This is a genomic window from Actinomadura sp. 9N407, from assembly GCF_044326315.1.
Lineage (GTDB): Bacteria > Actinomycetota > Actinomycetes > Streptosporangiales > Streptosporangiaceae > Spirillospora.
On record NZ_JBIRAW010000001.1, the window covers coordinates 1 to 113,068 of the forward strand.

General features: G+C 71.5%; 104 protein-coding genes (1 of these 104 cut by a window edge). 48 read left to right on the forward strand and 56 right to left on the reverse strand.

The genetic code is table 11. The annotated features are described in order from the left end of the window. The first annotated feature begins 323 nt into the window (after positions 1–323). The 3 genes from ACH34Q_RS00005 to ACH34Q_RS00015 all read left to right on the forward strand — a co-directional run bounded on the left by ACH34Q_RS00005 (position 324) and on the right by ACH34Q_RS00015 (position 7,132). Positions 324–3,374: an AAA family ATPase gene (locus ACH34Q_RS00005; RefSeq protein ID WP_395980549.1), complete on the forward strand. Its 3,051-nt coding sequence runs from the start codon at positions 324–326 to the stop codon at positions 3,372–3,374. A gap of 232 nt (positions 3,375–3,606) precedes the next feature. Beyond that, the gene (locus tag ACH34Q_RS00010; RefSeq protein WP_395980550.1) at positions 3,607–4,725 is read left to right on the forward strand and encodes an alpha/beta hydrolase; all 1,119 of its coding nucleotides are present in this window, start codon (positions 3,607–3,609) and stop codon (positions 4,723–4,725) included. A 1-nt stretch (position 4,726) separates the two neighbouring features. Further along, positions 4,727–7,132, forward strand: coding sequence for a GMC oxidoreductase (locus ACH34Q_RS00015; protein ID WP_395980551.1), 2,406 nt, complete (start codon positions 4,727–4,729; stop codon positions 7,130–7,132). 89 nt (positions 7,133–7,221) lie between these two features. On the opposite strand, the gene ACH34Q_RS00020 is transcribed toward ACH34Q_RS00015, so the two are convergent. Both ACH34Q_RS00020 and ACH34Q_RS00025 read right to left on the reverse strand, forming a co-directional pair. After that, positions 7,222–9,237, reverse strand: a complete 2,016-nt coding sequence (locus ACH34Q_RS00020) for a CehA/McbA family metallohydrolase (RefSeq protein ID WP_395980552.1) — start codon at positions 9,235–9,237, stop codon at positions 7,222–7,224. A 135-nt stretch (positions 9,238–9,372) separates the two neighbouring features. Beyond that, positions 9,373–10,233 carry a DUF4429 domain-containing protein gene (locus ACH34Q_RS00025; RefSeq protein ID WP_395980553.1) on the reverse strand — a complete coding sequence of 287 codons (861 nt, stop codon included), beginning with the start codon at positions 10,231–10,233 and terminating at the stop codon, positions 9,373–9,375. A 97-nt stretch (positions 10,234–10,330) separates the two neighbouring features. On the opposite strand from ACH34Q_RS00025, the gene ACH34Q_RS00030 reads away from it, so the two are divergent. Then, positions 10,331–11,086, forward strand: coding sequence for an SDR family oxidoreductase (locus ACH34Q_RS00030; RefSeq protein WP_395980554.1), 756 nt, complete (start codon positions 10,331–10,333; stop codon positions 11,084–11,086). Positions 11,087–11,093: 7 nt separating this feature from the next. Here ACH34Q_RS00030 and ACH34Q_RS00035 read toward each other — a convergent pair whose 3' ends face one another. Together ACH34Q_RS00035 and ACH34Q_RS00040 are read right to left on the reverse strand one after the other, a co-directional pair. Next, a complete protein-coding gene (locus ACH34Q_RS00035; protein WP_395980555.1) occupies positions 11,094–11,522 on the reverse strand; it encodes a PPOX class F420-dependent oxidoreductase in 429 nt (142 codons plus the stop codon). 117 nt (positions 11,523–11,639) lie between these two features. Beyond that, a complete protein-coding gene (locus tag ACH34Q_RS00040) occupies positions 11,640–12,323 on the reverse strand; it encodes a hypothetical protein (RefSeq protein ID WP_395980556.1) in 684 nt (227 codons plus the stop codon). A 342-nt stretch (positions 12,324–12,665) separates the two neighbouring features. On the opposite strand from ACH34Q_RS00040, the gene ACH34Q_RS00045 reads away from it, so the two are divergent. The 4 genes from ACH34Q_RS00045 (at position 12,666) to ACH34Q_RS00060 (ending at position 15,454) form a co-directional block, all read left to right on the forward strand. Then, positions 12,666–13,343: a hypothetical protein gene (locus ACH34Q_RS00045; protein ID WP_395980557.1), complete on the forward strand. Its 678-nt coding sequence runs from the start codon at positions 12,666–12,668 to the stop codon at positions 13,341–13,343. Positions 13,344–13,511: 168 nt separating this feature from the next. Further along, on the forward strand, positions 13,512–14,000 hold the full coding sequence (locus tag ACH34Q_RS00050; RefSeq protein WP_395981062.1) for a sigma-70 family RNA polymerase sigma factor: 489 nt from the start codon (positions 13,512–13,514) through the stop codon (positions 13,998–14,000). Then, positions 13,997–14,719: an anti-sigma factor family protein gene (locus ACH34Q_RS00055; protein ID WP_395980558.1), complete on the forward strand. Its 723-nt coding sequence runs from the start codon at positions 13,997–13,999 to the stop codon at positions 14,717–14,719. The genes ACH34Q_RS00050 and ACH34Q_RS00055 overlap by 4 nt, the downstream gene beginning before the upstream one ends. Before the next feature lie 30 nt (positions 14,720–14,749). Then, positions 14,750–15,454, forward strand: a complete 705-nt coding sequence (locus ACH34Q_RS00060) for a hypothetical protein (protein WP_395980559.1) — start codon at positions 14,750–14,752, stop codon at positions 15,452–15,454. Between the two features lie 120 nt (positions 15,455–15,574). Here ACH34Q_RS00060 and ACH34Q_RS00065 read toward each other — a convergent pair whose 3' ends face one another. Together ACH34Q_RS00065 and ACH34Q_RS00070 are read right to left on the reverse strand one after the other, a co-directional pair. Further along, positions 15,575–16,420, reverse strand: a complete 846-nt coding sequence (locus ACH34Q_RS00065; protein ID WP_395980560.1) for an ABC transporter permease — start codon at positions 16,418–16,420, stop codon at positions 15,575–15,577. Beyond that, positions 16,417–17,382 (reverse strand): ATP-binding cassette domain-containing protein, encoded by a 966-nt coding sequence (locus ACH34Q_RS00070; RefSeq protein WP_395980561.1) that lies wholly within the window; start codon positions 17,380–17,382, stop codon positions 16,417–16,419. Before ACH34Q_RS00070 ends, ACH34Q_RS00065 begins: the two co-directional genes overlap by 4 nt. Before the next feature lie 107 nt (positions 17,383–17,489). Here ACH34Q_RS00070 and ACH34Q_RS00075 point away from each other — a divergent pair, with 107 nt between their 5' ends. Further along, a complete protein-coding gene (locus ACH34Q_RS00075; protein WP_395980562.1) occupies positions 17,490–18,245 on the forward strand; it encodes a TetR/AcrR family transcriptional regulator in 756 nt (251 codons plus the stop codon). A 16-nt stretch (positions 18,246–18,261) separates the two neighbouring features. On the opposite strand, the gene hrpB is transcribed toward ACH34Q_RS00075, so the two are convergent. Beyond that, on the reverse strand, positions 18,262–20,772 hold the full coding sequence (gene hrpB, locus ACH34Q_RS00080) for an ATP-dependent helicase HrpB (RefSeq protein ID WP_395980563.1): 2,511 nt from the start codon (positions 20,770–20,772) through the stop codon (positions 18,262–18,264). Between the two features lie 312 nt (positions 20,773–21,084). On the opposite strand from hrpB, the gene ACH34Q_RS00085 reads away from it, so the two are divergent. Next, positions 21,085–21,846: an NERD domain-containing protein gene (locus tag ACH34Q_RS00085; RefSeq protein WP_395980564.1), complete on the forward strand. Its 762-nt coding sequence runs from the start codon at positions 21,085–21,087 to the stop codon at positions 21,844–21,846. A 128-nt stretch (positions 21,847–21,974) separates the two neighbouring features. Here the strand turns inward: ACH34Q_RS00085 and ACH34Q_RS00090 are convergent, their stop codons facing one another. Together ACH34Q_RS00090 and ACH34Q_RS00095 are read right to left on the reverse strand one after the other, a co-directional pair. After that, positions 21,975–22,448 (reverse strand): hypothetical protein, encoded by a 474-nt coding sequence (locus tag ACH34Q_RS00090; protein ID WP_395980565.1) that lies wholly within the window; start codon positions 22,446–22,448, stop codon positions 21,975–21,977. Continuing rightward, positions 22,441–22,809, reverse strand: coding sequence for a hypothetical protein (locus ACH34Q_RS00095; protein WP_395980566.1), 369 nt, complete (start codon positions 22,807–22,809; stop codon positions 22,441–22,443). The genes ACH34Q_RS00090 and ACH34Q_RS00095 overlap by 8 nt, the downstream gene beginning before the upstream one ends. 104 nt (positions 22,810–22,913) lie before the next feature. On the opposite strand from ACH34Q_RS00095, the gene ACH34Q_RS00100 reads away from it, so the two are divergent. From ACH34Q_RS00100 to ACH34Q_RS00130, 7 genes are all read left to right on the forward strand, one after another. Further along, positions 22,914–23,651 (forward strand): histidine phosphatase family protein, encoded by a 738-nt coding sequence (locus tag ACH34Q_RS00100; protein WP_395980567.1) that lies wholly within the window; start codon positions 22,914–22,916, stop codon positions 23,649–23,651. 175 nt (positions 23,652–23,826) lie between these two features. Then, positions 23,827–24,411: a hypothetical protein gene (locus tag ACH34Q_RS00105; protein ID WP_395980568.1), complete on the forward strand. Its 585-nt coding sequence runs from the start codon at positions 23,827–23,829 to the stop codon at positions 24,409–24,411. Positions 24,412–24,487: 76 nt separating this feature from the next. Beyond that, positions 24,488–25,228, forward strand: coding sequence for an SDR family oxidoreductase (locus ACH34Q_RS00110; RefSeq protein WP_395980570.1), 741 nt, complete (start codon positions 24,488–24,490; stop codon positions 25,226–25,228). Beyond that, positions 25,212–26,264 carry a threonine aldolase family protein gene (locus tag ACH34Q_RS00115; protein ID WP_395980571.1) on the forward strand — a complete coding sequence of 351 codons (1,053 nt, stop codon included), beginning with the start codon at positions 25,212–25,214 and terminating at the stop codon, positions 26,262–26,264. Before ACH34Q_RS00110 ends, ACH34Q_RS00115 begins: the two co-directional genes overlap by 17 nt. A 183-nt stretch (positions 26,265–26,447) precedes the next feature. Next, the gene (locus tag ACH34Q_RS00120; RefSeq protein WP_395980572.1) at positions 26,448–27,638 is read left to right on the forward strand and encodes a thiolase C-terminal domain-containing protein; all 1,191 of its coding nucleotides are present in this window, start codon (positions 26,448–26,450) and stop codon (positions 27,636–27,638) included. Between the two features lie 193 nt (positions 27,639–27,831). Next, positions 27,832–28,686 carry an oxygenase MpaB family protein gene (locus ACH34Q_RS00125; protein WP_395980573.1) on the forward strand — a complete coding sequence of 285 codons (855 nt, stop codon included), beginning with the start codon at positions 27,832–27,834 and terminating at the stop codon, positions 28,684–28,686. Positions 28,687–28,761: 75 nt separating this feature from the next. Then, on the forward strand, positions 28,762–29,934 hold the full coding sequence (locus ACH34Q_RS00130; protein WP_395980574.1) for a lysylphosphatidylglycerol synthase domain-containing protein: 1,173 nt from the start codon (positions 28,762–28,764) through the stop codon (positions 29,932–29,934). On the opposite strand, the gene ACH34Q_RS00135 is transcribed toward ACH34Q_RS00130, so the two are convergent. From ACH34Q_RS00135 to ACH34Q_RS00145, 3 genes are all read right to left on the reverse strand, one after another. Next, the gene (locus ACH34Q_RS00135) at positions 29,888–30,778 is read right to left on the reverse strand and encodes a hypothetical protein (protein ID WP_395980575.1); all 891 of its coding nucleotides are present in this window, start codon (positions 30,776–30,778) and stop codon (positions 29,888–29,890) included. The genes ACH34Q_RS00130 and ACH34Q_RS00135 overlap by 47 nt on opposite strands. Before the next feature lie 84 nt (positions 30,779–30,862). Further along, on the reverse strand, positions 30,863–31,678 hold the full coding sequence (locus ACH34Q_RS00140) for a hypothetical protein (protein WP_395980576.1): 816 nt from the start codon (positions 31,676–31,678) through the stop codon (positions 30,863–30,865). A 104-nt stretch (positions 31,679–31,782) separates the two neighbouring features. Then, positions 31,783–32,523, reverse strand: a complete 741-nt coding sequence (locus tag ACH34Q_RS00145) for an alpha/beta hydrolase (protein WP_395980577.1) — start codon at positions 32,521–32,523, stop codon at positions 31,783–31,785. Positions 32,524–32,666: 143 nt separating this feature from the next. On the opposite strand from ACH34Q_RS00145, the gene ACH34Q_RS00150 reads away from it, so the two are divergent. The 5 genes from ACH34Q_RS00150 (at position 32,667) to ACH34Q_RS00170 (ending at position 37,125) form a co-directional block, all read left to right on the forward strand. Then, complete coding sequence (locus ACH34Q_RS00150; protein WP_395980578.1) at positions 32,667–33,302, forward strand: hypothetical protein; 636 nt, start codon at positions 32,667–32,669, stop codon at positions 33,300–33,302. Positions 33,303–33,533: 231 nt separating this feature from the next. Further along, complete coding sequence (locus ACH34Q_RS00155; protein WP_395980579.1) at positions 33,534–34,457, forward strand: ABC transporter substrate-binding protein; 924 nt, start codon at positions 33,534–33,536, stop codon at positions 34,455–34,457. Positions 34,458–34,537: 80 nt separating this feature from the next. After that, complete coding sequence (locus ACH34Q_RS00160) at positions 34,538–35,512, forward strand: FecCD family ABC transporter permease (protein ID WP_395981063.1); 975 nt, start codon at positions 34,538–34,540, stop codon at positions 35,510–35,512. Then, complete coding sequence (locus ACH34Q_RS00165) at positions 35,509–36,333, forward strand: ABC transporter ATP-binding protein (protein ID WP_395980580.1); 825 nt, start codon at positions 35,509–35,511, stop codon at positions 36,331–36,333. Before ACH34Q_RS00160 ends, ACH34Q_RS00165 begins: the two co-directional genes overlap by 4 nt. 39 nt (positions 36,334–36,372) lie before the next feature. After that, positions 36,373–37,125 (forward strand): adenosylcobinamide amidohydrolase, encoded by a 753-nt coding sequence (locus ACH34Q_RS00170; protein WP_395980581.1) that lies wholly within the window; start codon positions 36,373–36,375, stop codon positions 37,123–37,125. A 57-nt stretch (positions 37,126–37,182) separates the two neighbouring features. Here ACH34Q_RS00170 and ACH34Q_RS00175 read toward each other — a convergent pair whose 3' ends face one another. The 3 genes from ACH34Q_RS00175 to ACH34Q_RS00185 form a co-directional block, all read right to left on the reverse strand. Then, complete coding sequence (locus ACH34Q_RS00175; protein ID WP_395980582.1) at positions 37,183–38,364, reverse strand: chromosome segregation ATPase; 1,182 nt, start codon at positions 38,362–38,364, stop codon at positions 37,183–37,185. 68 nt (positions 38,365–38,432) lie between these two features. Further along, the gene (locus ACH34Q_RS00180; protein WP_395980583.1) at positions 38,433–39,989 is read right to left on the reverse strand and encodes an AMP-binding protein; all 1,557 of its coding nucleotides are present in this window, start codon (positions 39,987–39,989) and stop codon (positions 38,433–38,435) included. A 122-nt stretch (positions 39,990–40,111) separates the two neighbouring features. Continuing rightward, positions 40,112–40,684: a TetR/AcrR family transcriptional regulator gene (locus ACH34Q_RS00185; protein WP_395980584.1), complete on the reverse strand. Its 573-nt coding sequence runs from the start codon at positions 40,682–40,684 to the stop codon at positions 40,112–40,114. Positions 40,685–40,767: 83 nt separating this feature from the next. On the opposite strand from ACH34Q_RS00185, the gene ACH34Q_RS00190 reads away from it, so the two are divergent. The 4 genes from ACH34Q_RS00190 to ACH34Q_RS00205 are packed head-to-tail and all read left to right on the forward strand — an operon-like array spanning position 40,768 to position 46,444. Continuing rightward, on the forward strand, positions 40,768–42,375 hold the full coding sequence (locus ACH34Q_RS00190; protein ID WP_395980585.1) for a carboxyl transferase domain-containing protein: 1,608 nt from the start codon (positions 40,768–40,770) through the stop codon (positions 42,373–42,375). A gap of 11 nt (positions 42,376–42,386) precedes the next feature. Next, positions 42,387–44,339 (forward strand): biotin carboxylase N-terminal domain-containing protein, encoded by a 1,953-nt coding sequence (locus ACH34Q_RS00195; RefSeq protein WP_395980586.1) that lies wholly within the window; start codon positions 42,387–42,389, stop codon positions 44,337–44,339. Positions 44,340–44,342: 3 nt separating this feature from the next. Then, the gene (locus ACH34Q_RS00200; RefSeq protein WP_395980587.1) at positions 44,343–45,257 is read left to right on the forward strand and encodes a hydroxymethylglutaryl-CoA lyase; all 915 of its coding nucleotides are present in this window, start codon (positions 44,343–44,345) and stop codon (positions 45,255–45,257) included. Positions 45,258–45,295: 38 nt separating this feature from the next. Further along, complete coding sequence (locus ACH34Q_RS00205) at positions 45,296–46,444, forward strand: acyl-CoA dehydrogenase family protein (protein WP_395980588.1); 1,149 nt, start codon at positions 45,296–45,298, stop codon at positions 46,442–46,444. Positions 46,445–46,456: 12 nt separating this feature from the next. On the opposite strand, the gene ACH34Q_RS00210 is transcribed toward ACH34Q_RS00205, so the two are convergent. The 3 genes from ACH34Q_RS00210 to ACH34Q_RS00220 form a co-directional block, all read right to left on the reverse strand. Next, positions 46,457–47,884 carry a GntP family permease gene (locus ACH34Q_RS00210; RefSeq protein ID WP_395980589.1) on the reverse strand — a complete coding sequence of 476 codons (1,428 nt, stop codon included), beginning with the start codon at positions 47,882–47,884 and terminating at the stop codon, positions 46,457–46,459. A 79-nt stretch (positions 47,885–47,963) separates the two neighbouring features. Then, entirely contained in the window at positions 47,964–49,091 is a 1,128-nt protein-coding gene (locus ACH34Q_RS00215; RefSeq protein ID WP_395980590.1) for a glycerate kinase, read from the reverse strand. A gap of 160 nt (positions 49,092–49,251) precedes the next feature. After that, positions 49,252–50,331 carry a CdaR family transcriptional regulator gene (locus ACH34Q_RS00220; RefSeq protein WP_395980591.1) on the reverse strand — a complete coding sequence of 360 codons (1,080 nt, stop codon included), beginning with the start codon at positions 50,329–50,331 and terminating at the stop codon, positions 49,252–49,254. 298 nt (positions 50,332–50,629) lie between these two features. On the opposite strand from ACH34Q_RS00220, the gene ACH34Q_RS00225 reads away from it, so the two are divergent. Further along, a complete protein-coding gene (locus ACH34Q_RS00225) occupies positions 50,630–52,180 on the forward strand; it encodes a DHA2 family efflux MFS transporter permease subunit (RefSeq protein ID WP_395980592.1) in 1,551 nt (516 codons plus the stop codon). Positions 52,181–52,259: 79 nt separating this feature from the next. Here the strand turns inward: ACH34Q_RS00225 and ACH34Q_RS00230 are convergent, their stop codons facing one another. The 4 genes from ACH34Q_RS00230 to ACH34Q_RS00245 all read right to left on the reverse strand — a co-directional run bounded on the left by ACH34Q_RS00230 (position 52,260) and on the right by ACH34Q_RS00245 (position 57,884). After that, positions 52,260–54,887 (reverse strand): M14 family zinc carboxypeptidase, encoded by a 2,628-nt coding sequence (locus tag ACH34Q_RS00230; RefSeq protein ID WP_395980593.1) that lies wholly within the window; start codon positions 54,885–54,887, stop codon positions 52,260–52,262. Positions 54,888–55,102: 215 nt separating this feature from the next. Beyond that, positions 55,103–55,942: an SAM-dependent methyltransferase gene (locus tag ACH34Q_RS00235; protein ID WP_395980594.1), complete on the reverse strand. Its 840-nt coding sequence runs from the start codon at positions 55,940–55,942 to the stop codon at positions 55,103–55,105. A 97-nt stretch (positions 55,943–56,039) separates the two neighbouring features. Further along, positions 56,040–57,593, reverse strand: a complete 1,554-nt coding sequence (locus tag ACH34Q_RS00240) for an acyl-CoA synthetase (RefSeq protein ID WP_395980595.1) — start codon at positions 57,591–57,593, stop codon at positions 56,040–56,042. 60 nt (positions 57,594–57,653) lie between these two features. Next, positions 57,654–57,884 (reverse strand): DUF397 domain-containing protein, encoded by a 231-nt coding sequence (locus ACH34Q_RS00245; RefSeq protein ID WP_395980596.1) that lies wholly within the window; start codon positions 57,882–57,884, stop codon positions 57,654–57,656. Positions 57,885–58,081: 197 nt separating this feature from the next. On the opposite strand from ACH34Q_RS00245, the gene ACH34Q_RS00250 reads away from it, so the two are divergent. After that, positions 58,082–58,708: an ATP-binding protein gene (locus ACH34Q_RS00250; RefSeq protein ID WP_395980597.1), complete on the forward strand. Its 627-nt coding sequence runs from the start codon at positions 58,082–58,084 to the stop codon at positions 58,706–58,708. A 78-nt stretch (positions 58,709–58,786) separates the two neighbouring features. Here ACH34Q_RS00250 and ACH34Q_RS00255 read toward each other — a convergent pair whose 3' ends face one another. The 3 genes from ACH34Q_RS00255 to ACH34Q_RS00265 all read right to left on the reverse strand — a co-directional run bounded on the left by ACH34Q_RS00255 (position 58,787) and on the right by ACH34Q_RS00265 (position 61,882). Further along, on the reverse strand, positions 58,787–60,193 hold the full coding sequence (locus tag ACH34Q_RS00255) for a trehalose-6-phosphate synthase (RefSeq protein ID WP_395980598.1): 1,407 nt from the start codon (positions 60,191–60,193) through the stop codon (positions 58,787–58,789). Between the two features lie 119 nt (positions 60,194–60,312). Next, entirely contained in the window at positions 60,313–60,993 is a 681-nt protein-coding gene (locus ACH34Q_RS00260) for a DUF6348 family protein (RefSeq protein ID WP_395980599.1), read from the reverse strand. 430 nt (positions 60,994–61,423) lie between these two features. Beyond that, on the reverse strand, positions 61,424–61,882 hold the full coding sequence (locus ACH34Q_RS00265) for a DoxX family protein (protein WP_395980600.1): 459 nt from the start codon (positions 61,880–61,882) through the stop codon (positions 61,424–61,426). A 96-nt stretch (positions 61,883–61,978) separates the two neighbouring features. Between ACH34Q_RS00265 and ACH34Q_RS00270 the strand changes: the two genes are divergently transcribed. Further along, positions 61,979–62,437: a MarR family winged helix-turn-helix transcriptional regulator gene (locus ACH34Q_RS00270; RefSeq protein ID WP_395980601.1), complete on the forward strand. Its 459-nt coding sequence runs from the start codon at positions 61,979–61,981 to the stop codon at positions 62,435–62,437. A 16-nt stretch (positions 62,438–62,453) separates the two neighbouring features. Beyond that, entirely contained in the window at positions 62,454–63,515 is a 1,062-nt protein-coding gene (locus ACH34Q_RS00275; protein ID WP_395980602.1) for an FAD-binding protein, read from the forward strand. Positions 63,516–63,556: 41 nt separating this feature from the next. Here ACH34Q_RS00275 and ACH34Q_RS00280 read toward each other — a convergent pair whose 3' ends face one another. Both ACH34Q_RS00280 and ACH34Q_RS00285 read right to left on the reverse strand, forming a co-directional pair. Beyond that, positions 63,557–64,144 carry an HD domain-containing protein gene (locus tag ACH34Q_RS00280; protein WP_395980603.1) on the reverse strand — a complete coding sequence of 196 codons (588 nt, stop codon included), beginning with the start codon at positions 64,142–64,144 and terminating at the stop codon, positions 63,557–63,559. 1 nt (position 64,145) lies between these two features. Beyond that, a complete protein-coding gene (locus tag ACH34Q_RS00285) occupies positions 64,146–64,682 on the reverse strand; it encodes a YbaK/EbsC family protein (RefSeq protein ID WP_395980604.1) in 537 nt (178 codons plus the stop codon). Between the two features lie 191 nt (positions 64,683–64,873). Between ACH34Q_RS00285 and ACH34Q_RS00290 the strand changes: the two genes are divergently transcribed. After that, on the forward strand, positions 64,874–65,026 hold the full coding sequence (locus ACH34Q_RS00290) for an LPFR motif small protein (protein ID WP_395980605.1): 153 nt from the start codon (positions 64,874–64,876) through the stop codon (positions 65,024–65,026). Positions 65,027–65,209: 183 nt separating this feature from the next. Here ACH34Q_RS00290 and ACH34Q_RS00295 read toward each other — a convergent pair whose 3' ends face one another. The 11 genes from ACH34Q_RS00295 to ACH34Q_RS00345 all read right to left on the reverse strand — a co-directional run bounded on the left by ACH34Q_RS00295 (position 65,210) and on the right by ACH34Q_RS00345 (position 78,135). After that, positions 65,210–65,860: a response regulator gene (locus tag ACH34Q_RS00295; RefSeq protein ID WP_395980606.1), complete on the reverse strand. Its 651-nt coding sequence runs from the start codon at positions 65,858–65,860 to the stop codon at positions 65,210–65,212. Further along, on the reverse strand, positions 65,851–67,128 hold the full coding sequence (locus ACH34Q_RS00300) for a histidine kinase (protein ID WP_395980607.1): 1,278 nt from the start codon (positions 67,126–67,128) through the stop codon (positions 65,851–65,853). Before ACH34Q_RS00300 ends, ACH34Q_RS00295 begins: the two co-directional genes overlap by 10 nt. Then, entirely contained in the window at positions 67,112–68,479 is a 1,368-nt protein-coding gene (locus tag ACH34Q_RS00305; RefSeq protein WP_395980608.1) for a VTT domain-containing protein, read from the reverse strand. Before ACH34Q_RS00305 ends, ACH34Q_RS00300 begins: the two co-directional genes overlap by 17 nt. Before the next feature lie 161 nt (positions 68,480–68,640). After that, entirely contained in the window at positions 68,641–69,924 is a 1,284-nt protein-coding gene (locus tag ACH34Q_RS00310) for a sensor histidine kinase (RefSeq protein WP_395980610.1), read from the reverse strand. A 2-nt stretch (positions 69,925–69,926) separates the two neighbouring features. Continuing rightward, entirely contained in the window at positions 69,927–70,679 is a 753-nt protein-coding gene (locus tag ACH34Q_RS00315) for a response regulator transcription factor (RefSeq protein WP_395980611.1), read from the reverse strand. A gap of 76 nt (positions 70,680–70,755) precedes the next feature. Then, positions 70,756–71,751 (reverse strand): S1C family serine protease, encoded by a 996-nt coding sequence (locus ACH34Q_RS00320; protein ID WP_395980612.1) that lies wholly within the window; start codon positions 71,749–71,751, stop codon positions 70,756–70,758. A 16-nt stretch (positions 71,752–71,767) separates the two neighbouring features. Further along, a complete protein-coding gene (locus ACH34Q_RS00325) occupies positions 71,768–72,715 on the reverse strand; it encodes a VWA domain-containing protein (protein WP_395980613.1) in 948 nt (315 codons plus the stop codon). Then, positions 72,712–73,668 (reverse strand): DUF58 domain-containing protein, encoded by a 957-nt coding sequence (locus ACH34Q_RS00330; RefSeq protein ID WP_395980614.1) that lies wholly within the window; start codon positions 73,666–73,668, stop codon positions 72,712–72,714. Before ACH34Q_RS00330 ends, ACH34Q_RS00325 begins: the two co-directional genes overlap by 4 nt. Beyond that, positions 73,665–74,681, reverse strand: coding sequence for an AAA family ATPase (locus tag ACH34Q_RS00335; RefSeq protein ID WP_395980615.1), 1,017 nt, complete (start codon positions 74,679–74,681; stop codon positions 73,665–73,667). Before ACH34Q_RS00335 ends, ACH34Q_RS00330 begins: the two co-directional genes overlap by 4 nt. Further along, positions 74,678–74,950, reverse strand: a complete 273-nt coding sequence (locus ACH34Q_RS00340) for a hypothetical protein (RefSeq protein WP_395980616.1) — start codon at positions 74,948–74,950, stop codon at positions 74,678–74,680. The genes ACH34Q_RS00335 and ACH34Q_RS00340 overlap by 4 nt, the downstream gene beginning before the upstream one ends. Before the next feature lie 251 nt (positions 74,951–75,201). Then, complete coding sequence (locus tag ACH34Q_RS00345; protein WP_395980617.1) at positions 75,202–78,135, reverse strand: FtsK/SpoIIIE domain-containing protein; 2,934 nt, start codon at positions 78,133–78,135, stop codon at positions 75,202–75,204. Between the two features lie 249 nt (positions 78,136–78,384). On the opposite strand from ACH34Q_RS00345, the gene ACH34Q_RS00350 reads away from it, so the two are divergent. Both ACH34Q_RS00350 and ACH34Q_RS00355 read left to right on the forward strand, forming a co-directional pair. Beyond that, entirely contained in the window at positions 78,385–78,906 is a 522-nt protein-coding gene (locus ACH34Q_RS00350; RefSeq protein ID WP_395980618.1) for a hypothetical protein, read from the forward strand. 110 nt (positions 78,907–79,016) lie between these two features. Continuing rightward, a complete protein-coding gene (locus tag ACH34Q_RS00355) occupies positions 79,017–79,226 on the forward strand; it encodes a DUF5999 family protein (RefSeq protein ID WP_395980619.1) in 210 nt (69 codons plus the stop codon). Between the two features lie 220 nt (positions 79,227–79,446). On the opposite strand, the gene ACH34Q_RS00360 is transcribed toward ACH34Q_RS00355, so the two are convergent. The 3 genes from ACH34Q_RS00360 to ACH34Q_RS00370 all read right to left on the reverse strand — a co-directional run bounded on the left by ACH34Q_RS00360 (position 79,447) and on the right by ACH34Q_RS00370 (position 82,702). Beyond that, complete coding sequence (locus tag ACH34Q_RS00360; RefSeq protein ID WP_395980620.1) at positions 79,447–81,603, reverse strand: molybdopterin-dependent oxidoreductase; 2,157 nt, start codon at positions 81,601–81,603, stop codon at positions 79,447–79,449. Between the two features lie 68 nt (positions 81,604–81,671). After that, positions 81,672–81,959: a hypothetical protein gene (locus tag ACH34Q_RS00365; protein ID WP_395980621.1), complete on the reverse strand. Its 288-nt coding sequence runs from the start codon at positions 81,957–81,959 to the stop codon at positions 81,672–81,674. A 95-nt stretch (positions 81,960–82,054) separates the two neighbouring features. Next, on the reverse strand, positions 82,055–82,702 hold the full coding sequence (locus ACH34Q_RS00370; RefSeq protein WP_395980622.1) for a YdcF family protein: 648 nt from the start codon (positions 82,700–82,702) through the stop codon (positions 82,055–82,057). Positions 82,703–82,813: 111 nt separating this feature from the next. Here ACH34Q_RS00370 and ACH34Q_RS00375 point away from each other — a divergent pair, with 111 nt between their 5' ends. The 3 genes from ACH34Q_RS00375 (at position 82,814) to ACH34Q_RS00385 (ending at position 86,213) form a co-directional block, all read left to right on the forward strand. Then, the gene (locus ACH34Q_RS00375) at positions 82,814–83,122 is read left to right on the forward strand and encodes a hypothetical protein (protein WP_395980623.1); all 309 of its coding nucleotides are present in this window, start codon (positions 82,814–82,816) and stop codon (positions 83,120–83,122) included. Positions 83,123–83,272: 150 nt separating this feature from the next. After that, positions 83,273–84,085 (forward strand): SAM-dependent methyltransferase, encoded by an 813-nt coding sequence (locus tag ACH34Q_RS00380; protein WP_395980624.1) that lies wholly within the window; start codon positions 83,273–83,275, stop codon positions 84,083–84,085. Positions 84,086–84,260: 175 nt separating this feature from the next. After that, positions 84,261–86,213 carry a DUF4041 domain-containing protein gene (locus ACH34Q_RS00385; RefSeq protein ID WP_395980625.1) on the forward strand — a complete coding sequence of 651 codons (1,953 nt, stop codon included), beginning with the start codon at positions 84,261–84,263 and terminating at the stop codon, positions 86,211–86,213. Here the strand turns inward: ACH34Q_RS00385 and ACH34Q_RS00390 are convergent. Then, complete coding sequence (locus ACH34Q_RS00390) at positions 86,197–87,000, reverse strand: SGNH/GDSL hydrolase family protein (RefSeq protein ID WP_395980626.1); 804 nt, start codon at positions 86,998–87,000, stop codon at positions 86,197–86,199. The genes ACH34Q_RS00385 and ACH34Q_RS00390 overlap by 17 nt on opposite strands. 173 nt (positions 87,001–87,173) lie before the next feature. Here ACH34Q_RS00390 and ACH34Q_RS00395 point away from each other — a divergent pair, with 173 nt between their 5' ends. From ACH34Q_RS00395 to ACH34Q_RS00405, 3 genes are all read left to right on the forward strand, one after another. Continuing rightward, positions 87,174–87,863 carry a hypothetical protein gene (locus ACH34Q_RS00395; protein WP_395980627.1) on the forward strand — a complete coding sequence of 230 codons (690 nt, stop codon included), beginning with the start codon at positions 87,174–87,176 and terminating at the stop codon, positions 87,861–87,863. Between the two features lie 125 nt (positions 87,864–87,988). Further along, positions 87,989–88,480: a hypothetical protein gene (locus tag ACH34Q_RS00400; protein ID WP_395980628.1), complete on the forward strand. Its 492-nt coding sequence runs from the start codon at positions 87,989–87,991 to the stop codon at positions 88,478–88,480. A gap of 329 nt (positions 88,481–88,809) precedes the next feature. Beyond that, positions 88,810–90,579, forward strand: a complete 1,770-nt coding sequence (locus ACH34Q_RS00405; RefSeq protein WP_395980629.1) for a serine/threonine-protein kinase — start codon at positions 88,810–88,812, stop codon at positions 90,577–90,579. 52 nt (positions 90,580–90,631) lie between these two features. Here the strand turns inward: ACH34Q_RS00405 and ACH34Q_RS00410 are convergent, their stop codons facing one another. After that, entirely contained in the window at positions 90,632–91,156 is a 525-nt protein-coding gene (locus tag ACH34Q_RS00410) for a hypothetical protein (RefSeq protein ID WP_395980630.1), read from the reverse strand. Positions 91,157–91,385: 229 nt separating this feature from the next. On the opposite strand from ACH34Q_RS00410, the gene ACH34Q_RS00415 reads away from it, so the two are divergent. Next, a complete protein-coding gene (locus tag ACH34Q_RS00415) occupies positions 91,386–91,901 on the forward strand; it encodes a hypothetical protein (RefSeq protein ID WP_395981084.1) in 516 nt (171 codons plus the stop codon). Positions 91,902–92,092: 191 nt separating this feature from the next. Here ACH34Q_RS00415 and ACH34Q_RS00420 read toward each other — a convergent pair whose 3' ends face one another. From ACH34Q_RS00420 to ACH34Q_RS00445, 6 genes are all read right to left on the reverse strand, one after another. Then, complete coding sequence (locus ACH34Q_RS00420) at positions 92,093–92,614, reverse strand: hypothetical protein (protein WP_395980631.1); 522 nt, start codon at positions 92,612–92,614, stop codon at positions 92,093–92,095. After that, positions 92,611–93,705: a hypothetical protein gene (locus ACH34Q_RS00425; RefSeq protein ID WP_395980632.1), complete on the reverse strand. Its 1,095-nt coding sequence runs from the start codon at positions 93,703–93,705 to the stop codon at positions 92,611–92,613. Before ACH34Q_RS00425 ends, ACH34Q_RS00420 begins: the two co-directional genes overlap by 4 nt. 1 nt (position 93,706) lies before the next feature. After that, a complete protein-coding gene (locus ACH34Q_RS00430) occupies positions 93,707–94,120 on the reverse strand; it encodes a hypothetical protein (protein WP_395980633.1) in 414 nt (137 codons plus the stop codon). Positions 94,121–94,355: 235 nt separating this feature from the next. Further along, positions 94,356–94,550, reverse strand: a complete 195-nt coding sequence (locus ACH34Q_RS00435; protein ID WP_395980635.1) for a hypothetical protein — start codon at positions 94,548–94,550, stop codon at positions 94,356–94,358. A 40-nt stretch (positions 94,551–94,590) separates the two neighbouring features. Continuing rightward, positions 94,591–94,821 (reverse strand): hypothetical protein, encoded by a 231-nt coding sequence (locus ACH34Q_RS00440; protein WP_395980636.1) that lies wholly within the window; start codon positions 94,819–94,821, stop codon positions 94,591–94,593. A gap of 59 nt (positions 94,822–94,880) precedes the next feature. Continuing rightward, the gene (locus ACH34Q_RS00445) at positions 94,881–95,285 is read right to left on the reverse strand and encodes a hypothetical protein (protein WP_395980637.1); all 405 of its coding nucleotides are present in this window, start codon (positions 95,283–95,285) and stop codon (positions 94,881–94,883) included. A 403-nt stretch (positions 95,286–95,688) separates the two neighbouring features. On the opposite strand from ACH34Q_RS00445, the gene ACH34Q_RS00450 reads away from it, so the two are divergent. Together ACH34Q_RS00450 and ACH34Q_RS00455 are read left to right on the forward strand one after the other, a co-directional pair. Then, on the forward strand, positions 95,689–96,252 hold the full coding sequence (locus ACH34Q_RS00450; protein WP_395980638.1) for a hypothetical protein: 564 nt from the start codon (positions 95,689–95,691) through the stop codon (positions 96,250–96,252). 412 nt (positions 96,253–96,664) lie between these two features. Further along, the gene (locus ACH34Q_RS00455; protein ID WP_395980639.1) at positions 96,665–98,740 is read left to right on the forward strand and encodes a UvrD-helicase domain-containing protein; all 2,076 of its coding nucleotides are present in this window, start codon (positions 96,665–96,667) and stop codon (positions 98,738–98,740) included. Here ACH34Q_RS00455 and ACH34Q_RS00460 read toward each other — a convergent pair. Next, on the reverse strand, positions 98,737–100,266 hold the full coding sequence (locus tag ACH34Q_RS00460; protein ID WP_395980640.1) for a protein kinase: 1,530 nt from the start codon (positions 100,264–100,266) through the stop codon (positions 98,737–98,739). The two genes, ACH34Q_RS00455 and ACH34Q_RS00460, sit on opposite strands and share 4 nt — an antisense overlap. A 192-nt stretch (positions 100,267–100,458) precedes the next feature. Between ACH34Q_RS00460 and ACH34Q_RS00465 the strand changes: the two genes are divergently transcribed. Genes ACH34Q_RS00465 through ACH34Q_RS00475 form a run of 3 tightly spaced genes read left to right on the forward strand, consistent with a single transcriptional unit; the run spans position 100,459 to position 104,715 of the window. Then, positions 100,459–101,418 carry an RNase H family protein gene (locus tag ACH34Q_RS00465; RefSeq protein ID WP_395980641.1) on the forward strand — a complete coding sequence of 320 codons (960 nt, stop codon included), beginning with the start codon at positions 100,459–100,461 and terminating at the stop codon, positions 101,416–101,418. A 17-nt stretch (positions 101,419–101,435) separates the two neighbouring features. After that, positions 101,436–102,077: a DUF4352 domain-containing protein gene (locus ACH34Q_RS00470; RefSeq protein WP_395980642.1), complete on the forward strand. Its 642-nt coding sequence runs from the start codon at positions 101,436–101,438 to the stop codon at positions 102,075–102,077. Positions 102,078–102,129: 52 nt separating this feature from the next. Continuing rightward, positions 102,130–104,715, forward strand: a complete 2,586-nt coding sequence (locus ACH34Q_RS00475; protein ID WP_395980643.1) for a hypothetical protein — start codon at positions 102,130–102,132, stop codon at positions 104,713–104,715. A gap of 92 nt (positions 104,716–104,807) precedes the next feature. On the opposite strand, the gene ACH34Q_RS00480 is transcribed toward ACH34Q_RS00475, so the two are convergent. From ACH34Q_RS00480 to ACH34Q_RS00495, 4 genes are all read right to left on the reverse strand, one after another. Further along, a complete protein-coding gene (locus ACH34Q_RS00480; protein ID WP_395980644.1) occupies positions 104,808–106,010 on the reverse strand; it encodes a globin domain-containing protein in 1,203 nt (400 codons plus the stop codon). A 77-nt stretch (positions 106,011–106,087) separates the two neighbouring features. Beyond that, positions 106,088–106,522 (reverse strand): RrF2 family transcriptional regulator, encoded by a 435-nt coding sequence (locus ACH34Q_RS00485; RefSeq protein ID WP_395980645.1) that lies wholly within the window; start codon positions 106,520–106,522, stop codon positions 106,088–106,090. A gap of 77 nt (positions 106,523–106,599) precedes the next feature. Beyond that, on the reverse strand, positions 106,600–107,529 hold the full coding sequence (locus ACH34Q_RS00490) for a hypothetical protein (protein ID WP_395980646.1): 930 nt from the start codon (positions 107,527–107,529) through the stop codon (positions 106,600–106,602). Between the two features lie 272 nt (positions 107,530–107,801). Beyond that, the gene (locus ACH34Q_RS00495; protein ID WP_395980647.1) at positions 107,802–108,497 is read right to left on the reverse strand and encodes a class I SAM-dependent methyltransferase; all 696 of its coding nucleotides are present in this window, start codon (positions 108,495–108,497) and stop codon (positions 107,802–107,804) included. A gap of 390 nt (positions 108,498–108,887) precedes the next feature. Here ACH34Q_RS00495 and ACH34Q_RS00500 point away from each other — a divergent pair, with 390 nt between their 5' ends. From ACH34Q_RS00500 to ACH34Q_RS00510, 3 genes are all read left to right on the forward strand, one after another. Further along, positions 108,888–109,859 (forward strand): ATP-binding cassette domain-containing protein, encoded by a 972-nt coding sequence (locus ACH34Q_RS00500; protein ID WP_395980648.1) that lies wholly within the window; start codon positions 108,888–108,890, stop codon positions 109,857–109,859. Then, positions 109,856–110,680 (forward strand): ABC transporter permease, encoded by an 825-nt coding sequence (locus ACH34Q_RS00505; RefSeq protein WP_395980649.1) that lies wholly within the window; start codon positions 109,856–109,858, stop codon positions 110,678–110,680. Before ACH34Q_RS00500 ends, ACH34Q_RS00505 begins: the two co-directional genes overlap by 4 nt. A 247-nt stretch (positions 110,681–110,927) precedes the next feature. Further along, the gene (locus tag ACH34Q_RS00510) at positions 110,928–111,689 is read left to right on the forward strand and encodes a hypothetical protein (RefSeq protein ID WP_395980650.1); all 762 of its coding nucleotides are present in this window, start codon (positions 110,928–110,930) and stop codon (positions 111,687–111,689) included. Between the two features lie 137 nt (positions 111,690–111,826). On the opposite strand, the gene ACH34Q_RS00515 is transcribed toward ACH34Q_RS00510, so the two are convergent. Beyond that, positions 111,827–112,735: a serine/threonine-protein kinase gene (locus tag ACH34Q_RS00515; RefSeq protein ID WP_395980651.1), complete on the reverse strand. Its 909-nt coding sequence runs from the start codon at positions 112,733–112,735 to the stop codon at positions 111,827–111,829. A 216-nt stretch (positions 112,736–112,951) separates the two neighbouring features. Beyond that, positions 112,952–113,068: the 3' portion of an N-6 DNA methylase gene (locus ACH34Q_RS00520; RefSeq protein ID WP_395980652.1), read on the reverse strand. It continues 1,863 nt past the right edge of the window; 117 of the gene's 1,980 nt are visible here — the last part of the coding sequence; the start codon falls outside the window, past its right edge; its stop codon occupies positions 112,952–112,954.

Consider the following 113,068-nt stretch of genomic DNA (forward strand, 5'->3'; position numbering starts at 1 on the left):
CTCGTGGCGTGTTCGCCCGTGCGCGGCCGCTAAACGGCGAACACGCCACGAGTCGACGCGCGGTGCTGCGAGAATGGCCCCGCGGGCCGACCGGATCGGCCGCCGCTGTTGACACGTGGGCCACGATGACGGTTGATAACACATGAAAAGGGACGCGGGGGACGGCCCGCATCGGCCGGCGGCCCGGCCCGGTGCGCCGCCTCACCCCCTCGCCTCGAGATCCGTATCATGACCCGGGCCGGATCCGGGTCACGGCAGTCGGTTCATCACACGACGAGAACGTTCACGGCGCATCGACCGCCTGTCAATGTTGGGGTGTGGACATGCAGGGTCGCGCGGACCGGAACACGGGTGGCCTCACCACCGGCGTCCCCTTGGTCGGCCGGCGGGGGGCCCTCCGCGTCCTGGACCAGGCACTCGACTTCGCGATCGACGGCTCGTTCCGCTTTCTGGCGCTGTCGGGCGATCCGGGCGCGGGCAAGACCCGGCTGCTGGGCGAGCTGGCCGCCGCCGGAGCCGCCCGCAAGCTGCCGGTACTGACCGGCCGCGCCGCCGAGTTCGAGCAGCAGATGCCCTTCGGTGCCCTGGTGGACGCGCTCGACGACCAGCTGGAGGAGTGCCGCCCGGCGCTCGACCCCGCGACGGCCCGGCTGCTGTCCACCGTGTTCCCCGCCCTCACCGGTACGGGCGCGGGCGCCACAGTCGGGAACGCTCCCGGTTCGCCCCAGGCACAGTCCGAAATATCGGGACGATCCGCGACATCGGAGGCGGCCGCGGAGGGCAGCGGGGCGCTCGGCGTCGCCCGCTACCAGCTGCACCGCGCCGTCCGGCACCTGCTGGAGGAGCTGGCCGCCGAGCAGGGGCTCGTGCTGGTCCTGGACGACGTGCACTGGGCCGACGACGCCTCGATCGAGCTGCTGGGCTACCTGGTCCGCCATCCGCCCCGGGCCCGGGTGCTGATCGGCGTCGCCTACCGCCCGGCCCAGGCCTCGCCGCGGCTGGCCACCCTCGTCGACGTCGCCGGCGAGCACGGCGTCAGCGTGGCGGCCGACCCGTTCACCCCAGCCGAGGTCGAGCAGTTCCTCGGCCCGCGCGTCGGCCGCTCCCGCTGCCAGGCCCTGTACGAGGCCAGCGGCGGCAACCCGTTCTATCTGGAGGCGCTGGCCCGCAAGGAGGGCACCGGCGAGGCCGCGCCCGCCGACGACTCCGGCACCGAGCGCTGGGGCGGGCTGCCCGACCTGGGCGAGATCACCGACCTGCCGCCCGCCGTGCGCTCGGCGCTCCAGGTCGAGCTGAGCGGCCTGCACGAGACCGCGCTGCTGGTCGCGCGGGCCGCCGCCGTGGCCGCCGACGAGTTCGAGCCCGCGCTGGCCGCGGCCGGCGCGGAGCTGCCCGAGGCCGAGGCGCTCGCCGCGCTCGACGACCTGGTCGCGCGGGACGTGGTCAGGCCCGCCTCGCCGGGACGGTTCCAGTTCCGCCATCCCCTCGTCCGGCATGTCGTGTACGGGTCGGCGGCCGCCGGCTGGCGGCTCGCCGCGCACGCCAGGATCGCCCGCTACCTGGCCGATCTCGGCGCGCCCGCCACGCTGCGCGCCCACCATGTCGAACGGTCGGCCCGCTACGGCGACCGGTCGGCGATCGCGACCCTGGTCGAGGCGGCCCGTACGGTCGCGCCGCAGGCCCCGGCCACCGCCGCGCACTGGCTGGAGGCGGCACTGCGCCTGATGCCCGAGGACCCCGAGGGTCCGGACGCCGGCGGCGACGACGACCCGGCCCGGCCCCGGCGGATCCGGCTGCTGTCGGAGCTGGCGCACGCCCAGACCGTCAGCGGCCGGCTGGTGGAGGGCCGCGAGACCGCCCGCACGCTGCTGCGGCTGCTGCCGACCGGCGACCATGCCCGCCGCGCCCGCGCCGTCCAGATGTGCGCGGTGATCGAGCGGCAGCTGCACCGCCACCAGGAGGCCCGGGCGCTGGTCCTGGACGAGCTGCACCGCATCCCCGACCCGCAGGCGCCCGCCGCGGTGCTGCTGCGGGTCCGGCTGATCGCCGACCGGCTGATGCGCAACGACATCCGCGGCGCCCAGGCCGTGCTCGACCGGATGCCCGACAACGGGCCCGGCTGGGAGCCCGGCCTGGCGCTCGCGGTCGCCTCGCTGCGCGTGCTGCCCGCCTATGCCACCGGGCGGGTCGCCGACGCGGCCGGTTACGCCGAGGCCGCCGACCGGCTGTTCGCCGCCGCCCCCGACAGCCATATCGCCGAGGCGCTCGACACCTTCCCCTGGTTCTGCTGGACCGAGATCATGATGGGCCGCTACGACGACGCCCTGCGGCACATCGAGCGCAGCACCGCCGTCGCCCGCTCCACCGGCCAGGCCTCCTACATCACCTACCTGCTCAACGCGCGGGCCCGTGCGTTCACCCTGCTGGGCCGGCTGGACGAGGCCGCCGACGCCGCCGAGGAGGCCACCGAGACCGCCCGGCTGCTGCGGTCGGGCGAGGCGCTGGTCTTCGGGCTCACCCAGCAGTGCCTGGTCGCCACCTGGTCCGGTGATCACGACAAGGCGCTGCTGGCGGGCCGGGACGCCGTCGCCGGGGACCTCGGCGCCGGCGAGTGGTGGGGGGCGATGGCCCGCTACGCCCGCGCCGTCGCGCTGGTCAACGCCGGCCGGCACGACGAGGGCTCCGCCGCCCTGCTGGAGGCCTGCGGCGACGCGTCCGATCCCCGGCTCGACCCGTCCACGCTGCTGAGCTGCGCCGAGCTGCTGGCCTGGACCGAGTCCTGCCGCAAGGAGGGCGACCCGGCCCGGTGGGCGCACATCGCCGACGCGCTGGGCACGCTCGGGACGCCCGCCGACACCGGGCTGATCAGGCTCGCCCGCGCGCACGCGGCGCGCCCGGACGACCCGCGCCGGGCCGCCCAGCTGGCCACCGAGGCCGGCGCCCTGCTGGCCGGTGCGGGCCGCCGGGTCGAGGCCGGCCGCGCCGAGCTGGCCGCCGGCCTGGCCCATCAGGCCGCCGGTGAGCGCGACCCGGCCCGCGAGCGGCTGCGCGCCGCCGCCGCCCTGTTCGAGGCGTGCGGGGCCAAGGCGCTGACCGCCCAGACCGTACGGGAGCAGCGCCGCCTCGGGGTCCGGGTCGCGGGCCCGCGCCGCGGTGGCGGCGGCACCGAGCCGTTCGGGCTGTCCCCCCGGGAGTACGAGATCGCCTCGCTGGTCGCGCAGGGCTGCACCAACCAGCAGGTGGCCGAGAAGCTGTTCCTCAGCGTCCGGACGGTCGAGACCCACCTGTCCCGGGTCTTCGGCAAGCTCGGCGTGACCTCGCGGGTCGGCGTCGCCACCGCGCTCAACGCCCGTTCCGGCGACCGCGAGGCCTGAGCCTCCCGCACCCACCGCCCACCGCTTGGGTCATGCGGCTCATTTGGAACGTGGCACCCCGCACGGACACCGGAACAAGATCCGGACGACAATGAACCATGCGGTCGAAACCGGACTCTTACTTCACACGTACCCCACGTGCCCAAGGGGACGAATACGGGTTTTCCACGATGTCGCACCGTCGTAGGCGACTGGCACTGTTGGACCGACGTTGAGCCGGGAGGACACAGACATGGCACGCCGAATCCGACGTTTCTCGGGTGAGGGCGTCACCGACGCCCAGGTGTCGCTGCATCCGTTCACGACCGAGGACGACCTGCTGCTGACACTGTCGCGGTTCCACCGCGAGGACAGCGACGACGTCGTCCTGCTCATGCACGGGCTGACCTCCTCCAGCGACCTGTTCGTCATGCCCGAGATCCGGAACATGGTGAGCTACCTGCTCGACAACGGCTTCGGCGACGTGTGGGCGCTGGACTTCCGGATGAGCAACCGCTTCCCGTACAACACCAGCGGCAGGCGCTTCTCCCTGGACGACATCGCGCTGTTCGACTACCCGGCCGCGATGCGCGAGTTGCGCGCTCACATCGGCGACCGCCGGGTGCACGTCTTCGCCCACTGCCTGGGCGCCCTGTCGTACAGCATGAGCCTGTTCGGCGGCGCGGTGGAGGACGACCTGGCCAGCCTGGTCGTCAACAGCGTCTCGCTGACCCCGCGCGTCCCGGCCTGGTCCAAGGTCAAGATGGCGGTCGGGCCCAACTTCGCCGACTACGTCCTCGGCTCCCCCTACATCGACCCGCGGTTCACCGAGGCGCCCAAGCTCAGCGGCCGGTGGCTGATGTCCAAGGTCATCTCGGCGTTCCATCCCGAGTGCAAAGAGTCCGCGTGCCACATGCAGAGCTTCATGTGGGCGACCGGGCGGCCCGGGTTCTTCATGCACGAGAACCTCGCTCCCGAGACGCACCAGCACGACCGGCTCGCCGACATCAACGGCGCCTCGACCGTCCACTACTACCGGCACATCAGCAAGATGGTGAAGGCCGGCAAGGCGGTCAGGTTCGACAAGCGCGACCCCAAGCTGACCGGGCTGCCGGCCGACTACCTGGCCCGCGCGGCCGAGATCACGACGCCGATCCTGTTCACCACCGGCGATCACAACAAGATCTTCACCGACTCGAACGTGGTCTGCCACGCGCTGCTGTCGAAGCTCGTCCCGGGCCGGCACGAGCTGGAGATCCTGCCCGGCTACGGCCATATCGACCCGATCCTCGGCAAGAACGCCCACCAGGACGTCTACCCGCGGATCCTCTCGCACTTCCAGAAGCACAGCACTGACCGGAAGGCCGCCTGAGATGACCCAGGACCGGAGCACCGAGCACGCCGACGCCGTCGTCGTCGGCTCGGGGTTCGGCGGCTCGGTCGCCGCCTTCCGGCTCGCCGAGGCCGGGAGGTCGGTCGTGCTCCTCGAGCGCGGCCGGCCCTACCCGCCCGGCTCGTTCCCCCGCTCCCCCAGCGAGATGGGGCGGGCGTTCTGGGACCCGGCCGAGGGCCTGTACGGCATGTTCGACGTGTGGCGCTTCAAGGGCTGCGACTCGGTCGTGTCGGCCGGCCTGGGCGGCGGCTCGCTGATCTACGCCAACGTCCTGCTGCGCAAGGACGAGCACTGGTTCGTCAACGACGCGCCCGGCGGGGGCCACGAGCCCTGGCCGGTGGACCGTGCCGATCTCGACCCGCACTACGACCGGGTCGAGGCCATGATGGAGGCGACGCCGTACCCGCTCGACCGGGCGCCGTTCGACGACACCCCCAAGACCCACGCGATGCAGGACGCCGCCGCCGAGCTGGGCCTCAACTGGGCGCTGCCGCCGCTGGCGGTCAGCTTCGCCCCCGAGCGCGGCGCGGCGCCCGGGATCAGCCTGCCGATCGTCGACGCGGGCTACGGCAACCTGCACGGCGGCGGGCGGCGCACCTGCCGGCTGTGCGGCGAGTGCGACATCGGCTGCAACGAGGGCTCCAAGAACTCCCTCGACCACAACTACCTGTCGGCCGCCGCGTACCACGGCGCCGATCTGCGTACCGGTCACGAGGTCAAGGCGATCCGCCCGCGCGACGGCGGCGGCTACGAGGTCGACTACGTCGCCCACGACATGGAGAGCAAGGCGCGCAAGGGCGGCCTGCGGACCATCACCTGCGACCGGCTGGTCCTGGGCGCCGGCACGTACGGCACGACCCGCCTGCTGCTGAAGTCGCGCGCGGCGTTCCCGGGCCTGAGCCCCGCGCTGGGCGGCCGCTTCAGCGGCAACGGCGACCTGCTGACCTTCCTGCTCAAGGCCAAGGACCGCAACCGGGTCCGGCCGCTGGACGCCAGCCGCGGGCCGGTGATCACCAGCGCCATCCGGCTGCCCGACGAGCTGGACGGCCATCCCGGCGCGGGCCGCGGCGCCTACATCGAGGACGGCGGCTACCCGGCCTTCGTCGACTGGATGCTGCAGCCGTTCGAGAGCGGCGACCAGATCGACCGCGCGGTGAAGTTCCTGTGGTCGCGCTTCACCGAGTTCTTCACCGACGCGCCCGACACCAACCTGTCCAAGGAGCTGGCCGACCTGATCGGCGACGGCGCCCTGTCGGTCAGCTCGCTGCCGCTGCTGGGCATGGGCCGCGACACCGCCGACGGGGTGCTGGCGCTCAAGGACGGGCGGCTGACCGCCGACTGGACCAGCAAGACCAGCACGGAGCACTTCGAGCGGCTCCGCAAGACGATGGAGGGCATCGCCGACGTGCTGGGCGCGGACTACGCCGACAACCCGATGTGGTTCCGCAAGCGCATCATCACCGTCCATCCCCTGGGCGGTGCCCCGATGGGGCACCACCCGGCCGAGGGCGTCTGCGACGCCTTCGGCGAGGTGTTCGGGTTCCCCGGCCTCTACATCGCCGACGGTTCGGCGATGCCCGGACCGGTGGGCCCCAACCCCTCGCTCACGATCGCCGCGATGGCCGACCGGATGGCCACGCGGATCCTGGAGGACGAGTCCCGCCCCGTCACGACGGGGGCCGAGCCGGTCGCGGGGACCGGCTCGCCCGACGGGGTGCTGAACGGCCCGGCGCACGGTACGGAATCGGGGGCCTTCGAGGGAACCGGGGGCGGTTCTCCCGAAGGGTCCGGCCGTACGTCGCTGTCGTTCACCGAGGAGATGAAGGGGTTCATCACCTCGGGGACCGCCGATCCACGGGCGGGCGAGCTGGCCGAGGACCGCGAGCGGTTCTCGTTCCGGCTCACCATCACCGCCGAGGACGTGGATCGCTTCCTGGCCGAGCCCGGGCACACCGCCCGGGCCGAAGGGTGGATCGACGCGGCGGGTCACGGGGGCCGCCGCCCGGTCCAGCGGGGCTGGTTCGACCTCTTCGCGCCGGGGGGCGCGGAGGATCGCCGACTGATGAAGTACCGCCTGTACTTCACCGACGGCCAGGGCCGGCCCCGCACCCTCGCCGGCCACAAGAACGTCCTGCACGGCCCGCCGACCCGGATCTGGCCCGACACCTCCACCCTGTACGCCCGGATCCTGGACGGGCACGTGGAGGAGGGCGACGAGACGGCCCCGGTGCTCGCGGCGGGCGTCCTGCACATCCAGCTGACGGACTTCGCCCGCCAGCTGACCACGTTCCGCACGACGGGCCCCGGCGGCCCGGCGGCGCTGCTGGAGTTCGGCCGGTTCTTCGCCGGCGAGCTATGGGAGGTCTACGGCCCCGACCTCGACTGAGGGGGCCCCACGAACGCGCGAGCCGAGGGAACTGCGGGGTGCTCTCGGCTCGCGCTTATTTTTGCCCGGTCCTGTTCTGCCCGGTCCGGCTAGGTTCGGCGGCGGGAGCGGTAGACGGTACGGGCCTCGTCCAGCAGGGCCAGGTGGTCGGACAGCTGGCCCGGGGATTCCAGGCGGGCCTGCGTCCGCAGGAGCTCTTCCAGGGCGTCCAGGTAGTCCAGGCACCATTGGACGTCGGCCTCGCGAGCGACGTGGTGGCCGTCGACGTCGATGTAGACGGGACTGGTGTGGGCGTAGACGCCGGTGTGGTGGAACGACCGCGCATGGGCCGGGCCTGAGGCGACGGCCACCAGGTAGGTCGGCTCCCCGACGGTGAGCTCGGCGGTCAGCTCGTGCGGCGGCCCTTCGGCCACGACGCCGTCGGCCGTACGCAGCTCCAGGCGCGTGACCTCGGGGCCGACGGACCGGACGGTGACGGTGAGGCGGTCGCCGGGACGCGCGTCGAGCGTCGCTCCGGGGCCGAGGCCGCCGGCGTCGAGTTCGAGCCAGGGACCGGTGGTGGCGAACGTGCGGCCCCCTCGGATCGCGTCGGCGAACGAGGCCGCGGTGAGAGGGCCCTCGACCCGGGCGTAGACGCGTTCCCAGCCGGGCGGGCTCGACTGGTTGCCGCGGCGCTCGAACGAGAGCATCGAGTCTGTACCGGCGGTGGCGGCCAGGGTGTTGCCCGCTCCCAGGAGGTGGCGGTAGACGACGGCGGTCGCGTGGATCGAGGAGTGGTTGAGGACGTCGAGGCTGTCGATCAGGCCGAGCGCGGCGTCGGCGACGATCTCGCGGGCCGAGCAGTTGCGGCCGGAGGTGAGCGCGAAGGCGGGCGGGGCGTCGGCGTCGATCGGGACGTGGAACGGGTGGCTGTAGCCCAGGACGGCACCGAGTTCGCGCAGCTCGGCGCAGCCCTGGCCATTGGGCGGCCAGTCGGCGGTGCCGAGGAAGCCGGTGTGGTAGCGGCGGGGCGGGCGCTGGACGCCGAACGCGTACAGGTGGCCGAGCAGGTCGTTGCGGTACTCGACGCCGAGGCGGGCGATGTGGGTGGCGTCGGACCAGGCCAGGTCCTGCCCGGCCCAGTGTTCGAGGGCCTCGCGGTCGTAGACCCGTTCGGAGGCGACGTTGCCGGCGACGAGGTTGAGGACGTGCAGGTCCTCGCCGTGCTGGACGGTGGCGGCGTGGGCGGGCGTGCCGACCGTGTCGCCGGTCCAGTTCATGTGGACGTGCATGTCGCCGCCGTACCAGCCCCGGGACGCGGCGTCGTACAGGCGCTCGGGTGCCAGTTCGAGGACGGTGCCGGGTCCGGGGGTGATGCGGCGTTCCTCGGTGGCGTACTCCATGCCGCGCGTGACCCGTACGGTGAGCGGTTCGGCGGGGACGTCGAGTACGAGGTCGTCGCCGTGGAAGTAGGGCCGGCGGTGGGCGTCGAGCCGGTGCGGGGCGCCGGCGGGATACCAGCCCTGGCCGTCCTCCCCGGTCACCGACCAGCGGCAGGGGAAGCCCGCGCGCAGGCGGAGGGTCGCGGGCCGGGCGGTACGGGTCAGGGACTCCAGGGAGACCGGCTCGTCGTCGACGGTCAGCACGCTCTGCGGGGTGACGCCGATCAGCCGCGCGCCGCGCGGCGGGACGTGGTGCGCCTCGCCGTCCAGCAGCACGGTCGTGGCAGCATCGCGCGCGGAGTCGATGAGCAGGCCGGTACGGAACGTGGCCCCGTCGAGCACGGCCTGGGGGCGCGCGTCCAGTGCGGCTCCGCCAGGGGTGAGGCGCAGGGCGGCGAGGTTGTCCAGGACCTGCCCGCCGAGCGCGTCGCGGATGATCTCGTGCGGGTCGAGCTCGGCCATCCGGGCCTCCAGCTCGGTGTCGGCGGCGCCGGGGAAGCGCTCGACCGCCTGGGTCAGGCAGGTGATCCAGAACGCCTGCTCGTCCATCAGGTACGCGCTGGTCTCGATCTGCCGGACGTAGCCGATCGGATCCTCGCCCCAGGACGGGCCGTGCTCGTCCAGCAGCCGCCGGTAGTCGCGCAGGGCCTGCCGTACGGCCGCTGGGATCGGGTCATCGCACATCGCGGGTGCCTCCCCGTGCTCGCAGTGCCGTCAGCGTGGCACGGGCTCCCGCGCGGGCAAAGGAAGCGCCGGCGCACTGGAGGCGGAATCTTCCACTTGGGAGTGAAATCCTCTTCCGCGCGGGTGATATTCCGGTCAGAGGCCCAGCAGGTTGCGCTTGGCGGCGGTGAACTCCTCGTCGGTCAGGACGCCCTCGCGGTGCAGGTCGCCGAGCTCGCGCAGCCGCCGCAGCATGGCGTCGGGGTCGCCGGCGGCGGGCGCGCTGATCTCGGGCGCCGCCGGCGCGGCGAGCTCGGCGCCGGGATGCGGAAGCCGGGCGAGCACGGCGGCGGCGAGCAGGGCCGTGGTGCCGCCCTCGCGCTGGATCCCCCACGACAGCGCGCGCGGATCCTCGTCCGGCGGGCGGTCCGGGGACGGTTCGCGGAGCCGGAAGCGCAGGTAGCCGTAGCCCATGCCCGCCTGACGGCCCCAGTCCACGCCGATCACGTCCTTGAGCTCGAACGTCTGCGTTCCCAGGGCCGTCTTGGCCCCGTTGGCCAGCCAGTTCCATTCCAGCCGGACGCGCTCGCCGTCGAACGAGGCGGTGCCGTCGCCGGCGGAGGCCGTCAGCGGCACGCCCGGGCCGGGCATCAGGTAGCGGTCGCACGGGCCCTCGGGAATCTCCCGTACCAGCAGGTAGTTGCGCACCTCGTCGGCGAAGAACTGCGCGGCGCCCGTCCGGTCGCCGCCCACGATCAGCTTGTACGGGTCGGCGGGCTCGGGCAGCCCGCCCGCGATGGCCTGGGTGAACGGGTCGGCGCCGTCGCGCAGCCGCAGCCGCAGCCGCCCGCCCTTGCGGCCCGGCTCGTACGCCGCGCCCTGCAGGGCCTCCAGCGGGACGACCACCTCGCCCAGGGCCTTGCGCAGCTTGTGCACCGAACGATCATGGCCGGGCACGATCCGCACGACCTCACCGTCGAACGTCCACGATCCGTCCCGCGAGGTCATTTCCGCCATGAAAGGGATGGTAGAGCGTCCGGCCCGGCCCGCGCGAAGATCGCTGCCGGGCGTACCGTCGGGGGTGACGGCGGACGCGAGGACGGGGAGGCGGCGGATGGGCGCGGCGCGGACGGAAGGGCCGGTCACGCTGGTCACCGGCGGCGGCAGCGGGATCGGGGCGGCGGCCACGGGCCGGCTGCTGGACGCGGGGCACCGGGTCACGATCACCGGCCGGAGCCGGGAGCGGCTGGAGAGGTTCGCGGCCGAGGCCCGGACCAGGGCCGAGACCAAGACCGGCGCCCAGCACGACGGCGACACCGGCACGCTGCTGACCGTCCCGGGCGACGCCGGGGACCACGAGAGCGTGACCGAGGCGGTTGAGGCGACGGTCCGGCGGTTCGGGCGGCTGGACAACGTGGTCGCCAACGCCGGGATCTCCACGCATGACACGCTGGCCGACGGCGATCCGGAGCGGTGGCGGGAGATGCTGCTGACCAACGTCCTGGGTCCGGCGGTGCTGGTGAAGGCCGCGCTGCCGCATCTCAAGGGCAGCCGGGGCCGGATCGTGCTGGTCGGGAGCACGGCCGGGGTGAAGAACACGCCGGGCAACATGTACTCGGTGACCAAGTGGGCGCTGTCGGCGCTGGCCGAGAACGCCCGGGTGCTGGTGACCGGGGACGGGGTCGGCGTGACGCTCGTCGCGCCGGGGCGAGTGGACACGCCGTTCTGGGAGAGCCGCGAGGGCGGCATGCCGGAGGGCCCCAGCATCACGGCCGGGCAGGTGGCGGAGGCGATCGTGTGGGCCGTCGGCCAGCCGCCCGGCGTGGACGTCAACAGCGTGGTGGTCCGGCCGGTGGGGCAGATCCACTGACCAGGGGTCAGGCCGGCGGCTGCCCGTAGACGCGCTCGACGTGCAGCCGTACGACGACACGGCGGTCGGCGACCATCACGCGCCGGTAGTCGTCCCAGTCGGGGTGCTCGCCCCGGATCGTCCGGTAGACGTCGACCAGTTCCTCGACGGCGGCGTCGTGCGGGTCGGCGGCCACGCCGGTCAGCTCGGCGGTGCCTTCGGCGACCGCCCACGACCAGCCGTCCGGGGCGCTGACGTGCAGGCTCGCCCGGGGGTCGCGGCGCAGGTTGCGGGCCTTGGCCCGGTCCTCGGTGATCGAGATCCGGACCAGCCGGCGGCCCTCGTCGAAGGTGTAGTTGATGCTGGACAGCTGCGGTCGGCCGTCCTTCTTCAGCGTCGCCAGCACGCCCAGGTCGCGCTCGCCGAGCAGTTTCAGCAGTCCCGCGTGTTCCGCCATCGGCATCTCCCGTGAAGTCGGTATCGCCCTGGGCACGGTGTGGCCCTGAAGAGCGCGGCGTCGCTGGGCACAACCTCACGGGGACCGCCTTGCTTCCCGGCCGGCCACAGGGACGGGCTACGGGACGGCCAGGGGCGGGAACTCCAGCACGCGGGCGCCCGGCGGGGCGGACCGGTCGCCCGGCCCGCCCCGTTCGCCATGCCGTTCCCGCGCGCGCCCCTCGGCCCTGCCGGTCAGCATGTGGCCCCGGAACGCGGTGCCCTTGGCGGTGACCTTGATGGCCTGGAACGCGGCGGGCGGCAGCGCGCAGAACCCGGTCTGCACGACGTCGCCGTACAGCGACTCCGAGACCACGTAGGCCAGGTCGCGGCTCGGGTCGTCGGCCAGCAGCCGGCGCAGCGGCGCCGAGTCCAGCAGCCGCTGCACCACGATCGGCGCGTCTCCGGCGGGCCCGAACGGCCCGGCGGTCATGGTGCCGTGGTGCAGCGCGAGCCGTACCCGCAGCGGTGGCCGGTCGCCGCGCCCGCCGTTCAGCGCGCGCAGCTGGGCGGCCAGGCCGATGACGAAGTCGCCGGCCACCGGGGCCGGGTCGACGTCCTCGGGCAGGGTGGCCAGCTCGCCGTCGCCGCCGACCTGCTTGTCCCACCGGGCGCGCTCCAGCCCGATGCCCGCCGCGGCCCGGTCGAGCGCCTGGCTGAGCTGGTGCTGGGCCAGCAGCTGCTCGCGGGTGTCGCGCTTGCTGTACGCCTGGATGTCCACGGCCACCAGCAGCCGGTAGACCAGTAGTCCGTCGCCTTTCACGTCCGTTCGCCCCTCGGTCCTCCGAGCGATTCGGGCCGGTCGCCCTCATTCGCTCCAATGCGGAGTGAGTGTTCGCCTCGTACGGAGAACTCGTGACGCGCCGGGACGCACCTCCTCCTGTGTCGTGTGATGCGGATGAACGCCCCCTTGGACGCCGGTGCCGGGGCGGGCCGTCGCAGAAGTAAGGAAAAACTAGCGAACAAGTAAGGCCCCACCGTGAACAAACCTGGCCATACCAGGCGCATTCGGTGGGCTCCACACCGTGCAGCGTTGAACCTCCCGCCGCCGTGCCCCCGTACATCCACCCGACAGGCACCCGGACGAGGCGCGGAGGACGGCACGATGACACCCCGGCGGCGGGCGGCCGCGCCGATGGGCGCGGCGGTGGCGGCGAGCCTGCTGCTCGCGGGCTGCGGCGAGTTCCGCGGCGTCGTCCCCGGGGCGGCCGAGGACGGCAACGGCTACGGGGCGGCGCAGTCGCCGCCGCCACCGGTCGCGGTCCCCGGCGACGGAACGCCCGGGAACGGGTCGCCGGTCAACGTCACCAGCGTCCGGGTCGCGGCCGCCGGACGGCTCGGCACCATCGTCGTGGACAGCAACGGCCGTTCCCTCTACCGCTACGACCGCGACCGCGCGCGCCCGTCCGCCACCACCTGCACGGGTGCCTGCGCCCGCATGTGGCCCCCGGTCCGCTTCACCCCGGGCCTGCAGATCGCCGGCGGCATCGGCCAGGCCAGGGTCGGCCAGGTCAGGCGGCCCGACGGCACGCCGCAGCTCACGATCGCCGGATGGCCGATGTACCGCTACGCCAGGGACGCCGCCCCCGGCGACGTCAGCGGCCACGGCGTGAGCGGGGCCTGGTACGCCGCCAGGCCCGACGGCACCAAGGCCGCGGCCCTCGGCGACGTCCCCGTACCGCCCGGCTTCGGCGCCGGCACCGGCGGCTCGGGCAGCGGCGGCGACGGTGGCGTCAAGCCCGGCACCGGCCCCGCACGCTCAGGCGCGCCCCCGGGTTCCTGAGCCGGTCACCGAGCACCACCCCCCGCACCCCAGCAGCCGGAGACCCCGATGGCGCACAGATCACCGACCGCCGTGTCGGCCACCCGCGAGCGAACGCGCACCGCCACCGGTGCCTGGAGCTGGTTCCGCGGCGCCCAGCCGGCCGGCGGCGTGGACGACCAGGTGCTGGTGAACGAGCTGTACCGGGTGTACGGCCGGCCGCTGCTGTCGTTCGTGCTCCGGCTGACCGGCGGGGACCGGCACTGGGCCGAGGACGTGGTGCAGGAGACCATGATCCGCGCCTGGCGCAGCGCCCACCAGCTGGACGCCGACGCCGCCTCCCTGCTGCCGTGGCTGGCCACGGTGGCGCGCCGGATCGTCATCGACGACCAGCGCCGCAAGAACGCTCGGCCGCAGGAGGCGGGCGAGGGCCCGCTGGAGAACCTGCGCGCCCCCGACGGGTTGGAGGACCTCCTGCGCTCGGTCGTCGTCTCCGAAGCCCTCCTGTCGCTGTCGCCGGCGCACCGGGAGATCCTCAACGAGACCTTCTTCCGGGACCGTTCGGTGAACGAGGCCGCCAAGGTCCTCGGCATCCCCGTGGGCACGGTCAAATCCCGGGTCTACTACGCGCTCCGGGCGCTTCGCGTCGCCCTGGAGGAGAGGGGCGTGACGCCATGAGCGCGGCCATCCAGCACACCGATGTCGGCGCGTACGCCCTGGGCCTGCTGGAGGAGCCCGACCGGCGCGCGTTCGAGAGCCATCTGGGCGGCTGCGGGGCCTGCCACCAGGAGCTGGGCGCGCTGCGGGGCGTGGCCGCGACGCTGGAGGGCCTGCCGCCGATCGCCGAGGACCCGCTGCCGCCGGTCCGGCCCGACCCGGGCGTGGTGACCGACCTGCTGCAGCGCCGCCGGGCGGTGGCCCGGCGGCGCCGGGTCTCGCAGGCACTGGTCGGGGCGGCGGCCGGGCTCGTGCTGATGGGCGGGGCGGCCGGGCTCGGCGTCACGGTCGGCTCGGGCCGCGAGGAGGCGCCGCCGGCGCCGGTGGCCGAGAGCGGCGTGGAGGCGCTGTTCCGGGACGGCCGGCGGGTGAGCGCCACCGAAGCGGGCGGGGTGAACGGCACGGTGGCGATGGAGGACAAGCAGTGGGGCAGCCGGATCGGGCTGCGCCTGGGCGGGATCCGGGGACCGCTGGAATGCGAGCTGGTCGCGGTCGACAGCGGGGGCAACGCGCACGTGGTGGCCGGCTGGTCGGTCCCGCCCAAGGGCTACGGGCGTCCCGGCTCGCCCGCGCCGCTGGTCATGCAGGGCGGAACGGCCCTGGATCCGGAGGAGATCGCCCGGTTCGAGGTCCGCACCATCGGGACCCACCGCACCCTGCTCACCATCCCCAACACCTGAGCCCCGGCACGGCTCCCCTAATCTGGAACGGTGAACGGCACCCGACCCCACGCCGCCTCGCCCCGGCTGATGCTGCCCGGCCTGCGCGAGGTGTACGAGGCGTACGCGCGGGCGGCCGACGAGCTGCCCACCCTGCCCGGCGCGCTGCAGGCCGAGGTGTGGACGTCCGCGCAGCTCGGCGCGCTGGAATCGGCCGCGCCGCACGCCGAGGGACGGCGCACCGCGCTCGGCGATCTGATCACCGTCCTGCGGGCCGCCGGCACGCCGGGGACCAGGACGTTCCTGCGGGCGCTGGCCGCGATCGGGCCCCCCGAGGTCCGCCGGGTGGCGGCGAGCGCGGCGGCCGAGCTGGGCGAGCTGCCCGAGCCGCCCTGGGCGGGCGCGCTCGGCGCGGTCCGGTCCGGCCAGGTGTGGCTGATCCAGGAGGGGCCGCTGGACGGCGACCGCCTGGTGTGCGAGTTCCGCTACGAGGGCGGCGCCGACCTGCACGCCCTGGCGGTACGGCTGACGCACGGCGACGCCCCGAGCGAGATCGTCATCGTCGGCGACGTGCGGGCGCTGATGGCGGCGGCACGGCAGGCGATGCAGGCCGAGCTGTGCGTCGTCCAGCCCTATGACGCCGCGGCCGTGGGGCCCCGCCTCCGCGCCGCCCTCGCCGGCGCGGAGACGATCCCCGACGACTGCTACCCCGCGCTGGCCCTGGCTCGCCACCGCGCCGCCGCCCTGCCCGGCTGACCGCCGCCCCTGCCTTCAGACCACGGGCCTCCAGACCACGGGCCCATGGGACGGCTGGCCCGTGGTCGGCGGGCCCACGGGCCGGCCGACCACGGGCCGATCAGGTGCCGTGGGCGCGGCTCAGCGGCCGTGTGCGCGGTGGCGGCGTACCGACAGGGGCAGGAAGACCGCCACGATCAGCAGCGGCCACACCACCGCCATCAGCGCCGCGTGCTCGGCCGCCCAGGAGCCGCCGGCGGCCGCGCCGGGGTCGCCGAACAGCTCCCGGCAGGCGGTGACCGTGGCCGACATCGGGTTCCACTCGGCGATCGCGCCCAGCCAGCCGGGCATGGTGCTGGGCGCGACCATGGCGCTGGACAGGAAGCCGATCGGCCACACCAGGATCTGGACCGTGACCACCGACTCGGGCCCCTTGGCGACCAGGCCGAGGTAGATCCCCATCCACACCAGCGCGAACCGCAGCAGCAGGAGCAGCCCGAACGCGGCCAGCGCGGGTCCGAGCCCGTCGTGCCAGCGCCATCCGATGGCCAGCCCGCAGACGATCATGACGGCCAGCGCGGCGACCGCATGCAGCATGTCGGCCGCGCCCCGGCCGGCGACGACCGCCGAGGACGCCATCGGCATCGCCCGGAACCGGTCGTGCACGCCCCTGGCGGCGTCGGCCGCGATGGCGGCGAACGTGGTCTCGATGCCGAACACCATCGTCAGCGCGAACATCCCGGGCATGATGAACGACCGGTAGTCCCCGCCGCCCGGGACGTCCATCTGGCCACCGAACAGGTAGCCCATCATCAGCACGACCATCACCGGGAACAGCAGCCCGACGGCCACCTCGCCCGGACAGCGCGCCCAGTGCGCCAGGGCCCGTACGGTCAGCGTCCAGCAGTCGGTGACCACCCAGCGGATCCCGCCCGGGACCCCCGGGACACCCTGAACACCTGGGACGCCCTGATCGGCCGTGGTCATGCCGGTACCTCCTGTCGTTCGCCCTGTCGTCCGCCGGTGAGGTGCAGGAAGACCTCGTCGAGGGTGGGGCGCCGCAGCCCGATGTCGGCGACGGCGATGCCCGCCTCGTCCAGCTCCCGCACGGTCGCGGTCAGCGCGGCCACGCGGTCGGTGACGGGCGCGCCGGCGCGCAGCGTCTCCGCGTCGGTGTCGGCGTCCGCGCCGGTGGTCCGCGTGATGATCGCCGCGGCCCGGGGCAGGTCGGCGGCCTCCCGGACGACGACGTCGATCCGGTCGCCGCCGAGCGCGGACTTGAGCCGTTCCGGGGTGCCCGCGGCGATCACCCGGCCGCCGTCGAGCACCGAGATCCCGGCGGCCAGCCGGTCGGCCTCGTCCAGGTACTGGGTGGTGAGCAGCACGGTGGTGCCGCCCTCGGCCAGGGCGCGCACGGCGTCCCAGACCTCGGTCCTGCCGCGCGGGTCGAGGCCGGTCGTGGGCTCGTCCAGGAACAGCACCGGCGGGGCCAGGATCATGCTCGCGGCCAGGTCCAGGCGCCGCCGCATGCCGCCGGAGTAAGTACCGGCGGGCCGGTCGCCGGTGCCGTCCAGGCCGAACCGTTCCAGCAGCTCGTCGGCCCGCCGCCGGGCCGCGCGGATGCCCAGGTGGTAGAGCCGACCGAACATCACCAGGTTCTGCCGCCCGCCGAGGACCTCGTCCACCGCCGCGTGCTGCCCGACCAGGCCGATCCGGGTACGGACCCGCACGGCCTCGCGGACCACGTCGTGGCCCGCGATCCGCGCCCGGCCGCCGTCGGGCCGGGTGAGCGTGGTCAGGACGCGGACCGTCGTCGTCTTGCCCGAGCCGTTGGGGCCGAGCAGTCCGTGCACGGTCCCCGCCGGTACCTCCAGGTCGATGCCGTCCAAGGCCGTGGTGCCGCCGTAGCGCTTGCGCAGCCCCTCGGCCACGATCGCGGGCTCGCCCATCCGCCACCCCTCACTCTGTACGATGTACGGGATTAGATGACGACTATAACGTACGCCGTACAGAGTTTCATTCCCGCGCGATCCCGGTTCTCTGCCAGGATGGGCGGGTGACCACCGAGTACAGCGGGGCGGGCGACCCCCGGCGCAGCCTTGAGCTGCTGTGGGGCGTCCAGGAGCGCCCCCGCCGCGGGCCCCGGCCCAAGCTCACCGCGGCGGAGATCGTCGGTACCGCGATCGGCCTCGCCGACGCCGAGGGCCTGGACGCGCTGTCGATGCGCCGGATCGCCGAGCGGCTCGGCGTGGCGGCCATGTCGATCTACACCTACGTCCCGGGCAAGTCCGAGCTGATCGACGCCATGCTCGACCGCGCGTACGGCGAGCTGGCCCCGCCGGCGGCAGAGCTCGGCTGGCGGGACGCGCTGGAGCACATCGCGCGGGAGAACTGGGCGGTGCTGCACCGGCATCCGTGGATGCTCCAGGTCGCGACCGCCCGTCCCCCGATGGGCCCCAACGCGCTGGACAAGTACGAGCACGAGCTGCGCGCCGTCGAGGGGCTCGGCCTGACCGACGTGGAGATGGACTCGGTGGTGGCCCTGGTCAACGGGTTCGCCGAGAGCGCCGCGCGGGTCGCGGTCGACGCCGCCCAGGCCGAGCGGCGCACCGGCATGAGCGACGAGCAGTGGTGGGAGACCACCGCGCCGCTGCTGGAGAAGCTCATCGATCTGGAGCGCTACCCGCTGGGCACCCGCGTCGGGACGGCCGCCGGCCAGGAGTACGGCGGCGCCGTCGGCCCCGGCCACGCGTTCGAGTTCGGGCTGCGCCGCGTCCTGGACGGCATCGAGGTCCTGATCGGCTCGCGCTGACTCTTGAGGATCGCCTTCAGCGGCGGGGCTTGATCCGGCGGGTCGGGACGGCCTCGGCAGGGTCCTCCGGCCACGGATGGCGCGGGTAGCGGCCGCGCAGCTCCGCCCGTACCGACTTGTAGCCCTCGCGCCAGAACGAGGCGAGATCGGCCGTGACCGCCGCGGGGCGTCCCGCCGGTGACAGCAGATGCACCACCAGCGGTACGCGCCCGCCCGCCAGCCGGGGCGCCGCGTCCCAGCCGAACAGCTCCTGCAGCTTCACCGCCAGAACGGGCTGCTCGGCGGAGTAGTCGACCCGGATCCTCGAGCCGGTGGGCACCTCGATCCGTTCCGGCGCCATCTCGTCCAGCCGGGCCGCGCACTCCCACGGCAGCAGTCCGCGCAGCGCGCCGGCGACGTCGACGCGCCGGAGATCGCCCCGGCGCCGTGCCCCGGCCAGCCACTGCTCCACGTGCTCCAGCAGGGCCGCGTCGTCCATCGCGGGCCAGGGCTCGCCCAGGGCCCGGTGGCAGAACGCCAGGCGCTCGCGCAGGGCGACGGCCGCCGGTGTCCAGGTCAGCATCGCCAGGCCCTCGGCGCGCAGGCCGTCGGCCAGCGCGGCCCGTACCCGGGCGGGATCGGGACGGGCCAGCGGCTCGGCGGCCAGCTCGATCGCGCCCAGGCGCTCGACCCGCCGCGCGGCCACGTTCCCGTCCCGCCAGGCGACCTCGTCCTCGCGCGCCAGCAGCGGCGCGGCGGCGAACCTGGCGGCGTCCTCGTCGATCACCACGGCCTGCCGGACCCGCGCCGAGGCCGACCCGGTCGGGCGGTCGGCGATCGCGACGGCCAGCCACGGCGCCCGGGCGGCGGCCAGCGCCGAGCCCTCGGCCAGGACGGCGCCGGTCCCGGACGCCATCAGGTAGCCCGTCCCGGGCCGCGCCCGGGCGACGCGTTCGGGGAACGCCAGCGCCACCACCGTCCCCGCCACCACGTCGTCGCTCAGGCCCGAACGGCGCCTCTCCCCCGCGACGTCACCGGCGGGCAGGTCGGACAGGGCCTTCTGGAGGCGGCGCGACTCGTCCCGCCAGCGGGCGGCGTGGGCGTCGGCGGGTGGGCCCTCGCGGCGCAGCGAGCGCCAGGACGCGGTCAGGTCGTCACCGGCCGAACGGGGCGGCGGCTCCGACAGCAGCGCCACCACCTGGGCGGCGGCCCGTACACCGACTTCACGGGAGCCATCGAGAAGGGCGCGGGCCAGGCGCGGCTCCACCCCCACGCGGGCGAGCACGCGGCCGCGCTCGGTGACCCGGCCGTCGTGGACGGCACCGAGGGCGTGCAGGGTCGTACGGGCCGCACGCAGGGCGGCCTCCGGCGGCGGGTCGAGCAGGGCGAGGCCGCCCGCGTCGGGATCGCCCCAGCACGCGATCCGCAGCGCGAAGCCGGTCAGGTCGGCCAGCTCGATCTCCGGGCGGGGGCGCGGGGCCAGCCGGTCGTGCTCGGCGCGCGGCCAGCACCGGTAGACGGTGCCGGGCGCCTCGCGTCCCGCACGCCCGGCGCGCTGGTCGGCGGTCGCGCGCGAGGCCCGCACGGTGGTCAGCGCGCCGAGGCCGCGGGCATGGTCGGTACGGGGCTCGCGGGCCAGTCCGCCGTCCACGACGATCCGTACGCCGGGGACGGTCAGGCTCGACTCGGCGACCGAGGTGGCCAGGACGATCCGGCGCCGCTCCGCCGGCGCCAGCACCGCGTCCTGGACGGCGGGCGGCGCCTGGCCGTGCACCTGGAGCACCTCGGCGCCGGCGTCGAGGAGCATCCCGGCGACCCTGGCGATCTCCCCGGCGCCGGGCAGGAAGCACAGCACGTCGCCGTCATGCTCGGCCAGGGCGCGCCGTACGGTCGCCGCGATGTGGCTCAGGAACGCCGGGTCGACGCGCATGCCGTGCGGCGGGGGCAGCGGGCGCTCCGGCGGGGCCCAGACGACGTCCACGGGGTGCAGCGCGGCCTCGGTCTCCACCACGGGAGCCGGGTCGCCGTCGCCCAGGAGGCGGGACCAGGGGCCGGTGTCGGCGGTCGCGGACGCGGCGATCAGGCGCAGGTCGGGACGGAGCGCGGCCCGCACGTCCAGCATGAACGCCAGCGCGGTGTCGGCGTCCAGATGCCGCTCGTGGCACTCGTCCAGGATGACCGTGGCGACGCCGTCCAGCTCGGGCTCGCGCTGCAGCCGCTGGAGCAGGACGCCGGTGGTGACGACCTCGATCAGCGAGCCGGGCCGGTGCTCGCCCCGGACGGTGACGCCCACCGAGCGCCCCACCCGCTCCCCCAGCGACCACGCCATCCGCCGCGCCGCCGCCCGCGCGGCCAGCCGGCGCGGCTCCACCACGATCACCTTGCCCGCCGGGCCCGGCCCGGGAGGCAGGTCGGGGACGAGGCCGGCGAGCGCCAGCGGGACGAACGTGGTCTTGCCGGTGCCCGGCGGCGCCGACAGCACGGCCACGCCCCGTCCGGCCAGGGCCGCGATCAGCGCGGGGACGGCGGCGCGTACGGGGAGGTCCATCCGACCAGTGTGGCCGCCCGCGCGCACGGGTGCCCCCATCCGGACCGCCGCATGTGATAAATGCCACTGCCCGATTTGCCGCCGACCCTTGCGGTGTAAATTGCATCGCGTTTTACGCCATTACCCGTAGAACGTTCTCAAGCCCACTTCATCGGTACACGGGAGAAGCTGCGGCAGGGATCGGACATGGCAATACCTCTTTCACCCGGCCATTGCCTTTCCGGCTCACTTCCGTCACCGGGGGTCGCCTCTCGGCAAAGGAACGGGTATTCAATAATGAACAGCGTCAGACCAGGGGCAAGGGAGGTCAGGATGTTCGGCAGCTCCATCTATCTCAGGGGCAGGGACGCCTTCACCGGCGGATCCCCGCAGGCCGTCTATGAGGAGCTGTGGCAGCGCGGCCGAAAGAGCAGGGTCCGCAACCGCGCAATTCTGGCAGGGCTGACGCTGCTGTCGTGCGGGGCCCTCGTCCACGCCGTTTTCGGAGTCGTGATGGCCGTGGTCGTTGCGGCTGCCGACGCCTACTTCCACTGGCACGGCTATAACGCATCCAGCGTGTGGCGGCGCGGGCTGCGCGGCGACGAGCGGATGGCCCGGCTGCTGCGCCGCACGCTGGAGCGCCGGGGCCACCGGGTGCTGTACGCCCGGACCGTCCCCGGGCACGGCGGCGCCGACCAGCTCGTGGTGGGACCGGGCGGCCTCTGGCTGCTGCACAACGACGCCTGGCATCCCGAGACCGAGATCGGCGCGCACGGCGGCCGGCTGTTCGTCGACGGCCGGACCAAGACGCGGATGGTACGGGACCTGGCCGAGACCGCCGCCACCGCGGGCGCGCTGATCGCCGAGCGGTCGGGGATCGAGGTCAAGGTCGTCCCGGTGCTGGTGGTGCACGGCGGGAAGGTGCGCAAGGCCCCGTTCCGCGCCGACTCCATCCTGTTCGCGCCGCCGCTCAAGACCGTCCGCTGGATCCTGGGCAACCCGGTGGCCGACTACACGCCCGAAGACGTCGAGACGATCGCGCGTGCCGCCGTGCACGCGCTGCCCATCGGCGGCCGGACCATGACCGCCGCCTGAGAGGAGGGCGCGAGAGGAGGGCGCGACAGGAGCGCGACAGGAGAGGGTGCTTCCTCCAGCGGGGATGCCCGGACACATAGTGCGACCCCCAAAAGGGGATCCCCGCCGGAGGTACCCGAACCCGGCGCTCAGCCCTCGCCGCGCGCCGGGGACTCATCCGTACGGGAGGCACGGCCGGTACGGCGCAGCCAGTACAGGCCCACGATCGGCAGCACCAGCGGGATGAACCCGTACCCGCGCCCGTACACCGACCAGACCGTCGCGTCCGGGAAGGCCGCCGGGTCGATCAGGCTCAGCGTCCCGACGACGAGCACGCCGGCGAGCTCGATCGACAGGGCCACCAGCGCGACCCGCCGCGACGTCCGGCCGCCCAGGGCCAGCGCGACGGTCGCCAGCACGTACACCAGCGCGGCGAACGCCGACAGCGCGTACGCGACCGGCGCCTCGTCGAACCGGGCGGCGATCTGCACCGACGCCCGCGCCCCGGCCGCCAGCGCGAAGATCGCGTAGACGGCCACCAGCAGCCGGCCAGGCCCGCTGCCGGTCGGGTTCGTTGGCGGGTTCGGGTTCGTTGACGGCTTCGGGTTCGTGTTCTCAGGCAACGGTGCCCTGCCAGATCTGCCGCATCCGCTCGATCATCACCGCGACCGACAGGCAGGCGACCACGATCACGCCCGGCCCCCACCGGGTGCGTTCCAGCAGTCCCCAGCCGGCGCCCGCGGCCGGGATCAGCAGGATCCCGATCAGGTAGCCGACGAACGTGGCGGGCTCGGCCGGCCCGGCCCCGTCCTCGCCCAGCTTCACGAAACCGAGCACGAGCTGCGCGATCAGCAGCGCCTCCAGGACGCCGAGCGCGCCCAGATGCCACCAGTCCATCGCGCGGTCCCGGAGCGAGCTGACCAGGCTGTACGCGGCCACCAGCAGCGCCACCACGATGATCACATTGGCGAGGGCGTTCGTCATAGGACTCCGAGAGTACTACCGGCTGTAGAGCACGGGCGGCGGGGCCGCCGCCCTCCCGCGCGTGCCGCACATTCTGGACGTCCCACCCCGTACGGCATGGGATCATGGCTCGCGTGAGCGCGCTCCAGTGGCTGAACCTCGTCCGGCACGGGGAGAGCACCGGCAACCTGGCCTACCAGGCGGTGTGGGACACCGACGCCGAGGAGAGCGGCATCACCGAGCGCGACGCCGACATCGCCCTCACTCCCACCGGCCGCGCGCAGGCCGAGGCCCTGGGCCGCTGGCTGGCCGCACTGCCCGAGAACGAGCGCCCCACCCGCGTGCTGACCTCCCCGTACATCCGCACGGTCGACACCGCGCGGATCGCACTGGCACAGGCGCCGGTCGACGTCGAGGTCCGGGTGGACGAGCGGCTGCGCGACCGCGAGCAGGGCATCCTGGAGGGGCTGACGCCGACCGGGATCCGCCGCCGCCATCCCGAGGAGGCCGACCGGCTGGCCCGGCTCGGCAAGTTCTACTACCGGCCGCCCGGCGGCGAGTCCTGGGCCGACCTGGCGCTGCGGCTGCGCAGCTTCTACCGCGACGTCGAGGACGAGGCGGCCCGGCGGCGCGGGTCCGGCGCCGCGGACGGTGAGCGGGTGCTGGTGGCGACCCATGACGCGATCGTGGTGATGACCCGCTACCTGGTGGAGAACCTCTCCGAGCGGGAGGTCATGGAGATCGAGAAGACCCCGGTCGCCAACTGCTCGGTGACCCGCTGGCGGCACGATGGCGAGCGGCTGGGCGCGATCGTTTACAACGACCGCGCGCACCTGACCGGCGCGGGTGTCGCCTCGGCCTGACCCCGTCCGGACCGCCCCCTTCGGCGGGCCGCCCGTTCCGTCCCCGCCACCGTGCGTGACCAGGGCATAGCGGTGCGGTACATCCAAAGAACACCTCGGCGACACGCTCCGTTCCCGTGCCGTTCGCCTAGAGTTTTAGGAGTCCCCTTACCGACTCCCCACCCTGAGGAGCATCATGACCATGTTCTCGTCCCTCGTCCGCCGTGCCGCCGCGGAGGCGGAGCACCGATTGCGCGCCGGGCTGGACCTGCTCGCCGCGGTCGTCGAGGATCGGGAACGCCAGTCCGAACGCGAGCGGCTCGCCGCCTGCGACGCGCGGATCCACCGGCTCGAGCAGGTCATCGAGGGGCAGGACCGCGATCTGCGGGCGCTGCGCACCGAACTGGACTCGCTGGTCGGCCAGCTCAACGACCGGCTGCTGCCCCGGATCGACGAGCGGATGGACGACACCGAGCGCGATCTGACCTCGCTGGCCACCGGGCTGATCCGGGGCGGCCGCGAGTCGGCCGCCAACCGGTCCCGGCTCGAGACGGCCGAGAACCGGATCACCGACCTGCGCGGCAAGCTCACCCGGATGGAGCAGCGCGCCGGCCTGTGGCGCGATCTGCAGGCGACCGTGGCCCGCCTGGGCGACGACGTCGACGCGCTGCGCACCCGGCTCAGCACCGCGCCGCCGCTGGCGGCCGCACCGCCGATCGCGCCCGCCGTCGAGACCGGACCGCAGCGGCTCAACGGCACCGACGCCCACCGCGCCTCCTGAGCACCCGGCCCTGCTCACCCGGCCCTGCTCACCTGCCCGTGATCACTCGGCATCGTGCCTGCGTGACAATGGAGCCATGACGCAGTCTTCGCACTCCCAGTCCTCTGATCCCCAGCGCGATCCCCAGCACGATCCCCAGCACGGGGGCCGCGTGGTCGTGGTGGCGGGCGCGGGCGGCCCCACCGGCCAGGCGGTCGTCCGGGCGCTCGCGGCGAGCGGTGCCCGGGTCATCGCCGCGGACCGGATCCCGCACGAGTGGGACGACGAGCGGATCACGCCCGCCGTCATCGACCTGCTCGACGGCGCCGCCACCGGCGAATGGGCCCGCGGGATCGCCGCCGCGCACGGCCGGGTGGACGGCCTGATCCACCTGGTCGGCGGCTGGCGCGGCGGCGCGACGTTCGGCGACACCGACCTGGCCGACTGGGACTTCCTGCACGACCTGCTGATCCGTACCCTGCAGCACACCACGCTCGCCTTCCACGAGCAGTTGCGGTCCGCGCCCGGCGGCGGTCGCGTCGCGATCGTGTCGCAGCACGCGGCGCGGCGGCCGGGCCAGGGCGTGGCGGCGTACGGGGCGGCGAAGGCGGCCTCGGAGGCCTGGACGCTGGCGCTGGCCGACTCGTTCACCGGCACCGAGGCCGCGGCCGTCGTCCTGGTGGTCAAGGCGCTGCTGAACGACCGGATGCAGGACGAGAAGCCGGACGCGAAGTTCGAGGGCTTCACCCACGTCGACGACCTGGGCCGCATCATCGCGGACCTGTGGAACCGACCCGCCGCCGAGCTGAACGGAACGCGCGTTGACCTCTCCGACTGACCCCCGGCACGTACGCGGATTCGCCAGCGACAACCACGCCGGCGTCCATCCCGAGATCCTGGCCGCGATCACCGCCGCCAACGGCGGCCACCAGCCCGCGTACGGTGACGACCGCGAGACCGCGCGGCTGCGCGAGGTGATGCGGCGCCACTTCGGCGAGCAGGCCGAGACGTACCCGGTGTTCAACGGCACCGGCGCCAACGTCGTCGGGCTGCAGGCCATGTCCGATCCGTGGAGCGCGGTGCTGTGCAGCGCGACCTCGCACATCCACGTGGACGAGTGCGGCGCCGCCGAGAAGGTCGCCGGCCTCAAGCTGATCCCCGTACCGACCGCCGACGGGAAGCTGACCCCGGAGCTGGTCGACCGGTACGCGTGGGGCTGGGGCGACCCGCACCACGCCCAGCCGAAGGTCGTCTCGATCACCCAGAGCAGCGAGATGGGCACCGTCTACACGCCGGAGGAGGTCGCGGCGCTCGCCGCGTGCGCGCACGAGCGCGGGATGCTGCTGCACATGGACGGCGCCCGCGTCTCCAACGCCGCCGCCGCGCTGGACGTACCGCTGCGGGCGTTCACCACCGACGCGGGCCTGGACGTGCTGTCGTACGGAGGCACCAAGAACGGCCTCATGGTCGGCGAGGCGGTCGTGGTGCTCGATCCCGGCGCGGTACGCGGCATGGAGTTCCTGCGCAAGATGGGCATGCAGCTGGCGTCCAAGATGCGGTTCCTGTCCGCGCAACTGGTGGCGCTGCTGGACGGTGACCTGTGGCTGCGCAACGCCACCCACGCCAACGCGATGGCCCAGCATCTGGCCTCGGCGGTACGGGCGGTGCCGGGCGTGCGGATCACCCAGCCGGTGCAGGCGAACGCGGTCTTCGCGATCATCCCGCCGGACGTGGCGGCCCGGCTGCGCGAGCGCTACGCGTTCTCGACCTGGGACGAGCGCGCCGGCGAGGTCCGCTGGATGTGCGCGTTCGACACCACCGAGGACGACATCGCGGGATTCGCCAAGGCCCTCGCCGAGGAGATGTCCGCCTGACCACGGTGCCGGCCGGCCACAGTGCAGGCCGGCCACGGGAGCCCGCCTCCGCTTTCATGCCCTGACCGTCTCGTGCACCGGGATCAAGCGAGCGCTCGCTGGGTGCCGCGGGTTATCGTGAATCCGAACATGATTCGGTAGATCGATGCACCGGTATCGGGCACTAGAGGAGGCGGGCATCTGATGGCCAACCGCACGTTCGTCGTCGGCGTGGGCATGACCAAGTTCGAGAAGCCGGGCTCCCGCGACTGGGAGTACCCCGACATGGCCAAGGAGGCCGTCGGCAAGGCGCTGGAGGACGCGGGCATCGGCTACGACAAGGTGGAGCAGGCGTACGCCGGCTCGATGTACGGGTCGATGGGCCAGCGCGCCCTGTACGAGACCGGGATGACCGGCATCCCCGTGATGACCGTCGCCAACGCCTGCGCCACCGGCTCCAGCGCGCTGTTCATGGCGCGGCAGGCCGTCCGCGGCGGGCTCGCCGACTGCACGCTCGCGCTCGGCATGGAGAAGATGAAGAAGGGCTCGCTCGGCGCGGGCATGGGCGAGTCCAAGGTCACCATCATCGACCACCACCTCACCTCCATGGCCGCGGGCCGTGCCTGGGAGATGGACAAGGCCCCGATGCCGCAGATGTTCGGCAACGCCGGCCGCGAGCACATGGAGAAGTACGGCTCCACCGCCGACCACTTCGCCTGGATCGGCTACAAGAACCACAAGCACTCGGTGAACAACCCGTACGCGCAGTTCCAGACCGAGTACTCGCTGGACGACGTCAAGAACGCCACGATGATCTTCGACCCGCTGACCAAGCTGCAGTGCTCGCCGACCTCCGACGGCGCCGCCGCCGCGCTCGTGGTGAGCGAGCGCTTCCTGGACGAGCACGACCTGTGGGGCCAGGCCGTCGAGATCGCCGGCCAGTACATCGCCACCGACACCCCCGAGAGCTTCGCCGACAACTCCTCCATCCAGGTCGTCGGCTTCGGCGTCTCCCAGCTCGCCGCCAAGCGCGCGATGGACGAGGCCCAGGTGGGCATCGAGGACGTCGACGTCATCGAGCTGCACGACTGCTTCAGCGCCAACGAGCTCATCACGTACGAGGCGCTCGGCATGGCCGCGGTCGGCGAGGCGCACAAGCTCGTCGACGACGAGGCCACCACCTACGGCGGCAAGTGGGTCGTCAACCCCTCCGGCGGCCTCATCTCCAAGGGCCACCCCCTCGGCGCCACCGGCATCGCCCAGTGCGCCGAGCTGACCTGGCAGATGCGCGGAACGGCCGGCAAGCGCCAGGTCGAGAACGCCCGCGTCGCCCTCCAGCACAACATCGGCCTCGGCAGCGCCTGCGCCGTCGCCGTCTACAAGCCCGCCTCCTGACCGTCGACTCGTGGCGTGTTCGCCTTACGGCCCCGCTGGGAAGGGCGAACACGCCACGAGTGAACGGAGCGGAGTGACGGCGGGTGAGGGCCGGGATGGCGGGCGTCCAAGACGTTAGACAAATCTTGGTTCTTGTCTCATCATGGCGCGGAGAGGCACGTCATCCTGGAGGTGCGCGATCACCGTCGACCCGATGCCCGCCCCGCTCGGCCCCGGCTCGCTGCTGTGGTCCTACGCGGGCGACATGCGCTCCCTGCTCCCCGGCGCCGCCGCCGGCCTGATGCAGCTCCTGCACCCCGGCATCGGCGCCGGCGTCTCCGAGCACTCGGCCTTCTTCAACGCCCCGTTCGACCGCATCTACCGGTCCGTCCCCCAGATCTGGGCCACCATCCTCGCCCCCGACGCCGAACGGCGCGGCCACGACATCCGCGACCTGCACCGCACCATCGGCGGCGTCGACGAGCACCACCGCCGCTACCACGCCCTGGAGCCCGAGACGTTCTGGTGGGCGCACGCCACGTTCACCTGGGAGATCTTCAAGGCCGCCGAGGTCTTCCACCCCCGCGCCCTCACCGCCGAGGACCGCGAGCGCCTCTACGCCCAGACCGTCACCTGGTACTCCCGGTACGGCGTCAGCATGCGCCCCGTACCGCCGGACTACGCCGCGTTCCAGTCCAAGTTCTGGCACGTGTGCGCCAGGACCCTCGAGCTCACCCCCGCCGCCGCCCGCGGGCTGGAGATCGCCAGGTACGGCTCGGAGACCGTCTCGCTCATGCCGGTCGGCGGCGCCCGACTCGAACGCGCAGGGCGCCTGGTCGCCGAACGCCCGCTGCGCCTGATCACCTTCGGCTGCCTGCCGCCGATCGTCCGGGACCGCTTCGACATCCCGTGGAGCGCCGCCGACCAGGTCCAGTTCGCCGCCCTGGCCCTGGCCAACCGGCAGGGCTACCGCATGGTCCCCACCCGTCTCAACCACTGGACGCTGCGCAGCACCCTGCGCTACATCGGCTCCCAGACCCGCGACCAGCGCTTCCAGCCGGCCGCGTGACACGGCCGCCGCCTGTTCGTCCATGATGAACCGGCCGGTCGCATAACCTTCAGACAAGTAGACGACAACGAAGGTGTGGAGACGATCGCCGCCGGCGCCGAACGCGCGGCGCCCGCCGGGTCCCTGGCCCCAGGCGGCAGCGCCGCGCCATGCAACGTTCCGTCCAGCCTCGCCGACCTCCAGCCCGTCCTCACCGCCGAGGCCGGCCCTTCACACGCCGCACCGGGCATCGCCCCGTTCCGGTTCGCTCGCGGGCTCGCCCGCAACCGCCTGCTCCGATGGGGCATCGCCGCGATCGTGCCGGTCGCCCTCCTCGCGGCATTGCTCGCGCTCTACGGCGACGAGCCGCTGCGGACGGCGGTCACCGCGTTCAGCGACATCCACTGGGAGTTCCTGCCGGCCCTCGCGATCCTGTCCGTCCTGCACTACGTCCTGGCCGCCGTCGCGCTACGCGGCGCCTCCGGGCTCAAACTGCCGCTGTACGAGACGACGCTGACGCAGTTCACCGCGGCCGCCGCCAACCGCGTCACGCCCAGCGGTCTCGGCGCCGTGGCCGTCAACACCCGCTACCTCGTCTGCCGGGGCATGCCGCTGCCCAAGGCCGCCGTCGCCGTCGCCGCGCTGCAGATCGCCGGCGCGCCCGCCGACCTCATCCTGCTGGCGATCGTGCTCCTGATCGCCCAGGACTCCCGGATGCTGGAGACGGTCGCCGAGCAGGCCGTACGCGCCGTCGAACTGCTGCCGCCCGCCCCCGCCCTGATCACCGCCGCGCTCCTGCTGCCGGTGGCCGTCCTGCTGATCCGCCGCGCCCTGCGCTCCCCCGCCGTCGGCCGCGCCCTCAGCGGCCTGACCGACCTGTGCCGCCGCCCGGGAGACCTCGCCCTCACGCTCGCGGCCTCGGCGGCGACCACGTTCGTGCTCGGCCTGGCGCTGGCCCTCAGCGTGCTCGCCGTCCCCGGCGCCGCGTCACCCGACGACATCCTGCCGCTGCTGGCCGCCTACCTCGTCGGCGCCGCCGCCGGAGCGGCGCTGCCCGCCCCCGGCGGGGTCGGCTCCACCGAGGCCGCCCTCGTCGCCGCGCTCACCGTCGTCGGCATCACCGCCGGCACCGCCCTGCAGGCGGTCCTGCTGTTCCGCCTCATCACGTTCTGGGCACCGGTCCCGGTCGGGCTGGTCACCTGGCGCACGCTGCGGCACCGCGTCACTCCCGTACCAGAGCCTCCAGCAGGTCCTGGAACTCCGGGCTGATCGACACCGCCAGCGTGCCGTCGCTCTCCTCGACCGCGCCCGCCGGCCGCAGCGCGCCGTCCCGCCACCAGTAGACGTCGGGGCTGACCGACCGGGGCCCTTCCTGGAAACCGCCCCACGCGACCCGGACCATCAGGTTCATCGCCGCCGCCACGTCCGCCCCGTCGACGGGCGTGGCATGCATGACGCCCTGCGTCGGAAGCACGACGAGAGCACCGTGCCGCCCGGTCACCATGTAATCGCCCGCCCACAGCGCATGCGCCGTGACGTAAGCGGTCTCGCCACCCAGCGAGAACAGCCGTACCCCGTCGAAGTCCTCGTCCTCCACCTCCAGCGGGCCGTCGGCGCGGACGTTCTCGCGCGCGACCGTGAACAGATCGTCCCCGCCGGTGTCCCATTTCGCGGCCAGGTCGACGCTCACCAGCACCACCGACGTCGGCTTGTCGATGGCCAGCACCTCGATCAGGCCCGGTACCACCGGCCGCCGTACGAGCTCCATGTCGGCCTGGAAGTCGTCGCGGTACAACCGCGTCCGCAGCGAAGGCCGCACCAGCGCGTAGTCGTCGAGCGCGTTGCCGCGGTCGTCGTCGGCCGCGGAGATGACCGCGTCCACGAAGTAGGACACGATCCCCGGCCACTGGTCCCGCGGCTCCCGCGCGACCTGCTGCCGCAGGTTGGTGAGATACATCCGGCTCGGCTCGGAACGTCCCGGCCACGCGATCTCCAGCTGGTCGGCGTCGATCACCGTACAGCCGTACCCCTGCTGCTCGATCACCGCGCGCACCAGCCCGACCAGCGGATCCTCCACCCCGCCACCGGCCTCCGGACCGTCGAACCGCTGCATGTGAACCCCCTCGATCAGAGTCCCTCACCCTAGGGGACCGGCCGGGACGGCCACCGCCTCCGCCCTTTACAATGTAGATCATTTTCAGCGCTCCAGATGGGCCAGGCGGACGGCGATGCGGTCCATGGTCCTGTCGTCGGGGCTCCAGCCCCGGTGGAGCAGGGCGGTCAGGAGCGCCTCCAGGTAGGGGCCCGGCCGGGACAGCGCGTCCCGGGTGACAGGGATGATCTCCCAGCCGTGCTCGCGGGCGAGCCACCGGCGGCGCCCCTCGTCGCGCACGCGCGCGAGACGACCCGTGTGGTGCTCCTCACCGTCGTACTCCATGCCGACGCGGAACTCCTCGTAGCCGAGGTCGATGGACAGCGGCTCGCAGCGCGGGCCGGGGACCTGGATCTGGGTACGGGGACGCGGGAAGCCGGCACCCAGGATCAGCAGGCGCGTCCGGGTCTCCCCCGGTGACGCGGCGCCGGGGTCCGCCAGGCGGAGCACGTCGCGCAGGCGGACGGAGTCTCGGTAGGCCTTCAGCCCGCCGGCCATGAGTTCGAGGGAGCCGATGTCGGTGTGCCGCAGGAACTGGTCGAGGGCCGCGACGGCCTCCCCGCGCGGGAGCCAGCGGGCGCAGTCGAGAGCGGTACGCCCCAGGGTGGTGACGTGGACGCCGGACTCCGCGGTGGTGTGGCCGGGCGGCACGTCGCGGTCCCTCGCCAGATCGACGTCCCACTCCGGCTCGTCCAGGCCGGGCGGTAGGACGTCCAGGCCCCAGATCCAGGCGGCGGTACGGCGCGCCACGACACCGGACGGGCCGAGCCGCCCGATCAGGGCCGCCCTCGCGGCCGGGGACTCTTCGGCGCCGGCCCCGATCGTGGTGCCGGCATGGCGCCAGCTGATGCGTGCGGTCATCCCTCGATGGTGGGCACCGGCGGGGCTTGATCGGGAGGGCCCGGGAAATTGTGGATAACGGCGCCCAGAGACGACCGCCCAGAGACGATGAGGACGTCAGCCCCTCACAACCGGGCGACGGTCCATTCGCCTATGCGCTTGATGAGGTCGGGCGTCGCGGCCACCTCGGCATGGCCGAAGCCCGGCTCGATCCAGAGTTCGCGCGGGTCGCGTGCCGCGTCGTACAGCTGGTGGGCGTGCTCCAGGGGCAGGAACGGGTCGGCGTCCCCATGGACCACCAGCAGCGGTACGGGGGCGATGCGGGACACGACCTCGTGCGGGGCCTCCGGCACGGGGTTCCAGCCCTTCGGGGCCACTCGGGTGCCCCGGGCCAGGCGCACGGCGAGGCGGCCCATGCGCCGTTCGATGACCCAGTGAATGCGGCGCATCGGCACGGTGTCGCGGTAGTACCAGCGTGCGGGGGCGCTCACGGAGGCGATGGCGTCGATGCCTCCGCACAGGGCCGCGTGCCGGACGGCGACGGCCGCGCCCAGGGAGAACCCGATCACCGCGACGCGCTCGTACCCGCGCCTGCGCGCCGCCGCCACGACCGCCTCCATGTCGAGCACCTCGCGGTCACCGACCGTCGAGCGTCCCCCCGACCGGCCGTGGCCGCGCAGATCGAAGCCGATCACGCCGCCGTGCGCGGTCAGCGCCGCGGAGATCCGGCGCAGCACGGGCTGCCGCCACGAGCAGGTGAACCCGTGCGCCACCACGAAGCACAGGCCGCCGTCGCCGGGGCTGTGGCCGGCGTCGATGCGGACGCCGTCGCGGGTGAACAGGGACAGCGGGTCGGGTTCGCGCACACCCTCATCATGACCGATGCGGAAATACCGGCCGGGAACGGACAGCGCGCCCAGCAGCGAAGGCAGGACGGCTTGCCTCCCTTCCTTCCCTGCTGGGCGCCCGGGACCTCGCCCGCGTCAGAGCTCCGGACTACCGTGGCGTCATGGACGAACTGACCACCACGCGCCGGGCCCTGCACGGGGTCGCCGAGCTGCTCCTGGCCGGGCCGCAGTACCGGGCCGCCGGGACGATCCGGCTCGCGATCACCCCGGACGGCTTCGCGACGGTCGCCGAGCCCGCGCTGCGCGTCGCCGGCACCGAACTGGTCGCCGGTGACCGGGTGATCCCGATGAACGGCACCACCTACCGAGAGCTGGGCACGGCGGCCGATGTCGAGGCGGGTGCCCCCGAGGGCCTCTACAAGGGCGGCGGGGACGCCGGTCTCGACGACCTGATCGGGATCGACGCGGGCGCCGCCGAGCGCGTCCAGGCGGCCTTCGCACGCGGCGACGAGGCGCTCCGGCGGTTCGCCCCCGGCATGGCACCCGTGCTGTGGCCCGAGCACTTCGACGTGACCGTCGTCGTCGACGAGGTCAACTACGGTGTCTCGGCCGGTGACACCTACCTGGGCGAGCCGTACGCGTACGTGGTCCCCTGGAAGCGGCGCACCGGCGCGTTCTGGTCCGCCCCGTTCGGCGCGGCCCGTCCGCTGACCGAGCTGCCGGGCGCGACCGCGATCCACGACTTCTTCATGGAGGGCCGGGATCGGGCGGCGTCCGACCCCGTCCCCGAGGGCTGACCGCACCCGAGCCGTCGGCGGACCGGACCCGGCTGCCTGATAACGTGCACTTCAAGCGCGTTCTGGAGCGAAGTCCGGTGTGATCCCGGCGCTGTCCCGCAACTGTGATGCCCTCCCATGGGCCGAGCCAGGTCGCCTCTCGCGCGCCGACGATTCTCGACCTCGTGGAAGGGCGATCCGTCACCTCCCCGGTGCGGCGGTCCTGCCTTCCCGTAGCCATGGAGGCCCCCTTTGAGACCCGTACGCGCCCTCGGCACGGCCGTGATGATCAGCGCGCTGACGCTGGCGGCCGGCTGCGGCTCCGGCGAGAAGGCACCGGACGAGGCGGCGGGCGGCGCGGTCACCGTCCAGGCCGCCAACGGCGCCGTCACGATCCCGGCCGTCCCCAAGCGGATCGTGTCGCTGTCGCCCACCCACACCGAGACGCTGTTCGCGATCGGCGCGGGGCCGCAGGTCGTCGCGGTGGACGAGTACTCCACCCACCCGGCGAACACGCCCAAGACCAAGCTGTCGGGGTTCAAGCCGAACGCCGAGGCGATCATCGCCCACAAGCCCGACCTGGTCGTGCTGTCGGACGACATGGACGGCATCGTCAAGGCCCTGGAGAAGGTCAAGGTGCCGGTGCTGCTGGAGCCCGCGGCCACCAAGCTGGACGAGGCGTACGACGAGATCATGGACCTCGGCACCGCCACCGGCCGCACCGGCGAGGCGACGAAGCTGACCGGCGACATCCGGGCGAAGATCCAGCAGACCGTGGCGGCCTCGTCCAAGGGCAAGGGCCTCACGTACTACCACGAGCTCGACAACCAGCTGCACACCGTGACCTCCAAGACCTTCATCGGGCAGGTGTACGGGCTGTTCGGGCTCCAGAACATCGCCGACAAGGCCGAGAAGGCGGCGGGCGGCTACCCGCAGCTGTCGCGCGAGTACCTCGTCAAGAGCGACCCGGCCCTGATCTTCCTGGGCGACACCAAGTGCTGCGGCCAGAACGCGTCGGTCGTCGCCAAGCGCCCCGGGTGGCAGGACCTCACCGCCGTGAAGAAGGACGGCGTGATCGAGCTCGACGACGACATCGCCTCCCGGTGGGGACCGCGCCTGCCCGACTTCGTCAAGGCCATCGGCGACGCGGTACAGAAGGCCCCGGCCGCGCAGTGAGCAAGCCCGTCCCAGGGCCGGCCCCCGCGCGGCTGCGGCCGCTGCCGCTGATCGTGGCGGTGGTGCTCCTGCTGGCCACGATGGCGGCGGGACTGCTCGTCGGCGCGGCGGGCCTGCCCTTGGGCGGGGTGCTGCTGGCCCTGCTGGACCGGGTGCCGTTCGTCACGGCCGACTCGGGGCTCAGCGTCATCGAGCGGAACGTCCTGTTCGAGCTGCGGCTGCCCCGGGTCCTGATGAGCGCCATGGTCGGCGGCCTGCTGGCCATGGCCGGGGCCGGCTACCAGGGCGTCTTCCGCAACCCGCTCGCCGACCCGTACTTGCTCGGCGCCGCCGCCGGGGCCGGGGTCGGCGCGACGCTGATCATCGTGGTGACGCCCGGCGACCCGGCCTACACCGTGCCGCTGGCGGCGTTCGCGGGCGCGATCGGCGGCGTCTTCCTGGCGTACGCGCTGGGCAGCATGGCCGGGCGAGGCGCCGGTACGGGCGGCGCGACGCTGGTCCTGGCGGGCGTCGCGGTGTCCAGCTTCCTCGCGGCCGTGCAGACGTTCCTGCAGCAGGCGCGGGCCGAGGAGCTGCAGCGGATCTACTCCTGGATCCTGGGCGGGGTGGGCTCGGCCGACTGGCGGCAGCTGGCCATGGTCGCCCCGTACGCGCTGGTCTCCAGCGTGATCCTGCTGCTGCACGGCCGGCTGCTGGACGTGCTGGGCGTGGGCGACGAGGAGGCCGCCGCGCTCGGGCTTTCGGCGTCGCGGGTACGGCTGGTCGTCCTGGTCGCCGCGTCGCTGGCCACCGCCTGCGCGGTGGCGGTCAGCGGCCTGATCGGCTTCGTCGGCATCGTCGTCCCGCATGTGGTGCGGCGGCTGGCCGGCGCGTCCTACCGGGTCGTCCTGCCGCTGTCGTTGCTGGGCGGGGCGGCGTTCCTGGGCCTGGCCGACCTGGTCGCGCGCAGCGTGGTCGCGCCGGGCGAGCTGCCGCTGGGCGTCGTGACGGCGTTCGTCGGCGGGCCGTTCTTCGTGCTCGTGCTGCGCACCGCGCGCGGGCAGGTGGAAACATGACCCGGGCGGCGCGGACCATCCCGGCTCCCACCCCTGGACGAACCGATATGACGATCATGGCGCGCGATCTGGACGTCACGCTCGACGGCCGGCAGGTCCTGCGGGGCGTCTCACTCGAGGTACCGCACGGGTCGTGGACGGCCGTCATCGGGCCCAACGGCGCGGGCAAGTCGACGCTGCTGCGCGCGATCCTCGGGCTGCGGCCCGGTCCGGGCGAGGTCAGCATCGCCGGGACGGACCCGCGCACGCTCAAGCCCCGGGAACGGGCCCGGCTGGTCGCCTACGCGCCGCAGAGCCCCAGCCTGCCCGCCGGGATGGCGGTCTTCGACTACACGCTGCTCGGCCGCTCCCCGTACATCCCGTACCTGGGCCGCGAGAGCGCCCGCGACCGTGCCATCGCCGCCGAGGTACTGGAACGGCTCGACCTGACCGGGCTGGCCGGCCGCCCGCTGGACCGGCTGTCGGGCGGCGAGCGGCAGCGGGTCGTGCTGGCCCGGGCGCTGGCCCAGCAGGCCTCGGTACTGCTGCTGGACGAGCCCACGACGGCCCTGGACATCGGCCACCAGCAGCAGGTCCTGGAGCTGATCGACCGGCTGCGGCTGGCCGACCGGCTGACCGTGGTGACCACGATCCACGACCTGACGCTGGCCGGGCAGTACGCCGACGGCCTGCTGCTGCTGTCGGGCGGGCGGGTGGCGGCCGCCGGGCCGCCCGCCGAGGTCCTGACCCGCGACACCGTCGCCGCGCACTTCGACGCCCGGGTCCAGGTCACGACCGGTGCCGGCGGCCGTCCGATCCTGTCCCCCGAACGGCCGCGATGAGACCCTGGAGCACTCCATGACCTCCCCCCTGATGGTGCGATGAGACTCGAGACGGTGTGGCGCGAGGAGGACGGCGACCGCTTCTGCGCGACGGTCTGGCGGGCCGGGCCGGGGCTGCGCATGATCTCCTCGGCGATGGCCGGCGGCGGCATCGGCCCGGCCGGCTGGGTCCTGAACGCCCAGGTCGCGAGCCACTACTCGCGCACGGACCCGGCCGCGCACATCGGGGAGCTGGCCGCCTCGTACGGCCTGCGCGGTCCCGGCGTCGGGCTGCTCACCGCCGCCTCGGTGGACCGTACGATGCGGCACGAGGACGAGGGCGCGACCGCCGCCGCCACGGTCGGCCTGCGGGTCCCGACCTGGGCCGCGGCCCCGGCCGGCGGCACCGATCCGGAGCTGGCGCCCCTGACCTCCGACTGGCGGCCGGGAACGATCAACATCGTCGTGCACGTACCGGCGGCACTGTCCGACGCGGCGCTGGTCAACGCGGTCATGACGGCGACCGAGGCCAAGACGCAGGCGCTCCTGGAGGCCGGATACCCCTGTACGGGCACCGCCTCGGACGCCATCTGCGTCGCCGCGCCCATCCCTGGTCTTGAAGGGACGGAGGCCGCGGAAGAGGCGGAGCCGTTCGCGGGGCCCCGTTCGGTCTGGGGCGCGCGCATCGCCCGGGCGGTGCACGCCGCCGTCCACGCCGGAGCGATCGACTACACGCACTACCTGCGGGAGCGAGAGGAACGGGACAGCGGCACCGGCCGCCGTGCCACCCCGGTGCGGCACGGCGGCCGGTAGGGCCGATGCTCTGGGGAAGTGCGACCACCTCCTTGGACGATCGTTCGGCGGTACCGGTCAGCCGGTGGAGGGCAGGCGCACGCCGTTCAGCGGATGCAGCCCGGTCGGCGGCTCCTGCTCCACCTGCGGCCGGTTGCCGTGGCGGGGGGCGGCGAGCTGGGTGAGCGAGTCGACCCGGCGGCGGGCCCGCTCGGCCTCGGCGCGGGCGGCGTCGCGCTCGCCGGTGAGCGCCGTGACGGCGGCGCGCAACTCCTCGGCGGTCTGGGTGATCTGCAGGTTGGCCTGCTCGAACTCGTGCATCCTGGCCTGGATCTGGTCCCGGTCGGCGACGGCCTGGCCGCGCTTGGTCTCGGCCTCCCGGACGGCGGCGCGCAGGTCGTCGGTGGCGCGCCGGGTGGCGGCGGACTCGATCCGCTGCCCCTCCACGATCGTCTCGGTCTCCGACAGCCGGCCGTGCAGGGTGACCAGCTCCGAGCGGGCCGCCTCCAGCGCCGCCAGCAGCTCGCCCTCGCGCCCGACGACGTGGTCGCGCTCCTTCTCGGCGGCGAGCCTGGACGCGATGGCCTGGTCGGCGGTGTCCTTGGCGGCGGCGGCCTCCCGGCGCGCCGCGTCCCGTTCGGTCACGGCCTGACCGGCCAGCTCGCGGGCGGCGGCCGCGTCGCGGTCGGCGGCCTCGGCACGGGCACGGCCCGACGCCGCCTCCCGCCAGGCGTGCTCGGCCTGGCGCTGCGAGGCGTCCCGCTCCTCCTGGGCCACCGCGACCTGCGCGGCGGCCTCGGCGTGGGCCGACGCGACCCGGCGCTCGACCCCGGCGACGCTCAGCTCGGCGGCCAGCGAGCCGGCCAGCCGGTCGGCGGCGGTCTCCAGCCGCTCCACCATCTCCCAGGCCGAGGCGACCTGCCCGGTCAGCCCGGGGACGTCCCGGCCCCGGTCGCGCCGCCGCCGGGCCTCCGTCCCGCACATCCCGTCGTTGTCCTGGCAGTGCCGGACCGTCCGGGCGCCGCGTACGGGCTGCGGTACGGGGCGCCCGCAGTTGGCGCATGGCCAGACCGCGACGGGGTCACCGACCCGCGCCACCTCCGCGCCCGCGTCCGGGCCGGAGCCGCGGCCCTCACCGGTACGGGCGACCCCCTTCTCGTCGGGTTCGCCGGGACGGGCCGCCGGGCCGTCCATCCGGTCGGCGGCATGCCGGGGAACGATCTTGTGACCATCGAGTGGAGCGACCTTCTGGTCCGTCATGTGCCGTTGTACGCATCCGCGTCCCTAGGCGTTCGAGGTATCTCGCGGCATTTTCACCACTGCCGCCGCTAGGCCCTTTCGGCCTGCTCACGTAGGTATCCGTCACGTACGCGGCTCCGGCTGAGCTTTCCTGACGGGGTACGCGGCAGCTCGGCACGGAACTCGATCCGCCGGGGGTGCTTGATCTTGGCCAGCCTCGGCTCGCAGTGCGCGAGCAGCTCGGCGGCCAGGGCCTCGCCGGCCACGGCGCCGTCCGCGGGCTGGACGAGGGCGACGGCGCGCTGCCCCCAGTCCTCGTCCGGGACGCCGATGACCGCCACGTCGGCCACCGCCGGATGCTGCAGCAGCGCCGCCTCGATCTCGGCGGGGTAGATGTTCACCCCACCGGAGATGATCAGGTCGGTCCGGCGGTCGCTCATGTAGAGCCAGCCGTCCTCGTCCAGATGGCCGATGTCGCCGGGCGTGTAGTAGTCGCCGAGCATGCTGGAGGCGGTCTTGCCCGGGTCGCGGTGGTACTCGAAGCCGACCTGGCCGCGCGCGTAGATGAGGCCGGGCTCGCCGGCCGGGAGCTCCTCCCCCGCCTCGTCGAAGATCTTGATGTCCACGCCCTCGACCGGGCGGCCGACCGTACCGGGATGCTCCAGCCAGTCGTGCGGCTTGGCCACCACCACGGGACCGCTCTCGGTGGAGCCGTAGTACTCCCACAGCACCGGCCCCCACCAGTCGAGCATGCGCCGCTTGGTGTCCACCGGGATCGGCGCCGCGCTGTGGTAGACCTGCCGCAGCGACGACAGGTCGTAGCGCTCGCGGACGTCCTCGGGCAGCGTGAGCATCCGGTGGAACATCGTCGGCACCATGAACGAGTTGGTGACGCCGTGCCGCTGGATGATCTCCAGGGTGCGCTCGGGCTCGAAGTGGTCGCTCACCACGACCGCGTGGCCGAGGTTGAGCGACATCAGGGCGTGCACGCACGGCGCCGAGTGGTAGAGCGGCCCGATGGCCAGATGGACCTCGTCGCCCGGCTCCAGCTCCAGGTACTTGCCGAGGGTCTGGCGCAGGACGGTCATCGTCAGCTCCGGCGGGAAGTCCAGCAGCGGCCGCCGCACGCCCTTGGGCCTTCCGGTCGTCCCGGACGTGTAGAGCATCACCGAGCCCATCTTCCGGTCGGCCGGCGGCTCGGCGGAACGTCCCTCCAGCAGCGCCGCCAGATCACCGAATCCCTCGGCCGCGTCCACCGAGAGCCGCCCCTCGGGCTTGATCGCGGCCTCCCCCGCCGCCGCCGTGACCGCGGCCGCGAACGCCGACTCGGTGATCACGACCTTGGCGCCGCTGTCGGACAGGATGTAGCCGATCTCGGGGGCGGTCAGATGGCGGCTGACCGGGATGAAGTAGAGGCCGCTCTGCATCGCGGCCAGCAGCAGCGTGAGGAACTCGGGCCGGTTCCCCAGCACGGTGGCGACCGTGTCCCCCGGCTCCAGCCCGAGGGCGCGCAGCGCGTGCGAGATCCGGTTGACGTCGGCATGCAGGTCCCCGTACGAGACCGTGCCCGAGCCGGTGTCCAGGAACGCGGGGCGTTCCGGATGGGCGGTGGCGATCTCGTAGAAGCTGACGCCTTCGATTCCCATGCGTGTACTCCTCCGGCCCGCGGGTGGTGGTGGGTCCATACAGCTACGCCGGGGCGGGGGAAGTCAAGGGTTGGAACGGTCCGGATGTAAGTATCAGGTTACTCGCCCGGCCGGGTCCGGCCTCAGGACCGCAGCGCGGCGCGGGCCATGGCGTGGAGCAGGGCGGCCATCGCCTCGCGGTCCAGGCCCGCCGCGCTGTACGGGGTGGAGTTGAGCAGGCCGAAGCAGGCGTGCACGGCGGCGCGCGTACGGTCGGCGGGCTCCTCCGGGCGCAGCCGGCGCAGCACCCCGACCCACTCCTCGACATAGGCGCGCTGGAGCCGCCGCACCTCGTGCCGCTCGGCCTCCGGCACGTTGTCCAGCTCGCGCCCGTGCACGGTGATCAGAGCCGGATTGTCGAGCGCGAACGCGATGTGCCAGCGCAGCAGGGCGTCCAGCGCCCGCTCGGGGTCGGCGTCGGCGGCGCGGCGGGCGCCCTCGGCCAGCAGCCGCTCGCTGATGTCGAGCAGCATCTCGGCCAGCACCGCCTCCTTGCCGCGGAAGTGCCGGTACAGCGCGGGCCCGGTCAGGCCGACGGCGCGGCCCAGTTCCCCGATCGACACCCCGTGGTAGCCCCGCCGCGCGAAGAGCTCGGCCGCGGCGCCCAGGATCTCCGCCCGGCGGGGGTTGGCGGGCTGGCTGATGGCCTGCGTCATGCGGGCAGTCTAGACTGGCCTTGTTAATGCTGGCTAACATCTGCTTTGTTAATGATGGTTAACAAGGGACGGGTGAACGAGGGATGAGCGGACCACCCGAGCTGGGCACGCGGGCCGATCCGGGCGACGAGGCGTTCAAGCGGAACGCCGCGTACAACGAGACGCTGGTGACCGAGCTGCGCGAGCACCTCGACCTGGCAGGCAAGGGCGGCCCGGAGCGCTCCCGCGAGCGGCATGTGGGGCGCGGCAAGCTGCTCCCCCGCGACCGCGTCGACACACTGCTCGACCCCGGCTCACCGTTCCTGGAGCTGTCGCCGCTGGCCGCGCACGGGATGTACGACGGCGAGGCCCCCGGCGCCGGGATCATCACCGGCATCGGCCGCGTCTCCGGCCGCGAATGCGTCATCGTCGCCAACGACGCCACCGTGAAGGGCGGGACGTACTACCCCGTCACGGTCAAGAAGCACCTGCGCGCGCAGGAGGTGGCCCTGCACAACCGGCTGCCCTGCGTCTACCTGGTCGACTCGGGCGGCGCGTTCCTGCCCCACCAGGACGAGGTGTTCCCCGACCGCGAGCACTTCGGCCGCATCTTCTACAACCAGGCCACCATGTCGCGGGAGGGCATCCCGCAGATCGCGGCGGTGCTCGGCTCCTGCACGGCGGGCGGCGCGTACGTCCCGGCGATGAGCGACGAGGCCGTGATCGTACGGAACCAGGGCACCATCTTCCTGGGCGGCCCGCCGCTGGTGAAGGCCGCCACCGGCGAGATCGTCACCGCCGAGGAGCTGGGCGGCGGCGAGCTGCACTCGCGGATCTCCGGCGTCACCGACCACCTGGCCGAGGACGACGCGCACGCGCTGGCCATCGTCCGCGACATCGTCGGAACGCTCGGCCCGCGCGCGCCCCGTCCCTGGGACGTCGAGCCCACGCAGGAGCCCGCGTACGACCCCGGCGAGCTCGCCGGGGTCGTCCCGCCCGACCCGCGCACCCCGTACGACGTCCGCGAGGTCATCGCCCGGATCGTCGACGGCAGCCGGTTCCAGGAGTTCAAGAAGGAGTACGGCGCGACGCTCGTGACCGGCTTCGCCCGGGTCCACGGGCACCCGGTCGGGATCATCGCCAACAACGGCATCCTGTTCGCCGAGTCGGCGCTCAAGGGCGCGCATTTCATCGAGTTGTGCGACCGCCGCTCGATCCCGCTGGTCTTCCTGCAGAACATCTCCGGGTTCATGGTCGGGCGCGAGTACGAGGCGGGCGGCATCGCCAAACACGGCGCCAAGATGGTCACGGCCGTGTCGTGCGCGCGCGTCCCGAAGTTCACCGTGGTGATCGGCGGCTCGTTCGGCGCCGGGAACTACGCGATGTGCGGCCGCGCGTACGCGCCCCGGTTCCTGTGGATGTGGCCGAACGCCCGGATCTCGGTGATGGGCGGCGAGCAGGCCGCCGGCGTGCTGGCCACCGTCCGCCGCGACCAGCTCGGCGACGCCTGGTCGGCGCAGGAGGAGGAGTCGTTCAAGGCCCCGATCCGCGACCAGTACGAGCGGCAGGGCAACCCGTACTACTCCACCGCGCGGCTCTGGGACGACGGCGTCATCGATCCCCGCGACACCCGCCGCGTCCTCGGCCTCGGCCTGTCCGCCGCCGCCGGCGCCCCGCTGGAGCCGGTCGGCTACGGCGTCTTCCGGATGTGAGGAGCACGACCATGCCGTTCCCCAGCGTTCTGGTGGCCAACCGGGGCGAGATCGCGATCAGGGTGTTCCGGACCCTGCGCCGCCTCGGCATCCGGTCGGTCGCCGTGCACGGCGACGCCGACGCCCGCGCCCCGCACGTCCGGGAGGCCGACGAGGCGGTACGGATCCCGTCCTACCTCGACATCGGCGCGGTGATCGAGGCCGCCCGCCGGACCGGCGCCGCGGCGATCCATCCCGGCTACGGCTTCCTGGCCGAGAACGCCGCCTTCGCCCGTGCCTGCGCGGACGCCGGGCTGGTGTTCATCGGCCCGCCGCCCGAGGCGATCGAGGCGATGGGCGACAAGATCCGCGCCAAGCGGACCGTCGCGGCCGCCGGGGTCCCCGTCGTCCCGGGCCGGGACGAGGCGGGCCTGTCGGACGCCGTCCTGGCCGAGGCGGCCCTGGCCACCGGCCTGCCCGTGCTGATCAAGCCGTCGGCGGGCGGCGGCGGCAAGGGCATGCGGCTGGTCCGGGAGGAACCGGAGCTGGCCGACGCGATCGCCTCCGCCCGCCGCGAGGCCCGGGCGTCCTTCGGCGACGACACCCTCCTCGTCGAGCGCTTCGTCGAGAACCCCCGGCACATCGAGATCCAGGTCTTCGCCGATTCCCACGGCGCCACCGTGCACCTCGGCGAGCGCGAGTGCAGCCTGCAGCGCCGCCACCAGAAGATCGTCGAGGAGGCCCCGTCCCCGCTGCTGGACGAGGCCGCCCGCGAGCGGATGGGCGCCAGCGCGGTCGCCGCCGCCCGCGCGGTCGGCTACACCGGCGCCGGAACGGTCGAGTACATCGTCTCGGCCGACCGGCCCGGCGAGTACTTCTTCATGGAGATGAACACCCGGCTCCAGGTCGAGCACCCCGTGACCGAGCTGGTCACCGGCCTCGACCTCGTCGAACTCCAGCTGCGCGTGGCCGCCGGCGAGCCGCTGCCGTTCAGCGAGGCCCCTCCCCTGCGCGGCCATGCCGTCGAGGCCCGCGTGTACGCCGAGGACCCCTCGCGCGGCTTCCTGCCGACGGGCGGGGACGTCCTGCTCCTGAACGAGCCGTCCGGCGAGCACGTCCGCGTCGACTCGGGCCTGGCCGAAGGCACCGAGGTCGGCGGCTCGTACGACCCCATGCTCGCCAAGGTGATCGCGTGGGGCACCGACCGCGCCGAGGCCCTGCACCGCCTCGACCGCGCGCTCGCCTCGTACACGCTGCTGGGCGTCCCCACCAACGTCGCGTTCCTGCGGACGCTCCTGGCCCACCCCGAGGTGGCCGCCGGGCGCCTGGACACCGGCCTTGTCGAACGCTCCCTGGATGACCTGGCCCCGTCCCGTCCCGTACCGGACGAGGTCCTCGCCGCCGCCGCGCTGGAACGCATGCTGGCGCTGGAGACCGGCGACCCCGACCCCTGGGCCGTCCCGGACGGCTGGCGTCCCGGCGCCCCCGCCTGGACGCCCTGGATCATCACCCCGGCCGGCGGCGACCCGATCGAGGTCCGCGTCCAGGGCCGCGCGCACGGCGCCCTCGTCGCCGTCGGCGACGCCGCGCCCGTCCCCGCCTCACTGGCCGGTGACGGCACCCTGACCCTCAGCTACGACGGCCGGACGCTCTCGTACGCCGCCGCCCGCCACGGCCACACCCTGTGGCTCGGACGGGACGGCCACGCCTGGGCACTGGCCGAGCACGTACGGGCCGAGCGCGGCGCCGACGCCATCGCCGCCGGTGACGGGGTGCTGCGCAGCCCGATGCCCGGCACCGTCCTCGCCGTCAAGGTCGCCGAGGGCGACGCGGTCACCGAGGGCCAGCCGCTGGTGGTCGTCGAGGCGATGAAGATGGAGCACACCGTCACCGCGCCCATCGCGGGCGTGGTCGCGCAACTGCCGGCCCGTACCGGCGCCCAGGTCGCCCTGGACGCCGTGCTCGCCGTGATCGAGGAGGGCTGAACGATGCGGGTTCCACTGGAGGGGCTGCCCGAGCGGGTCACGATCTACGAGGTCGGGCCGCGCGACGGGCTGCAGAACGAGAAGGCGATCGTCCCGGTCGCCGACAAGGCCGAATTCGTCGTGCGCCTGGCCGAGGCGGGCCTGCGCACCATCGAGACCACCAGCTTCGTCCACCCCAAGTGGGTACCGCAGCTCGCCGACGCCGAGCAGCTCCTCGACGTCCTGCCGCGCTCGCCCGACCTGCGCTACCCCGTGCTCGTACCGAACGAGCGCGGCCTCACCCGTGCCCTGGACAACGGCATCACCGAGATCGCCGTCTTCGGCAGCGCCACCGAGTCGTTCGCCCGCCGCAACCTCAACCGGACCGTCGAGGAATCGCTGGCGATGTTCGCCCCGGTCGTGGAACGCGCCCGTTCCGAGGGCCTGTGGGTCCGCGCGTACGTCTCGATGGCGTTCGGCGACCCGTGGGAGGGCGACGTCCCGATCGAGCAGGTCGTCTCGGTCGCGACCCGGCTGATGGACCTCGGCTGCTCCCAGCTCAGCCTCGGCGACACCATCGGCGTCGGCACGCCCGGCCAGGTCACGGCGCTGATCTCGGCCCTCGCCGGCGCCGGGATCGGCACCGAGCGGCTCGCCGTCCACTTCCACGACACCTACGGCCAGGCCCTGTCCAACACCCTCGCCGCCCTGCGCGCCGGGATCACCACCGTCGACGCCTCGGCGGGCGGCATCGGCGGCTGCCCGTACGCCGAGAGCGCCACCGGCAACCTCGCCACCGAGGACCTGGTGTGGATGCTGCACGGCCTCGGCATCGACACCGGTGTCGACCTCGCCAAGCTCACCGCCACCAGCCGCTGGATGGCCGACCGCCTCGGCCGCCCCAGCCCCTCCCGCGTCGTCCAAGCACTGTCGAAGTAACGGGAGCGCCGAAGGCGCGACCATGAACAGGAGTCCTGATGATCGACTTCACTCTCACGGACGAGCAGGAGGAGCTGCGGGCCACCGTCGAGCGGTTCGCTCGCGAGACCGTGGCGCCGGTGATCGGCGATCTGTACGAGCGGGAGGAGTTCCCGTACGAGATCGTCGCGGCGATGGGGAAGATGGGGCTGTTCGGGCTGCCGTTCCCCGAGGAGCACGGCGGGATGGGCGGCGACTACTTCGCCCTCTGCCTCGCCCTGGAGGAACTCGCGCGGGTCGACTCCTCGGTGTCCATCACCCTGGAGGCCGGCGTGTCCCTGGGCGCGATGCCCATCTACCGCTTCGGCACCGAGGCGCAGAAGGCCGAATGGCTGCCCCGGCTCACGTCCGGGCAGAACCTCGCGGCGTTCGGGCTCACCGAGCCGGGCGGCGGCTCCGACGTGCCCGGCGGGATGCGCTCCACGGCGCGGCTGGACGGTGACCACTGGGTCATCAACGGCTCCAAGTCGTTCATCACCAACAGCGGCACCGACATCACCGCGTTCGTGACCGTCACGGCCTTCACCGGTGAGCGCGAGATCTCCACGATCATCGTCCCGAACGGCACCCCGGGCTTCACCGTCGGCCGCAAGTACTCCAAGGTCGGCTGGGCCGCGTCCGACACCCGTGAGCTCTCGTTCGACGACGTCCGCGTACCGGCGGGGAACCTCGTCGGCGAGCGGGGCCGCGGCTACGCCCAGTTCCTGCAGATCCTGGACGAGGGCCGCATCGCGATCGCCGCCGTCTCCGTCGGGCTCGCCCAGGGCTGCGTGGACGAGTGCCTGCGGTACGTGCGCGAGCGCGAGGCGTTCGGCAAGGAGATCGGCCGCTACCAGGCGATCCAGTTCAAGATCGCCGACATGGAGCTGCGCGCCCACACCGCCCGGCTGGCCTACTACGACGCCGCCGCGCGGCTGCTGGCCGGCAAGCCGTTCAAGAAGGAGGCCGCGATCGCCAAGCTGGCCGCGTCCAACGCCGCCATGGACAACGCCCGCGAGGCGACCCAGATCTTCGGCGGCTACGGCTTCATGAACGAGTACCCGGTGGGCCGCTTCTACCGCGACGCCAAGATCCTGGAGGTGGGCGAGGGCACCTCGGAGGTCCAGCGCATGCTGATCGCGCGCGCCCTCGGCCTCCCGCCCACCTGACCCGGCGGCCGGTCAGACCAGGATCACGCCCAGGACGAGGACGAACGTCATCGCCGAGACGCCCTGCACCAGGGTCGCCGCGGTCTGGGCGCGGTAGGCCGTGGAGACGCTCATGCCGGAGAACTGCGTGACGACCCAGAAGTAGGAGTCGTTGACGTGGCTGACCACCATGGCGCCGGCGCCGATCGCCATGACCGCCAGGACCTGGCCGATCGGGATCTCGCCGAGCATCGTGTCCAGGCCGAGCGCGGGCAGCAGCGGCTGCGCCAGCGTCGAGGTGATGATCATCGCGGCGGTGGAGCTGCCCTGCGCGGTCTTCAGCAGCGCGGCCAGCGCGAACAGCACCAGCAGCGCGAGCGGGCCGGCGACCGCGGAGCCGTCGCCGATCAGGGTCTTGATGTAGTCGGCGATGGGCGTCGACTTGATCACCGCGCCGAACGCGCCGCCCGCGCCGGTGATCACCAGGATGATGGCGGAGTCCGCCAGGCCCTCGCCCACCCACTTGGTCAGTACTTCGGCGTCCAGGCGCTTGGGCAGCAGGGCCAGGGCGAGCACCACGCCGAGCAGGAGCGCGTTCACGGGCGTGCCGAGGTCGGTCAGGACGTCGCCGAGCCATCCGTCGACGAGGGTGCTGTCACCGGACGGGAACGCGGCGATCGACCCGATCGCCATCAGCAGGATCGGCACGAGGATCGGCGCCACCGCGCGGCCGAGGCCGGGGATGCGGTCGAACTGCGCCTTGTACTCCTCGAACGTCTGCTCGGCCTCCGGCAGCGCGCTCTTCAGGTTCGGGGTCCGGCGCAGCGCCCAGGCGAGGCCGGCGACGGTCGCGACCAGGGAGACCGGGATGCCGAACAGGATGACCCAGATCAGGCCGTCCGCGCCGATCCCGACGTTTCCGGCGGCGGCGATCGGGCCGGGCGTCGGCGGGATGAACGTGTGCGAGGCGTACAGGCCGGTGGCCAGCGCGGCGCCGAGGACGACGGGGTTCTTGCCGGTCTTGCGGGCGATCGAACGCTGGAGCGGTGACAGCACCACGTAGCCCGAGTCGCAGAACACCGGGATCGACACGACCCAGCCCATCAGCGACATCGCGATCGCCGGATGCCGCTTGCCGAGGACCTTCAGGACCGCCTCGGCCAGCGTGACGGCGGCGCCGGTGCGCTCCAGCACCTTCCCGATGATCGTGCCGAAGATGATCACCAGGCCGATGCTCATCAGGATCGACCCGAACCCGTCGGCGACCGTGCCGCCGAGGTCGTCGACGTACGGCTTGTCCGAGCCGGCGGCGGCGCCGATCCCCATCGCCGCCAGCCCGAAGGCGAACGTCGCGAAGATGATCGCCAGGAACGGATGCAGCTTGTACCGGCCGCTCAGCAGAATGATCAGGCCGATGCTCGCGGCGAGCGCGAGCATCAGGAAGGGGCCGGACGTTTCCATGGGACTCCTAGACGTGCTTCACAGGGGGTGGGGCGTGCGCGGGCCCGGGGGCGGCGCGCACCGTTGAGCAGAGCCGTGATCAGGCCGTCCGCAGCCGGACGACCTGGTCGGCGAGGCCGGCCAGCAGGGGGCCCGCCGAGCCGATGAGCTCGTCGAGCGTGCGGGGGCCGTCGGCGAGGCTGAACGCGGCGGTCAGCCCGAGGGCGTGCAGGTCGTCCAGCGGCCCGGCGATGGAACCGGCGAGCGCCACCACCGGCAGGCCGCGCCCGTGGGCGAGTTCGGCGACCACGGAGACGACCTTGCCGCCCGCGCTCTGGGCGTCCAGCCGGCCCTCGCCGGTGATCACCAGGTCGGCCGACTCCAGCGCGGCGGGGAGCCCGACCATCTCGGCGACCAGTTCGGCGCCGCGGGTGGGCTCGGCGCCCAGGACGGCGACCAGTCCCCCGCAGGTGCCACCGGCCGCCCCGGCGCCGGGCAGGTCATGGACCCGGACGCCGTAGCGGTCCGCCAGAGCGTCGGCGAACCGTACCAGTGCGGCGTCCAACTCGCTGACCTGCGCGGGCGTCGCGCCCTTCTGCGGCCCGAACACCGCCGCCGCGCCGGACGAACCGACGAACGGGTTGGTGACGTCGCACGCGACGCGGAACCGGGTCTGCCGTACGGCGTCCGGGACGCCGGAGTCGTCGATCGCGGCCAGCCCGGCGAGCGCGGCGCCTCCCGGTGGCAGCTCCGCGCCGTCCGCGCCGGTGAACCGTACGCCCAGGGCGCGCAGCAGGCCCGTCCCGCCGTCGGTGGTGGCGCTGCCGCCGAGGCAGACCAGGACGTCGCGGGCGCCGCGCGCGATGGCGTCGGCGATCAGCTCGCCGGTCCCGGCGGTATCGGCCCGCATCGGGGCCCGCTCGTGCTCGGCCAGCAGCGGCAGCCCGGACGCCGCCGCCAGCTCCACCACCGCCGACCGCCCGTCGCCGGCGATCGCGTACCGGGCCTCGACCGGCCGTCCCAGCGGGCCGGGGACGGTACGGACGATCTCCCGGCCGCTGCGGGCGCTCAGGAAGCAGTCCACGGTGCCCTCACCGCCGTCGGCCATCGGCACCGCGGTCACCACCGCTCCGGGCACGGCGCGGCGGACACCGGATTCCACGGCCGCGCACACGGCGGACGCGCTGAGGCCGCCCTTGAACGAGTCGGGCGCGACGACGACGTGCACGGCATCCCCCTCCGGTTTTTGCTGGTCACTGCGGGTTTGAACAGACCCTAAGAGCGGCGGGCTGCGCGGGCACCGGCCGTACGACCAAAGTCAGGCCGGGAAAGCCCCGCCGTTTTGTGCGCGGCGCCAACCGTCCGGCCAGGGAAACGGCGGTGGCGGATCAGCCGAGATCCGCCAGGTACAGCGCGGCCTGGAGCGCGACCGCGTCGGCGAACACGCGCGGATCGCGCCCGGTCAGGTCGGCGATCCGGCCGAGCCGGTAGACCAGGGTGTTGCGGTGCACGTTCAGCTCCCGCGCGGCCTGGACGACGTGCCGGTCGTGCGTGAAGTAGGCCCACAGGGTGCGGCGCAGGTCGGCGGGCAGCGCGCCGAGGATCCGCTCACCGGCGGCCCCGCCCACCTCGTCGGGAAGCTCCGCGAGCAGGACGCTCGTCTCCTGGTCGCGCAGCGTCGTCTCGGACGGCAGCGTCCGCCGCCGGAGCGCGAGCCGGCCGCGCCGTACGTTCTCCAGCAGGGCGCCGAAGTCGGCGGCGGTCCCCGCGTCCAGGAGGCACGCCCCCTTCCGTTCCCGGCGCATCTCCTGCAGCCGTCCCCGCAGCGACGCGGGTGCCGCCGCCCCGGCGACGGCCCACAGGGTCCCGGTGACGTCGACCGCCGCCAGCACCTGCTCCTCGCCGCTTCCCAGCCGCCGGTAGAGCAGTTCGGCGGCCCCCATCGCGTCGGCGGGGACGTCGAGCCCCGGGCGCAGCGCGTACAAGGCGAAAGGGGCGGCGGGGCGGGTACCGACCAGCCGCAGGCGCTGGCGCCACTGCGCCGCGGTGAGGCGGCCGGCGAGCAGGTCGGCGATGATCTGGTCGCGGGTACGGGCCCGCCACTCTGCCTCGGCCCGCATCGCCTGCTGCGTGATCATCAGTTCGGTCATCAGGGCCACCGCGCCGGCCAGGTCGCCGACCTCGGCCGGCTCCCCGCTCACCCCCACCACACCGGCGATCTCCGCGCCGATCCGGACCGGCAGGTTGACCCCGGCGCGGGTACCGCGCATCTCCCGGGCCTCGGCGCCGGTGACCGCGAGCGGGACACCGCTGCGCAGCACCCGCGCCGCGCCGTCGTGCACCTCGCCGACCCGGTCCCGGTCGCCGCTGGCGATGATCACGCCCCGGCCGTCCATCAGGTTGACGTTCCGGCCCAGCCGCCGCATGATCTCGTCCACGATCGCCTGGGCGTCGGTACCGGCGATCACGGCGCCGCCGCGAGCGGCTCGCTGGTTGCGATGACGACCTCCAGGGACGCACGGGGCGTGGTGTCAGCTACGTCACACTCGATCGGTCGCCGGCCCGGTGCAGGTCACAGGGCCGGCGTGCACGTCCAGGTGAGACGGGGCGAGTCTGTCCTACCCGGACGGAATACTCCGCGATCTCGCGAAGTTTAATGGTTCGCGAAAGTGTCAGTCGCTGCAGTAATTTGCTGCGGTACCCCAGCCCTCTTCGACCATGCCCGCATGCGCGCATGCCCGGGCCCTGAACGATTGGAAGACTCAGTTGACCGCTCCCGCGTCTCCTAAGGCGGCGGACGGCCCGAAGGCCGCGGACTCAGGCGGAGGGCTCGACCGCGGCGTCATCGCCGTGGCCATGGTCGTGGTGCTCGGCGCCATCATGTCCATTCTGGACGTGACGGTCGTCAATGTCGCGCTCAAGCACCTCACCGAGGACTTCAACGCCCCGCTGTCCACGATCCAGTGGGTGGCGACCGGCTACACCCTCGCGCTGGCCACCGTCATCCCGGTGACGGGGTGGGCCTCGGCCCGGTTCGGCACCAAGCGCCTCTACATCATCTCCATCATCCTGTTCGTCGCCGGATCGGCGCTGGCCGGGATGGCGTGGAGCGCGGAGTCGCTGATCGCCTTCCGGGTCCTGCAGGGCCTGGGCGGCGGCATGATCATGCCCGCCGGCATGACGATCCTGACCCAGGCGGCCGGGCCGCAGCGGGTCGGCCAGGTGATGAGCATCGTCGGCATCCCGATGCTGCTCGGCCCGATCATGGGCCCGATCCTGGGCGGCTGGCTGGTGGACGACGTCTCCTGGCGCTGGATCTTCTACATCAACGTGCCGATCGGCGCGGTGGCGCTGTTCCTGGCCTTCAAGATCCTGAAGAAGGACAAGCCGCGCAAGGCCGAGCGGCTGGACGTCCTCGGGCTGCTGCTGCTGTCCCCCGGCCTGGCGATGCTGATCTACGGCCTGGCCACCGGTGCCGAGAAGAACGACTTCACGCGCCCCGACGTGCTGGTCACGGCGATCGGCGGCGGGCTGCTGGTGATCGGGTTCGCGGTGCACGCGCTCCGCGAGGGCAACACCAACCCGCTGATCGACCTGCGGCTGTTCAAGCGCCGCTCGGTCGCGGCCGCCTCCGGCACCATGGTGCTGTTCGCCTGCGCGTTCTTCGGCGCGATGCTGATCCTGCCGCTCTACTACCAGACGGTACGGGGCGAGTCCGCGTTCGCCGCGGGCCTGCTGCTGGCACCGCAGGGCCTCGGCGCGATGGTCACCATGCCGATCGGCGGCAAGCTGACCGACAAGCTGGGCCCGGGCAAGGTCGTCCTGGTCGGACTGGCACTGGTCGTCCTGGGCGTGGCGGGCTTCGCGTCCCAGCTGACCCCCGACGCCTCGTACTGGACGCTGGGCATGGCCCTGTTCGTGATGGGTCTCGGCATGGGCATGACGATGATGCCCACCATGTCGGCGGCGATGCAGACGCTCCAGCACGACGAGGTGCCGCGGGCCAGCACCGCGCTGAACATCATCCAGCAGGTCGCCGGCTCCATCGGCACCGCGTTCATCGCGGTCCTGCTGGCCACGCAGCTGCGCGCTGAGGGCCTCGACACGAGCGGTGGTCTGGGCGCCGAGCCCTCCGCCGGTGGCGCCGAGGTCCCGCCGCACATCATGGCGGAGATCATGAGCAAGATGGCGGACGCCTTCCAGACGACCTACTGGTCGTCGCTGGTACTGCTGGTGCTGGCGTTCCTGCCGGCACTGATGCTGCCGCGCAGGAGGCCCGACACCCTGCCGGTCGACGTCCCCATGCAGATGCACTGATCGGCGTCACACTCTGAACGCCCCGGCCCTTATGGGCCGGGGCGTTCGTCGTCGGGTGAGGGTCAGCGGCCGGTGAGGGTCAGCGGCCGGGCGGGCGGGTCTTCTCGGACGGGCCGTGGTAGATGGAGTTGATCACGATCGGCCAGGTCACCCGGGGCCAGGTCCGGAACGTGATCTCGCTGCCCGCGAGGGTGGCCTGGCCCTTGCCGACCTCGAAGGCCACCACGTTGGCCAGGCCGTGCAGCGACTCGGTGCCGTGCGCGTACCCGCTGGCCAGCAGGTCGCCGTCACTGGGATAGGTGGACGCCGCGGTCGCCGCACCCGTGATCCGGTACGCGGCGTCGCGGTTGAACCAGACCGGCCACTGCTCCGGCATGCCCCACGCGGCGGGCACGTCCGGCTTGTAGGTGGCGCGCAGCAATGCCCCTGGAGCATTGAACTTCGACCGGTCGGTGGGCGCGGCGTTGTCCACCGGCAGGTCCAGCAGCTCCCGCGCGGTCTCCGAACCGCTGCCGAGCGCGACCAGGCTGCCGCCGTCCGAGACGAAGTCGCCGAGCGCGTCCCAGCCCTTGTCGCCGACGCCGCGCGCCCAGGCGAACTCGGGCGGGTGCTCGGCCGGGTCCAGGCCCTTGACGATGGTGTCCTTGGAGACGCCGTCGGCCAGCACGATCGTGTCGTAGCGGCCGGCCAGGTCGGCGTAGTCGTCGGCGCCGACGACCTTGTAGTTCACGCCGTACTGGTCGAGCATCCAGGTCATCCAGCCGCCGGGCATGTTGTTCGCCCCCCGGATAAGGCCGACGCGGGTGCCCGGCTTGAGGCGGAACCCTTCCACCTCGGGTGCCTCGTTCGAGCCGTACACCGGGAGCCCGGTGGCGGCCGAGACCTCCTGCAATGTCCGGCGCGCGGCGGGCGTCGGCGGGACGACCACCGTGCCCGGCGCGAACGTCCGCCCTGCCGCCGAGAACTTCTCGCCCGCGCGGAAGACCGGCACGCCGGCCTTCTGCAGCCGGGCCAGCACGTGCGCGACGCCGTACGACTCGGGGGCGACCAGGTACGCGCCGCGCGGCACGGCGGGCATCCGCACCTGCTGCGGGGCGACGCGCTGTACGCGCTGCAGCGGGACCGAGAAGGCCTTCTCGACCGGCTCGGCGTCCACGCCCAGCAGCAGCGCGACGTTGTCGGTCGTCTCGCTGTACGGCATGATCAGCGGGCAGTCCGCGCACTTGCGCGCCGCCTTCTCCGGATAGACGTCCTTCTGCAGCAGCTGGTGGATCCAGCGGCCAAGCGGCTGGCGGGTCCGCAGCACGTACGACCCGGCCGGATAGCTCTTGCCGCCCGCCGTGAACGCCGACCTGGCCTGGTCGATCTCGACCCGTCCGAACTCCAGGATCTTCAGCAGCTCGTACACGGCGTACGGGTCGCGCTGCCCGGCCGGGATCACGTACGCCTCGGGCGTCCCGGGCTCCACGTCCGGCAGCCGGGCCCCGTTGCGGGCCACCTGGTAGAGGTTGTTGTACAGCCACGACTCCGGGTTCTTGGCGATGTTCTCGATGCCCGCGTACGCGCCCGTCTTGGCGTAGGCGACGATCTGCTCCAGCGTCCAGCTGTTCTTGTCGTAGGGCTGCAGCATCCGGATCGTCTTGTTCTGCGGGCCCAGCGGCTTGCCGTCGGCGCTGGTGTGCGGGTACGCCAGGTCCTTGGCCGAGGCGATCTCGGTCAGGAACAGCGAGGTGCCGATGAACGTCGAGTAGCCCATGACGTCGGCGTTCCAGAAGATGCCGTACGCGTCGTCGGAGCCGACGCCCTTCTTGTTCTCGGCGGTCAGCGCGCGGGCCGCCACCTGCCCCTGGGTGTTGGCCGACTGGATGGTGATCGGGTCGACGCCGCTCCCGAGCGGCTCGTCGTACGGCGGCGTCCACAGTCGCGGCCCGCCCGTCCCGGCCTGGTGCATGTAGTGCCCGGCGACCGGCCGGTACGTCTGCTCCAACCGGACCCGGGTCCGCGTCTCGCGCTGGGTGAACATGAACCAGTCGCGGTTGTTATCGTGCCCGACGTACTTGTGGTAGAGGTCCGGGTAGACCCGCTTGTACGGGGTGCCCGCGGTCTTGTTGAAGTGGTCCACCACCAGGTGCTGGCCGTCGGGGTTGCCCGACGGGATCACCAGCAGGACCGCGTTCTCCAGAACGGTGTCGGTGTAGGGCGACTTCTCGGTCGCGAACCGGTGCACGATGTCCACCAGCGCCTGGGTGTTGCCGACCTCGGTCGAGTGCAGCGTGCCCTCGATCAGGTAGACGGGCTTGCTGCGCTCCGACAGCCGCCGCGCCTCCTGCTCGGAGACGCGAGGGTCGGCGAGCCGCTGGTTGTCCCGCATGATCTGCCGGAGGTTCCGCAGGTTCTTCGGGGCGCTGACGAACAGCGCGGGGTAGTCGTTGCCCAGCGTGGTCTGGTCGACCACCTGGTAGTCGACCCGGTCGGAACGGCCGGCCACCAGGCTGAAGTACTGCTTGATCTTGTCGAACCCGGCCAGCCGGCCGGTCGTTCCCATCGCGAAGCCGAAGTAGTCCTTGGGGGCGGGGATCGTCTTGCCCTGGGCTGTGCGCGTGACCGTACCGCCTACGCCGAACGCGTCGGAGCGCACAGGCGCGACGACGAGGGCGGCGGAGGTCAGCACGGCGGCCAGCAAGCAGGTGGTGCGCCGCGGCAGCATCCGGTCTCCAGTTGTGCGGGGAGGTCATCGGGGAGGAAGGGCGGGCAGCCACCGGCCGGTCGGCTGTGCCCAGCGTGAATCGCGATCAACGATCAGTCAATGTCTTGATCGTCGGCGGTTCGGGTGCTACCAGGGCCGATCCCGTCCCGTTCCCCGAGGGCACGGAAGGACCGGGGAAGGCGACGCCTTCCCCGGTCCTTTCCTCGCCGCCGCGATCAGGGCTTGCGTGCGACGCCCACGAACAGGTCCCTCTCCGGGGGCTCGCCGCCGAACGGCGATTCGGCCTGGACGGGCTTCCACCGGGCCACCGACACCACACCGGGGTCGACCATTTCCATACCGGCGAAGAATGCCGCGAGCCGTTCGGGCGTGTGCAGGTAGATGGGAGGGTTTCCGAACGCCTGGTTATAGGCGGCGGCCGCACCTTCCATGCCCGCTGGATTGATGACGTTGGTATTGACGGATATCACGAGGTGACTGCCCGGGCAGGTGGCGTCCATCAGTGTCTCGATGACGGCCCGGGCGTCGCCGTCCTCGGCGATGTGGGCCAGAGTGCCGAGCAGGATGATCGCGACGGGCCGGCTGAAGTCGAGCGTCCCGGCCGCGGCGGCGAGGATCTTGCGAGGTTCGCGCAGGTCCCCGTCGATGTAGTCGGTAGCGCCCTCGGGAGTGCCGGCGAGCAGGTCACGAGCGTGCACGAGCACGATCGGGTCGTTGTCGACGTACACGATGCGGGACTCGGGGGCGGCTCTCTGCGCGACCTCGTGGGTGTTGTCGGCCGTCGGGAGGCCGGAGCCGATGTCCAGGAACTGGCGGATGCCGCGATCGCGCACCAGATGGTCGACGGCGCGGCCGAGAAAGGCCCGGTTGTCGCGCATCATCGCGATCATCTCGGGTTCGGCCGCGATGACCTGCTCGCCGATCGCGCGGTCGATGTCGAAGTGGTCCTTGCCGCCGAGCCAGTAGTTGTAAATGCGCGCGGAATGCGGGACATCGGTGCGGATCAGGTCCTCGGGGCGACGGCCGCGATCGGGGGAATTCTCAGCTGCGCTCATCCCCGCAGCGTAAGCCGACAGGGCTCGCGCTCGCACAAGAACCGGTCACGGTGCGAGCCGCCAGGCGAGCACCGTGACCGGGACTTTGAAACACCGTCTAGGAGGACGCCAGGGAGTCGTTCTGGTTCTTCCAGTACTCGTCCTTGAGCAGGCGCTTGTAGAGCTTGCCCGTGGGGTGGCGGGGCAGTTCGTCGCGGAAGTCGACCGTACGGGGGCACTTGTAGTGGGCCAGGTTCTCGCGGCAGTACGCGATGAGCTCGGCCTCCAGCTCGGGGCCCGCGTCGGCGGCTGAGAGGGGCTGTACGACGGCTTTGACGGCCTCGCCCATCTCGGGGTCGGGGACGCCGAAGACGGCGACGTCGGCGACCTTGGGGTGGACGGCCAGGACGTTCTCGGCCTCCTGGGGGTAGATGTTCACGCCGCCGCTGATGATCATGTACGAGCGGCGGTCGGTGAGGTAGAGGAAGCCCTCCCCGTCCACGTAGCCGACGTCGCCGAGCGTGGTCCAGCCGTGGCCCCAGGGGTCGCGGGCCGCCTTGGTCTTGGCCTCGTCGCCGTGGTACTCGAACTCGGGTCCCTCGCCGAAGTAGAGCGTTCCGGGCTGCCCGGGCGGAAGCTCGTTGCCGTCCTCGTCGCAGACGTGGATCTTGCCCAGCAGGGGCCGTCCGACGGTGCCCTTGTGGGCCAGCCAGTCCTCGGAGTTGGTGTAGATGAAGCAGTTGCCCTCGGTACCGGCGTAGTACTCGTGCAGGACCGGGCCCCACCAGTCGATGATCTGCTCCTTGACCGGGACGGGGCAGGGCGCGGCGGCGTGCACGGCGTAGCGCAGGGACGACAGGTCGTACCTGGTCCGCGTCTCCTCGGCCAGCTTCAGCATCCGGATGAACATGGTGGGGACCCACTGGCTGTGGGTGACGCCGTACTTCTCGATCGCCGCGAGGGCGCTCTCCGGGTCGAACTTCTCCATCACGACGATGGTGGCGCCGAACCGCTGGAAGTTCATGGAGTAGCGCAGCGGGGCCGCGTGGTAGAGCGGCGCCGGCGAGAGGTAGACCGAGTCCCCGTCGGGCTGGAAGAGGAACGAGATCAGCTGGAACAGCGTGTTCGGCTCGCCCATCGGCGCGAGTGAGAGGCCGAGCTTGATCCCCTTGGGCCGGCCCGTGGTGCCCGAGGAGTAGAGCATGTCCATGCCCTCGCACTCGTTCTCGATCGGCGTCACCGGGTGGCCGGACACCTCCTGCTCGTACGAGCGGAAGCCCGGTGCGGTGCCGTCGAGCATGAGGCGCAGGCCCACGTTCGGGGTCTTGTCGGTGATGGCCTGGGCGGGACCGGTGACGGCCTCGCTGGCGATGAAGACCTTGGCCTCGCAGTTGTCGACGATGTAGGCGAGCTCGTCGGCCTGCAGCCGCGAGCTGATGGCGGTGTAGTAGAGGCCCGACCGCTGGGCGGCCCAGGCGACGGCCAGGAACAGCGGGTGGTTCTCCAGCATGAACGCGATGTGGTCGCCCGGGCGCAGTCCCTCCGCGTGGAGCAACTGCGCGAGCCGGTTCGACTCCTCGTTCAACTCTCGGTAGGTGATGACCCGCCCGGAGCCCGCCATGATCACGGCGGGCTTGCCGGGGGTCCGTTCAGCGATCAGCCCCAGATGCATGAAACCGCACGCTACCGGGCGGAACGCCGATATGGAATGGGATTCGGTTTGGGGACGTGGTCAGACCAGCATGTGATCGAAGTCACCGTCCTTGGCGCCGCCGACGAAGGCCTCGACCTCCTCTCGCGTGTAGATCAGGACCGGGCCATCCGGGTACCGCGAGTTGCGCACCGCGATCTCTCCGGTCGGGAGCTCGGCCATCTCGACGCAGTTGCCGCTCGGATTGCTCCGCCGGCTCTTCAGCCAGGCGAGGTCGATCCGGCGGGCGTCCGACAGCTCGGCACCGTCCATCTTTCTGCCCCCTCTAGGCGTACTCGCCCCCCTCTCGGGAGGCCGCGATCTCGCCCCACCCCAACGTCATGGTACGAGATGCACGTGCATTCGTTCTTGCATTCGTTCATGCAGACGGTCTTGCATCTGCACGGCATGGGGAGCAAGATAGCGAACGCCCGCCCCCGTACCGACCCGCACGCCTCTGGGGTTTGACAATGATCGTTGACCAGGCAGACGACGTGGCGGCCCCGGCCGTCCCCAGCGGCCGGCGGCACCCGCGCCGGCATCTCACGCCGGATCACCCGTCCTGGCCGGACGCCCGCCCGCAGGGCGGCGCGCACGCCGCGGCCGACTCGCCCATGGCCGCCCCCGCCGCCGTACCCGGATTGGCCGGGCTGTGGCCCGCGCCGCCGGCCGGCACGCCGCGCACGACCCGCCGCGTCCTCCCGCCCGAGAACACGTCGCCGAAGCAGGCGCGCGCGTTCACGCTCGCCACGCTGCGCGAGTGGGGCCTGGCCGAGGACTCGGCCGACGACGTGCTCGTCGCCGTCTCCGAACTGGTGACCAACGCGCTGCAGCACGGCCTGAGCGGACTCCCCCGGCCGCTGCCCGCGGGACCGATCCAGCTGGTGCTGCTCGGCCACCCGCGGCGCCTGATCGTGACCGTGACCGACCCCGGCGACCGCGACCCCGAGCAGGCCGCACCCGACCCCGGCCGGTTCGGCGAGGGCGGCCGCGGCCTGCTGGTGGTCGGCGCCGTCAGCGACGCCTGGGGCTGGGCACCGCTGGCCACCGGCGGCAAGGCCGTCTGGGCGGCCTTCGACCTGCACTCCGGTATCTAGACCTACCTCAGGCCTGTCTCAACACAGGACGGTCACGGTGCGAGCCGCCAGACGAGCACCGTGACCGTGACTCCACGGTTAGGCCTGCTGCTCCAGTGAGCTCAGGAACTCGCGGGCCCAGCGGTCGACGTCGTGCTCGATGACGCGCTTGCGCATCGCCCGCATCCGGCGGGCCTGCTCGGCGGGCTCGGCGTGCATGGCCGCGAGGAGCGTCTCCTTGAGGCCGTCGATGTCGTACGGGTTGACCTGGTAGGCGCGGCGCAGCTCGGCGGCGGCGCCTGCGAACTCGCTGAGCACCAGGGCGCCGCGCAGGTCGGCCCGGCACGCCACGTACTCCTTGGCGACCAGGTTCATGCCGTCCCGCAGCGGCGTCACGACCATGACGTCCGCGGCGAGGTAGAGCGCGGCGAGCTCGTCCCGGGTGTGCGAGGTGTGCATGTAGTTGACGACGGGGTAGCCGATCTCGCCGTACTCGCCGTTGATCCGGCCGACCTGCTGCTCGATCTGGTCGCGCAGCAACTGGTACTGCTCGACCCGTTCGCGGCTGGGCGTGGCGATCTGGATGAACGCCGCCTGCCCCGGCTTGAGATGGCCGTCCCTGAACAGCTCGCCGAACGCCTCCAGGCGCTGGGTGATGCCCTTGGTGTAGTCGAGCCGGTCCACGCCCAGCAGGATGGTCGCGCCGCCGACGTCGTTGCGGATCTCGTCGACCCGTTCCTGTACGTGGGGCTGCGCGACGAGGTCCTCCAGCTCGCCGACGTCCACGGAGATGGGGAACGAGCGCGCGCGGACGACGCGGTCCTCCCAGAAGAGGTCCTGCTTGTTGTAGCGGGCGTCCAGCAGCCGCCGGCACAGCCGGACGAAGTTGTTGGCCGCGCCGGGCAGCTGGAAACCGACCAGGTCGGCGCCCAGCAGGCCCTCCAGGATGCGGCGGCGCCAGGGCAGCTGCCAGAACAGCTCCAGCGGCGGGAACGGGATGTGCAGGAAGAAGCCGATCCGCACGTCGGGCCGCAACCGGCGCAGCATCGACGGGACGAGCTGGAGCTGGTAGTCCTGGATCCACACGATGGCGCCCTTGGCCGCGACCTTGGCCGCGGCCTGGGCGAACCGCTCGTTCACCTTGACGTAGGCGTCCCACATCTCCCGGCTGTAGACAGGCGGCGCCACCACGTCGTGGTAGAGCGGCCAGAGGGTGGCGTTGGAGAAGCCCTCGTAATAGAGCTCGACGTCCTCCGAGGACTGGGGCACCGGGACGAGCTTCATCCCGTCGGTCTCGAACGGTTCGAGGACCTCGTCGGGGGCACCATGCCATCCGACCCACGTGCCCTCGCGGCGGCGCATGACCGGCGCGATGGCGCTGACCAGCCCGCCCGGGCTGCGCCGCCAGGCGGCCCCTTCGCCGTTCGTCCCGCCGTTGGCCGTTCCCGGCACCCGGTCGACCGGAAGCCGGTTGGCCACGACCACGAACTCACTCACCTGCGACACCAGCGACCAGCCTCCTGAACGGCGTTAGCGATCACTTGCCCAGAAAAACCTGAGTTAGGCCATTCTGTCAGGGTGACGTTAACCAGCGCGGGCCCGGGAGCACCGTCCGCGCGCACCGGTCAGGAGCGCGGGACGACCAGCGCCCAAGACTTGACCGATCCATGCCCGTTCCAAGGCAGATGATCCGCGATGTGCCCGAACGATTCGCTGCTGTCGCCGTTGAGCAGCGTCACCTCGGCGATGGGGCCGTCCGGCATCCGGGCGCAGTACGTGTACGCCCACACCGGGCTGTCGGGAAGCGTGTAGCCGGTGAACAGCTCCTCGATCACGACCATCGTCGTCGGCCGGTCGGCGGCGGCGTGCCGGACCCCGTCCGCCAGGCCGCCGAAGTCGCGGATCGCCAGCGGCCCGTAGAACACGTCGGCGGTGCGCTCCCCGCTGGCGATCGTGAACGCCGACGCGCGGCCGGCCAGATCGCCCCCGGGCATCGCCATCGCGGCGAAGACCGGGAAGACGTTGTGCAGCCAGCCGTCGAGCGCCTCGGCGGCCGGATGGCGCTCGTTCACGGCGATACCGACCGCCTGGTCCCAGGCGAACGGCTCGCCCCAACTCGGATGGTTGACACCGATCGGCAGCCGGATGCTCTTTCCGTGGTGCTGCGGGTCGGGCGTGTCCACGGCGATGCTCAGTTTCGACTCCGGGAGATGGACCACCGCTCCCTCCAGATTCACGGCCAGGCCGTGCCCCTCGCCGAGCATGCGGGCCAGGAAACCCGCCACCTCCTGCGCGCTGATCTCCATGCGGTCTCCCTCTTCGGCTCGCGGCCGGCGGCCCCATACCGGCAGTTCAGGCTCCGACGCCCGGTCCGTACGGCCCATTCCGAACGTCCCGTACGACCCGCTCCCGCCGGAACGCTCACCGTAGTGGGGCGGGATCGAGCCGGTCGCGGTATTTCGAGCACCATGGCCGTGACCAGCGATCCTTCGATTCGGGCAGCGGAAACCGGAGATTCGGCGCGGCGGTTTGTGGCCGGGACCACCCAATAAATGCCGCAAACGTGACGAAACGGCACACTTGCCTTTTCGTGGACATCCGGCCGTCTTCCCTGCGGGGAGCGGATCCGATTAGGACACGTCCGAAAACGAAAGCGCAGGTGAAAGCGCGCGGCCCCCGCACGGAGCACGGGGGCCGGCGTTCAGCGGAAGGCAGGGCGGGAGATCGGGCGGAAGGTCAGGCGCCGACCTTCTCGCGCTCGCGCTCGGGGGCACCGCGGCTGCCGAAGAGGACGCCGTCCGCGCCGAACCGGCCGCTGCCGACCAGCGCCAGCAGGAACGCGGAGCCACCGAGGACCAGCACCAGCTCGTAACCGCCCTCGGCGGCGAACAGGCCCTTGTCGATGTGGACGAACCACAGGGCGCCCGCCATGTTCAGCGCGAGCAGGATCCCCGCGACCGGCGTCAGCAGGCCGATGATCAGCGCGATGCCACCGAGCAGCTCCACCCAGGTGGCGAACAGCGCGGCCACGCTCGGCATCGGAATGCCCATGGCCTCGAACATCTTGGTCTGGCCGGCGTGGCCGACGTCGTTGAACTTCTGCCAGCCGTGCGCGACGAAGACGATACCGAGCGCGATCCGGCCGACCAGCAGGCCCACGTCCGGCAGGACGGGGAAGCGGCGGGCGAGATTCATGGTGTGTTCCTCCGGGAGCGGTGCGTTGCTTGAACGTTCAATCCTGGCCGACGCTACCAGGTGATAGTTCAAATTCAAACCAACTACACTGGTCGTATGGATGAAGCCGGGCCCCTGCACGCCCGGGAACTGCGTGCCTGGGTCGCGTTCCTGGAGTCGTCCCACCTGTTCGAGCACGAGATCCAGCGGCAGCTCAAGCGCGACGGCGGGCTCTCCCACGGCGACTTCGAGGTACTGGTGAAGCTGCGCTGCGCCACCGGCGGCCGGCTGCGGATGTCCGATCTCGCGCGCGGCGTGATGATCTCCAAGAGCCGGCTGACCTACCAGGTCACCCAGCTGGAACGGGCCGGGCTGGTCCACCGTACGGCCTGCGACACCGACCGCCGGGCGGTGTGGGCGGAGCTGACCGAGGCGGGCGCCGAGGCGCTGGCCCGGGTACGGCCGGGCCACCGCAGGATCGTCCGGGAGAACCTCATCGACCTGCTCACCCCGGACGAGCTCGAGACGCTCGGCGACACGCTCGGGCGCGTGGCCGAGCGCCTGCGCACCCGCTAGCCGCCCCGTGCCTGCCATGAACGAGAGAGAGCGCGATTTCGGCGGGATCGTCCGGCGCACACCGCGCGAGGTGGTGCGCCCCGCCTCCGCCGGCGAGGTCGCCGCCCTACTGCGGCACGACCCCTCGGCGCTCCCGCGCGGATGCGGCCACTCCACCGACGGCCGGTCGCTGACCAGCGGAATCATGCTCGACATGCGCGGGCTCGCCACCGTCCACGAGGTACGCGACGACCGCGTCTCGGTGGACGCGGGCGCCACATGGCGCGAGGTCCTGGAGGCCACACTTCCGTACGGGCTGACGCCGCCCGTCCTCACCGACTACCTCGACCTGACCGTCGGCGGCACGCTCGCGGCGGGCGGCGTGGGCGGCACGTCCCACGTCCACGGCCTCCAGACCCGCAGCGCGCTCGACATCGACGTCGCCGCGTCCACGGGCGAGGTCCTGCGCCGCTCCCCCGCCCAGGAGCCGTACGGCGCCGTACGGGGCGGCTTGGGAGGCCACGGGGTCATCACCCGGGCCACGCTCCGCCTCGTTCCGGCGCCGCGCCACGTCCTGTCCTGCAAGGTCGCCTGCCGGTCCGCCGCCGAACTGCTCCGCCTCCAGGCCCGTACCGATGTGGACCACCTCTCGGGCCAGGCCAGACCATCGGAGAACGGCTGGCGGTACGAGCTGAAGGCCGTCCTGTACGAGGGCGAGGCCCCGCCGCCCGGCCTTCCCGTCCCGGCGGGGATCGAGAGGCTCCCCTACCTGGACTTCGCCGATCGGATGCGCCCGGACGTCGCGGAACTGATCGCGCTCGGCGAATGGGAGCGCCCGCATCCGTGGGCCATGGCCTTCCTGCCGGGCGGTCCCGGCGCCGCAGCCTTCATCGAACGCACGCTCGCCGCCATGGGACCGTCCGACCTGGGGCTCAGCGGCGTCGTCCTGATCAAGGCCCTCACGGACCGCGTCCTGTTCGGCCTGCTCCGTACCGCCTCGCCCGGATGCGCCCCGGCCGAGGCCATGACCGCCGCCAACCGCACCTTCCACGCCCAGGCCCGCGCCCTCGGCGGCACGCCCTACCCGGACGCTCCCTGATCTGGAACGCCGGCAAGCTCGCCCCGACGCGGGAGGGGAGATCAGGTGGCGGCGACCGGGTGGGCGCTCTGGTAGGCCAGCCGCCGGTCGGCTTCGCCGGCGATCCGGCCGAGCATGTCGTCCAGCGCCAGGAACGCCTGCCAGGGCGCCTCTCCGGACGCCACCGCCAGCCGGTCGACCAGGAGCTGCTCCAGGTCCCGGACGCGCTTGGCCTTCCAGACCTTGTCGGCCAGGCTGACCAGCAGGTCGTCGATGCCGATCCCGTCCGCGTTCCACGCCGAGTGGGTATGGGCGAACCGGGCGTACCGTTCCTCGACCCCGTAGGAGAGCAGCAGCCCGTACCCGGCCTCCTCGTGCTCGGCGCCCGGGCCGGACAGCTCGCCCGGATGCAGGGCCTTCCCGATGTCATGCGTGGCGGCACCGAACGCGACGGCCCGCGCGTCGGCGCCCGCCGCCGGATAGCGCTGGTCGATCCAGTCCGTCAGCTCGCAGGCGACGTCGTGGACGGCGCGCAGGTGGGCGGCCAGCCGGGGCGGCGCCTGCACCGCCTCCAGCAGCACGACGACCGTCCCGGGAAGCTCACGGAACCCCGGCTCCTCCAGTGCCCGGCGCAGGGCCTCGGAAGCCATCTCAGCCCCGCTGCGCCAGGGCGAGGACCTCGGCGCCCGGCAGGTCCGCGACGACCTTGCCGGGAAGCAGCACCTTGGAACGCCGCACCCCGCTGCCGATGACCACCAGCGGCGCCGCCGCGACCGCCTCGTCCACCAGCACGGGCCAGCCCGCCGGTAGCCCGACCGGCGTGATCCCGCCGTACTCCATCGAGGTCAGCGCGGTCGCCTCCGCCATCGGCGCGAACGAGGCCTTGCGCGCGCCCAGGTGCTTGCGGACCACGCCGTTGACGTCGGCGCGGCCGGTGGCCAGGACCATGCACGCGGCGTACGTGATCTCGCCGCCCCGCTTGGCCGCCACGATCACGCAGTTGGCACTGGCCTCAAGGGCGACCCCGTACCGCTCGCAGAACGCGGCGGTGTCGGCGAGCTCGGGATCGATCTCCGCGACCCGCGCCTCGGGCAGCCCACCGATCACCGCCGCGACCGGCCCGGCGAGCAGTCCGGTCGCCTCGGCGGCCGGCCGCCAGTCCAGTGTCCCCACCGCGCTACCCGCCATCGCACGCTCCATCTCTTCGTCGAACGATCCACGATGCCACGGATCCGGCGCCGCCGACCGTGTCATACGACGCTCTAGCACCGGCGCCGTCATGTCCGTGTAAAGGCCGTGACCCGGGTAGGGACACCAGGGCAAGCGAAAGACCCGTACGAGACCGAGAAGGTCCACGAAGGACCAAGGAGGAGTTGAACATGGGACGCATCGCCGCCGCATTGCAGTCAGTGATCGGGACGATCGTCAACGTCATCACCCTGCCGTTCCGGGTGCTCTCGCAGCTGATCGGCGGTGGCCGCGGCCGGACCGCCACCCGGCGCTCGCGCCCCCGCCGCCGTACCGCCGCCTGACGGCGAGAAGGCAGGTGACCGCCCACCCGAGGGGCCGGGCACAGCGCCCGACCCCCACTGAGATCGGCGCCGCCCCCCGCCCCGCCCGCTCCCCCGGCGCGGCCGGGCGGCCGGCGACCGTCTCGACCCGACGACCCGCCCGGCCCGGCGCGTGCTTGAAACGGGCGGCGCTGGTGGCCGTGGTCAGGAACCCAGGTAGCGGAGGACGGCCAGGACTCGGCGGCTGTAGCCGCTGGTGTCGGAGAGGTCGAGCTTCTCGAAGATCGCGTTGACGTGCTTCTCGACCGCGCTCTGCGAGATGTGCAGCTGGGTCGCGGTGGCCGCGTTGGTACGGCCCTGGGCCATGTGGCCGAGCACGTCGCGCTCGCGCGGAGTCAGCCGGCTCAGCGGATCGGCGTGCGAGCTGCGCATCAGCAGCTGCCGCACCACCTCGGGATCGAACGCGGCGCCGCCGTCGGCGATCCGGTCCAGGGCGTCCAGGAACTCGTCGACCTGGGCCACCCGGTCCTTCAGCAGGTAGCCCACCCCGGCCGTCTCGGCCGTGATCAGCTCGGTGGCATAGCGCTTCTCCACGTACTGCGACAGCACCAGGACCCCGACGCCCGGATGGCTCCGCCGGATCTCCAGCGCCGCGCGCAGGCCCTCGTCGGTGTGCGTCGGCGGCATCCGCACGTCCACGACCACCACGTCCGGCGGCCGTTCCGCCGCCGCGACCGCCGCCAGCAGCGCGTCGCCGTCGCCGACCGCGGCGAGGATCTCGTGCCCCTCCTCGGCCAGCAGCCGCACCAGGCCCTCGCGCAGCAGCGTGGAGTCTTCGGCCAGCATCACCCGCATGGCAGCTCCGCGGCGATCACGGTGGGCCCGCCGGGCGGGCTGTCCACGCCGAACGCGCCGTCCAGCGCGGCCACCCGGCGCGCGAGCCCGGCCAGACCGCCGCCCGCCGGGTCGGCTCCCCCGCCGCCGTCGTCCTCGATCCGCACCGAGATCATCCTTCCGTCACCGTTTCCGGCCCGCTTCCCGTCCACGGCCCCGGCCCCGCTCGTCGATCCTGCCCCGGCCTCGCCCACGCTCTCGGTGACCCGCACGGCCACGCGGGTCGCGCCGGAATGCTTGGCCGCGTTGGTGACGGCCTCGCAGACCACGAAGTACGCGGCGGTCTCCACGGCGTGCGGGGCCTTTCCGGACGGCTCGTACTCGATCGCGACCGGCAGCGGCGAACGCTCGGCCACCGTCTCCAGCGCCGCCCGCAGCCCCTCGCCGTCCAGTGCCGCCGGATAGATCCGCCAGGCCACCTCGCGCAGGTCCTCCAGCGCCCGCTGCGACTCCTCGTGGGCCTGCCGCAGCAGCTCGCGGGACCGTTCGGCGTCGCCCGCCCGCCGCGCCCGGCCGATCAGCATGCCGAGCGCCACCAGCCGCTGCTGGACGCCGTCGTGCAGGTCGCGCTCGATCCGGCGCCGCTCGTCGTCCACCGCCTCCACGACCTCGGCGCGGGACTCCGACAGGTGCGCGATGCGGCGCTCGTACCCGGCCAGCGGGCTCGGCCCCAGGCAGCGGCGGGCCACCTTCCGCTCCAGCGCCGCCACCCCCACCAGCCCCTGAACGGCGACGAACAGCAGGATCACCCCGAAGATCGCGGTGTAGGCCACGATCCACGGCTCGGGCGGGATGCCGTCCAGGTAGTCGCCGGTGATCCACCAGCTGACCGCCAGTGCCGCCATCGCGTACGCCCCGTACCCGATCAGGACCAGGATGGCCCCGCCGAGCAGGCCGATCGGTGCCCGCAGCACCAGGTAGGCCAGCGCCTGCAACGGGCCGTACTCGGCGGCCTCGCGGTGGCCGAGGAACGCGCCGAGCCGGCGGCATTCCATCCGGGTCGCCGCCATCGCGCCGGAAGCCACCAGGCCCGGTACCTTCCGGCGGCCCCTGGAGAACGCGAACGCGTACGCCATGATCAGCGCCGCCACCCCGAGCAGCACCAGCTCGACCCACGCCGTCCCCGCGCCCAGCACCAGCCCGATCAGTGCCTTCGGCAACCGCCCGGCCGGGCCGTGCCGCCGCTCCGGCGGCACGATCCCCTCTCCGCCTTCACCGGAACCGATCACGATCCCATTCTTGCCCGCCGCGCCCGTCCTGGGGAGACGGCGGCTCAGGGGGCCCGTCCTCCTGCTGAGGCTCCGCGTACCACTGCTGAGGGTTCCCATGGCCCGGCTGGGGCTGCCCGTACCCGGGCTGAGGCTCACCGTGCCCATCCTGAGCGGACGGAGGTTGCGGGGTGCCATAACCGGGCTGAGGCTGCCCGTACCCAGCCTGAGAGTCGCCGTACCCGCCCTGGCTGGACGGGGACTGCGGAGCGCCATAGCCCGGCTGCGGGTGCCCGTATCCCGCCTGGGGCCCACCGTGCCCGGCCTGGGGGGACGGGGGCTGCGGGGTGCCGTAGCCCGGCTCAGGCTGTCCATACCCCGGCTGGGAGCCGCCCTGTCCCGGTTCCGCGTACCACTGCTGCGGCTGCCCATGGCCCGGCTGACCGCCCTGAGGGGCCGGAGGTTGCGGGGCGCCGGGGCCTGGCTGGGGCTGTCCGTAGCCGGGCTGGGGCGCGTGGTGCCTGCCGCGAGGTGGCGTGGCCTCGTACGGGCTGCTCTGGGTGGCGCCGTATCCCGCGTGGACGGGTGCGGGCTGAGGGTGCTCGGCCGTGGGCCCGGTGCTGGGCCGGCCGGTGTTGGCCTGCCCGGTGTTGGACTGCTCCGTGTTGGGCTCCTCGGCGTTGGACTGGGCGGCGTGGGCGCCTCGGGAGCCCTTGCCGCGCGACTTCCTGACGCGCAGGATGATGAACGCCACGACCGCCAGGGCGGCCAGGGCGAGGATCACCTTGGAGTAGATCCCGACGTACTCCTCGACCTTGTGCCAGTTGTCGCCGAGCCCGTATCCGGCCATCACGAAGATGGTGTTCCAGATCGCGCTGCCCAGCGTGGTGTAGAGCAGGAACAGCGTGAGCGGCATCCGCTCCACGCCGGCCGGTACCGAGATCAGGCTGCGGAAGATCGGGATCATCCGGCCGAAGAAGACCGCCTTGCCGCCGTGCTTGAGGAACCAGGCCTCGGTACGGTCCAGGTCCTCCAGCTTCACCAGCGGCAGCTTGGCGGCCACCGCGCGGACCCGGTCGCGGCCGACCACGGCGCCGATCCCGTACAGCGCGAGCGCGCCGACCACGGAGCCGATCGTGGTCCACACCAGGGCGGCGATGAGGTTCATGTGGCCCTGCGCGGCGGTGAAGCCCGCCAGCGGCAGGATCACTTCGCTGGGCAGTGGGGGGAAGAGGTTCTCCAGGGCGATGGCCAGCCCCGCGCCGGGCGCTCCGAGCCGCTCCATGAGATCGGTGGCCCAGCCCGCGATACCTCCGACCGGTTCGCCGCCGTTGGCCGCGGCGGCGACCGCCATCCGTGTCGTATTGATCATAGGTAAGAGGGTATGAACCTTTACGACTCCTCACCATGACGCTCGCCGCCGATGTGACCGGGCGCACACCACATCCCCTACCCTGCGGAAACCCACACCCCCGCCTTCCGGGCCCGGGGACGGGCACGTGATGTGCGTCTCTCTTGGCGCGGGATGGCCGGTCAGCGCGGTGGCGTGCCGCCGGACGGCCGGTCGAGGGGGTCGGTGCCGGGCGGGTTCTGCGAGGTGGCGCCGTCGGCGATGGGCAGCCACAGGACGAACGTGCTGCCCACATCGGGCGTGGAGAACAGCCGGACGTGGCCACCGTGGGCCTCCACGATATGGCGGACGATGGCCAGGCCGAGGCCGGTACGGCGCTCGCGCGAGCGGCGGGTCTCGTTCCCGCGCCAGAACCGGTCGAACACCCTGGCCTGCTCGTCCTCGCCGATCCCGGGCCCGGTGTCCTTGACCGCGATCCACTGCCAGCCGTCCAGCCGGTCGGCGGCGACGATGATCCGGGAGCCGGCGGGCGCGAGCCGTACCGCGTTGGACAGCAGGTTGCCCACGGCGCGGCGCAGCGCGTCGTGGTCGCCGATGAGGAGCAGGCCGCGGCGCAGCTCGCGGTCGATCGTGAGGCGCCGGGCGGCGGCGAGGGAGTCGAACTCCTCGGCCGCCTCGCGCGCGACGACGGCCAGGTCCACGTCGGTGTCGTGGAACGCGGGCGCCGAGCGGCGGGCGGTGGCCAGCAGGTCCTCGACCAGGCGGGTCATCCGGGTGGTGGCCCGGTCGACCACCTGCACGCCGCGCCGCCGGTCGGCGTCGTCGGCGTCGGGGGCGGTCAGCACGGTGTCGAGGTTGGCCCGGATGATCGCCAGCGGGCTGCGCAGCTCGTGCGAGGCGTCGTCGATCAGCTGCCGCTGGGCCCGGAACGCGGTGTCCAGGCGGTCCAGCATCGAGTCGATCGTGTCGGCGAGGTAGCGCAGCTCGTCCTTGGGCCCGGTCAGCCGGATCCGCCGGGACAGGTCGGTGGCCTGGATCTCGGCGGCGGTACGGGCGATCGACCGGACCGGCTTGAGCGCGCGGCCCGACAGCACCCAGCCGATGAGGAGGCTGGCCACGAACAGGCCGCCCAGCATGAGCAGCGAGTAGTGCTGGAGCACCTGCTGGGTCTCGTAGTTGACCGCCTGCTCGACCTGCTGGACCTTGACGACCTCGACCTCGCCGAGCTTGGTCGTGGTGCCGTCGGGGAAGCGGTAGAGCTTGTCGGCCCGCGCCGTCTGGGTGATGGGCTGGGCGTCGGTGCTGGCGGCCACGGCGGCGTAGATGCCGCCGAGCACGAGCGCGGTCAGCACGAACAGCAGCGTGGAGTACATCACCGTGAGCCGGAACCGGATCGAGTGCACGAATCCCGGCAGCCGCCGGGTGAGGGGCAGCCGGTACGGGGGTCTGCGCAGGCGCGGGCGCATGATCAGTCGCTCATCTCTCGTGCTCGCTGGACGGGCCGTGCGGGGTCGGCGGGCCGGGCGGGATCGTTCTCGAGCAGCCGGTACCCCTGCCGCACGACGGTCTCGATGAGCTGCTCCTCGGGCTCCACGGTGAGCTTGCGGCGCAGCGTCCCGATCGTGACCCGGACGGTGTTGGTGAACGGGTCGGCGTGCTCGTCCCAGACGTGTTCCAGCAGGTCCTCGGAGGAGACGACCTCGCCGGGACGGCTCATCAGGTAGCGCAGCACCGCGAACTCCTTGGGCGTCAGCTGGAGCCTGCGCTCGCCGCGGAACGCCTCGTGCCGTCCGGTGTCCAGGCGCAGCTCGCCCACCTCCCACACCGCCGAGGACGCGGTGCCGCCGTCCCGGCGCAGCAGGGCGCGGACCCTGGCCAGCAGCTCGGGGAACGCGAACGGCTTGACCAGGTAGTCGTCGGCGCCGAGGTCGAGGCCGTGCACCCGGTCGGCGAGCCGGTCGCGCGCGGTGAGCATGAGGATGCGCAGGTACGGGCCGCTCTGCCCGTCCAGCTCGCCGCGCCGGATCGAGCGGCACAGGTCGAAGCCGTCGCCGTCGGGCAGGTTGAGGTCGAGGATCATCAGGTCGTAGGCGGCCGCGTAGAGCTTCTCCGACGCCTGCGCGATGTCGTAGGCCACGTCGACGGCGTAGTCCGCGCGGACCAGCCCGTACCGGAGCGCCTCGACGAGGTCCTCCTCGTCCTCCACCACGAGAACGCGCATGGAGCGGCCTCCCTCCTGTGTCCGGGTGGACCCTGGTATTCGAGTGGAACGTCTGGGTCGTCCCGGTTCGATCCTGTCAGCGGATGATGCGGCGCGCGCCGTCCACGGCCCGGTCGACCGGGATCGCGAACCCGATGCCGATCGAGCCGCCGCTGTTCCCGCCGCCCCCGCTCAGCGTCGCGATCGCGGTGTTGACCCCGATCACCTCGCCGCGCGCGTTGACCAGCGGGCCGCCGGAGTTGCCCGGGTTGATGGACGCGTCGGTCTGCAGCGCGGTCCGCCGGTCGCCGTCGCCGAGCCGCACCTCGCGGTTCAGCGCGCTGACGATGCCGCCGGTGACCGTTCCGGCCAGGCCGAGCGGGGAGCCGAGCGCCATCACCGGATCGCCGACCCGCACGTCCGCCGAGCGGCCGAAGACCAGCGGGGACGGGCTGTCGCCGGGCGGCACCGACAGGACCGCCAGGTCCTGGGCCGGGTCGGAGCCCAGCACCCGGGCGGAGATCCGGCGCCGGTCCGGAAGGACGACGTCGACCTCGCCCGCGCCCTCGACCACGTGCGCGTTGGTCAGGATGTGGCCGGCCCGGTCGATGACGAAGCCGGACCCGGTGCCGCGTCCCGACCCCGACCGCACCTCGACCGACACCACGCTCGGCTGGACGCGCGCCGCGACATCGCTGAGGTCACCGGGCCCGTTCGCCGGCCCAGCGGACGACTGCGCGATCGGCGCGACGGAGCGGTCACCGGCGGTCCATCCCGCCGCGGCCCCGGCGGCACCTCCGACCAGCGCCGCAACGAGGACGGCCGCGATCATCAGGCGCGGGCCCCTCGGACCCTTCCCCGGCGCGCCCGTTCCCGGTGCCCCCGCCGGTGCCGTCCACGGGGCAGACGGCATGGTCTCGGGCATGATCAGGAACGGATCGGTGTCCCCGCCGCCGGACGACCAGGGGTCGTACGGCGCGGCGGGCGCCGCGGGCGCGAAGTCCGGCCCGCGCGGCTCGCCCAGCCCGTAGCGGGTGTCGGCGTCGTCCGGAACGCCCTGCTCGGCAGAACCTTGCTGGTCCATCAGACTCATCAGACTCCTCAGTCCGTCAGGGAAGCCGCGAGAACCACAGCAGCGAGGCGCCGGCGGCGACGCAGGCCAGCAGCAGCCCCGCCGCGATGAACCACGACCACACCTCGCGCCGCTCCATCCGGTAGCCGACACTGCTGCCGATGTCCTGGTAGACCTGCCGCAGCTCGGTGCCCGACGCGGCCTCGTAGAAGCGGCCGCCGGTCTCCTGCGCGAGCCGTTCCAGCGCGGGCCCGTCGACCGGGACGGGGATCGCCGCCCCGTTCTGGTAGAAGACGCCCTCGGGCGTCCCGTACGCGATGGTCGACACCGGGATCCGCGCCCGCGTCGCGCGCTGGGCCGCCTCCTGCGGGCTGCGTCCGGCGGTGTTGGTGCCGTCCGACAGCAGGACGACCCGTCCCGGCGGGGCGGACTCGCCGTACTGGGCGCCGAACGCGGTGATCGCCTCCAGCGAGGCGATCACGCCCTCGCCGATCGCCGTCCGCGGACCCAGCGCCAGCCGGTCGATCCCGGCCCGCAGCGCACGGCGGTCGGTGGTCGGCGGTACCGCGACCGTCGCGCTGCCGGAGAACGAGACGAGCCCGACGTTGAACCGCTCCGGGAGCCGGTCCAGGAACGCCCCGGCCGCGCGCTTGGCCGCCGACAGCCGGTCCGGCTGGACGTCGGTGGCCTCCATCGAGTGCGACACGTCCACCGCGACCATGATCGTCGCCTGCTCGCGCGGGACCTGGACCTCGGTCGCCGGGCGCGCGAACCCGGTGACGAACAGGCCCAGCATCAGCAGGAACGCCGCCGCCGGGACGTGCCGCCGCCAGCCCGGCGTCACCGGCGCCACCTTCTCCAGCAGCGCCAGGTTGGTGAACCGCACCGCGTACCGGCCACGCCGTACCTGGACCGCCACGTACGCGCCGATCAGGAGGAGCAGCGCGATCAGCAGGAGCAGCCGCCCGGGCGCGAGGAAGTTCACCGCGCACCCCCGGCGGGAAGCGCGGCGGCGGTGCGGCGCTGGGCCAGGACGTGTTCGACGATGTCCCTGATCCAGTCGCGGTCGGTGCGCAGCCGCAGGTGGGCCGCGCCCGACCGGCGCAGCGCCGCGCCGATCGCCGACCGCTGCTCCTCGGCCGCCCGCGCGTACCGCTCGCGCAGGCGCGGATCGGCCGTGGAGATGTCGCGGCGCCGGCCCGACTCCGGATCCACGACCGACAGCAGCCCCACGTCCGGGAGCGTCAGCTCGCGCGGGTCGACGATCTCGACGGCCAGCAGCTGGTGCCGGTGGCCCAGCAGCCTGAGCTGCCGTTCCCACGACTCCACCGGCTCCAGGAAGTCAGAGACGACCACGGCGAGCCCGTGCCGCGTTCCGGTCGTCCGCAGCATCAGGTCCGCCCCCGCGCCCAGCCGCAGCCCGTTCTCGCCACCGGGACGGGCGCGCGGCACCTCCAGCAGCGTGCGCAGGAGCCTCAGCAGGTGCGGGCGCCCTGACCTCGCCGGTACGTTGCGCAGCCCGCCCGCGTGCAGGATCTGCGCACCGAAGCGGTTCCCGGTCCGTTCGGTGAGGAACGCGGTCGCGGCGACCGCGAAGACCGCCAGATCGCGCTTCTCCACGCGCCCCGTACCGAAGTCCATGCTCGCCGTCGCGTCGACCAGCGCCCAGGTCTCCAGTTCCCGGTCCGCGATCCGGTCGCGGACGTGCGGGACGGCCGTACGGGCGGTGAGGTTCCAGTCCATCGTCCGGACGTCGTCGCCCGGCAGGTACTCCCGTCCCTCGGCGGCCTCGGTGCCCGGCCCCGGCAGCAGGCCCAGGTGATCGCCCTGCAGCAGGCCGTCCAGCCGCCGTACGACGATCAGCTCCAGCCGCGCGAGGGCCCGTTCCGGCGCCAGCTCGCGCAGCCCCGGATCGGGCGTCCCGCCCGCCGGGGTCATGCCGCCTCCTTCGCGTACGCGCCCTCGTCGTCTTCGTGGGGCGCGATCCGGGGCGCGGGGAGGGACGCCACGACCTGGCCGATGATGGTCCTGGCGTCCACCCCGTCGGCCAGGGCGTCGAACGACAGCACCAGGCGGTGCGCCATCACGTCCTGCGCCAGATCCCGTACGTCCGGCGGGAGGACGTAGTCGCGCCCGCGCAGCAGCGCCAGCGCCCGGGCAGCCGAGACGAGCCCGAGCGTGGCGCGCGGCCCCGCCCCGTACGCGATCAGGCGCGCGACGCCGTCCACGCCGTACGCCGCCGGGTCCCTGGTGGCGGCGACCAGCCGTACCGCGTACCGCGCCACCTCGTCGTGCACGAACACCCGCTCGGCCGCCCGCCGCAGGTCCGACAGCAGGGCGGTGTCCAGTACGGCCGACGGCGCGGGCGGGTCGACGCTCATCCGGTAGAGCATCGTCAGCTCCTGCTCCTCCGTCGGGTAGCCGACGTCGATCTTGAGCAGGAAGCGGTCGCGCTGCGCCTCGGGGAGCCGGTAGACGCCCTCGGACTCGATCGGGTTCTGCGTGGCCAGCACCAGGAACGGCGCGGGCACCGGATACGTGCCGCCGCCGATGCTGACCTGCCGCTCGGCCATCACTTCGAGCAGCGCCGACTGCACCTTGGCGGGGGCGCGGTTGATCTCGTCGGCGAGGACCACGTTGGCCATCACCGGGCCGAGTTCGATCTCGAAGCTCTCGGTCGAGGGCCGGTAGATGCGGGTGCCCACGATGTCCGAGGGCACCAGGTCCGGCGTGAACTGCAGCCGCGCGAACGTCCCGCCGGCCACGGTCGCCAGCGTCTGCGCCGCGAGCGTCTTGGCGACGCCCGGCACGCCCTCCAGCAGGCAGTGCCCGCCCGACAGGACCGCGACCAGCAGGCGCTCGATCATGCGGTCCTGGCCGACGATGATCCTCTTCATCTCGAAGAGGGCCCGCTCGGCGAGCGCGCTCCCGGTGGCCTCGGAACGCGTCATCGGCCGTCGGCCGCCGGCGCCGCCTCGGGTGTCGCGGTGCGGTCGGGTGCCGTGGTGCGGTCAGGACAGTCCTTGCCGGGGTCGTGCGCGGTCCAGCCCGCCTCGGTCCCCGGCTGCGGCGCGTCGCGGTGGCCGCTGACGATCTGGAGTTCGACCCGGCCGCCGTCGCCGGGGTCGGCGATCGCCACCGCGCCGCCCGTCCCGATCGCCGCCGCTCCGGCCATCCCCGCCACCGCGATCGCGATCCTGGTACGCCTGCTGAGTGCCATGCCCGTGCCTTCCGTCCTGTGATGCCGTCCGTGCGGAGCGACAGGCACGATCACACCAAGCAGGAGCGAAAGCGGACTTAAGGACGGGCTCGTGCGATGACCACGCACCCTCACCACGACGCCGCCTACGTTGACTCGTGGCGTGTTCGCCTCCGGCCATGTCGTTCCAGACGAACACGCCACGAGTCAACATCCCAGGCACACCGGTGAACATTGGTGGTCAGCGCGATGGAAGGGTGGGGGTCAGGAAGTCAGGAAGGGCGAGGTGGGATCCGGAGCGGGCGTACGCGGCCGTCCCGGTCGATGTGCCGTCCGCGGCCGGGCGGGAGCTTCTGCGGCGGCAGACCGGCCGGCAGGCGGCCCTCCTCCGCCGACATCAGCAGGCAGGGCCTGATCGCCGTGACGGCGTCGTCGGCCGCCGTGCCCGCCGCGCTCGCCACGACGAGGTGCAGGCCGATCTTCCTGGCATGCGGCAGCAGCCCGGCCAGCGGCCGCAGCGGGCCGTCCCGTACGGCGAGCTTCTCGTAGTCGTCCACGATCAGGAACAGTTCGGCGCCCGTCCACGAGGTCTCGGCGCCGGACGCGTCCAGCCGCTTTCTCATGGAGGCGCAGATGTCGTTCACCAGCGCGGCGGCCGCCGAAACGGTGGCGGCGAACCCGATCCGGTGCTCGGTGCCGGCCACCTCCAGCAGCGAGCGCTCGAAGTCGATGAAGACGATCCTGGCCCGCTCGGGCGGGTAGCGCTCGGTGATGCCCGCGACGACATGGCGGAGCACGCCGGATCTGCCGCTGCCCGCGTCGCCGAGCACGAGGAAGTGCGGATCGTCCGCGAAATCCACGTACACCTGCCGGTCCATGCTGATCGGGATCGCCGTGCCGGACGGCGCGTCCGTCCCGGCGCCGACGTCGGCGACCGCCGTACGGAAGTGGAACCCGTCGCCGGTCAGGCCGCGTCCGGGACGGTCGAGGGGTACGGTCATCGCGCGCTCGGCGCCGGTCTCGGACTCGTTCGGATCGGGGAGCCGCAGCTCGAGCCGGGATCCGAAGAGGCGGCGGACCTCCTCGCCGAAGTCGCCCCAGCGGGCGGACGAGGCGATCACGTGCACACCGTACGGAAGGCCCCGGGCCGCGAGCTCGCCGACGGCCTCGGCGATCGGCTCGAAGTCCCGGAACAGCGTCCACCAGCCGTCCACGACCAGGAACACATCGCCCTGATCGTCCCAGGAGCCGCGTCCCCCGGCCGGTCGGCGTTCAGCGGACCGGCGTTCGCGGCGTTCCAGCAGGGCGTGGACCTCCTCGACCGTACGCCGCAGCCGTTCGGCGTCGAACCCGGTCATGACGCCGTCGACATGCGGCAGCCCGTCCAGGTCCGCCAGCCCGCCGCCGCCGAGGTCGACGCAGTGGAAGCGCACCTCGCCCGGGCCGTGGGTGAGCGCCAGCGATGTCACCAGCGTCCGGATCGCGGTGGTCTTTCCGGTACGGGGGCCACCGACGACGGCGACATGCCCGGCGTCTCCGGACAGGTCCAGCGCGTACGTCTCGAGGCGATGGTCGAAGGGCCGGTCGATCAGCCCGGCGATCGCGCGCAGCCGGCCGTGCTCCTCCGGCGGTTCGGGGAGCAGTTCCTCCAGCGACGGCGTCCCGTCCAGCGGCGGCGTCCAGATCCGGAACGGCGCCGTACCGTGCCCGGCCATCCGGCTCGCGACGACGCCGACCAGGTCGTCCGGGGCCTGCGCGGTCCTGAACCATGCCGCCGGCTCACCACTCCGCCGGATGAAGGCCTGCCCAGACTCGTGCGACAGCGCGTAGGCGTCCGGGCCGTCGAGCAGCGCCCGCGACTCCGCCTCGGACGAGGTCCGCAGGACGATCCGGTAGTCCAGGTGCGGTGCCAGGCCGCGCAGCCTCGTCTCGTCGTAGCGTTCGGTGGCGGCCAGCAGGTGGACGCCCAAGGCCGCGCCGGTCCGTCCGATCAGCTCGAACAGCTCGCCGAAGTCCGGCCTGTCCGCGATCAGCGCCGAGAGATCGTCCACGGCCACGAGGAGCGCCGGGAGAGGCGGCGACGCGCCGTCGCCGCTCGCACGTGACACCTCCCGCCTGCGCGCCAGCTCGCCCGAGAGCGCCTCGTACATGCGATCGGCGTGCTCGGAGCGCGCCGCGTCCCCGGAGAACGAGAGGTGTGCTGCGACCTGCGGCAACGCCTCCATCCCGGCGAACGTCGCGAGGCTCGTGTGTGCCAGCGAGAGGATGGTGAGGGCTTCCGGCGGCCGGGCCAGCGCCAGGCCGAGCACGATCGCGCGCAGCAGCTCCGGCGCCCCGGAACCGGCGGCGCCGGCGATCAGGCCGTGCTCGTACGGAACGAGCTCGACCGGCCGTCCCTCCTCGTCCAAGCCGATCGGCACCGTCCGGCGGCCCGCCGCCCAGATCCGCTGGGGATCCAGGTCGCGCGGGTCGGGAATGCCCAGCAATCCGGTCAGGGAGACGGGCCCGCGCTCGCCGTGCAGCGCGTTCAGGCCGCTGCGGTACGCCGCCTTCCCTGCCCGTTCGATCGCCTCGTCCAGCAGGGCCCGGGCCTGCCGTTCGGCATCGGCGAGGATGGCGGCCGCCTGCTCGCGCACCTCGGCGAGCAGCTCGTCCCGTACCTGGACGAGCAGCTCCGCGCGGACGTCGGCGAGCAGTTCCGTGCGGACCTCGGCGAGGATCTCCTTGCGCGCCTGGGCGATCACCGTTTCGAGCCGGCCGCGGAACACCGCCGTACCGTCGCTCAGGGTGGCGTCCGGATCGATGTCCATCCCCGCCAGCGGCAGGGTCAGCTCCCGGGTCGAGCCCGTACCGTGCGGATCGGCCAGAACAGTCCCGTACAGGTCGGCCGGGTCCGCGCCAGGCCGGTCGGCCGGACCCGCTCCGTAGCGGGCGGCCACCGCCAGCCAGGCGCCGAACCGCCCGTCCGGTACGCCGCACGCCCGCAGGAACGCCGCCAGACCCGCCTCGTCCGGAAACCTCCGCCCGGTGAGCAGATCCGAGATCGCCCGCCCCGGCAGGCCGCTGCCCGCCTCCAGCTCCCGCATCGACCGCCCGGCGCGATGCCGCAGCTCCAGCAGCAGCGCGCCGAGCCGCGCCGCGGTGGAGACCGACGCCAGGGCCGCCTCCAGATCATCGGTGCGCGGCCGCCCCGTCTCCTGGTTCAATCCCGCCCCTGTCCACGAACATCCGTTTCCGCCCCGACAGCGTAGAGGTCGGCACGATCATGGACATCCCCGGCGGTCCGCGAGGCGGGCCGGGCGCGGGTTGCGGACACGCCTCCGACAGGCCCCCTGACCAAGATTCTTTTGTGATCGACTTTTCGGTAAACAGCCTTTCTTGTAGCGTTCGCAGCGTTTTGTGAACCGAATTCATGATCCGCCCCGCCCGCAGCAAGATCGTGAAAGGACGCCCCGATGGCCACGGCGACAGGCTTGGCCGCCACCGCGATCTTCTGCCTGCTCGCGCTGCTGGCCATCGCGCGGCGCAGGCCGGAGACCTCCCCTCCGCCGGCGACCGCCTCCGCCGCCGCCTCCACCGATCACCCCGAGTCGCTCACCGCGGTGCTGGATCCGGGCTCCGAGGAGTACCTGGCGTGGCTCGCCGACCACCACTGGCCCGCGGACGAGTATCTTGACCTCGAACTCGAGTGGCGGAACGAGTTCGCCTCGACCGAGCTTCCGGAACCGTACGAGGAGCCGCTCTGCCCGCAGTGCCGGCTCCGCCGCGAGGACGTCTGGCCGTGCCCCAAGTGCGGGCGGCTCCTGCACTCCTCCTGCGGCCACGGCATGCGGCGCCGGCGCCTCGCGCACCCGTACCGCACCCACGCCCCCAATCCGGAGGCCGTGATAGCCGAATGGATCTGCACCTGCTGCCTGTCGGTGGTCGGGCTCGACGTGGACCACGGGGACGAGGCGGACGACGATCTGCGACGCTGATCGGCCACGGGCGGATAGAGTAAAGAATTCCCCATCAACTTGCATATTACGGGCGTCCCTCGGCAAGCTCAGTTATGTCCTAAATCAGGACACAGTGGAGGTACACCCAAATGTCCGCCCGAACCGACTCCGTCCGCTGTCCCCACCAGCCGCCCTGCCCCGCGCACGGCGGCCTCGACCGGGAGGCCGCCCGCATCGTGGCCAGCCACCCTGAGCAGGGCTGGAGCCTTCTCTGCAACGGCACCGTCCTGTTCGACGACACCGGCGAACTGCTCCCTGACGGCCGCGTCATCGCCCCCCACCGCCCCACCCACGCTTAAAGTCCCGGCGTGTCTTAAAGTCCCGGCCCACGGTGCTCGCCTGGCGGCTGTGTTCGTTAAGCCCCGGCCCACGGTGCTCGCCTGGCGGCTCGCACCGTGACCGGTTCTTGTGCGAGCGCGGCATCGCTCCGCGATCTGACCAGTGAGACTCGCCTTCGGCATCGCCTCACCGGCCAGGTAACGCGCTCGCGCGACGGCTGAGGTGACGTTGAACCAAGCCCTAGGCCGGCCCCGCCGGGGCGATGGTGACGGGGATGCCGTTGAGGTGGGCCATGCCCGCCAGCGGTTCGAGATCCTGCGGGTCGGGCGAGGCGAGCAGGTTCACGTTGGCGCCTCCGGCCGCGTTGGCCACCTTCCATCCGCCCTGGTGGCCCCAGCCGTGCGGTACGGCGACGGCGCCCGGGGTCATCTCGTCGGTGATCTTGGCCGGCAGCTCGATCTCGCCGTGCGCGGAGGCGATCCGGCACAGCGCCCCGTCCTTGATCCCGTACGCGGCGGCGTCCTCAGGATTGATCCGGGCCGCATGCTCGCGCTGCCCCCTCATCAGGGCCGGAGCGTTGTGCATCCACGAGTTGTGCGACCGGAGCTCGCGCATCCCGATCAGGCGGAGCGGATAGTCCGTCGACGGATCCGGAGCGCCCGCCAGCCGCTCGATCTCGGCGACGATCTCGGGCGGGTCCACATGAACGCGCTTGTCCTTGTGCACGATCCTGCGGCGCAGGGTTCCGGTCTTGTGGTGCTCGGCCAGGACGATGCCACGGGGATTCTTGCGTAGCCTGCGGATGCTCAGCCCGCCCCGGCGCAGGCCGTACCGGTCGCCGCGCGGGCCGGTACGCAGCAGCGCGTCGACCATGAAGCGGGGCGAGGGCCGCATTCCCAGCCGGTACGCGAGCCGCTGCACCGGCAGGGCGCCCATCCCGAGCTTCATCCGGCGGGCCAGATCGTCGATGATCTCCCACTCCTGCCGGGCCTCGCCGCGCGGCTTGACGACCGCGTCGGTCCAGGTCACGTAGGGCGTGAGGTAGTTCTGCAGGAACGGCAGGGGGAGGTCCTCGCGCTCCAGGAACGTGGTCGCGGGCAGCACGTAGTCGGCCTTGCGCCCCGTATCGGACACGTACAGGTCGATGCACACCAGCAGGTCGAGCTCGTCCAGCGCGGCCTCGAGGGCGGCGCTGCCCGGGACGGTCTGCAGCGGGTTGCCCGCCGACACCACCAGCGCCCGCAGCCGGCCCGGCCCCGGCGTGGTGATCTCCTCGGCCATCACACCGGCGGGGAAGGTGCCCAGGACGTCCGGGTACGCGCCGACACGCGACCTGGTCTTGGCGTACGTGCCCAGCCCCGACCTGCGCAGGATCTCCTCGATGCGCAGCGGCGACTCCCCGAAGATCCCGCCGCCCGGCCGGTCGAGATGGCCGGTCACCAGCGTCACCACGTCGATCAGGAAGGCCGTGAGCGTCCCGTACCGGCCCAGGCAGGTGCCGGTACGCCCGTACACCACGGCGCGTTCGGCGGCGGCCAGATCCCGGGCGAGCGCACGCACCCCATCGGCGGGCACGCCGCTGTGCACTTGGGTGCTCTCCGGCGGGAAGCCGGTGACCAGCTCGCGCAGCGTCGCGACGCCGCGCGCCTGGGCCTCGCACGCCGTGCCGTCCTCCAGCCCCTCCTCGAAGATCACGTTCAGCAGCGACAGCAGCAGCCAGACGTCACCGTCGGGGCGTACCGGCAGATGCTCGTACGCCCGCGCGGTCTCGGTACGCCGCGGATCGGCCACCACGATCCGCCCGCCGCGCCGGACGATCGCCGACAGGTCGTCCCTGATCCGCGGCGCGGTGATCAGGCTGCCGTGCGACACCAGCGGGTTCGCGCCCAGCATCAGCAGCAGGTCGGTCCGCTTGAGATCGGGCATGGGCACCAGCGTCGGCGCGCCGTACAGCAGCGCGCTCGCGGCGAACCGGTTGTTGACGTCCTGTGAGCCGGCCGAATAGATGTGCGGCGAGCCCAGCGCGCCCATGAACGAGTTCAGCCAGAGGGGATGGCTGTAGGAGAAGGTGCCGGGGTTGCCGAGGTACCAGCCGATCCCACCCCCGCCATGCCGCTCGCGCACGGCGTTGAGCCTGCTCGCGATGTCGTCGAGGGCCTCGTCCCAGCTCACCTCCTCGAACTCGCCGTCGGACCGGCGCCGCAGCGGACGCAGCACGCGGTCCGGATCGTTCTGGATCTCCGTCATGGCGATGCCCTTGGGGCAGGCGAACCCCTTGGACAGCGGATGCTCGCGGTCGGGCCGGATCTGGAGCACGGCACCGTCCTCGACGGTCACCTCCAGCCCGCACAGCGGCTCGCAGATCCGACAGTAAGTAAACGCTTGCGCCGTGGCCATGAGCCGATTGTGCCCCGCCGTCCCGGCCCCTGTGAAGGGACGGCGGGCTCCCCGGCACGGTCAGTGGATCAAGCCGCGATGAGGCCGCGCCGACCGCGCCGGCGCACTGCCGGTCGGCCGGGGACCGGGCGGCTCGGGGCGTAGGCTCGGTCGACGGTGGCGATGGCCCAGCGCATCCGCTCCGCGTATGCCTCCGGGTGGTCGCCGGCCTCCTGCGCGACGTACGCGGCGAAGCGGCCGGGCTCACCGCCGCGCAGCCGCCGGCCGATGACCTCTCGCACTCGCTCGTCCGTGGGATGCTCGGACGCCTGCAACGTCGTCGTGAACAGCACTTGTGCCAGATCCGAGGCGTTCATTGGTGGCCTTCTCTCGTGGCGTTCGCTCTACCCATGAACCTACGAGGAGGGTCTGACATTTTCGGGCCCCGCCGACCCGGCCGCGCCCCGCGGGCTCAGCTGATCAGGTAGCGCCCGTACCCCAGCCGGGCCAGCTCCTCGTGCGCCGCCCACGCCGCGTCCGGTACGGGCATCGGCACCTGGAACCCGCGCTCGGCGTACACCACCATCCGCTGCAGGTCGCCGACCATGAGCTCGAGGAAGCGCCGCCCCTCCTCGCCGTCCAGGTACGCGTCGTACCCCACCTCGGGCGCCGACGTGAGCCACTCGACCTCGGGCCACCGGCGCATCGCCGTCGCCAGGGAGCGCCTGGTCATGTACGGCTTGGCGACCAGGATCCCCCGGCTCACCGGTACGCCCGCCAGCAGGCGCCTCGTCGCGGTGATGTTCTCGCCCGTGTTGGTCGCGGTCTCCTCCAGCAGCAGCGCGTGCTCCGGTACGCCGTGCTCCCGTACGACGCGGGCGAACACCCGCGCCTCCGTCTCGTCCCAGTCCGTGGTGACCTTGCCGCGTCCGCCCGATACGACCACCAGCGGGGCCCGGCCCTCGTGCCACAACCGGGCGGCCTGTACGGCGACGCGCGGGTCGTGGCACCCCATCGCCACGATGACATCGGCGGGCGCCAAGGGGGTGCGGAATACCAGGTAGTCCCAAACAAGCCGTCCCAGCTCCCGGGCCTCCGGCCAAGCGTGAGAAAACTTCACGGCATCACTCTGCCCCGCATGCGGCATGTCGTTGCCCATCCGAAACATCCGGCTAGTAGCTTTCAACTGGTTTGCTCCTTACGAAAGGCTCTTACGGAAGGACAGCGTGGTGTGATCACGGCCCTCGTTCTCACCTCTCTGGCCGGCCTGCTCGCGCTGAGCCTGCCACGCCGGTTCCGCCGTTCCCGGAACGCGGCGCGCCCGCGACCGCCGGCTCCGGAACCCGAGCCGACGCCACCCGCGCCGCCGGAAGCGGCCGGCGTGCATCCCGAATCGATGACGGCCGAACTGGAGCCCTGGGAAGAGGAGTACCTCGCCTGCCTGGCCGACGAGCTATGGCCGGAGGACGAGTACCTCGACCTGGAGCACAGCATCGACTACGACGGTGACGGAGACTGCGGCGGCGGCCTGTGCCGCTGACACCGCGTTCCGGCGACCGCGTCCGGCACTCTCCGTGACAGGCGCGGCGCGAACTCCCGTATTTCCGCCATAAATCAACCGGTCTCCGAGACTGTCGGTAATGTGAGGCTCCCAGCCGCGCACGACCAGCCGTACACGAACGGAGGCCCGGTGGAGGCCACTCGCGGGGATTCGACCGAGCTGCAAACCGACCGCCCGCACCCGGCACGGGTGTACGACTACTGGCTGGGCGGCAAGGACAACTTCGCCGCCGATCGCGAGCAGGGCGATCGGATGCTCAAGATCAACCCGTTCATCTCGGACTCCGTCCGGGCGAACCGGGCGTTCCTGCGGCGCGTGGTGGGCCGGCTCGTCCAGGAGACCGGCATCCGGCAGTTCCTCGACATCGGCAGCGGCCTCCCGACGCAGGACAACGTGCACCTGGTCGCGCAGCGGATCGCGCCCGAGACCCGCGTCGTGTACGTCGACAACGACCCCATCGTGCTGGCCCACGGCCGTGCCCTCCTGCAGGGCGCGTCCCAGGGCAGGACCGAGGTCGTCCAGGGCGACCTGCGCGACCCCGACGGCATCCTCGGCGACCCCCAGGTACGCGGCGCGCTGGACTTCGACCGTCCGATGGCGGTCCTGATCAACGCCGTCCTGCATTTCGTCGGCGACGACGAGGACCCGGCGGGCATCGTCGCGCGCTACCGCGACGCCGTCGTTCCTGGGAGCCACATGCTCATAGCCCACGCGTCCTGGGACCTTCACCCGCCCGAGAGCGTCGAAGCCGCCAAGCGGGAGATGCAGAACGTCCCGTTCACGACGCGGTTCCGCAGCCATGAGGAGATCCTCGCCCTGTTCGAGGGCCTCGAACTCCTCGACCCGGGCCTGGTACAGATCTGCGGCTGGCACCCCGACGGCCCCATCCCCGTCGAGCACCGCACCACCAACCTGTTCGGCGGCCTCGGCCGCGTACCGTAACGGCCCCTCCACATCCGGCCACCGGTAAACGCCCGCTCCAGCCGGCGCGTCCCTCTTCTGGAACGGGGACTCGGCGCCAACGAGTCCGACCTTCGCCGGCGACCTCGCTCGCTCCCGGATCATCCGGCCAGATCACCTCCGTTCCGTACCACCGGAGACGAGCAGCGAGGAAACGATGACGGCACCCCACCCCGACCTGCACATCGGCGCCGATGTGGACCCCGGCGAGACCGCCCGGATCCGCCAGGTGCTCGGCCTGTTCGTCAAGGGCGACGAGCGGCTGCTCGCCCTGGTGACGACCGTCAAGGCGCTCCCGAAACTCACGCATGTGGCGGTCACCACGCGGCGGCTCATCGGATTCTGCGCCCCCGAACTCGCCCGCAAGGGCCCGCGCCAGGAACTCCCGCTCACCGCCGTCGCCGCCATCGAGGCCCGCAAGTCGTACCAGCAACGCTGGTTCCTGGTCGTCCAGGACGCATCGGGCGAGGAGACCGACTTCGGCGACCTTCACGACCAGGACGCGCCCCATGTCGTTCAGCTCGTACGCGACCTGACAGCGGCCCCGCCCGTACCGTTCACCCCAGCACCGCCTGCGCCTGTCGCTCCGGTTGCCCCGCCCGTTCCGGTCGGTCCGCGAGGTGCGGACTCGGCGGCGTGGCGCTTCAACTCGCCTCCGGCCTGGCCCAGTCCCCCGAACGGCTGGACGCCGCCACCCGGCTGGGAGCCCGATCCCTCCTGGCTGCCCGCTCCTCCCGGCTGGCAGTTCTGGATTCCGGCCCCCGACGCCGCTCCCCCGGCACTGCCCGTCCCGCCGATGGCGCCGCCGCCGGCCGCGCCGACGTACACCAGCCCACCTCCGCCGATGTCGCCATCGCCCCCTCCCTCCGTACGGGACGAGCGGCGCCCCATGTTCGGTGGCCGGAAACAGCGCATCGAGGAACTCGAGCTGGAGAACGCGCACCTGATCCAGGAACTGGCCCGGCTGGGAGCGCTCGGGACGGTGCAGCTCGCCGACGAGAACCGGCGGCTCCGCGATGAGGCGGCCGGCCTGCATCGCGAAACGCAGGCGACCCGGCGGGAGTACGAGCGCCTGCGGGACGGCATCGTCGAGACGCAGGACCTGGCGCTGCTCCAGGAGGCGGGCGTGTACGAGTACCAGCATCCGCTCGCCGACGCGGTCGCGTACAAGGCCGAACTCGCCAAGGTCAAGGACGGCATCAAGGCCATGGCGCGCACCGGACGGGCCGTCGTCGGCGCCACGGACTGGCAGGTGAACGGGTCGGCCGCCCAGGGCCGCAAGATGGTGACGGACTTCTCCAAGCTGATGCTTCGCGCCTACAACGCCGAAGCCGACAACCTCGTCCGGACGATGCGCCCGTACAAGCTGCAGTCGGCGATCGAGCGGCTGGACAAGAGCGCCCAGACCATCGAGCGGCTCGGCAAGACCATGGACATCCGGGTGAGCGGCGAGTACCGGAGCGTCCGGATCACGGAGCTGCGGCTCACCGCCGACCATCTCGCCAAGACCGAGGAGGAGAAGGAACGCGTCCGGGCCGAGCGCGAGGTGCAGCGCGAGGAGGAGAAGGCGCGCAAGGAGTTCGAGCGGGAGAAGGCGCGCCTGCTCAAGGAGCGTTCACACGTCCACTCGGCGCTCGCCCGCCTGGAGGCCAACGGCGACGCGGCGGGCGCCGCCGAGATGCGCGCCAAACTCACCGACGTCGACGGCGCGCTCACCGACGTGGAGGGCCGCGCGGCCAACACCCGGGCCGGGTACGTGTACGTCATCTCGAACATCGGCGCATTCGGCGAGCGGATGGTCAAGATCGGCATGACCCGCAGGCTCGATCCCATGGACCGGGTCCGCGAGCTGGGCGACGCGTCCGTGCCGTTCCGCTTCGACGTTCACGCGCTGATCTTCAGCGACGACGCGGTGGGCCTGGAGGGCCGCCTGCACCAGACGTTCGCGGAGCAGCGCGTCAACCAGGTCAACCTCCGCCGCGAGTTCTTCTACGCCACACCGTCGGAGGTCCGCGCGACGCTGGAGAGCATCGCGGGCAACCATCTCCTCGAATACACCGAGACACCCGAGGCCCTGGAGTGGCGATCCAGCACTACGCGTCGCGCTTGACCGCCAGTGAACGGCGGGCGGCCGACTTGAGCGCGGGGAGGTAGCCGTCGGCGTGGCCGCGGGCGGTCGGATGGTACGAGTCGCCGAGCGGCCAGGTCACCGAGTTGAGCCACCCGTCGCCCGAGCACAACTCGTGGCCGGAGAACTCGTCCCGTACGTCCGAGAAGACGAAGCCGGCCCGCGCGACCGCCTTCTCGATCGAGGTGTTGAGCGTGTCGGCGGCACCGTTGAGAACGCCGCGTTTGGTCTGGTTGAGCCCGACGCAGCCCTCGCTGTTCTTGAGGTACAGCCGCGGATACCCCAGCACCACGACCCGCGCCGACGAGGCCTTGGAACGGATCGCCCCGTACAGCGTGTCGAGCCGGCCGGGCAGCGTGTCCTCCATGTAGCCCTCGGCCTTCCCGACCGCGGTCTTGCAGGAGGCCGTGGACCGCAGCACGCAGGTCTCCATCACCTTGCCGAACCCGGCGTCGTTGCCCCCCACCGTGACGCTGACGAGCGTCGTGGACGAGCTGAGCGCGCTCAACTGCCCGCTCGTGACGGTGGGGATCGTCGCCCCGGAACAGGCCACGAACTTGAACGAGTCGGGCGAATTGGCCGCCGCCCACTTCTTCGGATAGGCGTGCGCGCTCCGGTTGCACACCCCGGCCCCGGGGTCGTAGCCGCCCGCCCCCGTACCCGAGGAGTACGAATCGCCGAGCGCGACATAGTTGATCGCGGCCGCCGAAGCGGGACCGGAAACAGTGACAGAACCGACAGTGAGCGCAAAGGCACTGAAAGTGACCACTGCACAGCGGGAGGCGTACATTCGATACTCCATGGTGGCGTTTCGATCCGTCTCGCATCGCTTATACCCCGGCCGACAATTATCGAAGCCACGACATGATCAGCTGCTTTCGTCACTTTTCGCCATTGAAATCCCTTTTATCTGCAGCCCGCTGATCACCCGGAGGCTTCTCGATGCCCCTTGATCGGATCAATGCCGGCGAGCCGGCCGACCTGCGTACCGGGGACCCGGCCCTGGACGACCCCGCGAACGGCGCCACCTGGGACACCGCCCGCACCATCGAGGCCCGGCCGCTGATCGAGATCCTCACCACCCCGGGCCCGCCGATCAAGATCGCGGGCGCCCGCATCACCGGCCGCCTCGACCTCGAATCCCGTACGCTGCCGCGCTCCCTGCTGCTGCGCGCCTGCCACCTGCAGCACGCCCCCAACCTCGACGAGGCGTCCGCGTCGACGATCCGCCTTCCCGGCTGCCATCTGCCCGGTCTTTCCGCCCGCCAGTTGCGCACCACGGGCGACGTCGAACTGAACGACGGTTTCACCGCCAACGGCGAAGTCGACCTGCTCGGAGCCCACATAGGCGGAAAGATGACGTTCTCAGGCGCCACTCTCCGCAACCCGGGCGGCCGTTCCCTGAACGCCGATCGCCTTACCGCCGTAGTAGCAGGCCTCACCGGCCTCATCAAACGCTGCCCCCTTCCGGCACGTCCCATATCGCACTTTTGGCACTTTTCGTCCCAAGGAATCTCGCCGACGACTGGACAGTCCTTTGACTACCCCACTAGAGTCACTGCCCGAATTGCTATGACAGACTTTGGTTTGTCATCAGATAGGCAAACAAAAGAATCTCGACGTCACCAGTAACAAGTGGACGGCCACATCACATGCCCCGAATCTCCCGGTCGGATTCCCGTCTCCCGCTCGTTCTGCCAACGGTGTTCGTCGCACTGGTCGGACTGAGCGCTTGTAGCAACCCGGGACCAGAAGACGTGGAGCCGAAGTTCGAGAACACCGGCGTCATCATTCCCGAACCATGCAAGCTGATCAGCACTGCTCTCACGGACCATCTGATCGGCCCTTCCACAGGAAACAGGAATCGAGCGGGAGACCATCCAGGCAATACTCGCCCTGAGTGCGAGTGGACAAGTCGTGACACCAAAGGCCACAAGGCCAAGCAAGGCAAAATCTACGCGCACGTGTCCGCTCAGACGAAACGACTGATCGGCGAAGACGAATACTTGCAGTCCAAGGCGGGATACTCGGCGTTCATCTCTGGAAAGAAGTGCCGGCAGCCAGCGGTCAGCGCAACTCAAGCCTGCTGGTACAGCGATTCCACCACTGCTCTTGGAGTCGTGATCCGCAAGGGTTACTTCGTCGTCTGGGTGAGCGTTACGGGCAGCAACTCACCCGGCCTCACCGCCGCCGAGTTGCCGACGTCAGCCGATCGCGTGGCGGAGGACATCGTCCAGGGCCTGCCTTAGAGGAGCCTGGCCGGCGGTCATTGGCCACCGTTTCTCACCACAACGAACCACTCGGCCGACCCTCACACTGCAACCCGGTTCAGGACAGGGCCGCGATGGTCCGTTATCAAATGGCGAGCGCGTATTTGGAACGCGGTATCGATGAAGCCGCCGTTGACGAATTACGCGCGGACCGGCCTGGCCGGAACCGGACATGGACCGTTCACCGGCAGCGAAGGGGTTCATGAAGTTCACAGACGATTTCTACGTTAACTTCGGTGCACACAAACCCCTCAACAGCCGTCCGAGATGGCAGAACGCCTGAGCCGGACACGACAGGAAGGCCGGAAATGAGCGCGGCGTACAGCCGGCCCCTCACGTCGCGCGATCCCGAACGGCTGGGCGCTCATCGTCTCCTCGGCCGCCTCGGTGAGGGCGGTCAGGGCGTCGTCTACCTGGCCGAGACCGAGCAGGGTGAACGAGTCGCCATCAAACTGCTCCACGAGAGTACGCACACGAACGTCCTCAAAGAGGTGCGAGCCGCCCGGAGGGTCGCCTCTTTCTGTACGGCACCGATCCTGGACATGGGGCACGAGGACGGCGTTCCGTACGTCATCACCGAGTTCATCGACGGCCCCACCCTGCAACTGCAGGTCCAGCAGCGCGGCGTCCCGTCCGGGCCGGTCCTCTACCGGCTGGCCATCGGCACCGCCACGGCGCTCGCCGCCATTCACATGGCGGGCGTCGTCCACAGGGACTTCAAGCCGGGGAACGTCCTGCTCGGGCCCGATGGACCCCGCGTCATCGACTTCGGCGTGGCCCGGACCCTCGATGCGACGCTCACCGCGACCAGTTCGATCATCGGCACCCCGTCGTACATGGCCCCCGAACAGCTCGCCGGCGCGACCGTCACTCCTGCGACCGACGTCTTCGCCTGGGCCGCCACGATCGCCTTCGCGGCCAGCGGCCGTCCCCCGTACGGCCAGGATTCCCTGCCCGCCGTCATGAACCGCATCATGACCGGCAAGCCCGACCTCGACGGACTCGGCGGCCCCCTCCGCGAACTGGTGAGCCAGTGCCTCCAGAAGGACCCGCAGCGGAGGCCGCACAGCCGGGACGTCCTTCTCCGGCTACTCGAACACTCCGGCGGCCCTATCAACGCCTCGCAAGCCCTGGCGCGGGGCCGCGCCCTGGCCACGGCCGACGATCAGACTCTCGCCAACGCCCGTACCGCCCGCTGGACCACCGTCCGCCTGCCGCCCACACGTCCGGTACGGCGTCGGTACCTGTACGTGGGTGCGGCAGCCGTCATGGCGCTGGTAGCGGTAATGGCCACCGGCTCCATCGCCGCCCCAGTTGCACCGGTGGCAGTTTCTGCCCCCGCCGCCGAACCGCTCAAGTCGAGCACGCCTGAAAGCACAGCGAAGAAGCCCGCACGCAAATCCGTCCCGGCACGGCCGGCGATGCCCAATTCGCCGGCCGAGATCGCCACCGCCATCGACAATGCCGTGAGCGCGCGCCGTACCGCATCCTTCTCCGCCGAAGGCGCCCTGGGGCAGGGTGAAGACGTCTTCGAATCCAAAGGACGCTTTCAGTACAATCCCGGGGCGGGAACGAACTATGACGTGACCGTCCGGGCCCCTTCGGTCGGCCTTGGAGCCGGCCACAAAGAGCGCATCGTCCTCATCAACAACAAAGCCTATTACCGAAATAATGTCGAGCGTGAATACTCCGCCCACCCGGACGCGGACCAGAGGGACACCCCCCATGTCTGGATGGCGGTTCAGGCCCGCTGGGTGAGTTCGCCGTACAATATTCAGGCGCTGATGCGGAACACCACCTCCATCAGACGCGGAGAAGACGCTGGCACCCGTACCTTCCGAGGAACGGTTCCCTGCGACATCCTCGCCGCGAGCGGCCCGGTCGCATCGTTCTACGAGTTCTTCACCGGTGCTCCCAGCAGAGCCACCTACACGCTGGTGGTCACGCGCTCGCACTTGCCCGTGCGGCTCGACATCAACGTCTTGACGCATGCCGGGCCCGGCACGAACCTGCACTCCTTCTATTCCGTCACGTACCGGAACTGGGGCGCCAGTGGCACCATCACCGGCCCGAACTGAACGAGCAGGCCAGGGCTGGCGGTGCTTCCCCGGCCCCTCTGATGACTCCTGGCTACGCCGTTGCGTCGGCGGACGTCTCGGCTTGGCGCACTCTGGCCTGATAGCCGGCGAGATGGTCGGCGCGCGTTCCCGCGAGGGACCCGAGGGCGTCGCGGAGCAGGCCCGCATCCCCCTGAGGCAGCCGCAGCAACGGACGGCGCAGCCGCACACTCCATGACCGGGGATCCGGGAACGCCTCCAGACGTTCGACGAGGGGGCCCAACTCCACGCCGTTCCCCCACGGAGCGAGCGCCTCGACGCGGAGGTCGCAGCCCCGGGTGAAGGCGCGCTCCCCGAACTCGACGGGCCGCTCCAGTGCGGCCACAACCGACTCCACCACGGCCCGCCCGATCACCCGCCCTCTGTCCCGGGTGGGGTTGCCGAACGCACCGCGCGTGGCATAGATCAGCAGTTCGTCCTCTACCGCAAGCCGGTCGACCTCGGACCGCGCGGTCGGCGGGAAGGCCATGCGCTGGTCACCCAGCACCCAGGCGATGGCGTCGCGATCTCCCAGGATCAGAAGGTAGGACTCGCTCACGAGCCCACAGTAGCGCCCGGCACCGAGACCATCCACGAGCTCTCACGTCGACCGTCTCTACAGAGCCTGACATGGCCGTGAATCCAATAAACCACTAGTATTATGGTTGACGCACCTGCTCTCAGGCACCATAGTGTGACGCACACGACGTCCAGGTACCTCGGCCAACGACTCCTATCAGGCCCCTCCGACACTCATCTCCCTTCCTTCCTCTGCACAGGAGCAGCTGATGGGACGCATGAATTGGGACAAGGTCAGACAACAGGATCAGCTCGCCGAAGCGGCGAGCGAGTACTACCTCAACGAAGCCATGACGGGCACCGCCCCCTTCGACATCCCCCGGTTCAAGACACCCGACGAGCCGGAATGGCGAGCGTTCCGAGAAGACCTCAAGAAGCAGATCTGGGGTGATGGCCTGGATCCCGGCACCCGGGCCGAGGAGCAGGCCGCCACGATGGCCGAGGAACGGCGCGCACAGGAACTCCGCCGTGTTCAGACCCTGCGGCAGGACGTGGTCCGGCACCGGCGCCTCGGCCATAGGAAGATCGTCGAGCAGCATTGCGAGGAGGCACTCTCCCTGCTGGCGCACCATCCCGACCAGACGGCCGCGCGAAACTGGTTCACCGGACAGATGTCCCTCGTTCCGCCTCGCCCGTCCTCCACCCCCAAGGTGAACGTAGGGGCGCAAGGACGGGCCGGACCTGCGAAGCCGCGGTCCCGTCGAGGACCACAGCACCGCCCCTGATCCCTGCCTCCGCTGCCGGAGCGACTTGACGTCGGCCGCTCCGGCTACGGAGGTGACTTCCCATCACGAACTTCAGGTTTCTCCCTAGCGACATGACTACGCGTTCGAGCTTTCTCTGGTGAACGTCATGACGCCCTGCGCGCACCGGCAGAAGTCTCGACCTTCGTCCAGAGTCCAATACGCCAGGCGTTTCACGAGTAGGCCTCGAACGCCCCGACCACTTGGCATTCCCGGTTCTCCACATGAGTGGTGGCGACGGCTCGGTTGGTCGAGTCGTTCTCGTTCTCGTCCGTCCACACCGTCGCGGTGGGGCCTTCCGGGATGGGGCGTCCGAGGTCGCGGGCCAGTTTCCGAAGGCGCTCCAACGCGATCGAGTCGGCCTGCTTCACGCTGCCGCGCACGAGGTCGTTGTCGGTGGCGAACTCGGGGAAGGCCGAGCATGAGGTGACGAACGAGAACCACAAAAAGTAGGGCCTGGAGTCGTGCCTGGCCAAGTAGCGCACCTCGGATACAACGGGCGGAAGACGCAGCCTCAGGTCATCGGCCGCCCGTTCGAAGGAGATCCGCGGATCGGAGCCCTTGGCGGTGCGGGGGTCGGCGTTCCCCTCGGCGAACGGCCCGTCGGGTGTCCACAGCAGCGTGTAAGCCGCCGTCCCGGCCGAGACCACCAACACGGCGCCGACGAGCGCGGTGAGCAGGGAACGCGCCTTCACCGTCGGTATTCCGATGATCCGTAGACGTCGAAATCCCGCGTCAGGCCGGTGGTGTTCAGATGGGATATGTCGGGCTGGTTCACGGTCCCCACCAGAGGCGCCTTGAACGGAAGCCGGTCCTCATCGGCGGTTCCGAAATTATACCGCTTGTAGAATTCGACGGTGTAGTTGCCTCCCTCACCGTGCACTCTGTACTGGTAGCCATTAAATGCATAGTACATATCAAGGTTCGTGCGGTAATCAAAATTGGCGCTCTTCCAGCCGGAATCGAACCGTCCCGACCCGGGATTCTGGGCCAGCGTTCGCTCGATCTCGCTTCTCATCTCCGGGCTGCGATCCATGATCTCGCCGGGATTGACGTGCCTGGTGTCGCCACTTCCAGCAAGCCAGTGGGCGAGCAGACTCCCCGCGATGGGCCACTGCTTACTGAAGCCGCCGAGCGCGATCAACTCGACCTTACGGTACGTCTCCCGGTCGCGGTCGGTCGGTGATTCCACTCCCCAGGGACGACCGAAGTCCGTCACCGGCCACAGCGGCGGGACGTCGGTGAGATCGGTCGGGAGGTTTTCCCGCCAGGCGTTCTCGGCGAAAAGCTTCGGGAGTGCCGCTGCGAGTCTCTGGTCGGTCTTCGTCGCATGGTCGATCGCGGTCCGCATCGCACCACTGAGACGCCGCAGGGTGGCGCCCCACATGATGCGGCTCTCCGGATCGTGACGATCCGCCGCCGGAAGCGGGGGAGCTGTGAGCGAGCCGTCATCTCCGACCCGGATATGCAGGCTGTGGGCCTCGTTCATCGCGTTCCGCAGGTCCCGTTGAGCCTGCCGGAATTCCTGTTCCGCTCCGGCAAGAGTGTTGTAGATGCTGAACGCGGTAAACGAGGCGCGCTTCAGCCGCTGGTGTTCCGGAGTGATCTCGCGCTTCGCGACCTCCGAGGCGATCCCTTTCCAGCCGGACCGATCGACGCCACCGATGACGTCGGTGGCGTAGACCTGTGCCGATCCGCGGATGTAGTTCGCATAGGTGAGCCAGGCCTGGCTCGCGGTCTTGAGTTCGTCGAAACGGGCGTCTCTGAGCGAAGCGAAGCCCACCACGTCAGTTCCCCACGTTCCAGACCTTGTTGATCGCCGCTCGAATCTTCTCCTCGGCCTGGCGGTAGGCGGTGGCGGTCCTCGCCAACCGCGGGCCCATACTGTCGATGTGATCGGCCAACAATTTCCCGTTGGAATGCCACGAGTTGACCAGCCCGTTCAATTGAGCCGCAGAACTGAACCCGTTGAGTCCCTTGGCGGCCGCTTCAGTGGGTCGGCCTGTCTTACTGATGCCTGATCGGACAAAGTCCGCGACCACGTCGCAGGCCCGGGCGGCATCACCGAGCGACTCGAGTTGGCGATACTCGAGCTTCCCTGGATTGTCCAGAATAGGAGCCAGGTGAGGGGGGACACCGGGAGTCCCCGTGGGTGATGCTCCGGGATTGAGGAGTTTCTCCAGCCCGGAATGATCTCCCATGGTCTCGGCCCTTTCTCCTGCCGGCGCGTGATGCTCCCCTAGCGAGGCGGCTGCATCGACGTTCAGCCAGGAGGCTACGTGAGATCAGCAATATTACGGGAGACTCTGGCCCATGGCCGATCCTGGACAATCCCGATCCCGATCCTGTGCCAGGGCCACGTATCGCATCCCCGATCACCACGTCCGGAGCACATATGGCGCCACGCGACGGCCCGAACATGCGACCTCAAGGAGATCATTCGAACACCTCGCCTCGCGGAATGTCCGACGACATCGTTCTGATCAGGCACGTCCGATGGACGAAGAGTTCCTGCGAAGGAAACCCGTCCAGCCGGGAGACGGTGAGCCTGCGGAGTTCCGGCGAAGCCTCAGGGATCGTGCCGGCGCAGAACGAGCAGGTGAAGGCGGCGCGGGCGTCGTCCGGGTCCATGGAACGCGAAGATATCGCCGCACGGGCATGGGCGGCGCGCTCATCGACCAGGCGGCCCGGCCGTGAATCTGACGCGGTCGGCGAGAGCGTCGTGCGCGCCGTCGAGGTCAGCGAGGCGCGCGGCGAGGGTGGCGGTGGCGAGGCGTTCGGGTAGTGCCTCGTTGAATTTCAGGCCGCGTAAGGCACGCTGGTCGATGTCGGGCAGGCACAGGCGGTCGGCAGCATCGGTGGTCGCGGCCTGCCACATCTCGCGGGTCAGGTCGGGACGCAAGCGGATCCATTCGTCCTGGTAGCGCTGTGTCTCGTCGGTCAGCCCGGCCAGGGTCGCGGTCAGGACGGCGTTGGCGCGGAATCCGGCCCAGGTCCACCAGCGGACGTCTGCGTCGCCGTCACGGGTGATGACCGTGCGCCGGGGTGCACCGTGCCGGTGTTCCTTTCGCGGGCTTCCGTCAGGTGCCGTACGGCACGGTCGGTCAGCGCCACGGCAGGGTCGGCGCCCAGGAGAACCTCGCGCAGGCGCGGGTCAAGGCGAAGCCGGTGCCGGTCACCGCCGTGCCGTACCAGCGCGCCTTTCCCATCTGGTCGGACGTCGACCTTGGTCCTCACCAGCATGGCCTCGATCGATTCGGGCGTGGTGAGCAGCAGGTCCGGCGGGTCGCGGAGGATGCGCTGCCGGGCGGGATGCGTGACGTCGCCGTGCCAGAGCGCGACCCGGCCTATGGCCACGGTTTTCATAACCAGCGTCCACCTGAGGCGGCCGCAGCAACGGCCAGCTGAACGCGAACTCCATGACAGCGGATTCGGGAACGCCTCCCGACGGTCGGCACAGGAACCTGACTTCGCGCCGTTCCGCCACGTGGACAGCGTCGCGACTCGTAGGTCGCGGCCATTTCTGACCCCGTTACGGCCTACCCGACCACCCGCCCTCTGTCCCGGAGCGGCGGTGCCACATCCACCACCCGCGCATCATGTCCCTTTGAAATGCCCACATTGTGCGATCATGGGCGCACACAGAGGCAGGGCATGCTGCCCCACAAGGGCATACGGCTTTTCGTCTCCCGAACATGAGATGCACTGGCGCGGACGCGGCTGGGAACGGGGTGCCTGAATGGGAATGCTCGCTGGGCAGAGGCCGTTCTTGCTGGCCGCCATCCCGCTCCTCGCCGGAGTGGTCATCTGGATGATCGCGCTCGCGCGGCGTTGGACGCCCCGCTTACTCGTCGGCCGCGCCTCGCTGAAGAACGACGGGCTCGGCTCGCGCGTCCGGCTGATCCCGACCGCCGCGCGGCTCGTCCTTCCGGTCCACCTGGCCGGAGTCGGCGGCGCTGGGCAACGGTTCGACCTGTCCCTGATCGATGTGCGCCCCGACACCGATCTCTGCGGTATCCGGGCAGGTGAGCTGTCCGAGCTGCGGGACAGGAATCTCTTCATGGTCCTCCACCCCGTCTATCTCGAGCTCTGGCTGCGTTCAGGGAGGTCCTACCGGCGCGCTGCCGCGCTGCCCTGGACCGAGCTGCACCGTGTCCGCTTCATCGCGCACGACCCCGACGGCATCGGTGTCGTCGACGATCGGTATCGCGGCTCTGTGGGAACCCTCCAGGCGTCCGTTTCCGAAGGCCTGCACCTGTACCTCCTGGTGCGCGTCAAGCCCGCGCCGGCCCTGCTCGGGCCAGGCTCGACCAGCCCGAACGGGTTCGGATGAGCGCGGTCGGCAAGAGCCGGCTGTAGTGGACCCTGGTCAGATCGAAGCGTCCGGTAGGGCGGGGCTTCCGCGCCGACGTCGTGCAGGGTCTTGCCGATGTGAAGGTACGGGTTCTCGGCGATGATCGTGTCGTCGTAGTAGCCGGGGTGCGGGAGCCTTCTCTCGCCCCGGACGCGCCGCTGGTAGTCGGGGTCGGAGGGCTTTTCGAGGGCGTCGACGATGCTGTCTCGCATCTGGGGATACTCGATCACCGGTGCTCCCGAGAGGGGTGTCGGGGCGCGAAGGTACCGGGGTGCGAGGCTGTCCGCGGGTGGACAGGAGGGTGGCGGGACAGTTTGGGCGGCAGGCACTTACTTCGCTTCTAGGATGTGACCGACATCGTGTCAGGTGGCGGTTAAGGAGACCCGGAGCAGTGGCTCAGTTGGCTGTCGCGAACTCGTTCATGCCGCAGTACGCCGGGCTGGACCCGAAGGTGCGCAAGGGTGTGGAGGCGGCGTTCGCCAAGTTCGCCGAGCACACGCATGCGGGGCTGCATCTGGAGAAGCTCAACTCGGCGAAGGACCCGCGGATCCGGACGATCCGGATCGATCAGAGCTGGCGCGGGGTGGTGCTGGCTCCGGAGCGGGGCGATGTCTACTGCCTGCTGTCGGTGCTGAAGCACGACGAGGCGATCGCATTCGCGAAGAGCCGGAAGTTCACGGTCAATCAGGCGATCGGGGTGCTGGAGGTCCGGGACCAGCAGGCGCTGGACGAGATCTCGCCAGCGCTGGAGAAGGCCGCGGAGACCAGTGAGGAACGGCTCTTCGAGCACCTTTTCGACAAGGATCTCGTCAAGCTGGGGGTCGACCGGGAGCTCGTTCCGCTGGTGCGGCTCATCACGACCGAGGCGCATCTGCAGGCGTTGGAGAAGTACCTGCCGGAGCCGCAGTACATCGCGCTGCTCGCGCTGGCGCAGGGCATGACGGTGGATCAGGCCTGGGCCGAGGTGGCCAAGTGCCTGGCGAGCGAGCAGCCGCCTCCGATGGTGGATCCGGACGACATCGTCACGGCCATGCGCCGGACGCCCGAGCAGGTCGTGTTCGTGAACGGGCCGGAGGAGCTGCGGGAGATCCTGGCGCATCCGTTCGACACGTGGCGGATCTTCCTGCACCCGATCCAGCGGAAGGTGGCGCTGCGGGCGTCGTACAGCGGTCCGGCGCAGGTCAGCGGGGGTGCGGGGACGGGGAAGACGGTGACCGCGCTGCATCGGGCGCGGCATCTGGCGGCGGCGGACGAGGGGACGCGGATCCTGCTGACCACGTACACCAAGAACCTCGCGGAGGCGCTGGGCAAGCAGCTGGCGCTGCTGATCGAGGACGAGGGGATCCGGGGCCGGATCGAGGTCAACAACATCGACAGCGTCGCGTACGGGATCGTGGGCGAGCACCACAAGCCGGGCATCGCGGGTCCGGACGTGATCGATCCGCTGTGGGAGGAGGCGTCGGAGGGGCTGCCGTACTCGTCCACGTTCCTGCGGCGTGAGTGGGAGCACGTGGTGCTGGCGCAGGACCTCGTGAGCGAGGAGGAGTACCTGGCGTGCAGCCGTACGGGACGGGGCGTTCCCCTTGGGAGGGCGCAGCGTTCGGTGGTGTGGAAGGCCATCGCGACGGTGGTCGAGGGGCTGCGGGAGGCGGGCAGGTCGACGTTCCCGCAGATGGCGAACGAGGCGGCCGAGCTGGTCGGGAAGCCCCGGTACGACCACGTGATCATCGATGAGGCGCAGGACATCCATCCGACGCAGTGGCGGCTGCTGCGGCGGCTGGTGGCGAGCGGTCCGGACGATCTGTTCATCGTCGGCGACCCGCACCAGCGGATCTACGACAGCCATGTGTCGCTGGGCGCGCTCGGGATCAACGTGCGCGGACGCAGCGCGAAGCTGAAGCTCAACTACCGGACCACGCAGGAGATCCTGAGCTGGTCGGTGCCGCTGCTCGGGATCGTTCCGGCGCAGGGGCTGGACGATTCGGCCGACACGCTGGACGGCTACCGGTCCCCTATTCATGGGCGGCGCCCTGTGGTCCGGGTGTACGAGGACCTGGACGCGGAGTTGGACGGGCTGGTCGAGCAGGTGCGGCGCTGGTTGGACGACGGGGTCGAGCCCTCCTCCATCGGGGTCGCCGCCCGTTACAACTACGTGGTGAAGAAGGCCGTGGACCGGTTGAAGGACGCCGGTATCAAGGCGTACCAGGTGAACAGCAAGTCGCCGGGCATCAAGGTCGGAACGATGCACCGGATGAAGGGCCTGGAGTTCCGGTGCGTCGCCGTGGTGGGAGTGGACGAGAACTCCGTTCCGTCGTCGTCCGCTGTCACGGCGGAGGAGGAGGACCCCAAGGCACACGCGCAGGACCTGCAGAAGGAACGGTGCCTGCTTTTCGTGGCGTGTACGAGGGCGCGCGACCATCTGTACGTGTCGTACGCGCAGGAGCCGAGTTCGTTCCTGCCGGCCTAGCCGCCCAAGAGTTCGACGATTCCTGGTACTTGCGGGTGGTCGTCGCCATAGGCGTCCTGGATGTCGGCCAGGAGTTCTTGCAGTTCTTGCCTGCCCTGTACGGTACGGCCCGCCGCGAGGTGGAGGCGGCTCGTGCGCTCGCGTACGCGCAGGGACATGTCGTCGTAGGGGTCGGAGATGTCGGCGAGCAGTGCTTCCAGGAGACGGATGGCCTCGCCGGTCTCTCCTAGTTGGGCCTGGCATACGGCCGCCTGCTCGCGGCAGTGCAGCACCTTGTCGTCGTCCGGCCCGAACCATTCGGCTAAGTCGACGGAGGCGGCCCTGTAGGCGGGGATGGCGCGGCGGTAGTCGCCGCCCTGGTAGAGCACTTCCGCTAGGTCGAGCCGTAGTGCCAGGACTCCGGAGTCGTCGTCGCCCAGGGCGAGCAGTGCGGGCTCGGCAAGGTCGGAGAGCAGTTCTGCCGCCTGGGTGAAGCGCCCTGCGGAGGCAAGGTCGGCCGCTTCCACTCTTGTTTGGGCCACCTCCTCGGGGGAGGGCAGCTTCACCGGCTCTGCGACGGGCAGGACGACCGGCGCTGGTGTCGGCCTTGGCGGTTTGTCGGCGGGGCGGATACGGGCCTGAACGCTGCCGTACAGCCGGGATGGTGCGGCGGTGATGTCGACGGTGCCCGGCAACGGTTCGAGGTCGGTGACGAATTCGAGGACGCGGTCGAACACCCTCTGCGCATCCGCGGGACGGTCGGCGGGCTGCTTGGCCAGCATCTGCAGTACGAGGGTCTCGAACGCGACCGGAGTCTCTGGGCGCTGCCTGCAGATGGACTCCGGTGCGTCGTCCTCATGGCGGCGCATCACCTCGTACGGGGTCTCCCCTAGGAAGACCCGCCGTCCGGTGAGGAGTTCGTAGAGCACGCAGCCGAGCGAGTAGAGGTCGCTCTGCGGGCTAGGGCTTCCGTACATCTGATCTGCGGCGGTGTACCCGATCGTGTAGGGCGCGCCCACGCCCGTCGATGTTCTGCGCGTGTCATCGGGGGCAAGCCCTACGGCGACGCCGAAATCGAGGACTTTCACCGAACCGTCAGCACAGACCATGAGGTTGCTGGGCTTGAGGTCCCGGTGCACTAGAGGCCGCTGATGCGCGACGGCCAGAACGGCGCAGACCTGTGCCGCTATGAGGGCGACCCAGGAGACCGGCAACGTTCCGTGCGCGTCGATCAGGTGGTCTACGGTCACGCCCTCGACGTACTGCATCACCAGGTAGAGCGCAGGGCCGCGTGCGTCGTCCTGGTGCTCGCCGAGGTCGTACACCGTGGGCACGCCGGGGTGGTCGAGCCAGGCGGTGCTGCGGGCCTCCTGCTCGAACCGGCCGATCAGGTCCCGGTCGGTGCCGGCCTCGGGGGCGAGGATGAACTTGACCGCGAGCCTGCGGTCGAGGAGCTGGTCGTACGCGCGCCAGACCTCGCCCATGCCGCCGCGCCCGATCGGCTGGTCGAGCTCGTAACGTCCCGCGAGCACGAGCCCCCGACGCACATCCGCCTCCCCAGGCCCAGGGCCTCTCCCGCGAGAGGCGTACCACCAGTGTCCCCTCCGTACACGCATAGCGCCATCTCACTGATTTTGAGCGTCCAGCATTCACAAGGTTGATTGCATTCACAGAAGCGAGTGTGGTTTCCTGTGTACATCAACCCGCAGCGTCCCCCTCGAAAGCGGAGCTGATGCCCGATGCCCATCACCACCTTGCGGCCCATCACCACCCTGCGACTGCACGACTTCGACGCCGTCCTCGTTCGCCTTCCGGCTCCGCTGGCCGACCGCGTCCAGCGGCTGAGGGCGTGCGCCACCCGCGCGTACGGCTGCACCTGCTGCCGCGTAGCGCGGCGGGCCCTGCGGCTCTGCTTCGAGGCTCAGGAAACGGGCCGTGGCCGCCTAGCGGAGGACCTGCTCGCCGAAGCCGAGTACTACGTGGCCATAGGCACCCACCAGGCGTCCTGCCCCCAGCTCCCGCCGCCGCCGAGAAAGCGTGTGGACACGTCGCTTTCCCAGGGAGAGGTGAAGCGATGGGCGAACCATTCCGGTCCCCTTGTGGCGGCCACGGATGCGAGCTGGAAGCGCGGTACCGGAGGCCTCGGCTATGTCGTCAGCGACGGCCGCTGGGGAATGCGGGGATGGCGGCCCGGCAATCAGGACCCGACCGGTAAGCGCAAGGTCCTCATCAGCGAACTGCGCGCCGTTTCGCTCGTACTCGAACGTGTCGGGGACGGACGCACGCTGCTGCTGGTGGACAGCCTGTCCGCGCTGCGTTTCCTGTGGGCCTGGCAGCGCGGGGACGTCTCGTGCATGCCCGAGGGGTACGACCTGCGTCCTCGCAGATACGGCCCGCCCACCCTCGTACGGCTCGCCGAACGGGTCTCCACGTGGCCGTCCCTACGGATGGAGCACGTCAAGGCCCATTCGGGCCATCCGCTCAACGAAACCGCAGACTCGCTCGCTTCCATGGCCCGGCGCCGTACCGACGGGGAACTCGTCCCCGCAGGCCGCGCCGAAGGCCTGGTCGAGACGTTCCTGCGCGCCTGGCACGACGACCAAAGCCACGCCGACCAAAGCCACACACCTCGCCACAACGGCCAGGGCCATACCGCCCAGAGCCGTGACCGCCAGGGCGACAACGCCCTGGCCGCCTGACAACAACGGAGTAAGACATGTACACCCCGACCCCAGCCCCGTACGGCCCGCGCCAAGGCAAGCAGAGCAACAACAAGGGCTGCCTGTACGGCTTCATCGGGGCCGCCACCCTGTTCGTGATGGTCGGGGCGTGCGGCGTCATCGTCGGCGCATCCGGCCAGACGGGCTCCAGCACCATCACCACCGCCACCTCCCCCACCGCCTCTCCCCTCACGGCGGCCCCCGGCAAGACGAGAACGCCGAAGAAGAAGGTCACCAACGGGATCGGCAAGCCGTACCGGGACGGGAAGTTCTCGTTCACCGTCACCAGGGTGAAGAAGGGCGTCAAGCGCGTCGGCGGCCAGTACTTCGGCGAGGAGGCCCAGGGCCAGTTCGTCTTCGTGTACGTGACCGTCAAGAACATCGGCGACGACTCCCGCACGTTCATGAGCGCCAACCAGACCCTCTACGACACCGGCGGCCGCAAGTTCGAGGCCGACGGCGAGGCGACCTTCGTCATGGCCGAGGAGTCCAAGGCCTTCATCGAGGACATCAACCCGGGCAACTCCGTCAAGGGCATCCTCATCTTCGACGTCCCCAAGGGCGTGAAGCTCAAGTCCGTCAAGCTGCACGACTCGATGTTCTCCGGCGGCGTGATCGTCCCCCTGGGCAACCGCTGATCCGATCCAGGTACGGCCACGCACGTGCGGCACGTACGAGAGGAGCGCAGGCATGTCCGATCGGAAGGCGATCATCGCTGGGGAGCAGCGCGCGGTGGACCACGCGTACGACTGTCACGAGCGAATGTTCCAAGAGAACCGCGAGAGGCTCGGCAAGCCCAACGAGACCACCGACGACCGGGCGGGCACGTCGTTCATCACCGATGCCTCCCGGGAGGTCCGGTTCGCAAGTGACCTTGGCCCTGAGGCCCTGGTCACAATGCGGGTCGATGTCACTGAGGACGATGCGGAACAGACCTGGTACATCGGGCGGCGCACCGTCAAGGACCCGGCGTCGCGCCGCATCGTGATCAGCTGGAAGGCGCCGCTGGCCACCGAGTGGATGACCAGGCATCCGAACGACCCGGGCGAGGTACTGCTCCGGCGGAGCCTGCGCTGCGACGGGCGGGTGGTCAAGGACTACCGGGACGACATCCGCGTGGTCGCCGACCGGTCCGCGACCGACGGGTTCGCCGAAGCGGCGGTGTCGGCGCCGGACCCGGAGACCGCCGGCACGGTGATCGCAGGCCTGCGGGACTTCCTCTTGGAGGACCTGGAACGGGCCCGTGACGGCAGGATGCGCGACATCGTCGAGACGATCCAGCGCGAGCAGCTCCTGCTGGTCTCCGACCAGCGGCCGGGGCTGCTCGCGGTCCAGGGAGGGCCCGGAACGGGCAAGACCGCGGTCGGGCTGCACCGGATCTCGTGGCTGCTGTTCAACCAGGTCTTCGGCGCGCCGGACGTGCTCGTCGTCGGCCCGCACCAGGGATTTCTCGATCACGTCCGGGACGTGCTGCCCCAACTGGGAACCGACGGCGTGACCATGGTGGAACTGGCGCGTTTGTGGGACGGGGCGCGCGGGGCCGATCCGCTGCCCGCCCGGGTCGTCAAGTCGGACGGGCGCATGGCCGGGGTGCTGCGCCGGGCCGTCGAGGGGCTGGACGGCCGGGACGCGCTCGCGCGGCAGGTCAAGGGGGAGGTCTTCGAGTTCAAGTTCGAGGGAACGAAACTGTCGATCCCGCGCGCCGAACTGGAGTCCCTCCGCGGCATGGACGATTCCGCACCGTACATGGCGAGGCGGCAGCGCTTCGGCAACGATCTCGTCGATCGGCTCTTCCGGCAGTTCACCGAGAACAACCGTGGCTGGCGTAACACCGTCAATCCCCGCAGGCGGCTCGAGCGCCACCCCCGCGTCGTCGGGCTGGTCGGTTCCGTGTGGCCGGCGATCAGTCCGGAACAGGTTCTCCGCGACCTTGTCACCGACCCGGGAACCCTGCGTACGGCCGCGGCCGATCTGCTGAGCGAAGACGAGCAGAAGGCCATGCTGCGCCCCCGGGCCGACCGCATGGCCGACGAGCCCTGGTCGCCGGAGGACCGGGTCTGCCTTGAGGAGCTGCGGCTGCTGCTGAGCGGGGAGGCGCCTCCGCGATACCGCCACGTCGTCATCGACGAGGCCCAGGATCTGACGCCGATGCAGGCGCGTTCCCTGGCCCGGCGCTGCCCCGGCGGGTCCATGACCGTGCTGGGGGACCTCGCACAGGCGACGGGGGTCCATCGGTACGGCGACTGGCGTGAGGTGGCCGATCTGCTCGCCCCCCAGGCGGACCTACATCTGGAGGAGCTCACCGTCGGCTACCGCGTACCGCACGAAGTGATGGAGTTCGCCGCGCCCCTCGCGGCCAGGGTCGCCCCGCACACGGCCCTCCCCCGGTCGATCCGCCCGGCGGGTGAGGACGCGGTCTCCCTCGTGCCTGTCGGCTCCGCGGCCCTCTTGGACGAGGCCTCGGACCGCGCGGAACGGCTGGACGAAGCGCGCTCGGTGGCCGTGATCGTGCCCGACGCGATGCTGGAGGACGCACGACGGACGAAGCTGCCGAACGCCATCCCGGCGCGCGAGGCCAAGGGGCTGGAGTTCGACCATGTGATCCTCGTCGAGCCGGCCCTGATCGCCGCGCAGGAGCCCGCAGGGCTCGGGCAGCTCTATGTCGCGGCCACCCGCTGCACCCGGTCGTTGACGATCGTTCACTCCGAGCCCATTCCCGGCGAGTTCACGCCCGGCGAGCCGATCCCGGGCGAGTCGATCCCTGACGAGTCGATCCCTGACGAGTCGATGCCCTCTCGCGAGGGCGAGGAGGCCACGACCATGACGGAGTCGGACGCGACCGCCCCGGCGGAGCCGTTCCAGGCGTTCATCTCGACACTGGAGGAGGCCGTACGCGAAGAACGCCGATGCCACGTACACGAGCACGTGCGGCACAGTCTGATCGCCGAGCTCTACCGCGCCCAGTTGGTCCCCGTCGCGGACTCCCCCACCGCGGACATCGTCTGCGACACAGAGCGCGGCAGGGTGTTGTACGAGGTGCTCGGCGAAGGCGCTCACACCTACCGCCGCATGCGGGAGGCGGTCCTGCGCCTTCTGGAGGTACAGCACGCGGAGGGGGAACGAGCCGACCACACGTACATCGTCCTGCCACAGGAGCCCGAAGAGGACTGGGCGGCCGAAATGCTGTACGAGGCGTTCGGAGTGTCGGTCATCTGGCGTACTGCCGACGGCTGGAATGGTCACCGCCTTCCGAAGGCTCTCGACGAAGGTAGATGACCGAGAGGTCGTCCAACGTTCCTCCGGACGCCGTTCCGTGCGCGCCTCCGGGCGCGGACGAACGGCGTCCGGAGGCGAAGACGGCGCGGGACTCAGCCGGCGTCGGCGAGCCAGAGGTCGGGGCCGAAGACCTCGTAGTGGATGCGGGAGGCGGGGACGCCGCGTTCGAGGAGCCCGCCTCGGACCGACTTCATGAACGGGACCGGCCCGCACAGGTAGGCGCGGGTGCCGTCCGGGATGTCGATGCGTGAGATGTCGGCCAGGCCGGTGTACCCGGACGGCCTCGGGCTCTCAGGGGCCTCGTACCAGACGTGGACGTCGGCATGCGGGAGCTTGCCGGCGAGCAGTTCCAGCTCGGTACGGAACGGATGGGTGCTTTCGGCGCGGTCGGCGTGCACGACGGTCACGCGCCGTTCGGAACCGGTCGCGGCGAGGTGGGCGAGCATGCTGATGGTCTGGGTGCTGCCGATGCCGGCCGAGGCCAGCAGCACGGGGGCGTCGGTCTCGTCGAGCACGGTGTCGCCGAACGGGTCGCTGACCGACAGCGTGTCCCCATCACGAACGTTGGCGTGCAACCAGTTGGAGACCTCGCCGTCCGGAGCGGCCTCGATGCCGGCGACGCGCTTCACCGAGATCCAGCGGTCCGTTCCGTTGGGCGCGCAGGAGAGGCTGTACTGGCGGATCTGGTTGGCGCCGTCGGGCAGGGGGCAGCGGACCGAGACGTACTGCCCGGGAAGGAACGGGGGGCTCGGGACCCGGTCGGCGGGGCGGAGCATGAACGTGGCCACGTCGGCGGTCTCTTCCAGGCGTCCGACCACTTTCCAGTCTCGCCACACGTCTCCCTGGGCGACGCCCGCCTGCGCGTACAGCCGGGCTTCCATGGCGATCAGGGCACCGGCCATCAGCCAGTACACCTCGTCCCAGGCCGCGGCGACCTCCGGGGTGACCGCGTCCCCGAGCACTTCGGCGATGGCGGCGAACAGGTGGCGCTGGACGATCGTGTACTGGTCGGGGGTGATGCCCAGGGAGGCGTGCTTGTGCGCGATGCGCGCGAGCATCGCGTCGGGGCGGCGGTCGGGATGCTCCAGGAGCAGGGTGGCGAACGCGGCGATGGAGCCGGCCAGCGCTTTGGCCTGCGCGCCGTCCGCCTGGTTACCTCGGTTGAACAGGTCGCGGAGCAGTTCGGGGTGGGCGGCGAACATCCTGCGGTAGAAGTCCGAGGTGATCTGGTCGATCGCGGCACCGACGGCCGGCAGGGTGGCGCGGACGACGGTTGCGGACGGTGCGGACAGCATCGGGAGCGACCTCCAAATTGGCATCTGAGATTCTTATTATCTCGATGGGGTCGGCCCGGCCGCATCCGGGGGTAGGGCTACCTCCTGAGCAACTGGACGAGCACCGGGCGCACGGGCCCGTCCACCAGGTCCCGTACGGTCATCGGGTCCAGCACCTGATAGAACGCCTCCTGCGCGGTCTGCAAGGCCATCCGCAACCGGCAGGCCGAGCGCAGCGGGCACGGCGGCAGGTCCTCGCAGCCGACCACGTCCCCATGACCTTCCAGCTCACGCACCATCCAGCCGACCGACGCGTCCAGCCCGCGGCCGGTCAGCACGAGCCCGCCGCCGCGCCCGCGCCTGGCCTCCAGCACGCCCATCCGCTGCAGCCGGCTCACGACCTTGGCGACATGGGTGTACGGGGCGCCCACCGCCTCCGCCACCTGCCGCGAGGTCGGCGTCTCCCCTTCGTCCAGGACCGCGAGCCGCATCGAGACCCGCAGCGCCAGATCGGTGAATTTCGTCAGCCGCATCTGGTTACTTTACTCACACTTCACATGCCGATTTAACCCTCAGCGCATATCTGATCGACATCGTGTAGCGGGCGGGCTCAGCGCGGGCACCCCTGGAAGACGCCGAGGACCGATCCCCCGGCGGACAGCTGCACGTCGAGCCCGCCGGCCCTCGCCACCAGCATGCCCTCGTGCCGTCCGCTCTGGAGGGAGAAGACCGTTCCTTGCCCGCCTTCAGGGAGGGTGAACGTCCTGGTTCCCGCTAGGGCCAGCACCCCCATGGAGTGCCAGCGGTCCTCACCGGTCGGACCGTACACCCGGGCCTGCCCCCTCGATCCAGGGCAGGGAATGATCACCGGTTCCTCCTGGATTCCCAGGGCGGAGCCGAGCCCCAGGGCTCGGGTCATCTCACCGACCCGGCGAATCGTTCGCTCATCCCGTTCCGCTTCGCGTGGGAGCGCGGTGGCCTGGTCGGCGACATGCGGCGTGCCGATACCCACGTCCAGGGACCACCCCTCCCTGCCGGACGTGACTTCGAGCGCGATGTCCTCACTCACCTTGAAGCGCGACTTGCCCGTATCCGCCTTCAGCGAGGGATACCGGGTGGCCAGCCGCGAGGCCAGCGTCCGGCGATATCCCTCAGCCTTTCCCTGGCCGACGATGATCGTGCCCTCGGCTCCCAGCCGGTCGTTCGAATCGGCCCTGGACACTCGCCGCGCGAGCCTGATGTCCGCCACCGGTCCCGGCGCACCCGACAGCGCGTCCACCAAGGCGGTGTCGATCCGCCGGGCAAGGGACGCCGCTTCCGTACGGGTCGTACCGTTCGCCCAGGCGTCGCCGTCGTTCATCGGCTCGTACAGCTCCGCCTTCACCCCGGTCAGCGCCCCTCCTGTGAGCAGTGTGGGCACCAGCCAGCCCGCGATCAGACCCGCCCCTGCCCCAGGCGCCCGGCGCCAGAACCGCGGCAGGCACAGCACCGCGCCCACCCCGGCGGTCAGCACGCAGGCCAGGATCGTGGCGGTCAGCACGCTGCCTGTCCCAGGGGGTGGCGGGATGCTCTCCGTCTGGGGAGCCAGACCCCTGGAGAGAACCCACCAGAGCCTCGGGAGCGCAAAACCGAACACCACGATGAGCGCGCCGAAGAACCCGCTCAGGGCAAGGAGCGGCCAGAACCGCCTGGCCGGGGAGCGACGGGCGGGGGGCGTTGTAACCATGGCGACGATCCTCGCTTTCCCCTGCCCGCCGTGCATGAGTACGCGTACTCATGCACGGCGGTCCGACGGCGCAACGGCCGTGGTGCTCAGGACGGGCGGCGGGGCTTGCGGGCTCTGATCGCCAGGGTGACCGGGGTCGGCTCGCCGCCCTCGGCGAACCGTTCGAGCGCCAGGCCTGCGTCGAGGAACGCGTGCAGCAGCTCGGGCAGTGGCCGGTGCGTGGCGCCGACCTTGGCGCGTACGCCCCGGTCGGTCCAGGATTCCTTGGTCCAGTGGCCGTCGATGTAGCCCGGGCGGATCACCACCGCGTCAAGGTCGCTGCGGTCGGCGAATCCGCCACAGAAGCACGGATGCACGCCGACGTGCAGGAAGACGCCGCCGGGGCGCAGGACCCTGGCCACCTCCCCCAGTACGGCGGGGTACGCGGGCATGTCGGTGTGGACCATCATCGCGATCACGGCGGGCAGGGAACCGTCCCGGAACGGCAGCCGCCCGGCATCGGCCCGGGCGATGGGGAGACGGCTCCGGGCGTACCGCAGCATGCCGGCGGACACGTCGATGCCGAGGGGAGTCCAGCCCAATTCGCGGACTTGGGCGGCGTGCACTCCCGTACCGCATCCGATCTCCAGACAGGGTCCGTCGCCCTCCTGGAGGAGGTCACGCAAGATGGGATCCAGGTCGAGTGGATTGCCGTCGCGCGCCTTTGTTCGGGTGTCCTGTCCGTGCAGGAATTCCTCCTCGTACCAGTCGGCGATCTCGTCGTAGGCAGCGGTCTGCGCCATTGGATCTCCCTAGGTCGCGGGACGTCTTTCGAGACTAGCCCGGGACCCGGCCGCAGGCCATCCGGCAGCCCTCAGCCGCACGTCAGACGTCTGCCGGGCCGGCCGTACGCCTTCAAGGTGCGGCCATCGCGGGGTGACCTGCCAATACGTCCCATGACAGCATTAATTGAATTCCGTCAACGCCAAAAGCGATATAAGTTTCTCTTCGGTAATTTACGGAGAATGCTTTACGTTCATGCCCGCCGCGGGTTAGGCTCCCGAGCATCCGCGGTGCGCTGCGGGTTCGCCCGGGTTCCCGGGCCGCCACTCCATCGACCGGCCATTGATGGAGCGAGAACGGCCGCCATGGGGCGGCGCCGGCACATTCATTCGCACTCCCAGGAGCTGTCTGTGCATTCACGACCCATTTTCGCGATAGAGGCATCGGGCCTGGTGAAGGCCTTCGGGAAGGTCCGGGCGGTGGACGGGATCGACCTCGCCGTTCCGGCCGGCACCGTGCACGGATTCCTCGGCCCCAACGGCGCCGGCAAGACCACCGCCGTGCGGATACTGGCCACGCTGCTGCGGCCGGACGCCGGGACCGCCCGCATCTTCGGGCACGACGTACGGCACGAGCGCGCCCAGGTACGCCGGAGGGTCAGCCTGACCGGGCAGTTCACCTCGGTCGACGAGGGGCTCACCGGAATGGAGAACCTCGTCCTGGTCGGGCGCCTGCTGGGACGTTCCTGGACGGGCGCCCGTGCTCGGGCCGCCGAACTGCTGGCGGCGTTCGAGTTGGACGAGGCCGCGAACCGGCTGGTCAAGGGCTACTCGGGCGGGATGCGCCGCCGGCTGGACATCGCCGCGGGCATCGTGGTGACCCCGGACCTGCTGTTCCTGGACGAACCGACCGCCGGGCTCGATCCGCGCAGCCGCAACGAGGTCTGGGACATCGTCCGGGCGCTCGTCGCGGCGGGCACCACGGTGCTGCTGACCACGCAGTACCTGGACGAGGCCGATCAGCTCGCGGACCGGATCACCGTCATCGACCGCGGCAAGGTGATCGCGGAGGGCACGCCCGCCGAACTGAAGGCCTCGGTCGGTACCGGCACGCTGCACGTACGGGTCCTGGATCCGGAACGGCGCCCGGAGGCCGAGCGGCTGCTCGCCCGGGAACTCCAGGTCCCGGTGCACCTGGAGGCCGCACCGGTCGCACTGTCGGCGCAGGTCAGCGACCTGGACAGGATCGCGCGGGCGCTCACCGAACTGTCCCGCGCCGAACTGGATGTCACCGATTTCACGCTCGGCCGGCCCAGCCTGGACGAGGTCTTCCTGGCACTGACCGGACACCGTACGCCGCCCGAGAAGGAGGACGCCGCGTGACCACACCGACCACGGCCCCGACGCTGCACCATGCCCTGTCGGCCCGCTCGCATCCGAAGCCGCCGAACGCCCTGTCGGCGTCGCTCACCCACTTCTGGCGGGCGATGCTGGCGTTCAAGCACTTCCCCCAGCAGCTCATCGACATGGTGATGTTCCCGTTCATCTTCCTGCTGGTGTTCACCTACCTTTTCGGCGGGGCGATCAGCGGATCGACGAAGGAGTACCTGCAACTCTTCGTCCCGGGCATCCTCGTCCAGACGCTGGTCATGCTGTCGGTCTACACGGGGACATCGCTCAACACCGACATCACCAAGGGCGTCCACGACCGCTTCCGTACGCTGCCGTTCTGGCAGCCCGCCAGTATCATGGGGAACGTCCTGGGCGATCTCGTCCGGTACACGATCGCGCTGAGCATCACGTTCCTGCTCGGGCTGGTGCTGGGCTTCCGGCCGGACGGACCGGCAGGCGTGCTGCTGACCTTGCCGGTCCTGCTGTACTTCGCGTTCGCGGTCAGCTGGATCTTCACCGCGCTCGGCGTCGTGGTGGCCAAGCCAGAGACGGTGTCCTCCACCAGCATGATCCTGGTCTTTCCGCTGGTCTTCGCCAGCAACATCTTCGTACCGGAGACGACCATGCCCGGCTGGATGGAGGCGTTCGTCGATCTCAACCCGATCTCGCACGCGACCACGGCCGCGCGCGGCCTGCTGCTCGGGACGGCCCAGGCCACCGACATCATCCTGGTACTGGCGACCTCGACCGCGCTCATCGCGCTCTTCGGCCCGCTGACCATGCGCCTGTACGCGAGAAAGACGAGACGCTGACGCGGGCCGGCGTTCGGGAGACTTCGCGTCCACACCATGCGCGGGAAGTTCGGTCATCAACCCGCCGAGCCGTCCGGCGACCTGACCCGATGAAGAGCCGATGAGGATTCCCTCATCTATCGCGCCACGCCTCCGCGCTGGTCGTCCGTCCGCCGGCGCGGTGAGCGGCCTCCTGATGACGGAAGGGCACTAATGGCGCGACTTCCTGGACAGAGTCCCTCATAAGAGACGGATAGCTTCCCCGGCCATGACTCAACAGACCGCGCCGGAGCGGCCGCCCGGGACCTGCCCGGGATCCGATGGTCCACTCGCCGTACCGCGGCACCCGTTCGTACGAGGCGCGCTGCTGGCGGCGGCCGCCGCGACCGGTTGCCTCATCGTCGTCGATCTGGGGATCAGGACCTTTCACGAGTACGTGGCGGCGGTACCGGCGCTGCGCCTGATCTTCAACGTCGGCACGGAAGGCAACCTGGCGACATGGTGGAACACCGCTCTGCTCCTCTCGGTGGCGGGCACGGCGCTGGTGGCCGCAGCGCTCAGCGGCCGTACGGCGCGTCCCGGCCGGCGCTCGTGGCTGGGCCTGGCGCTGGCCGCAGCATGGCTGAGCATCGACGAATCCGCGCAGGTGCACGAACGCCTCGCGGGACCCGGGAACGACTGGGCCCGTGAGCACGGCATCACGCTGCCGACCTACGCCTGGATCCTGCCGGGCAGCCTGCTCGCGGTCGCCGGAACCGTGTGCGCCGTGCTCTGGGCGCGGCGGCTGCCGCCCGACGTACGCCGTGGCCTGCTCGGCGCGCTGGCCGCCTACTTCTCGGGCGCGCTCGCGGTCGAGGCGTTCAACGGGTGGGCGAAGCGGCAGGGCGCCGACGCCGTCTACGCGCTCGGTACGAGCGTCGAGGAGGGACTGGAGATGGGTGCGTGCCTGATGGTGCTGGCCACGCTCGCCAAGGTCGTGCTCCTCGTCCAGGACCCGATCTCGGACCGGCTCATAGTGCGCCTGCGCTGACCACCAATGTCCACCCGCTCCCGGACGGCGTCCTCCTCGTTGACTCGTGGCGTGTTCGCCTCTGGCGTCGCCCAGTGAGGCGAACACGCCACGAGTCAACGTAGGCGGCGACGCGGTGAAGGTTCGTGGTCACCGCACTAGCCGAGCGCGGCCACGGCGGTGGCGTAGAGGCGGGCCGGGTCGTCCGTGCGGGCGTCGACGAAGCCGGGCAACGGCGGCAACGTTTTGACCAGGGGCAGCAGCCGGGCACATACCTGAACGGCGTTCGCGGGACGATGGCCTGGGTCCTTGGCGAGCAGCTCGCGCAGCAGCTCGTCCAGCACTACGGGGACCTCCTCGCGAATCTCCCGTACGGACGGGGCAGGCTCGGCCACATGGCGGCCGATCTCCCTGAACGTATTGCCGGACGCGAAGACGCGTTCACCTGCCAGCAACTCGTACAGCAGGCAGCCGACGGAGTACAGGTCGCTGCGAGCGTCGGCGGGATCGCCTTCGGCGAGTTCGGGGGCCATGTAGAGGGCGGTACCGGGGGTCTGGCCCGTCCAGGTGATCGCGGAGAGGCCGGCACCGCCGTCGGAGGCGGCGGCCAGCCCGAAGTCGGCGACCTTGACGGTCCCGTTGCGGCCGAGCAGGACGTTGGCGGGCTTGAGATCGCGGTGGACGAGCGAGGCGGCATGGGCGGCGGCCAGCGCGGCGCACAGCTGGGCCCCGATCGCGGCGGCCCACGGCACCGGAACCTGCTGGACCTCCCCGATCAGATCGTCGAGCGTGGCACCCGAGATCAGCTCCATCACCAGGAACAGGTCGTCGGGGCCGTCGTCGCCGAAGTCGTACAGGACGGGGACACCGGGATGGCGCACCCGCCCGAGCACGCGGGCCTCGCGGAAGAACCGGCGGCGGGCCTCGTCATCGGGCGGCCGGCCGTTCCCGCGGATCAGCTTGATCGCGACGTCCCGGTTGAGGCGCTCGTCCCGGCCCTCCCAGACCTCCCCCATCGTTCCGGCGCCGATGCCCCTGACCTTGGTGTACCGCTCGACGATCCGCACTGTTCTCCCTACACGCGGTCAATATGTACCTTGACCCAGTGTCCTCCCTGTGTGCCCGGAGTGACCACCGTGCGCCCGGAGTGACCGCACCAGGCGGGTCAGGAGACCGAGCAGGAAGGCGAAAGATGAGAAGTCCGGCCGCTGCCCGTCCGGGCCCCGCGTTCCGCCGCGTCATAGGACGCCCATCGTCATGACGCCCGGCGTGTGCGGGAAGGGTCAGGGGCGGAGGGCGCCGTCGCCCAGGCCGTCGAGGCTGAGGCCGAGGAGCTCAAGGCCCGTGTCGGAGACCTTGCGGAGCGCGGACTCGAAGGCGGCCAGGCCGGTGAAGGCCTC

What these genes read in the sequence shown, in the direction of transcription:
- ACH34Q_RS00005 (WP_395980549.1), top strand. Translation starts at nt 324, where the DNA reads ATGCAGGGTCGCGCGGACCGGAACACGGGTGGCCTCACCACCGGCGTC.
- ACH34Q_RS00010 (WP_395980550.1), top strand. Translation starts at nt 3,607, where the DNA reads ATGGCACGCCGAATCCGACGTTTCTCGGGTGAGGGCGTCACCGACGCC.
- ACH34Q_RS00015 (WP_395980551.1), top strand. Translation starts at nt 4,727, where the DNA reads ATGACCCAGGACCGGAGCACCGAGCACGCCGACGCCGTCGTCGTCGGC.
- ACH34Q_RS00020 (WP_395980552.1), bottom strand. Translation starts at nt 9,237, where the DNA reads ATGTGCGATGACCCGATCCCAGCGGCCGTACGGCAGGCCCTGCGCGAC.
- ACH34Q_RS00025 (WP_395980553.1), bottom strand. Translation starts at nt 10,233, where the DNA reads ATGGCGGAAATGACCTCGCGGGACGGATCGTGGACGTTCGACGGTGAG.
- ACH34Q_RS00030 (WP_395980554.1), top strand. Translation starts at nt 10,331, where the DNA reads ATGGGCGCGGCGCGGACGGAAGGGCCGGTCACGCTGGTCACCGGCGGC.
- ACH34Q_RS00035 (WP_395980555.1), bottom strand. Translation starts at nt 11,522, where the DNA reads ATGGCGGAACACGCGGGACTGCTGAAACTGCTCGGCGAGCGCGACCTG.
- ACH34Q_RS00045 (WP_395980557.1), top strand. Translation starts at nt 12,666, where the DNA reads ATGACACCCCGGCGGCGGGCGGCCGCGCCGATGGGCGCGGCGGTGGCG.
- ACH34Q_RS00055 (WP_395980558.1), top strand. Translation starts at nt 13,997, where the DNA reads ATGAGCGCGGCCATCCAGCACACCGATGTCGGCGCGTACGCCCTGGGC.
- ACH34Q_RS00065 (WP_395980560.1), bottom strand. Translation starts at nt 16,420, where the DNA reads ATGACCACGGCCGATCAGGGCGTCCCAGGTGTTCAGGGTGTCCCGGGG.
- ACH34Q_RS00070 (WP_395980561.1), bottom strand. Translation starts at nt 17,382, where the DNA reads ATGGGCGAGCCCGCGATCGTGGCCGAGGGGCTGCGCAAGCGCTACGGC.
- hrpB (WP_395980563.1), bottom strand. Translation starts at nt 20,772, where the DNA reads ATGGACCTCCCCGTACGCGCCGCCGTCCCCGCGCTGATCGCGGCCCTG.
- ACH34Q_RS00085 (WP_395980564.1), top strand. Translation starts at nt 21,085, where the DNA reads ATGTTCGGCAGCTCCATCTATCTCAGGGGCAGGGACGCCTTCACCGGC.
- ACH34Q_RS00095 (WP_395980566.1), bottom strand. Translation starts at nt 22,809, where the DNA reads ATGACGAACGCCCTCGCCAATGTGATCATCGTGGTGGCGCTGCTGGTG.
- ACH34Q_RS00100 (WP_395980567.1), top strand. Translation starts at nt 22,914, where the DNA reads ATGGCTCGCGTGAGCGCGCTCCAGTGGCTGAACCTCGTCCGGCACGGG.
- ACH34Q_RS00105 (WP_395980568.1), top strand. Translation starts at nt 23,827, where the DNA reads ATGACCATGTTCTCGTCCCTCGTCCGCCGTGCCGCCGCGGAGGCGGAG.
- ACH34Q_RS00110 (WP_395980570.1), top strand. Translation starts at nt 24,488, where the DNA reads ATGACGCAGTCTTCGCACTCCCAGTCCTCTGATCCCCAGCGCGATCCC.
- ACH34Q_RS00120 (WP_395980572.1), top strand. Translation starts at nt 26,448, where the DNA reads ATGGCCAACCGCACGTTCGTCGTCGGCGTGGGCATGACCAAGTTCGAG.
- ACH34Q_RS00125 (WP_395980573.1), top strand. Translation starts at nt 27,832, where the DNA reads ATGCCCGCCCCGCTCGGCCCCGGCTCGCTGCTGTGGTCCTACGCGGGC.
- ACH34Q_RS00135 (WP_395980575.1), bottom strand. Translation starts at nt 30,778, where the DNA reads ATGCAGCGGTTCGACGGTCCGGAGGCCGGTGGCGGGGTGGAGGATCCG.
- ACH34Q_RS00140 (WP_395980576.1), bottom strand. Translation starts at nt 31,678, where the DNA reads ATGACCGCACGCATCAGCTGGCGCCATGCCGGCACCACGATCGGGGCC.
- ACH34Q_RS00150 (WP_395980578.1), top strand. Translation starts at nt 32,667, where the DNA reads ATGGACGAACTGACCACCACGCGCCGGGCCCTGCACGGGGTCGCCGAG.
- ACH34Q_RS00160 (WP_395981063.1), top strand. Translation starts at nt 34,538, where the DNA reads ATGGCGGCGGGACTGCTCGTCGGCGCGGCGGGCCTGCCCTTGGGCGGG.
- ACH34Q_RS00165 (WP_395980580.1), top strand. Translation starts at nt 35,509, where the DNA reads ATGACCCGGGCGGCGCGGACCATCCCGGCTCCCACCCCTGGACGAACC.
- ACH34Q_RS00170 (WP_395980581.1), top strand. Translation starts at nt 36,373, where the DNA reads ATGAGACTCGAGACGGTGTGGCGCGAGGAGGACGGCGACCGCTTCTGC.
- ACH34Q_RS00175 (WP_395980582.1), bottom strand. Translation starts at nt 38,364, where the DNA reads ATGACGGACCAGAAGGTCGCTCCACTCGATGGTCACAAGATCGTTCCC.
- ACH34Q_RS00180 (WP_395980583.1), bottom strand. Translation starts at nt 39,989, where the DNA reads ATGGGAATCGAAGGCGTCAGCTTCTACGAGATCGCCACCGCCCATCCG.
- ACH34Q_RS00185 (WP_395980584.1), bottom strand. Translation starts at nt 40,684, where the DNA reads ATGACGCAGGCCATCAGCCAGCCCGCCAACCCCCGCCGGGCGGAGATC.
- ACH34Q_RS00190 (WP_395980585.1), top strand. Translation starts at nt 40,768, where the DNA reads ATGAGCGGACCACCCGAGCTGGGCACGCGGGCCGATCCGGGCGACGAG.
- ACH34Q_RS00195 (WP_395980586.1), top strand. Translation starts at nt 42,387, where the DNA reads ATGCCGTTCCCCAGCGTTCTGGTGGCCAACCGGGGCGAGATCGCGATC.
- ACH34Q_RS00200 (WP_395980587.1), top strand. Translation starts at nt 44,343, where the DNA reads ATGCGGGTTCCACTGGAGGGGCTGCCCGAGCGGGTCACGATCTACGAG.
- ACH34Q_RS00205 (WP_395980588.1), top strand. Translation starts at nt 45,296, where the DNA reads ATGATCGACTTCACTCTCACGGACGAGCAGGAGGAGCTGCGGGCCACC.
- ACH34Q_RS00210 (WP_395980589.1), bottom strand. Translation starts at nt 47,884, where the DNA reads ATGGAAACGTCCGGCCCCTTCCTGATGCTCGCGCTCGCCGCGAGCATC.
- ACH34Q_RS00230 (WP_395980593.1), bottom strand. Translation starts at nt 54,887, where the DNA reads ATGCTGCCGCGGCGCACCACCTGCTTGCTGGCCGCCGTGCTGACCTCC.
- ACH34Q_RS00235 (WP_395980594.1), bottom strand. Translation starts at nt 55,942, where the DNA reads ATGAGCGCAGCTGAGAATTCCCCCGATCGCGGCCGTCGCCCCGAGGAC.
- ACH34Q_RS00240 (WP_395980595.1), bottom strand. Translation starts at nt 57,593, where the DNA reads ATGCATCTGGGGCTGATCGCTGAACGGACCCCCGGCAAGCCCGCCGTG.
- ACH34Q_RS00245 (WP_395980596.1), bottom strand. Translation starts at nt 57,884, where the DNA reads ATGGACGGTGCCGAGCTGTCGGACGCCCGCCGGATCGACCTCGCCTGG.
- ACH34Q_RS00250 (WP_395980597.1), top strand. Translation starts at nt 58,082, where the DNA reads ATGATCGTTGACCAGGCAGACGACGTGGCGGCCCCGGCCGTCCCCAGC.
- ACH34Q_RS00260 (WP_395980599.1), bottom strand. Translation starts at nt 60,993, where the DNA reads ATGGAGATCAGCGCGCAGGAGGTGGCGGGTTTCCTGGCCCGCATGCTC.
- ACH34Q_RS00265 (WP_395980600.1), bottom strand. Translation starts at nt 61,882, where the DNA reads ATGAATCTCGCCCGCCGCTTCCCCGTCCTGCCGGACGTGGGCCTGCTG.
- ACH34Q_RS00270 (WP_395980601.1), top strand. Translation starts at nt 61,979, where the DNA reads ATGGATGAAGCCGGGCCCCTGCACGCCCGGGAACTGCGTGCCTGGGTC.
- ACH34Q_RS00275 (WP_395980602.1), top strand. Translation starts at nt 62,454, where the DNA reads ATGAACGAGAGAGAGCGCGATTTCGGCGGGATCGTCCGGCGCACACCG.
- ACH34Q_RS00280 (WP_395980603.1), bottom strand. Translation starts at nt 64,144, where the DNA reads ATGGCTTCCGAGGCCCTGCGCCGGGCACTGGAGGAGCCGGGGTTCCGT.
- ACH34Q_RS00285 (WP_395980604.1), bottom strand. Translation starts at nt 64,682, where the DNA reads ATGGCGGGTAGCGCGGTGGGGACACTGGACTGGCGGCCGGCCGCCGAG.
- ACH34Q_RS00290 (WP_395980605.1), top strand. Translation starts at nt 64,874, where the DNA reads ATGGGACGCATCGCCGCCGCATTGCAGTCAGTGATCGGGACGATCGTC.
- ACH34Q_RS00295 (WP_395980606.1), bottom strand. Translation starts at nt 65,860, where the DNA reads ATGCGGGTGATGCTGGCCGAAGACTCCACGCTGCTGCGCGAGGGCCTG.
- ACH34Q_RS00305 (WP_395980608.1), bottom strand. Translation starts at nt 68,479, where the DNA reads ATGATCAATACGACACGGATGGCGGTCGCCGCCGCGGCCAACGGCGGC.
- ACH34Q_RS00310 (WP_395980610.1), bottom strand. Translation starts at nt 69,924, where the DNA reads ATGCGCCCGCGCCTGCGCAGACCCCCGTACCGGCTGCCCCTCACCCGG.
- ACH34Q_RS00315 (WP_395980611.1), bottom strand. Translation starts at nt 70,679, where the DNA reads ATGCGCGTTCTCGTGGTGGAGGACGAGGAGGACCTCGTCGAGGCGCTC.
- ACH34Q_RS00320 (WP_395980612.1), bottom strand. Translation starts at nt 71,751, where the DNA reads ATGAGTCTGATGGACCAGCAAGGTTCTGCCGAGCAGGGCGTTCCGGAC.
- ACH34Q_RS00330 (WP_395980614.1), bottom strand. Translation starts at nt 73,668, where the DNA reads ATGACCCCGGCGGGCGGGACGCCCGATCCGGGGCTGCGCGAGCTGGCG.
- ACH34Q_RS00335 (WP_395980615.1), bottom strand. Translation starts at nt 74,681, where the DNA reads ATGACGCGTTCCGAGGCCACCGGGAGCGCGCTCGCCGAGCGGGCCCTC.
- ACH34Q_RS00340 (WP_395980616.1), bottom strand. Translation starts at nt 74,950, where the DNA reads ATGGCACTCAGCAGGCGTACCAGGATCGCGATCGCGGTGGCGGGGATG.
- ACH34Q_RS00350 (WP_395980618.1), top strand. Translation starts at nt 78,385, where the DNA reads ATGGCCACGGCGACAGGCTTGGCCGCCACCGCGATCTTCTGCCTGCTC.
- ACH34Q_RS00355 (WP_395980619.1), top strand. Translation starts at nt 79,017, where the DNA reads ATGTCCGCCCGAACCGACTCCGTCCGCTGTCCCCACCAGCCGCCCTGC.
- ACH34Q_RS00360 (WP_395980620.1), bottom strand. Translation starts at nt 81,603, where the DNA reads ATGGCCACGGCGCAAGCGTTTACTTACTGTCGGATCTGCGAGCCGCTG.
- ACH34Q_RS00365 (WP_395980621.1), bottom strand. Translation starts at nt 81,959, where the DNA reads ATGAACGCCTCGGATCTGGCACAAGTGCTGTTCACGACGACGTTGCAG.
- ACH34Q_RS00385 (WP_395980625.1), top strand. Translation starts at nt 84,261, where the DNA reads ATGACGGCACCCCACCCCGACCTGCACATCGGCGCCGATGTGGACCCC.
- ACH34Q_RS00395 (WP_395980627.1), top strand. Translation starts at nt 87,174, where the DNA reads ATGCCCCTTGATCGGATCAATGCCGGCGAGCCGGCCGACCTGCGTACC.
- ACH34Q_RS00405 (WP_395980629.1), top strand. Translation starts at nt 88,810, where the DNA reads ATGAGCGCGGCGTACAGCCGGCCCCTCACGTCGCGCGATCCCGAACGG.
- ACH34Q_RS00415 (WP_395981084.1), top strand. Translation starts at nt 91,386, where the DNA reads ATGGGACGCATGAATTGGGACAAGGTCAGACAACAGGATCAGCTCGCC.
- ACH34Q_RS00430 (WP_395980633.1), bottom strand. Translation starts at nt 94,120, where the DNA reads ATGGGAGATCATTCCGGGCTGGAGAAACTCCTCAATCCCGGAGCATCA.
- ACH34Q_RS00435 (WP_395980635.1), bottom strand. Translation starts at nt 94,550, where the DNA reads ATGGACCCGGACGACGCCCGCGCCGCCTTCACCTGCTCGTTCTGCGCC.
- ACH34Q_RS00445 (WP_395980637.1), bottom strand. Translation starts at nt 95,285, where the DNA reads ATGAAAACCGTGGCCATAGGCCGGGTCGCGCTCTGGCACGGCGACGTC.
- ACH34Q_RS00465 (WP_395980641.1), top strand. Translation starts at nt 100,459, where the DNA reads ATGCCCATCACCACCTTGCGGCCCATCACCACCCTGCGACTGCACGAC.
- ACH34Q_RS00470 (WP_395980642.1), top strand. Translation starts at nt 101,436, where the DNA reads ATGTACACCCCGACCCCAGCCCCGTACGGCCCGCGCCAAGGCAAGCAG.
- ACH34Q_RS00475 (WP_395980643.1), top strand. Translation starts at nt 102,130, where the DNA reads ATGTCCGATCGGAAGGCGATCATCGCTGGGGAGCAGCGCGCGGTGGAC.
- ACH34Q_RS00480 (WP_395980644.1), bottom strand. Translation starts at nt 106,010, where the DNA reads ATGCTGTCCGCACCGTCCGCAACCGTCGTCCGCGCCACCCTGCCGGCC.
- ACH34Q_RS00485 (WP_395980645.1), bottom strand. Translation starts at nt 106,522, where the DNA reads ATGCGGCTGACGAAATTCACCGATCTGGCGCTGCGGGTCTCGATGCGG.
- ACH34Q_RS00495 (WP_395980647.1), bottom strand. Translation starts at nt 108,497, where the DNA reads ATGGCGCAGACCGCTGCCTACGACGAGATCGCCGACTGGTACGAGGAG.
- ACH34Q_RS00510 (WP_395980650.1), top strand. Translation starts at nt 110,928, where the DNA reads ATGACTCAACAGACCGCGCCGGAGCGGCCGCCCGGGACCTGCCCGGGA.